The following is a 115,343-nucleotide window of genomic DNA, read 5'->3' as shown; positions in this document are numbered from 1 at the left end:
CCCGGCCCCCTCTGTCGAGGACCAACTGGAAGAACTTGGAGTCACGTCGTGAAGAACGCATCCGGCAGTCTCGGAACCTACGACCATGCTCGGCAGAGCCCGACGCAGCTCGGTCTCGATCCGACGCCAGCTCCGACGACCAAACTCGGTGCGGATTACGTCCGAGCGGCGCAAAGCGGACGGCAGAGCTGGTCCCCGAACCTGATCGAGGCCGAGGGCGCGTGATGGCTGCCGACTGCACGAGCTGCGGTGCCGCCACCTCGAATCCTGACGCCGTTCCGGGTCGGTGGCGCTGCGCCGGGTGCCGTGTTGAGGTCGCGTGCACCTGCTGCACGGCAACGACCAGCGACCCGAACGTCGTGCACCCATGGCGCTGCCCGTCCTGTCAGCACTACTCGGGAAAGACGGCGAAGCATCGACGCGCCGCGATGCGTAAGAAGCGCCGAAAGCTTGACTGCGAGAGCAGCGGAACGCCGGGTCCCGCTGCTCACTGAGGATGTCCGGCTCGGTGCTGGCTGCGGGCCGACCGAGCCGGACACCCTCGCTCACTCCCACTTTTCAGAACGGACAACACACGTGAAGCTCTCCGACCTATCGCCCGCCGAACACCGCCGTATCGAGGTCGCGGTGCACGAAGCTGGACACGCGGTGCAGGTGATCCTTGCTGGCGGTCAGATCGCCGAAGTCAAGCTCAATGACGACGACCCCGACACGCCGGGCGAATGCTGGCACACCGATGTTCCGAAGGGTCGGGAACGTGAAGTCAGCTACGCCGGACCATGGGCAGAATCACGGTGGCGACACGGCGAAAGCCCCCGACTCCAGCATGTCCTGGCGTTGCTGGCGTCGAACGCCTCGGACTGCGACGACGTTGTTCGGAGCGACCGAGGTCTGCCGCGTGAGATCGAGAACCAGCTCGAAACCTGCTGGTCCTCGATCACGAAGCTGGCGGGCGCGCTGTTCGTGGACGGGCGACTGGACGACAGAACCGTCCGAGCCGCGCTCGGGATGGACGGCGACGAGCGTCACGATCGGATGGTCCGAGCCGCTATCCGATGCGGCGATGCACCGGGATCGTTCACCGTGCACCTGCCCTACGACTGACCAGTCGGCGTGCTTGACTCATCTGATGATTGCCCCCGATAACGGTGATAGTGACGAGCGCCTACTGAAGACTGCTAACGAGGTGAGGCGGACGATCGAAGCCAACCAACGAGCAGAGCAACTACTTTTCGTCCCGTCACCTGTGTTCGAAAGACTGCTCTGGCAGGTTTCGGGCGCGTGGGAGACGGCCATTGAAGAGATCCGATTCCTGCGGTACGCGACTGCCGAGACACCGCCGACGACCGCACCGTTCGTACACCCGGATGGTGAAAATGTCGCACGAGATATGCGCCGGATGGCAAAGAATCTCAACCTGGTCTTACCCAACGACACGATGTGGACCGACGAGGTCAAGCGCGCGAAGGCCATGCGAGACGATCTCGGACATATGCTCCATTTCAAGTCGATGGAGGGCGTAACTCCCAACCAGACAGCGACGATCCTGCGAGTGGCCTACAAAGAACCCGACGAGATGTCGACAGACGGTGGGTGGGCGAGACACGAACGACGAACCGTCACCATTACCGAGCAAGAGGCACGAGCGGTGCTGGCCGGTCTGCAGTACGTGAATCGTGGTCTGTTCGCGCTGCGTAAGTTCGGCGTCGAGTTTTCGACGTGGCCGGACGATCGTTCAGTCAAGGACGTCCTCGCCATCCTGCCGTGGTGGGTCGACGCGTGGGGTTCACAACTGCGCGACGAGGGATGGACAGCACCCACTATGCGGCAGTTGCGTATTCGCCCGAAAGCTGAGTTCGACGCGTCGCTTCCGCCCGAGATGCGACCCGAGTTCTGATGCATCAGAACGACCGTTCGATTCACCCCTCGGTGACCACATTCTGACCACATCGTGATGTCATGAGTGCTCACACGGACTCACTCGGGGTTGCCTCGAAAGTGCACGTCAGCGCGTGTGTTGTCGACCAAGGCCAATGTCAGCGAAACGCCGGATTAGAGTTCGAGTCTCACCGAGGGCACCACGTGAATGTAGCTCCGTTCGCGACGTCGGTAATCGTCTCCGTCGATCGCGCCTACAGTGGAGTGATGTACATACCCAGCAGTCTTCGTTGCCATGACACCAGTGCGGGCAGTTTGTGCGCAGCGAAGGTCGACCATCGGTTCGGGGATTCGGCGGACCAGTCTGCGCAGTGGGTCTACTACACCTGCAGCGCCGATTCCACCCACGAGACCGGTTACGTCGATCGCCTGGTCACTGCCTGAATCATGTTCGTAGAACGTGCCTACGTCCACGCCGACGATGTCGGATCGGACTGGCCCTTCACCGTGCCTGCCGTCGCCGACCTCGCTCGCGACGGACTCGAGTTCCTCGCACCGGTCACAATTCTGGTCGGCGACAACGGTTCCGGTAAATCGACCCTCGTCGAGGCGATCGCCGAGGGTTTCGGAATCGATGCCCGCGGCGGGCGGGCGGCGCAGCAATCCCGTCGACTCGACGAGGTGACCAGTGCCCTCGGTGAGGTGCTGGAGTTGGAAACCACTCCGCAGGGCGCTCGAATGCTTCGTGGCCCACGACTGAACAAGCGCGGCTTCTTCCTGCGCGCCGAGACCGCGTTCGACATGGCCGAAAAGCTCGGCGGCGTGCCGGGTTTCTGGGACGAGAACACCGCCGAGATGAGTCACGGCGAAGGGTTCCTTACCATGTTCGGTGCGATGTTGGCCGAACCCGGCTTCTACGTTCTGGACGAGCCGGAATCGGCCCTGTCGTTCACCGCGAGCCTGCAGCTCGTTGCACTGATGTCCGAGCTGGGCGACGAGGGCGCACAGATCGTCTGCGCCACGCACTCACCGATTCTGGCGTCGACCCCCGGTGCGGACATCGTCGAAGTCGGCGAACACGGTCTACGCCGAAGTACCTGGGACGAACTCGAATTGGTACAGCACTGGCGTCGCTACCTCGACGACCCGAACAGCTATCTCCGTCACCTGCTCGACTGACCGGCCATCGACACCGCTTCTCGGCGACGCACACGTCCCGGGGAGACGCCCGTCGCGCGCTTGAAGGCCTTACCGAACGCGGCCTCCGACAGATACCCACTGCGCCGGGCCAATTCGGCCAACACCACGTCCTCGGATCGCAACGTCTCGTATGCGACCTGCATCCGCCACGTTGCCAGATAGCTCATCGCGGAGTCGCCGACCAGCTCGGTGAAACGTGCCGAGAACGCCGAACGGGACATGTTCACCCTCGACGCCAAATCCGCAACGGTCCACCGCTCGTGAGGGTGTCGATGGATCAGCGCCAACGCCGTTCCGATCCGATCGTCCTGCAATGCTCCGAGCCAACCCGACTGCGCGCCCGGCGTGTTCGCGATCCACGACCGCAACGCGTGGATCACCAGAATGTCGGACAGCCGGGTGATCACCGCTTCTCCCCCGGGCTCGAGCACGCGCGCTTCGTCCGCGACCATGGCCAGAATGTTCTGCATCCTCGATTGCCTCGGGCCGGGATCGACGTCGACCACCACCAGCGCGGGCAGCAGGCGAACGAGCTTCTGCGCTGCCGGATGATCCAGTCGCACCGCCCCGCAGACGAGAGTCGCAACCCTGCCGGCACCGCCCGCATCGTGAGTGATCACCGCGTAGCGATCGCTGACGTACTCGTGCGCGAGGTCGTGGACGCTCGTCGCACGAACAGACGCGTCGACGCCTGCGGTCAGCACGTGCCCTCGCCCGTGCGGTACCAACGCGAAATCGCCGGGCACCAACTCACGCGTCGGCTCGCCGGGAACCGACAACACGCAGCCACCGTCGACGACCGTGTGAAACCACAGCGCATCCTCCATGGCGGGCAGTGCGAGACCCCAGGATCCGCTCAACTCGGAGCGCACGTAGAACGATCCGGTCATCCGTAGAAAGTGCAGCGCTTCACCCAGGGGGTCGGACGACTTCCAGGGATCCGCGCCGCGCATGCCCCGATCGTCTCACGAGTTGGACGATCGGACATCGAATGCGGCCTTTCGGGCATTGTCCATCCAGCTTCTCGAGGCCACAGTGGAGAACAGGACATAGCCGACCGAAGGGAACCACCGTGCTGGACCGAATGCTCGCGGTCACCACCGCCGTTGCCGCCGTCGGATGCGGGCTGGTGGCAGGAGTGCTGCTCGCCTTCTCCATCAGCGTGCTCCCCGGCCTGGCAACACTGCCGGTGCCCGACGCGATCGCCGCGATGCAGCGCTTCAATAAGGCGATTATCGATCCGGTGTTTCTCGGCTTGTTTTTCGGAACGGCCGGATCCTGCACTCTCGCAGCGATTCTCACCCTATCGGCCGGTGGGGGTTCACCCGTGCTCGTCGTGAGCGGAGCCGTTCTCTACGTTCTCGGAAGCTTCGCGATCACGGCCGTTGCGAACGTCCCCCTCAACGACGCCTTGGCCGGTGTGGATCCCGGCAGCGCAGCGGGTGCCGAGGCCTGGCAGAACTTCCGCGAGAAATGGACGCGATGGAACAACGTCAGGACGGTCGCCGCGACTGCCGCCTGCGCCGTTCTGATCCTCGGTCAGGGCAGATCGGCACTGGGCTGATCGGACACCGAATCCTGGTGCCGCTTGCGGATTTCTTCCTCGAACCGCGCAATGAGGTGGTCGGTGTCGGCAGTCGAGACATCCCGCGCGCCTTCGTCCATCGCGGCGTCACGACCTCGACGCAGTGCGGCGAGTTCGGCTTCGAGTTCGTTGTTGTCGAGTACGCGTGGATCCAACATGACCTCCATTGTGGTCCCCCGTCCGGTGCGTCCGCGGGGATTTGCTGTAATCGCTGTCATGAACGTCGTGCACAGCTTCGCACCGATTCTCGGCCGAGGCGCAACCACCTTGATCCTGGGCTCCATGCCCGGTGTGGCGTCACTGGCCGCGCAGCAGTACTACGCGCACCCGCGAAATGCGTTCTGGCCGATCATGGGAACGCTGTTCGGTGCGGGCCCGGAACTTCTCTACGCCGAACGCACCGAGCGTCTGCGCAGCCATGGCGTCGCGGTGTGGGATGTGCTGAAGCTGTGCACGCGAGAGGGAAGCCTGGATTCGGCGATCGTTGAATCCTCCATCGAGACAAACGATTTCGAGAAGATGTTCGACGAGAACCCCGGCATCGACAGGGTGTTCTTCAACGGAGCCAAGGCCGCCGAGAGCTACCGTCGCCACGTGAAGACGGTGACGCCCCACGTGACGTTCACTCGACTACCGTCGACCAGCCCTGCGCTCGCCTCGCTCGATCTCGCCGCGAAGACGCAGGCGTGGTCGACTGCCCTCAGGCCCGCTCCCGCTTCGGGAAGTGCCGAATGAGACCTTCCTGCACGACGGTGGCCAGCAGCTGGCCGTCCATCGAGAAGAACCGTCCGGTGGCCAGGCCACGGGACCCGGCCGCGACCGGTGATTCGGTGGCGTAGAGAGCCCACTCGTCGAATCGGAACGGGCGGTGGAACCAGATGGAATGGTTGACCGTCGCCGCAACGATGCGATCGAGTCCCCAGGACAGACCGTGGGTGGTGATGATCGAGTCGAGCACCGTGGTGTCCGACGCGTAGCCCATGGTCGCGGCGTGAAAGATCGAGGCGTCGGGCAGATCGCCGTCGGCTTTCATCCAGACCCGATTGTGGTTGAGCTTCTCGCCGGTGCCGTGCATGATCCACGCCGGATCGTTCGCGTAGCGCATGTCGATCGGCTTGAGGGCGTCGACGAACATCTGCAGGCGGTCCTCGTACCCGACGAAGTGATCGCCGAGCGGTGGCAGTGCGTCGGGGTACGGAACCTCGGGCACCTCCACGCTGTGCTCTAGCCCCTTACCGAAATCCTGGAAGGCGGCGAGCATGACGAACAGCTCGTTGCCGTCCTGCAGTGCGGTGACCTGACGGTTGGCGAAAGCGCGCCCGTCACGTTGCCGAGATACCCGGTACTCGATGGGCTTCTTGACGTCGCCGCCGCGGATGAAGTGCGCATTGATCGCATGCACGTCCCGCGAGGTACCGGAGACGGTGCGGCCGGCCGCGATCAGGCCTTGAGCAACGAGCTGCCCCCCGAACGTACGGCTGCCCACCTGCTCGGGGTGAACGCCGACGAACACGTCCTCCTCGATCTCCTCCAGTGCGAGGAGATCGAGGAGCGTCTCGAGATCGGTCTTCACCGCTGTACTGCTCGACGCGCTTTCGCTGACGCCGGTTCCCCCCGCTTCGACCACTTACCGGTCCTCTTCTCCGATTCGGTGCACATGGATCAAGTTGGTCGAGCCTACTGTGCCGGGAGGGGCACCGGCCACGATCACGACCTGATCGCCCTTGCTGTATCGACCCAGCTCGAGCAGCGCCCGGTCCACCTCCTTGACCATCGCGTCCGTGGAACCCACATCCGGGACCAGGAACGTTTCGGTTCCCCAGCTCAGCGACAATTGGCTGCGGACCTCGGAGATGGAGGTGAAGGCGAGCAACGGAAGCTTGGTGTGCAGACGAGCCAACCGTCGAACGGTGTCACCCGACTGAGTGAACGCCACGAGTGCCTTCGCGTCCAGGCGCTCGCCGATGTCACGAGCGGCGTAGGAGATGACGCCACGCTTGGTGCGCGGGACGTGCGTCAGCGGAGGAACACTGTCACCCTCGGTCTCGACCGTCTCGACGATGCGGGCCATGGTCCGAACGGTTTCCATCACGTACTTACCCACCGAGGTCTCACCGGAGAGCATGACCGCGTCGGTACCGTCGAGCACGGCGTTGGCGACGTCGGACGCCTCGGCGCGGGTCGGGCGGGAGTTCTCGATCATCGATTCGAGCATCTGGGTCGCGACGATAACGGGCTTGGCGTTGGCGCGGGCGATCTGGATGGCGCGCTTCTGCACCAGCGGCACCTGCTCGAGGGGCAGCTCGACGCCGAGGTCACCACGGGCGACCATGATCGCGTCGAAGGCGAGCACGATGGCCTCGAGGTTGTCGACGGCCTCGGGCTTCTCGAGCTTGGCGATGACAGGAACTCGGCGGCCGACGCGGTCCATCACTGCGTGGACGAGTTCGACGTCCGCGGGAGAGCGCACGAACGACAGCGCGATGAAGTCGCATCCCAGAGCGAGGGCGAACTCGAGGTCGGCGATGTCCTTCTCGCTCATGGCGGGAACGGACACGTCCATGCCCGGCAGGGACACACCCTTGTTGTTGCTGACCGGCCCACCTTCGGTGACACGGCACAGTACGTCGTTGCCTTCGACGCCGGTGACCACGAGGCCGACCTTGCCGTCGTCGACGAGCAGGCGATCGCCTTCCTTGGCGTCCTGGGCCAGCTCCTTGTAGGTGGTCGACACCCGGTCGTGAGTGCCCTCGCAATCTTCGACGGTGATTCGGATCAGCTCGCCGGCCGCCCAGGTGGTCGAGCCCTCGGCGAAACGCCCGAGACGAATCTTCGGTCCCTGCAGATCGGCCAGAATGCCCACGGCTTTGCCGGTGGCGTCCGATGCTGCTCGAACCCTCTCGTAGTTGGCCTGATGATCGGGGTGATCACCATGGCTGAAGTTCAGTCGTGCGACATCCATTCCACTCTCGACGAGTTCGCGGATGCGCTCTGTGGTTGCGGTTGCGGGTCCAAGGGTGCAGACAATCTTAGTACGTCGGCTCACGAAAGCGAGCCTAGCCGCTGGACGCCGCGTTCTCTATCGCAGACGCATCCACCCGAATACTACCGATCGGTAGCCACGCTACCCTGCTGCTGGGACGGTCTGTACCGGTTCAGAGACGGGGGTCACACGACCGCCAGGGGCAGTGCAGTCGGGTGTACCGGCGACGGCAATTCCGAGTGCCCGGTGAGGAAAGCATCGACACCGTTGGCCGCCGAACGACCCTCCGCGATCGCCCACACGACCAGCGATGCACCGCGATGCGCATCCCCGCACACGAACACCCCGGGTGCCGTGGTCTGCCAATCGGGACCACACGAGAGTGCGCCCCGCTTGGTCAACGTGAGTCCGTACTCGTCGAGTAAAGGACCGTGCTCGACGCCCTCGAAACCGATGGCGAACAACGCCAGATCACAGGGCAATTCGATCTCCTCCCCGATGGGCGTGACGATGCGTCGACCGTCCGCGTCGCGCTGCACCTCCACCTCGGCGAGCACCATCGCGCGAACGTGCCCGCGCTCGTCACCGAGGAATCGCTGGACGGCGACCTGATGACGCACGACGCCACCCTCCGCGTGCGCGGGTGAGGTGCGCAGCACCAGCGGCCACGACGGCCACGGCGAGAGACTTTCGTCGCGAGCCCCGGGCAGCGCAGGGTTGTAGTCGAGCTGCGTCACCGACGCAGCACCCTGTCGGTGAGCCGTTCCCAGGCAGTCTGCTCCGGTATCGCCACCGCCGATGATGACCACATGCTTGTCCGCAGCGGAGATGGAGGTGGGACCGTCGCCCTCGCATTCCTTGTTCGACGGCACCAGATGCTCCATGGCCAGGTGGATACCGTCGAGCTCGCGACCGATGACCTCGGCATTGTCACGGGCCCGCAGAGCGCCGACCGCGAGAACGACTGCGTCGAACGATTCGCGTAGTTGCTCGACGGTGAAGTCGATGCCGACCTCGCAGTCGGTGACGAAATGTGTTCCCTCGGCGCGCATCTGCATGAGGCGCTGATCGAGCACGGACTTCTCGAGCTTGAACTCGGGGATGCCGTAGCGGAGCAGTCCGCCGAGACGATCGTCTCGCTCGTACACGGTGACGTCGTGCCCGGCGCGGGTGAGCTGTTGCGCCGCAGCCAATCCCGCAGGACCGGATCCGACGACCGCGACCCGCTTGCCGGTGGTGATCGTCGGCGGCTGCGGAACGATGCTGCCGTCCTCCCAGGCCAGGTCCGCGATGGTCTGCTCGACCCGCTTGATCGTCACGCTTCCGCCGGTGGCCGCCTCGGAGATCGACAGCACACACGCCGACTCACACGGGGCCGGGCACACCCGACCGGTGAACTCCGGAAAATTGTTGGTCGCATGCAGTCGGTCGCTGGCCGCATCCCAGCGGCCGCGGCGCACCAGGTCGTTCCACTCGGGAATCAGATTTCCCAACGGGCAGCCCGCAGTTCCCGAGTGGCAGAACGGGATACCGCAGTCCATGCAGCGACGCGCCTGATCGGAGACCTCGGCGGCACGCTCGCTCGTGGGCTGGTGCGAGTACACCTCGTTCCAGTCCTTGACGCGCTCGCCGATCGGACGCTTGACGGCCTCGCGCTTGACGACTTTCAGAAATCCCTGTGGATCAGCCACGTGCAGCCTCCATGATCGCAGCATCGACGTCGCGCCCTTCGGCGCGCGCCATTCTTGTCGCTTCCAGCACTCGCTGGTAGTCGACGGGCATGACTTTGGTGAACAACGCGGACCTGCGGGGCCAGTCGGCCAGCAACGAGGTCGCGACGGTAGAACCGGTCCAGCGCTGATGATTCTCGACGGTCTCACGCAGCCACACCAGATCGTCCGGGTTGGGCACCTGCAGTTCGACCATCGCCATGTTCACGTCCGCCGGATCGAGACCGAGGACGAACGCGATGCCGCCGGACATACCCGCCGCCATGTTGCGACCGGTGGGCCCGAGCACCACGACACGACCGCCGGTCATGTACTCGAACGCGTGGTCGCCTACGCCCTCGTTCACCGCGATCGCTCCCGAGTTACGGACCGCGAACCGCTCCCCTGCCTTACCGCGCAGGTACACCTCACCCGAGGTGGCACCGTAGAGAATCGTGTTTCCTGCGATCACGTTGTCCTCTGCGACGAACGGCGCATCGTCAGCGGGCCGCACGACTATTCGGCCGCCCGACAATCCCTTACCGACATAGTCGTTCGCGTCACCGACCAGGTCGATCGTGATCCCCGGCGGCAGGAAGGCCCCGAGAGACTGACCGGCGGATCCGGTGAACGCGATGCGAATGGTGTCGTCCGGCAACCCGACCGCGCCGTAGCGCCGGGTGACCTCGGACCCCAGGAGCGTTCCGACCGTGCGATTGACGTTGCGTACCGGCAGCTCGAGCTTCACCGGATGGGCGTCCTCGAGCGCTCCCTCGGCCAGTTGGATCAGCGTCCGATCCAGCGCGAGATCCAGACCGTGATCCTGCGCTCGGAGACGTCGACGCTGCGTCATCGGGGCACCGTGTCGGTCGACGGGCATCGCGAAGATCGGCGCGAGATCGAGTCCCTTGCTCTTCCAGTGCGCCACTCCGGCTGCCGTCTCGAGCACGTCGGCGTGACCGACCGCCTCGTCGATACTCCGGAAACCGAGCTGCGCGAGGTACTTTCGCACATCCTCGGCGATGAACTTGAAGAAGTCCTCGAGGAACTCGGGCTTGCCGGTGAACCGCTTGCGCAGCTCCGGGTTCTGCGTCGCGACACCGACCGGGCAGGTGTCGAGGTGGCAGACGCGCATCATGATGCATCCCGCCACGATCAGCGGGGCCGTCGAGAACCCGAACTCCTCCGCGCCGAGCAGCGCCGCAACGATGACGTCGCGTCCGGTGCGCATGCCGCCGTCGCACTGCACCGTGATGCGATCGCGTAGGCCGTTGAGCACCAGCGTCTGCTGGGCGTCGGCGAGGCCGATCTCCCACGGAGCGCCTGCATGCTTGAGCGATGTCAACGGCGCAGCACCGGTTCCGCCGTCGTATCCGGAGATCAGGACGACATCGGCGTGTGCCTTGCTCACGCCCGTCGCCACCGTGCCGACGCCGACGGAACTGACGAGTTTGACGTGTACGCGAGCCTTCTCGTTGGCGTTCTTGAGATCGTGGATCAGCTGTGCGAGATCCTCGATCGAGTAGATGTCGTGGTGCGGGGGCGGCGAGATGAGGCCGACACCGGGCGTCGAATGTCGGGTCTTGGCCACCCACGGATACACCTTGTAGCCGGGCAGCTGACCGCCCTCGCCCGGCTTGGCACCCTGCGCCATCTTGATCTGAATGTCCGTGGCATTGACCAGGTAGTCGCTGGTGACACCGAACCGACCACTGGCGACCTGCTTGACGGCACTGCGCCGCGTCGGGTCGTAGAGCCGGTCGACGTCCTCGCCGCCCTCACCCGAGTTGGACCGTCCGCCGAGATTGTTCATCGCGACGGCCATCGTCTCGTGCGCCTCGGCGGAGATCGATCCGTAGCTCATCGCGCCGGTGTTGAACCGCGTGACGATCGACTCGACCGATTCCACCTCGTCGAGCGGAACCGGCGGCCTGACACCGTCCTTGAACTCGAACAGACCGCGCAGTGCACCGCCTTCGCGAGCGAGCCGGTCCACCTCGTCGGTGTACTTCTGGAACACGTCGTATCGGCCGGTACGCGTTGCGTGCTGCAGCAGGAACACCGTCTCGGGGGTGAAAAGGTGCAGCTCGCCTTCGCGCCGGAACTGGTATTCGCCGCCGATCTCCAACCGGCGATGGACACGGTCGGTCGGATTCTCGGGGTACGCCCGACGATGGCGTAGCTTGACCTCCTCGGCGAGCACGTCGAGACCGACGCCGCCGAGCTTGCTGACCGTGCCTTTGAAGTACTCGCGCACCACCTCGCGGTCGAGACCGACGGCCTCGAAAACCTGTGCGCCGGTGTAGGACCCGACGGTGGAGATGCCCATCTTCGACATCACCTTCAGTACGCCCTTGCCGAGCCCGTACAGATAGTTCCGTACCGCGATCGTCGTTTCGACTCCGGTGAGTTCGCCCTCGCCGACCAGATCCTCGATCGACTCCATCGCCAGATACGGGTTGACCGCTGCGGCACCGAAGCCGATGAGCAGGGCCAGATGATGCACCTCGCGCGCGTCGCCGGATTCGACGACGAGTGCGATCTTGGTGCGCTCCTTGGTGCGAACCAAGTGGTGGTGCACCGCCGAGGTGGCCAGCAGCGACGGGATCGGGGCCCGAGTGTGGTCCGAATCGCGATCGGAGATGATCAGCGTGGTGTACCCCGCAGCGATCGCCTCCGACGCCCGGGCACGCAACTCCTCGATGGCCTCGGCGAGACCTTCGCCGCCGCGCTCGACCTCGTACAGCCCACGCAACACCGTGGCCGACAGTCCCGGATGGTCGCCGTCGTCGTTGATGTGAATGATCTTGTTGAGCTCGTCGTTGTCGAGCACCGGCCACGGCAACACGATCTGCCTGCACGACGCCGCAGTGGGCTCGAGCAGGTTCTGCTCCGGACCCATCACCCGCGCGAGCGAGGTCACGATCTCCTCGCGGATCGAATCGAGCGGCGGGTTGGTGACCTGCGCGAACAGTTCGATGAAGTAGTCGTAGAGCTGACGCGACCGCTGCGACATCACTGCGGCCGGGGTATCGGTACCCATCGAACCGAGCGGCTCGCCCCCGGATGCGGCCATCGGCGTCAACACGACGCGTAGGTCCTCCTCGGTGTAGCCGAACGCGACCTGTCGGCGCACCACCGAGTCGTGGTTGTACTGGATGTGAGCACGCTCGGGCAGACTCTTGATCTCGAGCAGGCCCGCATGCAGCCACTCCTGGTACGGATGCTCGGTTGCCAGTTGGAGTTTGATCTCCTCGTCCGGCACGAGACGTCCGGCGACGGTGTCGATCAGGAACATCTTTCCGGGCTCGAGGCGACCCTTGGCGACGACCTCGGACTGCGGCACGTCGAGCACGCCTGCCTCGCTGGCGAGGATGACACGGCCGTCCGCCGTCTGCCACCAGCGGCCGGGGCGAAGACCGTTGCGGTCCAGCACGGCTCCGACATAGCTACCGTCGGTGAACGTCACGCAGGCCGGACCGTCCCACGCCTCCATCATCGACGAATGGAACTGGTAGAACGCTCGTACCCGTGGATCCATCGTGCGGTGGTTCTCCCACGGCTCGGGCACCATCATCATCACCACGTGCGGCACGCTGCGCCCGCCCAGGTGCAGCAGTTCGAGCACCTCGTCCAAGGACACCGAGTCCGAGGCATCGGGGTTGCAGATGGGGAACAAACGCTCCAGGTCCCCAGGGATCAGGTCGCTCGACAGCAGCGCTTCGCGAGCCCGCATCCGGTTTCGGTTGCCTTTGACGGTGTTGATCTCACCGTTGTGCGCAACGTAGCGATGCGGATGCGCCAGCGGCCACGACGGGAACGTGTTGGTCGAGAAGCGACTGTGCACGATGGCAATGGCGCTCTTGCACAAGGGGTTACGCAGTTCCGGGAAGTACAGCGGCAGCTGCATCGTGGTGAGCATGCCCTTGTAGACGATGGTGCGCGAGGACAACGACGGAAAGAACAGCCCCGACCCCTCGGCCTCGATCTCGGGGGTGACTCGCTCGGAACGCTTGCGTAATCCGTACACCAACCGGTCGAGAGCGAGACCGGCCGGACGCGTGCCGTCGACCTCGGGGGCGGTGACGTAGAGGTAGCTCATGTACGGCATGCAGCCGAGGGCGGTGAGGCCCACGTCGGCTCGATCGGGATCGACCTCGACCGGAACCCAGCCCAGGATGTCCAGACCTTCTTCGGCCGCAACGGATTCGACGCGCTCGACGGCCATCGCTCGTTCACGGATGCCCTGCGGCAGAAAACACACCCCGGCCGCGAACGTGTTGTCCCCGTCGGCTCCGGCCGCGGGCAGATCGAAGGGTGCAAGGGAGGCGAGGAGTTCGACCGGCAGCTGAATCAGAATACCCGCGCCGTCACCACTGTTGGGCTCGGCACCGGCAGCTCCGCGATGCTCCAGGTTCTCCAGTGCCAGAACCCCGTCGGCGACGATCGCGTGGGAGCGGCGACCGGCGATGTCGGCGATCATCGCCACGCCACAGGAATCCTTCTCCGAGCTCGGGTCGTACAGACCTTGCTCCGCAGGCATCCGAGAAAACAGCACCACGATCACCTCCACGTAGGCCGGTGGGGTGCGTGAAGGGCGGTGCAGTGTCATCGACCCTGCACCGGAAGTCTCGGCAACCCCGCCGGCTGGTCGGCTCGAATCGACCGAAACGGTCGGATGAGCCGAATTGAACTGCCTGTCGGGAATTCACCGGGACAGCTCTGGCCCGCGAAAGAAACCGGGATCTCTCCCGGTTGTCGAAATCGTAGCAGCTGGCGTTGGCATCGATGCAATCGCGAATGCCGGCTGCGACGAATACGATCGTCAGTCGCGCAGCGGCCGACCGTGTTGATCGCGCACGCTGCCGGTGAGCATCATGATGCCGTCGATCAACGGCCAGATCCCGCCGATACCGCAGGTGAGCCACGTAACGGCGATCTGCGCCACCGCCATGCCCGGCTGGTTGAGATAGAAGCGCCCGGCTCCGAACGCGCCCAACAGAATGCCGAGCAGACCTGCCGTCAGCTTCTGCTTGTCGGAGAACGGCTCACCGGTGACCGGGTGCCTACCGTACGGAGCCATCGGGTCCATGTAACCGGGCCCGCCTGCGTACTGGGGACCGCCGTATTGGGGACCGTACTGCCCGCCCGCATACGGCGGGGGCGGCGGCGCACCGTACTGTCCGGAACCGTCGGATGGTGGTGGGTAACCGGCACCGGGCGGAGGTCCGAATTGCCCCTGATCGTCGGCGTCTGGAGTGCCGTAGTTGGGGGTGCTGTAGTTCGGGGTGGTGTAGTTCGGGTCGGGAGCCCCGTACACGGGACCCGAACCTGCGGGAGAGCCTTTGTCGAACGAGATGGTCGGCTCCGACGGAGTGGATCCGTCGCCCGAGGATCCGTCCGAGGACGATGTACCTGAGTCACTCACGTCGAGCTCCCTTACGTCCGTTGCAGTATCAGCAAGGGCATCAGTCTCTCAGTTTTCGCCCCTGAGCGTCCGTCACATTGCCCACCAGTATCAGCACGCCGTCGGCCACGTGCCATACGAAGAGCCCGAACAGCAGGATCACTCCGAGGCCGAACACCGCGGTGAGGAGAAATCCGACGAAGAACAGAAGCAACTGCGCGACGCCGATACCGGTACTTCCGATGTAGAAGCGGCCGACTCCCAACCAACCGAGAAACAGCTGCAGCAGGCCACCCACGATCTTGGACTTGTCCGACAACGGCACGCCGGTCACCGGATCGCGCCCGTACGGTGCATCGGGGCCAACGCCGAACGCGGGTCCACCCGGATAGCCGGCGGGTACGCCGTAGCCCTGCTGACCGTAACCCTGCTGTTGACCGAACCCCTGCTGGCCGTAAACCTGCTGGCCGAAACCCTGCTGCGGGTAGCCCTGCTGACCGTAACCCTGCTGTTGACCGAAGCCCTGCTGGCCGAAAGCCTGCTGCGGGTAGCCCTGCTGCCCGAAGTTCTGCTGCGGGTAGCCCTGCTGCCCGTAGTTCTGCTGCTGGTAGCCCTGCTGACCGTAATTCGGCTGCTGACCGTAACCCTGCTGTGGGTAGCTGGGGGGTGCCGGAAATCCACCGAGCGGATTGTCGGTACTGCTGTCCGCGCTCGGCGCCGGGTAGCTCGGCGTGCTGGACCAACCCGGGCCGTTTCCGATGCCGGAGTACGTGTCCCACCCCGGGCCGGTCGGACCGGTCGGACCGTGCGAGGGCGCGGACTCCGAGGTTCCGGGCGGCTCCGAGAGCGACGCTTCGGCGGTGGCGTCGTAGTCGAACGGCGTGCCGAACGACGCGGTCGGATTCGACCCGCTGTCGCTCGAATCGGCGGTGGAATCCGGTTCGGGGTCGGGCTGAGGGGTCTTGTCGAAATCAACCACGCGTACTGCCTTCTTCCTCGGCTTTCTTGTCGGACGCCTGAGTGGGCTGCTCGTCCACGGTGCCTGCGTCCGTGGTGTCGTCGATCGGCGTCGGGCCCGAGCCTTCCGCATCCGAGGAGGCGTCCTCGGAAGCAGTCTCGTGATCCACGTCGTCGTTCGATCTCAGTGTCGCCGGTTCTTCACGGCCCTTGGTGGCGATCACGAAGTACGCGAGCGCCAGCACGAAGATGATGGCGGAGGTGAAAGTGTTGATGCGTATGCCTGCGATCGTCGTGGCGAAGTCGTCGCGCATGAGTTCCACCCAGAACCGTCCTGCGCAGTATCCGGCCACGTACAGCGCGAACAGTCGACCGTGGCCGATCGTGTACTTGCGGTCTACGAGAACCAGAAGCACGACGACTGCCACGCTCCACAGCAGCTCGTACAGGAAGGTCGGATGCACCACTTTTTCCACGAAACCGGTCGAGACTCCGTTGAGTGGATCGAGCCGTCCATCGGCGTCGACCCGTTCGTAGATCTCCAGACCCCACGGCTGTGTGGTGTCGCGGCCGTACAGTTCCTGGTTGAAGTAGTTGCCGATGCGGCCGATCGCCTGGGCCAGCAGAATCGGGGGGCCGACGGCGTCACCGAACGCGGGCAACGGAATTCCGCGTCGACGGCAGGCGATCCAGGCACCGACGCCACCGAGGAACACCGCTCCCCAGATTCCGAGCCCGCCGTTCCAGACGTACAGCGCTTCGATCGGGTTTCCGCCGGGACCGAAGTACGTCTTCCAGTCGGTTGCCACGTGGTACAGACGCCCGCCCAGCAGACCGAACGGGACGGCCCAGACTGCGACGTCGAGGACTGTGCCCTTGGTTCCACCTCGGGCCACCCAGCGTCGATCACCCCACACGACGGCAACGACGATGCCGATGATGATGAACAGGGCGTAGGCCCGCAGAGCCAGCGGTCCGACGTGCCACACCCCCTGCGGCGGACTGGGAATGTAGGCCAGGATCGCGGTCGAAGTCACGACGCTACGTTAGCCGAACGGACACCCTCGGCGAGTTCCGTCGTCAGGTCGCGCACGGCGTCGAGTCCCTTGTCGACGGCACTGACCAATGCCGAACCGACGATCACCGCGTCGGCATAGCGGGCAATTTCCGCAGCCTGCGCGCCCGAGCGGACCCCCAGCCCCACGCCGATGGGAATGTCGGAGTGTTGACGGATGCGCGCCGAGAGTGCGGGGGCCATCGAGGACACCGCGTCGCGTGCACCGGTGACGCCCATCGTCGAGGCCGCGTAGACGAAGCCACTACTGGCTTCGACGGTGCTGGCGAGCCGCTCCTCGGTGGACGACGGGGCGACGAGGAAGATTCGATCGAGTTCGTAGCGATTCGAGACCTCGATCCATTCCTGCGCCTCGTCGGGAATGAGATCCGGGGTGATGATTCCGAGCCCACCCGCGTTTGCGAGGTCACGGGCGAAGTTCTCGATGCCGTACTTGAGCACGAGGTTCCAGTAGGTCATGACGACCGCTTTTCCGCCCGCTGCAGCGACCTGCTCGGTGACGGCGAAGACGTCCTTCACCCGGGCTCCGGCTCGCAGCGCCACATCTGCTGCGGCCTGGATCGTGGGCCCGTCCATCACCGGATCGGAATACGGAATGCCCACCTCGACGATGTCGCATCCGGCGTCGACCATCGTCTTGAACACCTCGACCGATCGCGGCACCGTCGGAAAACCAGCCGGCAGGTACCCGACGAGTGCTGCGCGCCCTTCGGTACGGCACTGCGCGAAGGTCCCCGAGAGGCGGGAGTCGTTGTTGCTCATGGCTTGATACCTGCTTCGTCGTCCACGTTCGCTTCGCCGTCTCCGTCGATCAGACCGAACCATTCGGCCGCGGTGTCGACGTCCTTGTCGCCGCGTCCGGAGAGGTTGACCAGGATGATCGCGTCCTTGCCCAACTCCTTGCCGAGGGTGAGCGCACCGGCGATGGCGTGCGAGGACTCGATGGCCGGGATGATGCCTTCGGTGCGGCACAGCAGCTTGAAGGCGTTCATGGCTTCGGTATCGGTGATGCCGCGGTACTCGGCCCGACCGATGTCGTGCAGGTACGAGTGCTCCGGACCGACGCCCGGGTAGTCCAATCCCGCTGAGATGGAATGCGAGTCGACGGTCTGACCGTCCTCGTCCTGCAGCAGGTAGGAGTACGCACCGTGCAGGGCTCCTGGACTTCCACCGCTGATCGTCGCCGCGTGGCGTCCGGTCTCGACGCCGTCGCCTGCCGCCTCGAAGCCGATCAGCCGAACATCGGCGTCGTCGATGAAGGCGTGGAAGATTCCGATTGCGTTGGAGCCACCACCGACACAGGCCGCGATGGCGTCGGGCAGCCTTCCCGTGGACGCGAGCACCTGCTGCCGCGCCTCGAGGCCGATGATGCGTTGGAAATCGCGCACCATCACCGGAAAGGGGTGTGGTCCGGCGACGGTACCGAAGCAGTAGTACGTGTTGTCCGCGTTGGTGACCCAGTCGCGCAGCGCCTCGTTGATGGCATCCTTGAGGGTGCGCGATCCGGACTTCACGGCCACGACACTGGACCCGAGCAGACGCATCCGAGCGACGTTGAGCGCCTGCCGTTCGGTGTCGACCTCGCCCATGTACACGACACACTCGAGTCCGAGGAGCGCGCACGCCGTGGCGGTGGCCACTCCGTGCTGGCCCGCGCCCGTCTCGGCGATGATCCGTGTCTTGCCCATACGCTTGGCCAGGAGCACCTGGCCGAGGACGTTGTTGATCTTGTGAGAACCGGTGTGGTTGAGGTCTTCTCGCTTGAGGAGAATCCGAGCGCCGCCTGCGTGCTCGGACAACCGCGTCGCCTCGAAGACCGGCGAGGGGCGACCGGTGTAATCGCGCTGCAGTCGGTCGAGTTCACCGAGGAACTCGTTGTCGCTGCGCACCTTCTCGTACTCGGCGGTGACTTCCTCGATCACACCCATCAACGCCTCGGGCACGAATCTGCCGCCGTAGACACCGAAATGGCCGCCCACATCGGGCTCGTGCGCGCTGCGATCGGTGAGGCCGATGCTGCTCTGCGGCAGATCAGCGCCCTTGAAACGAACTGCCTGCGGGGCGTCCGTGATGGAAGAAGAATTGCTGGTGCTCACCGGTCCAGTGTGCCCCAACGGCGGACCGCCGCCGCGCTCGGGTCAGCGTGCGGGCTTGGGGCAGGACGGATGCGTTCCCGCCGTCACCAGGTCCGAGACGGCCGTGCGCGGATCGCCTGCGGTGACCAAACCCTCGCCGACGAGTACCGCGTCGGCACCGGCACCGGCGTAGGCGAGCAGATCTGCAGTGCCACGCACCCCGGACTCCGCGATGCGAATGATCTCGCTGGGCAACCCGGGCGCGATGCGGCCGAAGCTGTCACGATCGATCTCGAGTGTCTTCAGATTGCGGGCGTTGATACCGATGACGCTGGCACCGGCCTCGAGGGCGCGATCCGCCTCGGCCTCGGTGTGCACCTCGACCAGCGCCGTCATACCCAGCGACTCGGTGCGGTCGAGCAACGACGTCAATGCGTCCTGCTCGAGCGCCGCGACGATCAGCAGGATCACGTCTGCACCGTGCGCCCGAGCCTCGTGAATCTGGTACGGACCGACGATGAAGTCCTTGCGCAGCACGGGAATCGAGACGGCGGCACGGACTGCGTCGAGGTCTGCGAGTGACCCGTGGAACCGACGCTCCTCGGTCAGAACGCTGATGATGCGAGCGCCGCCCTGCTCGTACGCGCGGGCAAGAACGGCCGGATCACCGATGTCTGCAAGAGCTCCCTTGGACGGGCTCGCCCGCTTCACTTCGGCGATGACGCCGATGCCGTCCTCACGGAGGGCAGCTGCCGCGTCGAGGGGGGCCGGGGCTGCCTTCGCTGCTGCTTTCACGGCGGCGAAATCGACCACCGATTCACGCGCGGCCACGTCGGCTCGTACACCGTCGAGAATCGAGTCGAGAACGGTCATGGTGCCCCCAGTCCTTTCTGAGCGTCGACGTCCGATGTGAGGAATCTCATCGGGGTCGGATCTAGCGTAGAGGTCCGTTTCAATCAGACGAACGCCGGGTACCGGACTCGTCGGTAGGGTCCTCACCGGCGTCGAGCGCGTCCCACATCATGCGTTCGGTGAGGTCCTCTCCCTCGTCCTGCACACCGGCACCGGATGCCGTGGTGCGCGCACGCCGAGCGACCTCGTCGCGTCGCACCGCCGGGGCGTCGTACTTGGACGAGAGTACTTGCGGGGCAAACGTTTTCCGAATCGACACCACGGCAGCAGCGAAGGCGCAGACTGCACCGACGAGGGTGACGATCGCCGGCAGAACCGAGACGTCCGTCATCGACACCTGGGCGCGTGCCGGAAGCTCCGCCAGCGCCGCGGACTCCGAATCGGATGCCCCGGCAATGAGCAATCGAACCGCCGGAATCGCGGCCGCCACGGCCACCACCGCGATCAACAGGGCCAGCACCCGAGAGGCCCACCCGCGCACGGCGAACGACGCGGCGATCGCCGCCACGAGCACCAGCGCGAGCGGCGTCGTGGCAGCGGCCCAGGTGCTACCGAGAAGCTCGTCGGTACGGCTCTCTCCGAGGCCGTCGAACGACGTCAACCGAACCCATGTCATTCTCGACGCGCCCCACAGGCACGCCGCAGCAACGACCAGAAGGGCGACGGGTAGAGCGGCCGACCCGCGGCGACCGGATCGCTCGGTCATCGGCCGCCGACCTCACGGAGCGATTCCGCAGCGGCGACGGCTCCCAGCACCGCCATCGCCTTGTTCCGCGCCTCGTCGTCCTCGTATTCCGCAACCGAGTCGGCCACGACCCCTGCCCCGGCCTGAACGTAGGCGGTGCCGTCCTTGATCAGGGCGGTGCGAATCGAGATGGCAGTGTCGGCGTCCCCCGCGAAATCGAGGTAGCCGACGATGCCGCCGTAGATGCCGCGTCGCGTCGGCTCCAGCTCGTCGATCAGTTCCATCGCGCGCACCTTCGGTGCCCCGGACAGGGTGCCTGCCGGGAAGCAGGCCTTGACCGCGTCGAGGGCGCGTTTGCCCTCGGCCAACCGTCCGGTGACCGTCGACACCAGATGCATGACGTGGCTGTATCGCTCGATGTGGCGGTAGTCGCTCACTCGCACGGTGCCGGGAGCGCAGACGCGTCCGAGATCGTTGCGGCCCAGATCGACGAGCATAAGATGCTCGGCGTTCTCCTTCTCGTCGGCCAGCAGATCCTTCTCGAGCAGCACGTCCTCTTCCTCGGACGTGCCACGCCAACGCGTGCCCGCGATGGGATGCGTGGTGGCGAGACCGTCGACCACCGTCACCAATGCCTCGGGGCTCGATCCGACGATGGAGAAGGCCGTCTCGTCGTTCTCCCCCGGTACGTGCATCAGATACATGTACGGGCTGGGATTGGAGGCTCGCAGCATCCGGTAGACGTCGAGGGGTGACGCATCGGTGTCCATCTCGAAACGCTGTGAGAGCACCACCTGGAACGCCTCACCTGCTTCGATCTCTTCCACCAGGCGAGCGACGTCGGCCCCGAAGCCCTCGGACGTGCGCTGTCGGCGGAACTGCGGCGCGGGCCTGGACACGGTGGACACGGTGGAGTCGGCGGGCTTCGACAGGTCCGCGCACATACGGTCCAGACGCCGCACGGCGTCGTCGTACGCCTCGTCGACGTGCTCGTCGGTGCCGTTCCAGTTCACCGCGTTCGCGATCAGGGTGATCGCGCCCTCGTGATGGTCGACGGCCGCAAGATCGGTCGCGAGCAGCATGACCAGCTCCGGCACACCGAGGTCGTCCTGCGCGTGCTCGGGCAGTTTCTCGATGCGCCGCACCGAGTCGTATCCGAGGTAGCCGACCATGCCGCCGGTCAACGGGGGCAGACCGGGCAGCCGCTCCGAGTGCAACAGCTCCAGGGTCCGCGCCAGCACTTCGAGAGGATCGCCGCCGCTCGGCACCCCTGCTGGGACGTTGCCGCGCCACGCGGCCTCACCGTCGATGACCGTGAGCGACGCCGGAGCGCCTGCCCCGATGAACGACCACCTCGACCACGAACTGCCGTTCTGTGCGGACTCGAGCAAGAAGGTTCCGGGTCGGTCGGCACCGAGCTTGCGGTACGCAGAGAGAGGAGTCTCGGAGTCGGCGAGCACCTTTCGCGTCACGGGCACCACGCGGTGCTCTGCGGCGAGATGCCGGAACATCTCACGCGAGGTGGTCGAGTCCGAGTTCTCGGTGTCGGGAGTGGGGCTGGGATCGGTGGTCGTCTCGCCGTGCATGCCACCATCCTCCCAGGTTCGGCACGAGCGTCGGCGCTCGCGGTAACCTGCCGAGCATGAAACCAGGCGAGCTCGTTCCCGATTTTTCCCTGCCGGACCAGACCGGAGAGCCCCGAACGCTGACCGATTTGCTGGCGAACGGTCCGATAGTGCTGTTCTTCTACCCTGCTGCGTTCACCCCGGGTTGCACCGCCGAGGCGTGCCACTTCCGGGACCTGGCATCGGAGTTCGCCGAGGTCGGAGCAACCCGCGTCGGCATCAGTGCCGATGCCGTCGCAAAGCAGGCAGAGTTCGCCGCCGCCAAGTCCTTCGACTACCCGCTGCTCTCCGACGAGGACGGCACCGTCGCCACCGCTTTCGGCGTCAAGCGCGGTCTGCTGGCCAAGCTCTCCCCGGTCAAGCGCGCCACATTCGTCATCGGCACCGACCGGAAGGTCCTCGAGACCTTCTCGAGCGAAGTACGGTTCGAGGCCCATGCGGACAAGGCGCTGGAGTACCTGCGGGCACATCGCACGTAGAGCAGTGTCCGACGCGATGCCTCGGGTGGGGGGACCCTCGAGGCATCATGTGCAGACCACAACTATCTGGGCAGGAGTGGAGCCTGCAGGAACGACCACGAAACGGCAGTGGAGCCTGCAGCAACGACCCAGAGATCGAGAGGTTCCCCGCGATGGATAAGTCGGCCACACCGCAGGAGGCGACACCGGTGGATTCGGTGGATCCCCGCTGGCTCACCGAGAGCCAACAGCAGGCGTGGCGATCACTCGTCGCTCTGGTCACTCGGTTGCCTGCAGCTCTGGACGCGCAGCTGCAACGCGACGCGCAGCTGACTCACTTCGATTACTTCGTCCTCGCGGTGGTCAGTGAGAATCCGCAGCGCCGCATCCAGCTCCGGGACCTGGCCGAGTACGCCAACGCGTCACTCTCGCGTCTGTCACACGTGGTCACCAAGCTGGAGAAAGCCGGGTGGGTCAGACGCGAGAGCATCCCGGGCAGCCGGGGATCCTACGCGGTGCTGACCGACGCCGGAATGGACAAGGTCGTCGGATCGGCACCGGGTCACGTCGCCACCGTGCAGGCGCTGATCTTCGACGGTCTGTCCGACTCCGAGGTCGGCGAGCTCGCCACCCTGAGCTCGACTCTATTGGCGCAGTTGGACAAGGGAATAGCAGCGGGAACCGGTCACGCCTGAGTGTCGGGGCCCAACAGGACGTCGGCATCGAAGCAGGTGTGCGCGCCGGTGTGGCACGCCGCGCCGGTCTGATCGACAACGAGGAGCACGGTGTCGCCGTCGCAATCGAGCCGAACCTCGTGCACGTACTGCGTGTGACCCGACGTCTCACCCTTGACCCAGTACTGCTGCCTGGACCTGGAATAGTAAGTGCCCTTGCGGGTTTCGAGGGTTCGAGAGAGCGCCTCGTCGTCCATCCAGGCGACCATGAGCACCTGACCGGTCGACCGTTCCTGCACGACGGCGCTGAACAGTCCGGCTTCGTTGCGCTTGAGCCGCGCGGACAGACTCGGGTCGAGTGTCATCGGAAATCCTCTTCTTTATCGAACGACGATGTGCTCGGCGCGCATCGCGTCCTTGACCTGGCCGATGGTGAGATCGCCGAAGTGGAAGACGCTCGCGGCAAGAACCGCGTCCGCTCCGGCGTGCACTGCCGGCGAAAAGTGTTCCACCGCACCCGCTCCGCCGCTGGCGATCACCGGCACGTGCACCGCGGACCGAACGGCGGCGATCATCGGCAGATCGAATCCGGCCTTCGTTCCGTCGGCGTCCATCGAATTGAGCAGGATCTCCCCGACGCCCAGTTCTGCACCACGAACCGCCCATTCGACGGCGTCGATGCCGGTACCACGTTTGCCGCCGTGAGTGGTGACCTCCCAGCCCGACGGGGTGTCCTGCTGCCCCTGAGGGACGGTGCGTGCGTCGACCGACAGCACGATGCACTGTGAGCCGAACCGTTCGCTGAGCTCGCGGAGCAACTCCGGTCGGGCGATCGCAGCGGTGTTGACACTGACCTTGTCCGCCCCGGCTCGCAACAGTCGATCCACGTCGGCGACGGTGCGCACTCCCCCGCCGACGGTGAGCGGGATGAACACCTGCTCGGCGGTCCGGCTGACGACGTCGAGCATCGTGCCTCTGTCCGACGTCGACGCGGTGACGTCGAGGAAGGTCAGTTCGTCCGCCCCTTGCGCGTCGTAGGCGGCCGCGAGCTCCACGGGATCGCCTGCGTCGCGGAGGTTTTCGAAGTTGACTCCCTTGACGACGCGTCCGGCGTCGACGTCCAGGCACGGAATCACTCTGACCGCGACGCTCATCGCACCGGTCCTTCCAGATAGTCGACGGGATCACCGAGTTCGGTGATCACCTTCAGCAGTTCGTCGTGCACTCCTGGCCCGGCTGCGAGGACCGACGCCGAGTCGACCGTCCAGGGTTTGCCCGCGAGATCGGTGACGATTCCGCCTGCCGCACGTACCAGCAGCGCACCGGCTGCATTGTCCCAGGCACGATGACCGAAGACCACCGCGCCGCCGAGAACTCCGCTGGCGGTGTAGGCCAGATCGACTCCGGTGGCACCGTGCATCCGCAGTCGCGAGGAGTGCATCGACAACTCTTCGAGAATGCGGAATCGGAACCGACCCGGCAGCGAACCGCGGCTGGCGACGTTGAACGCACCGAACCCGATCATGGATTCGCGCAACGGTTTCGGCTGCAGTGCCGGGAGGGCGACGCCGTTGAGCAACAGGGGTCCGCCTGCCACAGCGGCGAAACGCTGATCCACCAACGGCAGCCAGGTGAGCCCGAGGACCGGCTCGCCATCGTCGAGCAACGCCAACAACGTTCCGGCCGAGGGCAACCCCGACGAGTAGTTGAAGGTGCCGTCGATCGGGTCCAGCACCCAGACGAGTCCCGAGTTCAGATCTGGTCCCCCGAACTCCTCACCGTGAACGGCGATTCCGGTGGCTTCGTGCAATTCCGCACTCAGCCGACGCTCGAGTTCCAGGTCCACTGCAGTGGCGAAGTCGTCGGGGCCCTTCTGCACTGCGCTCGGTGCGCCGACGCCGGCGACGAACCGATCGTGGATGCCGTCGAGCAAACCACCGGCGATCTCGAGCAGACGGGTCGGTTCCTCGGGAAGGGTCATTCCTGGGCTACCGAGACACCGCAGCGAGGGCGTCCGGGAGCGTGAAACGTCCGGCGTACAGGGCTTTTCCGACGATGGAACCTTCCACACCGCGGTCGACCAGTCCGGCGATCGCTTCCAGGTCTGCAATCGTGGACACGCCGCCCGATGCGATGACCGGCTTGTCGGTCTTGGCGCACACGTCGGCGAGCAGTTCCAGGTTGGGCCCGGTCAACGTGCCGTCCTTGGTGACGTCGGTGACGACGTAGCGCGAGCACCCGTCGCGCTCGAGCCGCCCCAGAACCTCCCACAGATCGCCGCCGTCGCTCACCCAGCCGCGACTGCGCAACCGCGGTGCTCCGTCGACGATCAACACGTCGAGGCCGACGGCGACGCGATCGCCGAACTCACCGATCGCGCGGGAGCACCACTGCGGATCCTCGAGGGCTGCGGTGCCGAGATTGACTCGCGCGCAACCGGTCGCCAACGCTGCGCGCAGCGACTCGTCGTCACGAATTCCGCCCGACAGCTCCACCTTGACGTCGAGCTCACCGACGACCGACGCCAGCAGCTCGCGGTTGGAGCCGCGTCCGAACGCAGCGTCGAGATCCACGAGATGGACCCACTCGGCACCGTCGTTCTGCCACGCGAGTGCGGCGTCGCGAGGCGACCCGTACTTCGTTTCGCTTCCTGCTTCTCCTTGAACGAGACGGACAGCTTCGCCGCCTGCGACATCGACAGCAGGCAATAAGACCAGGCTCACGTGCGGTTATGCTACGGGCCGAGCGGCTGTGAACTCAAAACGGGTCGTCTGTGGTCCTACCGGAGTTCCTTGCGCGTCATGCGGGTGGACACCACACCCATGGCCACGATCGCACCGACCACACCGGCCAACGCGATGACCAGACCCACCCCGGGGCCAGGCTGCAGCACAGCGATCAGTGCCGTCGCGAGGGCGAGCACGGCCACCGCCGCACCGAGGGCTCGAAAGGCCAAGCGCCCGAGTGAGAACTCGCGGTCGCTCACACCGATCGGACCCAGTTCTCCAGCAGCGCGGCCCCGGCGTCACCGGACTTCTCCGGGTGGAACTGGGTGGCCGAGAGCGCGCCGTTCTCTACCGCCGCGAGGAACCGTCCGCCGTGATCGGCCCAGGTGAGCAACGGGGCTGCGATGGTGTCGCTGGGTTCGAGCTCCCACTGCTGCGCGGCGTAGGAGTGGACGAAGTAGAACCGGGTCTCGGGATCGATGCCGTCGAACAGCACACTCTTCTCCGGTGCCTCGACGGTGTTCCACCCCATGTGAGGCAGCACCTCGGCCTGCAAACGCTCGACCGTTCCCGGCCACTCCCCACACCCGTCCGCTTCGACACCGAACTCGACCCCGCGGTCGAAGAGGATCTGCATTCCGACACAGATGCCCAGCACGGGGCGTCCGCCGGCCAGACGCCGCCCGATGATGCGTTCGCCCTTCACCGCCAGCAGGCCCTCCATGCAGGCGGCGAATGCACCGACACCGGGAACGACCAGCGCTTCTGCATTCAAGGCCTCGTCGAAGTCCGAGGTCACGGTCACATCGGCACCGACCCGGGCCAGAGCCCGCTTCGCCGAGTGCAGATTGCCCGAGCCGTAATCGAGCAACACCACAGAAGTCATGCAGCAAGTCTATCGGGGCGTGGTCTCGCGACGAGCGCCACCGCCGCGACGACGACCACCGTGGCAGCGGCTGCGGTGAATCCCGCGGTGTAACCCACACTCGTCGCCAGGACACCGAGGGCGAGTGCGCCTGCCCCGGTACCCGCGTCGAAGCTGATGTTCCAGACGGCGCTCGCGCTGCTGTAGCGGGCGGGACCGGCTGCGTCGAACGCCATCACGAGACTGTCGTTCTGGCATGCGCCATACCCGATTCCGAACAGGACTGCTGCGACGAAGAACAGCGCCGCGGGCATGCCGCCGAGCGCAGCGATCGCGAACAGAGCGATACCGATCGCCGCCGACACCAGCGCCGGAAACACCGAGCGTCCGATTCCGATTCGGTCTGCCACCGACCCCGCGGCGTAACGCCCGACGAGCATCGAGGCACTGACGACGGCCAGTGCGAGTCCGATCATCGCGGCTCGATTCGATTCGGCGATCGGCAACAGACTGGTGATTCCCCCGTACGCCGCGGACACCGAGGCCACGACGAGGCACGGCACCAGAAATTGGCGTTTGTCGAGGCGAACTCGCTCGATCCTGGGCGGCTGAGGGGCGGGCCGGGTGGGCGGCAACAGCGCCACGCCGATCAGGCCTGCTGCGGGAACCAGAGCACCGAGTACGAACACGGCCGTCGGACTCGCCGCGAAAATCACCAGACCCAGTGGCAGCGTGAGCATCTGAGCCAAGGCGACAGCGATCCCCTGCGCGCCCGTGGCCCGTCCGAGCAGCGCTGTCGGAGCGAGTTCGGCGACAATGGCGGCACCGGCGACCGTCAACATTCCGAAACCGGTGCCCCGCAGCGCGGACACCGCCAGCGCCGGTACGGCCTCGACGGAGACGATGAACAGCAGCGCGGGCAACCCGAGGAGCAGACACCCGGCGGCCAGAACCGCGCGGTGGCCGACTCGCCTCAGCATGCTCGGCACGAACAGCTGAGTGATCACCGTCGTGGCCATGAAGATCGCGGTGCTGGCCGCTGCCACCGCGTCCGATGCCCCCGACTGGGACACCGCGAGGGGAACCACCGGGAGCAGCAATCCCCAGCCGCCGAACGAGGCCGCGCCCATGGCCATCGCGGCCGGAAGACCACGGATGGAGCTCAGGCCACTCAACGCACGAGCGCCGATCGACCGATCACAGACTTCCCTTGGTGGACAGCACACCGGTCACGCGAGGGTCGTACTCGGTGGCCTGACGCAGTGCCCGAGCCACTGCCTTGAACTCGGCTTCGGTGATGTGATGCTGATCGCGGCCGTAGATCACCCGGACGTGCAGTGCGATCCGTGCGTTGGACGCCAACGTCTCGAACACGTGCTTGTTGATCACCGTGGAGTACGGAACGCCGGGGTAGCCGCCGATGACGGAGTGCACCATGTAGTCGGGCTCACCGGTGTGCACGCAGTACGGACGACCGGACACGTCGACGGCCGCATGCACGAGTGTCTCGTCCATCGGAATGAACGAGTCGCCGAACCGAGTGATGCCCGCCTTGTCGCCGAGGGCCTGACCGAGGGCCTGGCCGAGCACGATCGCGGTGTCCTCGACGGTGTGGTGCGCCTCGATCTCGATGTCGCCCTTCGCGCGCACCGTCAGGTCGAAACGAGCATGGGTGCCGAGCGCGGTGAGCATATGGTCGTAGAACGGAACGCCGGTGGAAATGTCCACGATTCCGGTGCCGTCGAGATTCAGCTCGACCGAGATGTCGGATTCCTTGGTGGTGCGCTCGATCTTGGCGATGCGGGGAGCGGGAGTGGTCACTTCGATGCCTCTGCTGTTTCGGTCGATGCGAGTGCTGCGCTGACGGTGAGGAATCGGTCGTTCTCGTGCGCCAGTCCAATGGTGACGCGTAGATAGCCGGGAATTCCGACGTCCCGGATGAGCACGCCGTCGTCCAGGTATCGCTGCCACGTCGCGGCCGCATCGGAGAACCGGCCGAAGAGCAGGAAGTTGGCGTCGGACGGCACCACGTCGTAACCCTGGCGGCCGAGGGCCGCTGCCACCCGATCTCGTTCGGCGGAGAGTTCGGCGACGCTCCCGAGAGTGTCCGAGGCGTGCCTCAGCGCCGCCCGCGCTGCTGCCTGCGTGACGACCGAGAGGTGATAGGGCAAGCGCACCAACAACATTGCGTCGACGACGGCCGGGGCAGCCACCAGATATCCCAACCGACCGCCGGCGAACGCGAACGCCTTGCTCATGGTTCGGCTGACCACGATCTTGCTGGGATAGCTCTCGATCAACCCGATCGCGCTTGGCGCAGACGAGAATTCCGCGTAGGCCTCGTCGACCACCACGATTCCCGGTGCAGCGTCGAGGATTCGGCGCAGGTCCGCCTCGTCGATGCTGTGGCCCGTCGGATTGTTGGGGCTGGTGACGAACACGACGTCGGGTTTACGTTCTTCGATGGCACCGACGGCGTAGTCGACGTCCAGCGAGAAATCTGCCCGACGCTTCGCCGGAATCCATTCGGTCTGCGTCCCGGACGAAATGATGGGGTGCATCGAGTACGACGGCACGAAGCCCAGCGCGGTGCGATCCGGTCCCCCGAAGGCCTGCAGCAGTTGCTGCAGAATCTCGTTGGAGCCGTTGGCCGCCCACACATTGGCGATGTCGACGGCGAAGCCGGTCTGCTCGGTGAGGTACCGAGCGAGGTCGGCCCGCAGCGCGTCCGCATCACGATCCGGGTAGCGGTGCAGCTGCCCGGCCGCGAGCCGAACGGAGTCCGCAACATCGTCGATCAATGCCTGCGTCGGCGGGTGCGGATTTTCGTTGGTGTTCAACTGAACTGGCACGGTGAGCTGCGGCGCTCCGTACGGCGACTTGCCGATCAGGGCCTCGCGCAGCGGGAGGTCGTCCAGCGAGACCGACTGTCCCAACGCATCACTCATGACGCGTCACCGGTACGCAACCCCTCGAACCGCAGCCGCACCGCTTCGCCGTGGGCCGGCAGATCCTCGGCATTGGCCAGTGCAATGACGTGCGCTGCAACGTCTTTCAGCGCAGCTGCGCTGTAGTCCACCACATGGATGCCGCGCAGAAACGTCTGCACACTCAGGCCGGACGAATGCCGAGCGCATCCTGCCGTCGGCAGTACGTGGTTGGAACCGGCACAGTAGTCACCGAGGCTCACCGGCGACCACGCTCCGACGAACACCGCTCCAGCGCTGCGCACGCGGGCTGCGACGTCGGACGCGTCCTTCGTCTGGATCTCGAGGTGCTCGGCGGCGTAGGCGTTGACCACGGCCAATCCCTGCGTGACGTCGTCGACCAACACGATGCCGGACTGGCTACCGTTCAGTGCGGTGGCCACGCGCTCGGCATGCCTGGTGGACGCCATCTGTGCGTTGACAGCCTGGTCCACGGCATCGGCCAGTTCGATGCTGTCGGTGACCAACACACTGGCCGCCATGACGTCGTGTTCGGCCTGGCTGATCAGGTCTGCTGCGACGTGGAGCGGGTCCGCGGTGGCGTCGGCGAGAATCGCGATCTCGGTGGGCCCTGCCTCGGAGTCGATTCCGATGAGCGAGCGGCACAGGCGCTTGGCGGCCGTGACGTAGATGTTGCCGGGACCGGTGATCAGATCGACCGGAGCCAACTCGCCGCCGTCGGTGTCGACGCCGCCGTAGGTGAGCAGCGCGACACCTTGACCGCCGCCGACGGCCCAGACCTCGTCGACGCCGAGCAGTTGCGCCGCAGCAAGGATGGTGGGGTGGGGCAGGCCGCCGAAGTTCTTCTGCGGCGGCGACGCCACCACTAGAGACCCGACGCCTGCGATCTGCGCGGGCACCACGTTCATCACGACCGACGACGGATACACGGCGTTGCCGCCGGGCACGTACAGGCCGACGCGATCGACGGGGATCCAGCGTTCGGTCACGGTGCCGCCGGGTACCACCTGGGTGGTGTGGTCGGTTCTGCGCTGATCGGAGTGCACCAGGCGCGTACGTTCGATGGCGACCTCGAGGGCGGCCCGAACATCGGAATCGAGCTCTGCGAGGGCCTTGACCAGTTCTTCCTGCGGGACGCGAACGCGGTCCGGCCGGACGCCGTCGAACTTCTCACTGAACTCGAGCGCAGCCTCGGTGCCGCGGTCCCGGACGGCGTCGACGACGGGGCGAACCTGATGCAGCACCGAATCGACATCCACTCCGCCTCGGGGAAGTGCGCCGCGTAGTTCGGCGGTGGATGGAGTTCGTCCGCGTAGATCGACGCGGGCGAGCTCGATGCGGGCAGGCATAGTGGGCCCCTTCGTGAAGTCGGTTCGGTGCCGGGGTTCGGTCGTAACAGTGTGGTTCGAACACCCAGGATAGTTCCACCGAATTCGGCTCAGCCCCGCACGTCCCACAGATGATGGATGGGGTCGTGAATGTAGTAGGCAGCCAGTGATTCGACGGAGAAGTTCGACCCGTCGCTGCGCCGACCGGTCCGATGCCGATCCTCCGGCGGTACAGCGGCGAAATCGTCGGCCAGGGTGCGCGCGGCTTCGCCGAGTTCCGATGCGACTGTCGCGGGATTCTGTGCGTTGTAGTCCTCGGCCAGCGCGGTGGCGTCCTGGTCCCAGTTCTCGAACTCGGGATCGTCCTCGGTCAACACCAACGCGAGCCGGGTGCGGAAGATGCGGTGCGCGTCGCGTACGTGCGCGGCGTACTCGAGCGCGGACCACGTCGAGTCGTCGGGGCGCACTGGCGCGTCGTTGCGCTGCAGCACCGCCTCCCAACGTTCGACGTCGGCGCGGATCAGGTCCGGTATGTCGTCGTAGTCGACGGCACTCGAGTCGAACCCGCAGTCCGGGCACGCTCGCTCGAGTACCCAGGTCCAGTTCTTGGTGTCGGGATCGATCGGCATGCCGGTCAGAATAGATCCAGGTCAGGCGTAGCGGGCAGCCAGGTTGTGCAGCGTGCTCTTTATGCCCTGCGCGTTCTTCTGCGGCATCTTGAACAGCTCGAGCACCTTGGGGACCTTGGCGGTGCCGTACTTGAAGCTCTCGGTGACCGTGGTCAGCCCCGGCTGCTTCTCCTCGAACTCCCAGCGCCAGCTGTGGCCCATCGGGTGCTGCCACTCGACGACCTTGTGCTTGTCGGCGTCGACGAACTCGGTGACGGTGCTGGTGATCTTGTAGGGCACGCCGTACTGCTTCATGCCGACGGAGAATTTCGCACCGGTGCTGAGTCGATCGGGACCGCGAACGGTGTCCTTGACCGTGCCGGATCCGTCGAGCTCACCGTGCCGGGTGGGATCGGCCACGATGTCGAACAGCTCCGACGCCGGTGCCCGCACCTCGGTCTGACGGGTGACTTGCTGCGGGCCTGTATCGATCGTTCTGATGTCTGCCATCTTCACGGCCTACCCCACTGCGCCTTGTTCGACACACCTGGTCGAGACGAATAGGAATTGACGGCCGTAGTTCAATGAACGCATGTCCTGGTCAGTGTGGCTCGCTTTTCTCGGTGCGAGCATCGTCATCAGTCTCTCCCCCGGCGCCGGTGCCATTGCGTCGATGTCCACCGGGCTCCGCTACGGCCTGCGCCGCGGATACTGGAACATCTTCGGGCTGCAGATCGGTCTGCTTGTTCAGGTCGGCATCGTCGCGGTCGGACTGGGAGCCGTTCTGGCGAATTCTGCACTGGCCTTCACCGCCATCAAGTGGTTCGGCGTTGCCTACCTCGTCTACCTCGGCGTTCGGCAGTGGCGGGCCGCCCCGGCCGACGTCGCCGACGCCCCGGCAGTGGCGGACCGTGGCACGACGATGCTCGCCCGCGGCTTCCTCGTCAACGCCAGCAACCCGAAAGCCGTCGTCTTCATGGTTGCGGTGCTCCCCCAGTTCCTAGATCCGACGCGACCTCTCGTCGTTCAGTACCTGGTGATCGCCGCGACGATGGTGGCGGTCGACATGCTCGTGATGACGGGGTACACCTCGCTGGCCTCGCGGGTGCTGCGCTTGATGAAATCGCAGCGCCAGCAGAAGACGATGAACCGCACGTTCGCCGGGCTGTTCTTTGCCGCCGCAACGTTCTTGGCGACCGTTCGGCGCGTGACTCCGTGAGGAAGTACCGCGTGCACATGAAGAATGCCCTCGGCGGCGATCCGATTCCACTGGGACTGTTCGACACTCTTCTCGAGGCCAACACCTGGATCCAGGACGTCGGCAAGCGTGACGAGCACGAACTGGGCACCTACACGGTCGAAGTAGTCGACGAGTGAGCGGACGGTGTCCGTGTTCGAGTGGTGACACGTTCGACGCCTGTTGCGAGCCGTACCTGCGCGGCGATGCGAGCGCGCCTACAGCCGAAAAGCTGATGCGATCACGATTCACCGCGTTCGCCGTCGCAGATGTGGACTATCTCCGCGCATCGTGGCATTCCGACACTGCACCGGCCGAACTGGAGTTGGACCCCGATCAGCGGTGGTATCGACTCGACGTTCTCGCAATCGAGGCCGGTGGCTTGTTCGACGACGCGGGAACCGTCGAGTTCAAGGCCCGGTACAAGCATCCCGACGGGGCGGGCTCGATGAGTGAGGTGAGCCGCTTCGTCCGAGTGGACGGCCGGTGGCTCTACCTCGACGGGATCGTCTCGCGCTAGAGGTTGCGCAGCTTTGTCGGTCGGTTGCCCGAGGTACGACGCGCTTCCTGCTTCTCCTTGATGCGTTCGGCATCCTTGCGCACCTGAACCTGGGTGCGACGCTCGCGAACGAGCCACTGGGGCGGGCTGGCGACGAGTTCGTCGATCGCCTCGCTGGTCAGCGCTTCGGTGACACCGCCGCGGGCCAGCCCTGCGATGGATACGCCCAGCTTCTTCGCGATGACGTCGCGCGGGAAGGGTCCGTTGGTCTGCAGGTCGGTCAACCACTGCGGCGGATCGCTGCGCAGTGCGTCCAGGTCGGACCTGCTGATCATCGAGTTCTGGAATTCTTCGGGTGCTGCGGGAAGGTAGATGCCGAGCTTGTTCGCCGCGGTCAATGGCTTCATGGTCTGCTGCTTGTTCTCCGGGCTCACCGGAACAGCTTATCCGGCCGTCGGCGCTCTCGACGCCACCGTCCCTCACTGCCCTCCTCGTCCCATAGGCTCGACACTGTGAACATCGATGTGCAGACACTGCGCTGGTACGCGGCGGTAGCGCAGCAACTGCATTTCGCGCGCGCTGCTCAGTCGCTGGGAATCTCGCGAATCCGCTTGAGCAAGACGGTCGTGGAACTCGAGGAACAGCTCGGCGTCGACCTGTTCGTGCCGGGTGCCTCCCCCACCGAACTCACTGCCGACGGCCGCGATCTGCTCGAGCGGGCGCTGGTGGAGATCGCCGAGGACGATCGGCTCTCGGAACTCGCGCAGGTTGCTGCTGCCGAGCCGACGACGTTCACCATCGGATACGCCGAAGGTGTGACGCTGACGAAGTGGACGCGTATCTGGGCGGATCGTTTTCCGGACGTCACGCTGTCCGTGGTGGCGACGACGCCGGAGACACAGGTGTCGGCTTTGCACGAGGGCACGGTCGATGTGAGCTTCGTTCGACCGCCGATCGACCGCGATGGCCTCAACGCGATCGGTCTCTATCAAGAAGTGCAGGTCGTGGTGGTCCCGAAAGACCACGCGGTCGCCGCATTCGATTCGGTCACCGCAACCGATCTCGCCGACGAGCATCTGCTCGCCGAACCAGCGACGGTGCCCGAATGGGCAGCGGTGGCAACCGAACTCGTGGTCGGCAATCGACCGGAACTGCCCCCGATGAATTCCGTCGCCGAGACGTTCGAGTACGTGGCCGCCGGGCTGGGGGTGGCGATCGTGCCGCACTCGGTCGCCCGATTCAACGCCCGTAGGGACCTCGTCTACCGCCCGGTGACCGACGTCGAGCAGTCGCAGATTGCACTGGCCTGGGTCGCCGAACGCGAGGACGACCGCATCGAGGAATTCATCGGCATCGTCCGCGGCCGCTCGACCCGCAGCTCACGCGGACCGTCGGACGAAACACCGTTCAAGAAGAAGAAAGCGCACCCCTCGAAACCTGCTCGCCCCGTTGCCAAGACGAAGACGAACGCCCGACGCAGCGGCAAGCGTCGCTGACGTCTGCATCTCGCGCCGCCCCGAATCCATGAGAACGTGTGTTCGAGAGTGTGTCGGTGGGTCGCGGTAGATTCTGTTCATGCTTTCAGGGGACGGCGGATCAGGGGTGGACGGCATCGATACGGTGCCGCCCACCCCTGAGGTGTCCGATCCGAAGTTGTCGATGTTGGTCGACCGGGTCGAGTCCGCGGCGGCGGAGTTGGCGGAACAGGCGTCGGTGTCGTGGACGAATGCGGATCGGCGTGCGGTGATCCAACGGATGGAGATGCTGACCCGATCCCTGTCGGCGTACTCGTACACCTGGCTCAACGAACTCATCGGTCAGCACGGCCTCGATGTGTATCCGGGGTCGGTGCCGTCGTCGGTGGCGTGGATGCTGCGGATCACCCCACGAGCAGCGGGTGCACGAGTGCGTCTGGCGGCGGAGTTGGGTGACCGGACCGCGTTCTCGGGTGAAGTACTGCCGCCGTTGCTGCCGCGAACTGCCGAAGCACTGCGGTCGGGGTTGCTCAATGCCAAGCATGTGCAGATGATCCGCGAATTCTTCAGACATCTCCCCTCGAGTGTCGATCCGCAGACCCGCGATCTCGCCGAACAGCAATTGGTGACAGAGGCGAAGAAGTTCCGGCCCGACGACTTCGCGCCGGTCGTCGCGCACTTGGACTCGATCCTCAACCCCGACGGCGACCACGACGACGATGACGAAGACGAGGACGAGGACGAGGACGGAAAGCCGAGGCCACGGAAGCGGAGGGATGCGTTCTTCTACCTCGGTGAGCAGGGTGCCGACGGTATGTCGGAAGGAAAGTTCTGCGTCGACCCCGAACTACGCGCCTACCTCGAAGCCCTGTTCTCCAAAGCCGCGAAACCTGGCGTCAACAACCCCGCGGACCCGACGTCCGTCGTCCATGACGAGACCGACGAGACCGACAGCACTTCCGGCAGCAAGGACAGCACGACCCCTGGTGCCGAGAGTGACGGTGCGCGTCCCGATCCTGCAGTAGCTGAACCGGATTCGCCTCCATCGGGTGGTGTCTGCGATACCGAGACCCCACCGCACCCACAGCCGGACGACGGTCCGACGAGCGATGCGGGACTGTGGGGCGACGGTCCATGCGACGGTGACGGCTCGTCCGGCGACGGCATCGACTGCGGTTGCGGCACAGGGCCCGACGACACAGCCGAACCCGACGACACAGCCGATGCCGATACAGACGGCGGCGGCGACGAAGCGCTGGGTAAGGCTGCAGCACGCGACGCTGCCGCCGCGCGGGATATCCGCACCCAACGCGAACGCCATCACGACGCCCTGAAACTGGCGCTCCGGCAGACACTCGCCTCCGGCACCCTCGGCACACATCGAGGCCTGCCCGTCACCGCTATCGTCACCATGACACTGAAAGATCTCGAAGCTGGCTGCGGTTACGCGATGACCGGCACCGGCTCCCGCGTCTCGATTCGCGACGCAATCCGCATGGCCTCCCACGCCCACCACTACCTGACGATCTTCGACGACCACGGCAGGGCGTTGTACCTCGGCCGCTCGAAACGCATCGCCTCCGCCGATCAACGCATCGTGCTCATCGCCCGCGACCGTGGCTGCAGCTTCCCCTCCTGCACCCGCCCGGCAACGTGGTGCCAAGCCCATCACGTCACCGACTGGGTCGACGGCGGCTACACCGACATCGACGGATTGACCTTCGGCTGCGACATGCACCACGCACTCGTCGGCACCGGACCAGGAAAGTGGGCGACCACCGAAACCGGAGCAGGACATCGCTATCCGGGTCGCACCCTGTGGCATCCACCCACCGGAATGGACCCACGCAGGCGCGGGCTGATCAATCACGCACACCACCCCGAGGAAGTGCTGTACCCACCCGACCAGCCCGACGAAACCGGTTACGAAGAACCACGCCAACCCGCCTGACGACCCACACAAGCGTCAGGGCACAGCCCTGCCTACACGCGCGTAGGGATCTTTCAGCGAACCGGGTGACGCTTTCGATTGTGAATCAGAACAGCTGTTCCGAGTCCCACTGACATCAACAGAAGCGGTGCGGCGATGACAAGGGAAGCGTCGATGGCCAGAAACAGAATGGGTAACTGAAAGGAGCCGGGAGCACTAGAGGCCCAGGCCCCGCAGTCGGTCGATTTCACGACGATCGCGCTTGGTGGGCCTGCCCGCCCCTCGATCACGCCTCGGTACGGAGGCCAGAACTTCTTTCGGTGGCGGCGGCGGACTGCGATCGATCAAGCACTCGGGAACGACCGCTGCGCCGACACGTTTGGTGATGGCCCGCACCACGACGACGATCTTCTCCACCCCATCGGCCCGGAGTCTGATCTCGTCGTCGGGGCCGATGCGATGCCCGGGTTTGGCGGGAGTTCCGTTGACGCGGACGTGTCCGCCGCGGCAGGCAGCAGCCGCGGCAGACCGCGTCTTGAACAACCGGACCGCCCAGATCCAACTGTCGAGGCGGACACTCTGAACTTCCATCTTCGAAAGCAGTCCTCACATTGCGAGGCTCGACTACATGTCCAGGCCGAGATCGAGCACTGTCACCGAGTGTGTCAGACCGCCCACCGCGAGGAAGTCGACCCCCGTGCGCGCGTAGTCCCGAGCCACGTCGACGGTCAGGCCGCCCGAGGATTCCAGCTTCGTCTGCGGCGCGTGGGTGGCGCGACGTTGCACCGCCATCTGCGTCTGCCACAGCGGAAAATTGTCCAGCAGAACCAGTTCTACGTTCTCGCCGAGCACCTGGTCGAGTTGCTCTAGGCTGTCGACCTCGACCTCGCACGCGATGTCGGGAGCCGCAGCCCGCACCGCGTTCAAGGCAGCGACGACCGAACCTGCAGCCGCCACGTGATTGTCCTTGATGAGCGCGGCATCGCCCAGACCCATCCGATGATTGACGCCGCCGCCGGCACGAACGGCGTACTTCTGCAGTGAACGCAGCCCCGGCAACGTCTTTCGACTGTCCCGGATCTTGCACTCGGTGTCGGCGACCTCGGCGACCCAGCCGGCCGTCGCGGTGGCGATCCCCGAAAGGTGACAGACGATGTTGAGCATCGTGCGTTCGGCAGTGAGCAAACCCCGAGTCGGGGCCTCGACCGTGAGAACGGCCTGTCCCGGTTCGACCTCGGATCCGTCCCCGATGCGGTTCACGACGGAGTACTGGTCGGCTCCGATCACCTCGTCGAGAACCAGGAGACCGACATCGATCCCGGCGATCGTGCCGAAGTGACGCGAGACCACCGATGCCGTGGCGACGGCATTCTCGGGAACCGTTGCCAGCGTGGTGATGTCGGGTCCGTACCGCAGGTCCTCGTCGAGCGCGGTCCTGATCAGTGCGAGTACCTCGGCGCGATCGACGCCCGGGTTCACCTCGTTCGGGGTGTCGGTCATGTCAGTGCGCTCCCGTCATCACATCGTCGTTCACTATCGTCAACTGCCCGCCCTGATCTCGTTCGACGAACAGACTGCGGCGTTGCGCCGGATCACTCTCCGGGACATCGCGTCGGGTATGGCACCCTCGGCTCTCGCGGCGCTCGGACGCGGCCAGCACGATCACCTCTGCCGCAGCGGTCAGCGCTGCATCCTCGACTGCGCGCGCATCGACCGGTGGTTCCGATACCACGCCGTGCGCCAGAATACGTTGCGCTGCAGCAAGACCCGTTGCATCCCGTACGACGCCGACCTCGGCGGTCATGGTGCGCTGCAGCACCGCGCGGTCGATACGGCGATACGTGGGCAATGCGACATCCGAAATGCCTCCGCTTCGGCCGACCCGTTCGGCAGCCAAGTAGGCCGCACGGTCGCCGACGACGAGACCCTCGAGCAGACTGTTCGACGCCAATCTGTTGGCACCGTGCAGCCCGGTGCGCGCCACTTCGCCCGCGGCCAGCAAGCCGGGAACCGAGGTGCGTCCGGACGTATCCGTCGCCACGCCCCCGCACGAATAGTGCGCTGCAGGTGCCACCGGAATCAGGTCCGTCGCCGGATCGATGCCGGCACCAAGGCACGAGGCGGTCACGGTCGGGAACCGTTCGTGGACGCGTTCGACCATGCGGGCGTCCAGCAGCACGTGGTCGTCACCGCTGACGTGCAGCAGTTCGGCGATGGCGCGGGACACCACGTCGCGTGGCGCGAGGTCACCGAGCGGGTGCACTCCCGCCATGAAGGGCCTGCCTGCGACATCGAGAAGCCGAGCTCCCTCTCCTCGCACCGCCTCGCTGATCAACGGGCGGCGGCCCGTGGACCCGGCGGCGAACAGCACCGTCGGATGGAACTGCACGAATTCCAGATCCGCGATCCGGGCACCGGCGTCGAGTGCGAGCGCAATACCATCGGCCGTCGCGCCGGGTGGGTTGGTGCTGCACGAGAAGAGTTGTCCCAGTCCGCCGGTGGCGAGCAGCACCGTCGGGCAATGAACGACGCCGACGCCACGAGGCCCGCGCACGAGGAGACCGACAACCTCGCCGTCGGTGGTCAACACCCGCAGCGCGGTCGTGTCGAACTGCACCGTGGGCACCGACGCGTCCAGCGTGCGCTGCACCTCGGCCCCGGTGGCGTCTCCCCCGGCGTGAACGATGCGAGAAACGCTGTGGCCGCCCTCGCGGGTCCGCGCTACCGCGCCGTCGGCCGCCAGGTCGAACCGTGCGCCCGCAGCTTCGAGCGAGGTGATCGCCGCGCGTCCGCCGGCGACGATGGAGCGCACCGCGTCCTCATCGCACAAACCGGCACCGGCAACGCAGGTGTCGGCCACATGCGATTCGATCGAATCCTCGAGTTCGGGACCGACGACCGCGATCCCGCCCTGGGCGTACTGCGTCGCCGTGTCGGTGGACTGCCCCTTGCTGACGGTCATCACCCGGAGGCCGCGAGCCGCCGCGGTGCGGGCCGCGGTCAGTCCGGCAATTCCGCCGCCGACCACGACGAGATCGGCCGCGGTTTCCCATGCGACCGATGGATTCACTCGCCGCCGCCCGGGGTGCCGATCTCGATCATCCGCTGCACCGACTTGCTCGCGATGTGTGCGGTCTCGAGGTCGACGTGCACCTCGTCGCGCCCCTCGACGAGGCAGCGCAGCAAGGCAGCGGGGGTGATCATCTTCATGTAGCCGCACGATGCGCGGTCGTTGACGGCGAGGAAGTCGACGTCGGGTGCCGCCATCCGCAGCTGATGCAGCATGCCGATCTCGGTGGCGACCAGAACCTGCTTGGACGCGGTGGTGCGGGCAGCGTCGAGCATGCCGCCGGTGGAGAGAATCTTGACCTTGTCCGCTGGTACAAATCCCTCGCCTGCGAGGTACAGAGCCGATGTTGCGCAGCCGCATTCGGGGTGCACGTACAGCTCTGCATCGGGGTGGGTGCGAGACTTCTCGGCCAACTCGTCGCCGTTGATACCGGCGTGCACGTGGCATTCTCCGGCCCAGATGTGCAGGTTCTCGCGCCCGGTGACGCGCTTGACGTGCGCGCCGAGGAACTGATCGGGCAGGAACAGGATGTCGCGGCCCGGATCGATCGACTCGACCACCTCGACGGCGTTCGACGAGGTGCAGCAGATATCGGTCAGCGCTTTGATCTCGGCCGTGGTGTTGACGTACGAGACGACGACGGCCTCGGGGAAATCTGCCTTCCATTCGCGGAGTTGCTCGGCGGTGATGGAATCTGCGAGGGAGCAGCCGGCGCGCTGGTCCGGGATGAGGATTGTCTTCTGCGGGCTCAGGATCTTGGCCGTCTCGGCCATGAAGTGCACTCCGCAGAACACGATGGTGTCCTCGGACACCTCGGCTGCCATCCGCGAGAGCGCGAGGGAGTCGCCGACATGATCGGCGACATCCTGGATCGCAGGCAGTTGGTAGTTGTGTGCGAGCAGAGTCGCACCGCGCAGATCGGCGAGCCGTCGGACCTCGGCGGCCCATTCCGGTGTTGCCTCGACTCCCCCGTAGCCACCTGCTCCGTCGACGATGTCGCGAACTCTGGCGAATGCCGAGTCGAGGATGTTCAACCGGGTAGCGCTGCTGGTCATGACGGTTCTCCTTCACCGATCATCCGGTCGTCGGTGACCGAATTTCCTCCGAGGGAGTTTTCGACCTATGATCGAAAACATGATTCATCGTAGCACCGTCCACGAAGTACTCATTGCGGTGTTCCAAGTTCGAGCCTTTTCCGACCCCGACGCCCCGGAACTGGCGGTGCTGCTGTGGCAGCGCGCTCTCGATCCGGAGGCCGGCACCTGGTCGCTGCCCGGTGGCACCCTGCGTGGCGACGAGAATCTCGCCACGTCCGCGCGCCGTCAGCTCGCCGAGAAGGTCGACGTGCGCTCGGTGGCGCACCTCGAGCAGTTGTCCGTCTTCAGCGAACCCGAACGCGTACCCGGCGACCGACGGATCGCGTCGACCTTCCTCGGCCTGGTGCCGATCTCGACAGAACCGACACTGCCTGCGGACACGATGTGGCACCCGGTCTCGGCACTGCCCGACATGTCGTTCGATCACGGAACCGTCGTCGCGCACGCGAGACATCGACTGGTCGCGAAACTCTCGTACACCAACATCGGATTCGCACTCGCACCGGTCGATTTCGCGATCTCGTCGCTGCGCGAAATCTACGGTGCCGCACTCGGATATCAGGTCGATGCCACCAACCTGCAGCGCGTACTGAGCCGGCGTGGCGTCATCGAACCCACCGGACGACGCGCGCCGTCGGGCAAGGCAGGTGGCCGACCGCCTGCACTGTTCCGCTTTGCCGACAACAGCATTCGAGTCACCGACGAGTTCGCCGCACTGCGCCCGCCGCAGACGTGAACGGCTGCGGTCAATCGGCCCGATTCGAGTCGAACGACGGTGGCGGCGGCGGTGGGAAGAACTCGACATCGAGGTCGTCCGGTTCGGGATCGGTGTGTTGCAGATTGTCGTGGGGATTCATCGCCGCCAGCAGCAGCATCACCAGCGATGCTGTCAGCGCCTGAACGATCAGCACCAGCGGAGTCTCGATACTCGGCGCAACAGTGACGATCGACCCGACTGCAGGGTCGATGGCCTTCGGAAACCGAAGAGCAGCAATTCCGTTGCCCACCAGGATCGCAGCGACCGAGCCTGCGAGAGCGCCGACGAAGACGGCACCGAACAGCCGCGGACCTCGTTCCGACCTCCAGAGCCAGAACCCGATCGGGAGGACGAGACCGAGGGCCAAGGACACGAACGAGAACAGCGCGAGGCCGTCGAAGCGGTGCAGACTTTCCCCGGTCAGGGCCGCCCCGCGGTCCTGCGCCACCACGAGCAGCTGCTGCGCCGGTGCCAGGAACCCCCACAGCATCCCGCCCAGGGCCGACACTGCCACCGAGATTCCGACAACCACCGACAGCACACGACCGGTGCTGCTCCGCGGTGGGACTTCGACAACGTCCGACATGACCACCTAACGCCTACCCGTCGCGGTCGAGTCGACGAGGCCGTGACGCGAGCACAGCGACGTCCACCCGTCGGGGATGATCTGCACCACCATGCGGCGGCCGCATTCGGCGCAGAACCGCGGCGGCTCCAACCCGAGCCGGACGGCGACCGACAACGAATCCGCGCCCACCTCGGCTCCGGCTTCGACAGGCCGACCGGTGTGCGGGTCGTAGTGGGTCTCGCTCGTCATTCGACCCACCCTAATACGCCCATCAGATAGTCGAGTTGAGCGCTTTGATCGGCATCTGCAGCTCGCCGAGAAGATCGAGATCCTGTTCTGCCGGACGACCGAGCGTCGTCAGGTAGTTGCCGACGATGACCGCATTGATGCCGCCCAGAATTCCCTGCTTCGCACCCAGATCACCGAGGGTGATCTCGCGGCCTCCGGCGAATCTCAGAATGGTGCGCGGCAGAGCGAGACGAAACGCAGCGACGGCGCGCAGAGCATCCGACGCCGGCAGCACGTCGAGGTCCCCGAACGGGGTTCCCGGCCGGGGGTTGAGGAAGTTCAGGGGCACCTCGTCGGGTTCGAGTGCGGTGAGGTCGGCCGCGAACTCGGCCCGCTGCTCGAGTGTCTCCCCCATGCCGAGAATTCCGCCGCAGCACACCTCCATGCCTGCCTCGCGCACCATCCGCAGGGTGTTCCACCGCTCCTCCCAGGTATGGGTGGTCACTACGTTCGGAAAGTACGAGCGAGAGGTCTCGAGATTGTGGTTGTAGCGATGCACACCGATCGCCGCGAGCTGATCGACCTGATCCTGATCGAGCATGCCCAACGAACAGGCGATATCGATCTCGACCTCGTTCCGAATGGCTTCGATACCTGCGGCGACCTGCGCGAGCAGCCGAGCGTCGGGTCCGCGCACCGCAGCGACGATGCAGAATTCCGTCGCTCCGGTCTTCGCGGTCTGCTTCGCAGCTTCCACCAGCGACGGGATGTCGAGCCACGCAGCGCGAACCGGGGAAGCGAAAAGCCCGGACTGCGAACAGAAGTGACAGTCCTCGGGACACCCGCCGGTCTTGAGACTGACGATTCCTTCCACCTCGACCTCGGGCCCGCACCACTTCATCCGCACCTCGTGGGCCAAGAGCATCGTCTCCTCGAGACGGTCGTCACCGAGCTCGAGAACCTCGAGAACCTGAGATCGATCGAGCGCGATGCCGTCGCCGAGCACCTGTGTACGCGCCGTATGCAAAATGTCCATTCCGGGTCCCCTCGTAGTCGAACGGCATCGCCATTGAACACCGTTCAAGTTGAACGGCGTTCACGTTAGGCGCCGCGCTCGGCTACTGTCAAAGCGACGAGGCGTCGAACCACTTGGGGGAAGTAAGTGCAACTGAACAGGCAGGACGTCCTGGACGGCGCAATCGCCATTCTCGACGAGTACGGCCTGGCAGACCTGACGATGCGGCGTCTGGCGACGTCCCTGCACGTCCAGCCGGGCGCGCTGTACTGGCACTTCCCCAACAAGCAGACGCTGCTCGGTGCCATCGCCGACCACATACTCTCGGGTGCCGATGCACCGTCCACCGAGGATTCGTGGGACGCACAGATCGCGCAGATCGCGCACCGATTGCGCGACGCCCTTCTCTCCCGACGCGACGGTGCCGAATTGGTGGCCGCGACCTACGCATCGAGGCTGACCACCAACCACATTCGCGAACGTATCGCCGCCGTGTGCATCCGAGCGGGACTGCCGCGCCGCGACGCGGAACTCACCGCCGACACGTTGCTCTACTACATCCTCGGTCAGACCGTGGACGAGCAGGCGCGACTCCAGATGGACTCCGCCGGAGCCCTCACGCCCGACGCGTCGCCGCTCTTCGAAAGTCCAGACCCGACGAGCAGATTCGATTTCGGACTGAAGCTCTTCCTCGACGGAGTACGCCACACTGCGGCCGACCGCATCCGCCGCTGATCGGTCAGAATTCCGCGAAGACGATGCGCTCGCTCCCGTTGTCCAGGGTCATGGTGCCGTTTTCCCGAGACCACTGTGGTGTGGAAGTCAGGAACGCCGACAGCCACCGATCCTGCTCCATCAGCGCCTCCGGGCAGGCCATCCGCGTCGACCCGAGAGAGTCGATGGTGATCCTGCCCTGCGAGGTGTCCACGGTGCCGAACAACCTGTTGCACCCTGCTTCGGCCGAGATTCGGTCGTCGACGAATTCGAGCCCGACCGTCGTTCCGGCGACCGGCGTGTAGGAGTCGGGTGCGTCGACCGACGAGTACGTCTTGCCTGCCGGGAATTCGCCGTACGAGTCGGCACACCCGGACGCCACCACACTCGCACCGAACGCGAGTGCGGCCAGCGCGCGGCGTGCGTCAGCCACCGAAAATCGGCCCCAAACCGGCCGCACCGGCATTTCCGCGGGACGCGAACGGGTTGTCGTGCACCATGTATGTCCAGGTCGATGTCGGTCGATGCAAGCCGGCTTCGTCCAGATCGATTCCGTCCGAGGTGATCTCGGCCGACTCGAACGTAACGTGCGAGAGATCCATCGCCTTGGAGGACACCGTCTTGAACGCCTCGACAGCGATCCGGTGATACTCGTCCAACGGGTTCTCCCGCCCCAAGGCACGCAGGTGAATGCTCTCGCGCACGTCGGCGAGGTGCGCCAGGTAGTCCGACCACGACCGATCGAGGTGGTACAGGACGATCTGGCGGGCGACCTCGACCAGAGTCTCCTCGGACACGGTCTCGCGCAACTCCTTCGAGCGCGACGGTGCGTGCTGCTCGAGCAGCGTCAACGCCTCGTCGGAGTCGAGCAACGTGGCCCGGCGGCGATCGAGGATCTCACGGTGCTGAGCCGTCAACTGGTTGTAACGCCACGTGCGCGAATGTATTTCGAGCATCTGTCCCTCGGCGATGCGTTGCGCATGATCGACGCGGTCGGCCGCAGCAGACGAGGTGAACATTCCGCTCTCGTCGATGCCCTTCGGTGCATCCTTGTCGCCGATGTTGTTCTTGACGACGTCGTCCTCCCAGCTGCCGAAGAACAGCGAACGGCCTGGATCTCCCTGCCTACCTGCACGCCCTCGCAGCTGATTGTCGAGCCGCTCGGTGGTGTGGCGACCGGTGCCGAGAACGAACAGTCCGCCGAGCTCGGCAATCCGTTCGCGATCGGTGCCGTCGGGACCACCGAGCTTGATGTCGGTTCCGCGTCCGGCGATCTGCGTCGATACCGTCACCGCGCCGTGTACGCCCGCCGCCGCGATCACCGCCGCCTCCTCGGCGTCGTTCTTGGCATTGAGCACCACCACCTCCACGCCCGCCGCAGTGAGCGTCTCGGCAAGCGCCTCGGACTCGGCGACATCGTGGGTGCCGATGAGAATCGGCTGACCGGTCTCGTGAATGTCCTTCACCTGCAGCGCAATTGCGGCGTTCTTGTGCTCGATCGTGTCGTACACACGGTCGTCTTCGTCGACGCGCACCGTCGGCACATTGGGCGAAATGACCGAGACACCGAGGCCGTAGAACGTGCGGAGCTGCTCCCCCGCCGCCATGGCGGTGCCGGTCATACCGCACACCGTTGCGTATCGATTGATCAACGCCTGCACGGTGATCGTGTCGAGAATCTCACCGGTCTCGGTGGCGGCGAGCCCTTCCTTGATCTCGACCGCGGCCTGCAACCCGTCCGGCCAGCGCTGCAGTTCGGCCACCCGGCCACGCGAGGCGTTGATCAGCTGCACTCGGCCGTCACGGACGATGTAATCGACGTCGCGCTGGACCAGCACCTGGGCGTGCAGTGCCACGTTGACTGCCACCAACGTCGTCCCGACGTGATGCTCGGAGTACAGGTCGATTCCGCCCAGTTCCTTCTCCATCCGCAGCGCGCCCTCGTCGGTGAGGAACACGTTGCGTCCTTCGGCATCGGTGTCGAAATGAACACCCTTGTCCAACAACCGGACTGCGTCCATGACCGTCGATGTCGAGACGTCGCCGGAGACCGAACCGGCCAACACCAGCGGAACGAGCGCCTCGTCGACCAGCACGGAGTCGGCCTCGTCGATCAGGGCAACGTCCGGCACGGGTGCGACCAGATCGTCTCGGTCGTTCACCAGATGATCACGCAGAACATCGAAACCGATCTCGTTGACCGAGGCATAGGTGATGTCGCAGGCATAGGCGGTGCGACGCTCCTGCGGCGTCGACGACTCTCCGATGGAACCGACAGTGATGCCGAGGGACTCGAACAGCGGACGCATCCATTGAGCGTCACGTTGCGCGAGAAAGTCGTTGACCGAGATGACGTGCACCGAACGCCCGGACAACACGTATCCGACGGCAGCGATCGCGCCGGCCAACGTCTTGCCCTCGCCGGTTGCCATTTCCACCACGTCACCGGCGAGCAATCGCACGGCACCGTGCAGCTGCACATCGAAGGGCCGTAGCTTCAGGGCACGCTCACTCGCCTCGCGCGTCAAAGCCAGATACCGCGGAACATCGAGACGGTCGGCGTTGTCGACCCGCAGTGCGGTCGCCTCGGTCGCCAACTCGGTCTCGCTCAGGGCAGCTGCCCACTCCGCATGCTCCTGGGCTCGGTCGACGCGTCGACGCGAGGTGCTCTGCGCCTTCTGCGCGGAGCGGCCGAGTACACGCCAGAATCGGTCGGAGCCCAAAGCCATCTGTTATCCCTACCTGAGAAAGAAAAACCGTTCCCAACCACAGTACCGAGTGCGGCTCCGCCCAGCTCTAGGCATCGAGCGGCGTCGTCACCGCGATCCGGCGCGTACCGTCGCCCAGCGTCACCACCTGATAGGCGTTGCGCTCGGCTCCCACCGGCGAACCGTCGGAGTCGAGGTTCTCCAGCAGAAGATGCCCCACCCAGATACCCGGCACCTCTGCCTCGGTGACGATGTCGCGGGCCCGCACCCCCTGTATTCCGCGCGACCGATAGTAGGTCTGCCCCTGCCGAAAGAACTCTCGGGTCTGCTGCGGCTCGGCGATCGCCGCACAACCGCGCGCCGTGACCGCCAGAGCCGGATAGTTGTAGATCTCGGCAAGGCCGTCCAGATCACCCGAGGTCAAGTACCCCGTGTAGCGAGCGAAGAAGCTGTCGATCGATTCGGTGTCAGGTGTCATATCGACAACGGTAGGACCCATTCCCGTCAGGCCGGCGTCGGGAATCGAGAAGAATTCGGACGGTGCCGAAGGAAAATTCACCCCAGTCGCTCGACAGCGCGCTCACCCTGCGCCGTGTCGCGCGTCAGCAGCGGATCGTCGAATGGCTGGGGTCGGCGGCTGCGCCGTTGACCTCACCCGAACTCGCGCAGAGGCTCCGGGTTTCCGTGCGCACCGTGGAACGCGACCTTGCCCGGTTGCGTGAGTCCGGGGTTCCTCTCGATGCGGTGCCGGGTGTGCACGGCGGATCTCGACTGGCGGGTGTCGCCGCACCCCGGCCGGTGCGGTTGACAGCCCCCGAGATAGCAGCTCTCATCGCCAGCCTCGCCGCTCTGGGACCCAGCGAAACCGACAGTGCCGCATCGGCAATGAGCGCTTTGATCGAGGCATTGACCACCGACTGACCGCGAAACCTGGACAAACCGACGCGTTCGCATTACCGTCTTCCACTAATCAACTAGTGAAAGGGTCTTGATGATCGCGTATCGCATCGATCGTCAGTCCGGCATCCCCACCTATGTCCAACTGATACTGCAGACCAAACAGGCCCTGCGCCTCGGATCACTCGCTGTCGGCGACAAACTCCCGACGGCGAAGGACGTGGTCACGGCACTCGCCATCAACCCGAACACCGTGCTCAAGGCCTACCGCGAACTCGAACGAGAAGGCCTCGTCGAACCACGGACCGGATCTGGAACCTTCGTGGTCGCCTCGCTGGCGAAACCCGGCATGGCCGAACGATCGGCACTCGAGGCCGAACTCGGCCGTTGGATTCGCCACTGTCTCGCAGCGGGACTGGACAGACCGGACCTGGAAGCGATCGTCGCCGCTGCCCTCGACACACAATTCGACCGACCCGAAAGAGAAGAATCATGACCGACGCGGTTCTCACCATGGACGAGGTGGTCAAGTCGTTCCGACGCAAGACCGTACTCGACCGATGCTCGTTCGCCGTCGAAAGAGGAAGCGTCACAGCATTGGTCGGGTCCAACGGTGCAGGCAAATCGACTCTGATGTCGTTGGCCGTCGGACTGCTCGCACCGGACGCCGGAACCGTCCGAGTTCTCGGTGAAGTGGTGGGCCAAGGCGGGATCGCTTCCGGCCTGTCCTATCTCGCCCAGCACAAGCCCCTGTATCCCAACTTCACCGTCGACGACATGCTTCGATTCGGCCGAAACACAAACGTGCACTGGGACGATGCCTACGCCGCCGAGTTGGTCGATGCGGCCGGAATCTCCGTCTCGGCGCGAGTGAAATCACTGTCTCCCGGCCACCGCACCCGCGTCGCCCTCGCACTCGCGTTGGGACGACGACCGGAAGTACTTCTGCTCGACGAGCCTCTCGCAGACCTCGATCCCGTTGCCCGACGCGCCGTGGCCCGAACACTGATGCGCGACGCAGCAGAAAACGGCACCACCATCGTGCTCTCCTCGCACGTGCTGTCCGAACTGGTCGACGTGGCCGATCGGCTACTCCTGTTGCGCGACGGCAGAATTCGACTCGACGGCGAACTCGACACCATCACGGCCGAGCACTACCTCCTCATCGGTGACACCGAAGCCGAACCCACCGTCGACGAAGGAACCATCGTTTCGGACGTATCCGGCTCCAGCGCCGCAGTATTCGTTGTGCACGGCACCCGACCGGAGGCGACGCGACCAGGCTGGACTGTCGAAGACGCCACCCTGGACGACGTCGTGCTCGCCCACCTCGGAGCGGCGGTGGCGGCATGATCTGGGTGACGTGGAGACAGTTCCGCACAACGATTCTGCTCGGGGTGCTGAGCCCACTGTTGTTGGCGGCCATCACGATTGCGATCACACTCTTCGAAGGCGGCGTTTTTCCCACGGCTTCCCTGACTGGATGCTTGTCGTTCGACGCCACGGAGTGCAGGGCGGAAACCGCACAGACTGTTGCGATTCTGCTGACCGTCGTTCTACCGGTGGCGCTGGGTGCCTTCGTCGGAGTAACGGTATTCTCCCGTGACCTCGAACGTCGAACACACGTCCTCGGATTGACCCAGTCGGTCAGTCGACGGCAGTGGTACATGACGCGTGTCGCCGTGGTGTTCTTGCCCACGGTCCTCTCCATGATCGTGCTCGGGTGCTCGTTGTACTGGGCCAAGTACCAGACCGTGCCTGATGAGTTCGCCGTCTCGTTCGGCGGATACGATTCGCGCCTCGAGTTTCCGGTCTTCGGTGCAACCGGGTTCGTCGCAGGTGGGTACACCGCCGTCGGACTGATGTTTGGCGCGGCATTCGCTCTGACACTCCGAAACACAGTGGCAGCTATGGTAGGGACCGTAATCGCCACCTCGCTGCTGATCGCGGTATTTCCCACGCAGATCAGGCAGCATTACGCGGCTGCGTCCGTCGAGGAGCTGACCCTGGAACAAAAGAGCAACGAGATGTACGGCGGCGGTACCCCCGACTTCTCTCTGCCACTCGACTCGAGTGATCTTTTCTATGCGCGTTGGGTTTTTTCGACCGACTATGTCGATTCGAATGGACAACCCGTGGCGATCGACTGGCAGCAATGCGCCCAACTCGAGAACCGTCGAGACATGAGCGAATTCGAGACGGTCGCCGAGTACGAGGAATACTCGAACGGGCTACTCGAGCGGATCAAGGCACTACACCTTGACTGCTTCCGCAGTCAGGGTGCCGAGGCCTTCGAGACGAAGTACCACGAGGATCGGCTGTTCTGGCGATTCCAGGCGATCGAGACGGCCCTGACCCTGGTGATCGCTGCTCTGTTCGGTGGGCTGTCGCTGCTCCTGGTTCGGCGACTGCGGCCGTGATGACAGGTTCGCCACTATGCGAAGCGGCGGGTGACAACCAGATTCAGAGTTGCGCAACCAACGCAGGCAATCCCGTCGCGGCCGTGATGCGCCACCGGTGATCGGCCATGTCCGAGACCTCGGTCTCGACCGGGTTGATCTCGACCACCGTTGCTCCGGCGCTGCGGGCGATCGCAGGCAGCCCGGCGAACGGATAAACGACTCCCGATGTGCCGACGACGAGAACCAGGTCGGCCGCGCGAACCGCGTCCTCGGCCGCCTCCCACGCGGCCTCGGGCAGCGATTCGCCGAACCACACCGCCCCCGGCCTGATCAATCCACCGCACAACGGACACTCCGGCGGCGGAACCCGCTGGTCCGCCTCGGCCGGAGCGTCGGCGGCACCGTCGAACTGCGCTCGTGTCCCACAATCGCTGCAGTACGGCTCGAACAGAGATCCGTGCACGTGCGAGAGAACCGTGGCACCGGCCCTCTCGTGCAGGTCGTCGACATTCTGGGTGGCGATGTCGACGTGCGCTCGCTGCTGCCATTGCGCAAGTGCCACGTGCCCGGCGTTGGGCTCGGAGCGTCGGACCAATTCGGCTCGCCATCGATACCAGCCCCACACCAGATCACTGTCGGCCAGCCACCCCTCCGGACTGGCGAGATCCTTGGGATCGAAGTCCTTCCACAATCCGCTCCGGGCGTCCCGAAATGTAGCGATCCCCGACTCGGCGGACATGCCTGCGCCGGTGAGTACGGTGATCCGCGAAGCCTCTCGCGCGGCGTCCACGACGGGCTGCGGAACGGCAACGGGCGACTGATTCTCGGAAGTGGTCACCCGGTCATTGTGCCGAGCGGTGTGCCACGCCGCGCTACCGTGGTCGCATGAGCATCGACACCACCGCGCGAACCCGACGACGGTGGCCCGTGTGGTTGGCGGCCTGCACGGCCGTCGTCGTGCTTGCAGTGGCCGGGGTTCTGTGGCTGGCACCGAGCCGGTACCTCCCGTGGGACACCGAAGCATTTCCCGAGGTGAACGCCGGCGAGCTGACTACCGATCAGGCCCGGGTGGTCGAACTCCTGCGCACCGAGCACGAGCTGCAGCGGCCGGGAACGTTCTACGCCGAAGGAATCGACGAGGCCTGGTGTGCCGATTTCGTCAGCTGGATCATGAAGGAGGCGGGACTGCCGTTGTCGAACCCCAATTCGGGTTCGTGGCGCATTCCCGGCGTCTACACCCTGCAGGAGTACTACCAGGAGCAGGGACGTTACGAGGCCGTCGGCGACTACACGCCATCGGTGGGCGATGTGGTGCTATACGACAACACCAGCTGGGCCGGCCAGCACACCAACGTGATCGTGGCGGTCGAAGGCGACGAGGCCATCACCGTCGGCGGCAACGAAGCTGGCAAGGTCAGGGTGCACACGCTGCACTACGCATCCGATTCCGGAGTCGTCGGATTCGGTCGCCTTCAGAGCTGACGGTCACTACGTCGGGATGGCGTCTGCGTCGCCGTACGAACGCGCACCACCGTCTCGTTTGGCTCGGTAGAGCAACATGTCCGCGCGGTCGAAGCAATCGTCCACGGACTCCCCCACGCGCAATGTCGTGTAGCCGGCAGAGAAGGTCTGTTCGTCGGGCACGACCGCCGACAACTCGGCCAGCACGGCAGACATGGTCGTCGAACCCGCACCGGGCATCGCGAGAGCGAACTCCTCGCCGCCCCACCTCGCGATGGAGGCGCGGCCGCCGAGCAGGTCCTGGGCAGAAGCAGAGAACTGAATCAACAGCCGATCTCCGCGTCCGTGCCCGTATTTGTCGTTGTACGACTTGAACCGATCGAAGTCGACCATGGCCAGAGCCAACGCCACATCGGCACCACGCGGTGTCGTCAACTGATGCAGCCGATCGCGCCATCCACGCCGGTTGAGCAATCCGGTGAGGGCATCGGTCTGCGCGGCCTGGCGGAGGTCGTCCTCGATGCGCCGACGATCGGTGGTGTCGTGCACGACGGCCATCGTCCACCGAATACCCCCGGGACCGGGAACCTCACTGGCCGAGATCCACCCCCACCGGACCGTGCCGTCGGCGTGCAGGTAGCGCTTCTCGAGGTGAACCGATTCCCCGCGCGCCTTGGCGTCGGCCATGATCTGTTCCATGGCCGCGTGCTGGGCCAGATCGTCGGGATGGGTGAATTCGCGAGAGGACCGGCCGGCCAACAGATGGCGCGGGCAACCGACGATGGCCGCGTACGCCTCGTTTGCGAGAACCAACAACCCGTTCTCGTCGGCCAACGCCAATCCGACCGTGCTGGCCTCGAACATCTCCCGATACCAACGATCGGTGTCGACCATCTTCAGCCGGGTCTCTTCCTCGAACAGTGCGAGTCACGCCGAATCACACAGACCACCGAGAATACTCGGTGCGTCGTACCGGGCTGCTCTCGAGCACGTTGCGGCCGATCTTGACCTTGACGTAGCGTCACGGTTCACACTGATACACATGAGAATCGGATCCCTGGCCGACGCCGCCGGAACGACACCTCGAACAGTGCGTCACTATCACCGTCTCGGCTTGCTCGGTGAGCCACGCCGTCTCTCCAACGGCTATCGCGAATACACGATCGACGACGTGGTTCGACTGATGAGAATCCGCTGGCTCGCCGATGCCGGAATGCCCCTCGGCGCGATCGCGGCCGCCCTCGACCGGTCCGCGCCGGACGAGAGCGACGTGGTCGCCGATCTACGCGCCCTGGTGGCCGGTATCGAAGCGGAGCAGAAAGCGCTGGCCCACAAGCACGCTCGTCTGTCGGCTCTGCTCGACGACGCCGTCGAGCATCGCCGAATGACGGCCCTGCCGCGCGATGCGGCGGACACACTGGCCGCGTTGATCGATGCCGCTGCCGAGACCGACCGAGAATCGCTGCTCCGTGAGCGTGACCTGCTCGAGGTGATGGCGATCTCGGGCACCGTCCCCGCGTCGTTCTTCGAGTCGATCACCGCGACGCTGGCCGATCCCGGCACCCGGCTGAAGTACCTGGCGCTCCTGCGCAGATTCAGCGCGCTCGAAGGCCGAGGGGTCGACGATGCCGCAGGTGACATCGATTCGCTCGCAGCAGAATTGGCGTCGGTGCTCGATATGAAGGCTCTCGCCTCGGCGGAGCCCGAGGTCACTGCCCACGAGAGCGGCCCGCTGAGTATCGACGACATCGTGCCCGATCCCGCTCAGCGCGCAGTGATCATCGAAGCCATCGCACGGCTGCAGACCAGCGAACCGAGCCGCGCTGGTGCTGCTCGATGACGGTCCACACCCCGGTCCAGGTCGGCAGATGGCGCGCGCTGCTGCTGTGGGCGCGGGGACGGCATGCGCCGATCGGCGCGGACTCGGCAACGTTCACGGCAGAACGTGGAACCCTTGCGATGCCGGTGATGTTCGGCGTCGTCACCGTCATCGAGATGGTCGTTCTGCACCTGCTGATTCCGGTCCTGTGGATCAGCGCAGTGATTGCAGCCCTGTCGGTGGCGTCACTGGTGATGCTCACCTCGTCGGTCGCACTGACCCGCGTCCATCCTCACGTTCTCTCGCCGACGACGCTCACTCTGCGAACCTCCGGGAAGGTCGTCGCGACGGTGGACCGAGCGAGCATCGTCTCCGCCAGAATCCACCGCCGCTACGGCGTCGTATCGCCGACTCTCGACGGCGGCCGGTTCGTGCTACCGAATCAGGACGGCACCATCGTCGACATCGACTTGTCCTGCGCCACAACGGTCAGCGTGCCCGCACCCCTGAAACGATGGAGGGTCGACGGCAGTGCCCACTCCTTCGCCCTTCAGGTGGACGATCCCGCAGCACTGGTTGCAGCGCTCACTCGGCCCGCCCCCGCGACCGGATCCGCGTCGGCGCGTCGGAGCAGACCGGTCGCGAACACCAGAACGATCAAGGCCAGCAAGGTGATAGCGGATCCGGCCCAGATGGGCGAGGTGTAGCCGAGACCGGCCGAGATCGTCACACCGCCGAGCCACGCGCCCAACGCGTTTCCGAGATTGAACGCGGCGATGTTCGCGCCGGACGCCATCGTAGGAGCGTCGGATGCGAACGACATCACCCGCATCTGCAGCCCCGGGACCGTCGCGAAGCCGAACGCACCCATGAGCACGAGAGATGCGATCGTCGCCGGGCGACTGTCCGCGGTGAGCGCGAAGAAGACGAGTACGACGGTCAGTGCACCGAGCAGAATCATCAGCGTGCCGGTGAGGTTGCGGTCTGCCGCCTTTCCGCCGAGGTAGTTGCCGACGAACAGTCCGCCGCCGAACAACACGAGGAGCCACGGCACCGAACTCGACGCGAAGCCACTGACGTCGGTGAGCGTGAACGCGATGTACGTGAACGCACCGAACATGCCGCCGTAACCGAGCACCGTGACCGCGATGGAGAGCCATACCTGCACCGACCGGAACGCTCGCAATTCTCGACGCAGATTGCTCGCTTCACCGCTCCCGGTGTCGCGAGGAACGAGGGCGGCGATACCGATCAGCGCGACGACGCCGATCACCGTGATCGCCCAGAACGTAGAGCGCCAACCGTGGTTCTGCCCCAGTAACGTCCCGAACGGAACTCCGAGGACGTTGGCGGCGGTCAGGCCGGCGAACATCATGGCGATCGCTCCTGCCTTCTTGGCCGGCTCGACCAGGCTTGCCGCGACTACGGCACCGATGCCGAAGAACGCTCCGTGACACAGCGCTGCGACGACGCGGCCGAGCAGCATCATCTCGTAACTGCTCGACAGTGCGGAGACGAGATTGCCGACGATGAACAGACACATCAGTGCGAGCAAGACCTTCTTGCGCGGAAACCGTGTCACGGCGGCGGTGACGACCAGGGCCCCGACGACGACGGACAGCGCATAGCCGGTGATGAGCCAACCGGCAGTGGCCTCGGTGACCGCAAAATCGGCCGCGACTTCGGGCAGTAGGCCCATGATGACGAATTCGGTCAAACCGATTCCGAATCCCCCGATGGCGAGGGCGAGCAAGCCGAGTGGCATGTCTGAACTCCTGAATGGAAGATGCGTACGCAATTATCGAGCTTCCGCGCGTAGTTGCACGCGCCTGATAAATGCTTGCATACGCCTCATACATGCGCAAGCCGATCAACGCGAGAATGTGCCCGAAACCGTCCGCGAACTGGGACTATCGCCGCAAAGCAGACTCCGAGGGGTACTTCACCTCATGTACACGTATTGTTTGCCCCTGAATCCCCGATCTCACCTGAATCGGGTACCGCCGTCCGCGACCCCCGACCCAGTGGTCGATACACAGCCGGGAAGTCACTTCTCCACCATGCACGCACCCCAGAGCAGCGCCGATACCGATTCGGTCGCCGATACCTCGGCCCTTGCGGTTGTTCCGGCTCAGGGGGCCACAGCTCCGCCGCCGAGCGGACCGCGTCGGCCACCGCAGCGGCATGATCTCAACGGCCTGCGTGGTGTCGCCATCGCCCTCGTTGTGGTCTTCCACATCTGGATGGGTCGAGTGTCGGGCGGCGTCGATGTATTTCTCACCCTGTCCGGCTTCTTCTTCACCGCATCTCTGCTGAGATCGGCCGAGTCCGGCGCAAGCCTGAACCCGATCACTCGCATCTCGCGGATACTGCGCAGACTCGGCCCGCCGTTGCTGATCACCTTGTTCGCGGTGGCCGTCACATCGGTGTTCCTGCTTCCGCGGACCCGATGGGCCGACCTGGGCGATCAACTGGTGTCCGGTGTCTTCTACTTCGTGAACTGGCAGCTGGCGACGACGGCGAACGACTACCTGGCGGCCGACCCCTCGGTCAGTCCCGTTCAGCACCTGTGGTCGGTGGCCGTGCAGTTCCAGTTCTATCTGCTGGCCATTGCCGTGGTGTTCGGTCTCGCCTGGGTCCGACGCATCGCGCAACCCGAGGGACCACGAAGTCTCCGACCGCACACCTTTGCCGTGATCTTCGCGATCGTCGCCGTGCTGTCCTTCGTGTATGCAGCGGACGGTGTTCGACGCCACCAGGCGTGGAACTACTACGACACGGGGGCGCGGCTGTGGGAGATCATGCTCGGTGCCGCAGTCGCCGCCGTGTTCGCCGCACGCAGCGACAAGCCGGCGGCCGAGCCGACGGCCGACGGCACCCGAACGTGGTCGACCGCACGCGGTGCCCTTGCCGTCATCGGCATGACAGCCATCGTCGCGTGCGGCTTTCTCGTCGACGGTGTGGCTGCATTTCCCGGCCCTTTGGCCCTCGTTCCGGTGCTGGCCACCCTCGCATTGATCGTCGCGGGCTCCGAGACCGCCGTAGCGGCCACACTCTCCAACCCGTTCTTCGCCTGGCTCGGATCCATCGCGTTTCCGCTCTACCTGTGGCACTGGCCGCTACTGATCTTCTACCTTTCGGCCACCGGTCGATCCCACGTCGACATGCTCGGCGGCCTGGGCATCGTCGCTGCCTCGATCGCACTCGCGTTCCTCACCGTCCGACTGGTCGAGCGACCCACGCAGTCGACGACGTTCACCCCGGGACGCATCGCGGTGACCGCCTGCGCAGTGGTCGCCGCGATCGCGGTCACCGCGAGTTCGATCGGATGGAACGCCTACATCAGCCGATCGATCACCGCCGTGCAGGCCGATGGATCGGTCGACGAGCTGACCCACCCGGGGGCGCTCGAATTGACCGACGGAATTCGCTCGGACCCTGCCGACCTGAGCCCGCCCCTCTACTCCGCACCCGAGGACCTGCCGGCCACCACCCTCGAGGGCTGCATCGCGGACTTCGAGACCCGGGACGCGATCTCGTGCTCCTACGGCGACGTAGACGCGACCCGGACCATCGTGCTGGCCGGAAGCTCGCACGCCGAGCACTGGGTCACGGCCCTCGACGCCCTGGGACGTCAACACGGCTTCGCGGTGGTCACCTTCCTGAAGATGGGATGCCCGCTGAGCGCGAACACGATGCCGATGCTCGGTCCGAACGAGTACCCGGATTGCCTGGACTGGACGCAGACCGTGCTCGCCGACATCGCCGACATGAAACCGGACTACGTGTTCACCACCGCTACCCGGCCTCGGGAGGACGCCCCCGGCGACTTCACGCCCCCCTGGTACGCCACGGTGTGGCAGCAACTGACCGCGGACGGCGTCGGAGTTCTGGGCATCCGAGACACGCCATGGCTCGCGTATCGGGCCATCGACTGCCTCGCCGACGGCGGCACGGCCACTTCCTGCGGTATCCCGAGGGACGAGGCGTTGGACCCCGTCAACCCGGCCTTGGCCTCCTCGTTTCAGCTGCGCGGGTTCTCCGCTCTCGACCTGTCCGATGCGGTGTGCGACGACACCGTGTGCCGCGCCGAGCAGGGCAACGTTCTGATCTACCGTGACGAACACCATCTCACCGCGACCTACGTGCGAACCCTCACCACCGAGCTGGGCCGACAGATCGGATCGGCCACCGGCTGGTGGGCCGGACCGTGATCCAGTGGGGTCCAAGGCCAGGGGCATGCGGCTCGCGCTCGGTAAGCCCGGGCCCACCCGCCACAGTAGGGTTGATCCATGCTGCACGAAGCCTCCGACGACACGCCAGCCATCGCAGTATGGCCGGGATCCGCTTATCCGCTCGGCGCGACCTACGACGGAGCAGGAACCAATTTCGCACTGTTTTCCGAGGTCGCGGAGGCCGTGGATCTGTGCCTGATCGCCGACGACGGAACCGAGACCCGCATCCGTTTCGAGGAATCCGACGGCTACGTCTGGCACGCATATCTGCCTACGGTGGTGCCCGGTCAGCGCTACGGCTACCGCGTTCACGGCCCGTGGGATCCGGCAGCCGGGCATCGCTGTGACCCGAGCAAGCTGCTCGTGGATCCGTACGGCAAGGCCTTCGAGGGATCGTTCGACGGCGATCGATCGCTGTTCTCGTACAACATGGACGCGCCGGCTCCCGAACCCGAGACCGAGGTACAGGTCGACGAGGAATCCGCGGATTTACTCGACGCCCAGGCCCCGTTCGAGGACGCCACAGATCTCGCCGATCCCGAAAACGAGATCATCGAGGAAGCTCCCGTCGCGCACGACGACGTGCCGAACAACGGCTTCCCCCAACACGATTCGCTCGGACACACGATGACCACCGTCGTGATCAACCCCTTCTTCGACTGGCAGGCCGATCGCGCCCCCAAGCGCCCGTATCACGAGACGGTGATCTACGAGGCCCACGTCAAGGGCATGACGATCAACCATCCCGACATCCCCGAATCCGAGCGCGGCACCTACGCGGGCCTGGCGCATCCGGTGATCATCGACCACCTCAACCACCTCGGTGTCACGGCCATCGAGCTGATGCCGGTGCACCAGTTCATGCAGGATCAGGTTCTGCTGGACAAGGGATTGCGAAATTACTGGGGCTACAACACCTTCGGCTTCCTCGCCCCGCACGCGGAGTACTCCTCGCTGCAGTCTCCCGGTGCCGCGGTCACCGAGTTCAAGGCCATGGTTCGTGCGTTCCACGCCGCCGGCATCGAGGTGATCCTCGACGTGGTCTACAACCACACCGCCGAGGGCAACCACATGGGCCCGACCATCAGCTTCCGCGGGATCGACAACGCCGCGTACTACCGGCTCGTCGACGGCGACCTCGAGCACTACATGGACTACACCGGTACCGGCAACAGCCTCAACGCGCGACACCCGCACACCCTCCAGCTCATCATGGATTCACTGCGCTACTGGGTCACCGAGATGCACGTGGACGGATTCCGATTCGACCTCGCGTCCACCCTGGCTCGGGAGCTGCACGACGTCGATCGCCTGAGCGCGTTCTTCGATCTGGTGCAGCAGGATCCGGTCGTCAGCCAGGTGAAGCTGATCGCCGAGCCCTGGGACGTGGGCGAAGGCGGCTACCAGGTCGGCAACTTCCCCGGCCTGTGGACGGAGTGGAACGGCAAGTACCGCGACACCGTGCGCGACTACTGGCGGGGCGAGCCGGCCACGCTGGGCGAGTTCGCGTCGAGACTGACCGGATCCTCGGATCTGTACGAGGCCACCGGCCGTCGCCCCGGTGCCAGCATCAACTTCGTCATCGCGCACGACGGGTTCACCCTCAACGATCTGGTGTCGTACAACGACAAGCACAACGACGCCAACGGTGAGGACAACAACGACGGCGAGAGCCACAACCGCTCGTGGAACTGCGGCGTGGAAGGCCCGACGGACGATCCGGAGATCCTGGACCTGCGTGCCCGCCAGATCCGCAACATCATGGCGACGTTGCTGCTCAGCCAGGGCACGCCGATGATCGCCCACGGCGACGAGATGGCGCGCACTCAGCAGGGCAACAACAATGTCTACTGCCAGGACTCCGAACTGGCCTGGATGGACTGGTCGTTGGCAGAGAAGAACGCCGAACTGATCGAATTCACCCGCAACGCAATCGCATTGCGCGCCGACCACCCGGTGTTCCGGCGTCGACGGTTCTTCGAGGGACGCCCCATTCGAACCGGCGAGCAGGCCCGAGACATCGCCTGGCTCACCCCCGCGGGCGAGGAGATGACTCCCGAGGACTGGGACAGCGGATTCGGCAAGTCACTCACGGTGTTCCTCAACGGTGACGGAATCCCGGAACCGAACCAGCGCGGCGAGCGCGTCATCGACGACTCTTTCCTGTTGTGCTTCAACGCACATCACGAGACCATCGAGTTCGTGACCCCCGACGGAAACTACGCAAAGGAATGGACGGTGGCGCTGAACACCGCGTCGCGAACCGGGGCAAGTGAGAAAACGATCGAAGCGGGTACACCGGTGGAGGTCACCGCTCGTTCCCTGCTCGTTCTACGAAAGACTGCCTGACACATGCCGCTGCCCACCAGTACATACCGGTTACAACTGCGGGGCGATGCCTTCACCCTGTCCGACGCCTCCGACGTGGTCGACTACCTGCACGACCTCGGGGTCACCCACCTCTATCTGTCGCCGATCCTGACGGCAACGGACGGGTCGACGCACGGGTACGACGTCACCGATACCGGGGCGGTCTCGGCCGCACTGGGGGGCCGAGAAGCATTGACACAGCTGCATTCTCGTGCTGCCGAACTGGGCATGGGGATCATCGTCGACATCGTGCCCAACCACGTCGGCGTGGAGGATCCGCGGCAGAACCGATGGTGGTGGGACGTACTGCGTCGTGGTCGCGACTCCGAGTACGCGACGTACTTCGACATAGACTTCGGAGCCGACAACGGCGTCGACGGCAAGATCGCCATCCCCGTCCTCGGTAGCGCGAGCGACGTCGGCGAGCTGACCGTCGACCGCTCCGAGGATCAGCCTCTGCTCGCGTTCTACGAGCACCGCTTCCCCATCGCCGACGGCACCGACAACGGCGACGCCCAGGCCGTGCACGATCGTCAGTCGTACCGTCTGGTGAGCTGGTCCGACGGGCTGATCGGCTACCGCCGGTTCTTCTCGGTGAACGGTCTGGCGGGAATCCGGCAGGAAGACCTCGACGTCTTCACCGACTCGCATCGTCAGGTGGCCGGCTGGATCGAGGACGGTCTGATCGACGGACTTCGCGTCGACCATCCCGACGGCCTGGCCGACCCCGCCGGCTATCTCACCGAACTACGCGGACTTCTCGGCCCGGACCGATGGCTGGTCATCGAGAAGATCCTGGCCGACGGCGAACCGCTGGACGAATCGCTCCCCGTCGACGGTACGACCGGATACGACGCCTTGGCCGCGGTCGGCGGAGTGTTCGTCGATCCCGAGGGCGTGCACGCACTCACCGCGTTGTCCCAGGTTCGTTCGGGAATCGCCTACGACAGCGAGACGCTGCACGAGACCGAACTGGACCTCAAGACCGGTGTCGCCCGCGGCGATCTGTCCCCGGAGGTGCGACGCCTCGCGCGCGCCGTCGTGCGTGAGTCCGGCACCACCGTCGATCTCGAGTCCGTCATCGACGCGATCGTCGCCGTCGTCGCGGCCGTCCCCGTGTACCGAACCGACTACGCGCCGCTCGCGCGTGTACTGCCCGGCGTGATCGCGGAGATCGGCGAGGAGCAGCCCGAGCTGGCAGCCGGCCTCGGCGCGTTGACGACGGCTCTGATCAGTGGTGCCGAATCGCCGGTGCGATTCGATCAGGTGTGCGGTGCCGTCACCGCCAAGGGTGTCGAGGACTGCCTGTTCTACCGCGCGAACCGACTCATCTCCTTGCAGGAGGTCGGCGGCGATCCCAGCCGATTCGGTTGCAGCACAGAGTTCTTCCATCTCACCAACGCAGACCGCGCGAAGCGCTGGCCGGCGGCGATGACCACGCTGTCGACTCACGACACCAAGCGAGGCGAGGACGTGCGGGCGCGCATCGGCGTGCTGTCGCAGACCCCCGAACTGTGGGCCCGATGCATCACCGACTGGGAAGAACTGACCCCGAGTCCGGACGGTACAACCGGAATGTTCCTGTGGCAGAACCTGTTCGGAGTCTGGCCGACCGACGGAGTGGTCACGTCCTCGTTGCGTGAACGCGTCCACGCCTACGCGGAGAAGGCGATCCGCGAGGCTGCCCTTCGCACGACGTGGACCGACCCGGACGAGGAATTCGAGTCCGCGGTACACAGTTGGCTCGACGCGATCTTCGACGGTGCCGTCGCGCGTTCGATGTCGATGCTCGTCGAGAAGCTCGCTCCGCACGGCCATTCCGACGCACTGGGTCAGAAGCTGTTGAACCTGGCCGGGCCCGGCATCCCCGACGTCTACCAGGGCACCGAGTTGTGGGAGGACTCGCTCGTCGACCCCGACAACCGCAGGCCCGTCGACTACTCGGTCCGTCGATCGATGCTCGCCGCCTCGAATTCCGCTGCGCTCTCGATCGATACCGGCGCTGCCAAGCTCGCCGTCGTTCGCTCCGCACTGCACGTGCGACGCGAGCGGCCCGAGAGTTTCGTCGGCGGAACCTACACACCCATCGTCGCGGACGGATCCGCGGCCGAGCACCTCGTCGGATTCGCGCGCGGCCCGGTGGCCGGCCACGTCGACGTGCTCGCACTCGCGACGAGGCTTTCGCTCGGCGTATCGGAGAAGGGCTGGGGCGAGACAACCGTGACCCTGCCCGACGGCCGCTGGCTCGACCGCATCACCGACGTCGAACACACCGGCACGGTGTCGGTGGCCGCGGTGTTCGCCTCACTCCCGGTCGCACTTCTGGTGCGCGACAACGAAGGAACGGTGACACAGTGACGTCCTCCACAGATACATCACGGGCAGCGACATCACCGGCAGCGACTCGTCGGTTCCAGGTCTGGGCACCGACCCCGAAGACCGTCCGCCTCCAGCTCGACGACGCGGTGCATCCGATGCAGAGCTCCTCGAACGGGTGGTGGCACGCGGACGTCGACTGCAGCCCGACGAGTCGTTACGGCTTCCTGCTCGACGACGCAGACAAGGCCCTCCCGGATCCGCGGTCACCCCGGCAGCCCGACGGGGTACACGAGCTGTCGCAGGTCTTCGACCTCGATCCGACGCTGTGGACCGACGCGGCCTGGACCGGACGGCAACTGCCCGGCTCGGCGATCTACGAGCTCCACATCGGCACGTTCACCGACGAGGGCACGTTCGACGCGGCCATCACCAAGCTCGATCACCTCGTCGATCTCGGCGTGACGTTCGTCGAGATCATGCCGGTCAACGGGTTCAACGGCGTGCACAACTGGGGCTACGACGGCGTTCTCTGGTACACCGTGCACGAGGGATACGGCGGCCCGGAAGGGTTGCAGCGCTTGGTCGATGCCTGCCATGGCCGCGGCATCGGCGTCGTTCTGGACGTGGTCTACAACCACCTCGGCCCGTCCGGCAACTACCTGGACCGCTTCGGCCCGTACATGACCGAGGGTGCCAACAGCTGGGGCCAGGCGATCAACTACGCCGAGGCCGACTCGGGTGAGGTGCGGCGCTACGCCCTCGACAACGCGCTGCGTTGGTTCGCCGAATTCCACATCGACGCGCTGCGACTCGACGCGGTGCACGCGATCGTCGACCACACTGCGGTGCACCTGCTCGAACAGCTGTCGATCGAAACTCGCAGCCTGTCCGCACATCTGGGTCGGCCACTGACCCTGATCGCCGAGAGCGATCTCAACGATCCGATGCTGATCACTGCTCGGTCGGGTGGCGGTTACGGACTCGACGCCCAGTGGGACGACGACATCCACCATGCGATCCACGCCGCGGTCTCCGGCGAGCGGCAGGGCTACTACGGGGATTTCGGTTCGCTGCAGGGGCTTGCGAACACGTTGCGGCAGGGCTTCTTTCACGCCGGTACGTACTCGAGTTTCCGCGGTCGCATCCACGGTCGCCCACTGGACACCCGGCGTATCCCGGCCAGTTCTCTGGTGACCTACACGACCACACACGACCAGGTGGGCAACCGCGCGATCGGCGACCGACCGGGCTTCTACCTCTCCCCCGGCCAGCTCGCAATCAAGGCCGCACTGGTGCTGACCTCGCCCTACACTCCGATGCTGTTCATGGGCGAGGAATGGGGAGCGTCGACGCCGTTCCAGTTCTTCACCTCGCACCCCGAGCCCGAGCTGGGCAAGGCGACCGCAGAGGGGCGCAAGGCGGAGTTCGCCGAGCACGGTTGGGACAAGAGCGATATCCCCGATCCGCAGGATCCCGAGACGTTCACACGGTCGAAGCTGAACTGGTCGGAGCTGGGCGACGGTGATCATGCGCGGCTACTGGCCTTCTACCGCGATCTGCTCCGGCTGCGCCGTGACCGGACCGAACTGACCGATCCGTGGCTCGACCACGTGAAGGTGGACTACGACGAGGACGCGCAGTGGATCGTCGTACGCCGAGGCCGCATCAGCGTGGTGTCCAACCTGTCCGAATCCGCGGTGACAGTACCGGTCGGCGGCTCCACACTGCTCGAATGGGAGCCGACGACCTCGAACGAAACCCGCTCTGCCACCACGGTTCCCGGTCACTCCGTCGTCGTACTGGAGTCCTGACGCCTACGTAGGTTGACCAGGACGAACACGGCGGTGATCGCCAGCACCACCGCGGTGGCGACGGCCGCGACATGCATGCCCGACACGAACGCAGCATGTGCGGAATCGAGCAGAACCGTCGCCACCGAGTCCGGCAACTCACGAGCCACCGCATCCGCGCCGCCGAGTGTTTCGCCTGCCTTTGCTCCGAGCTCGGGGGGCAGCTGAGTGACGTCGATTCCGCGACGGAAGATGGCCATCACCACGGTGCCGAGTACAGCGACACCCAATGCGATACCCAGCTCGTACGCGGTCTCCGACACCGCCGAGGCAGCTCCCGCTCGTTCGGGTTCGACCGCGCTGACCACCAGTTCGGAGGTGAGCGTCAGCGCGACACCCACGCCGGCTCCCACGAGCACGAACCCGGCGATGAACAAGGCCGGTCCGCTGTCCGTCGCGAGCCCGACCAGGATGCCTGCGCCCGCAGCCGCGACGAACATCGCGACACCGAGAACCGTTCCCGCGCTGAAGTATCGAACCAGGACCGCGACCAGCAGTGAGGTGACGATACTGGCGGCGGTACCCGGCAGCAGTAACAGTCCCGCTTCGAGTGGACTGTTGCCGAGCACGAGCTGCAGGTACTGCGAGCCGAAGAACAACACGCCGGCGAGTGCGAACACCGACAGGAAGTTCGTGGCCACGCCCGTCGAGAATGCCCGGTTGGCGAACAGTCGCAGGTCGATCATCGGGGCGGCAAGAGTCCGCTGCCGACGGACGAACACGAATCCGGCGATGACGCCGACCACCGCGGAGAGCAGGTAGACCACGTCGAATCCGTGTGCCGCAGTCTCTTTCACCGCGAACACCAATGGGACGATGGCGAGCATCGACAGTGCCGAGCTCGTCAGGTCGAAGCGCCCCGGGTTCGGATCCTTGGACTCGGGGATGACCAGCGGCCCGAGAGCGATCAGCACGATCATCACGGGGATGTTGATCAGGAACACCGATCCCCACCAGTAGTGCTCGAGCAGCCAGCCGCCCACGAGCGGCCCCGCTGCGGCACCGCCGCCGGCCATCGCACCCCACACTCCGATCGCGGCGACGCGCTGACGCGGGTTCAGGAAGATGGTCCTGATCAAGCCCAGTGTCGCGGGCATCAGCGTTGCGCCGGAGATGCCCTGCAGCACCCGGGCAGCGATGAGCATCTCGGCGCTGGCCGAGACAGCGGCGACGAGCGAGGCGATACCGAAACCCGCTGCTCCGATCAACAGCAGTCGACGCCGACCGATCCGATCGCCGAGCGTGCCCATGGTGATGAGCAGGCCGGCCAGGACGAACGAGTAGACGTCGATGATCCACAGCAGCTGATTGCTGGTCGGTGCCAGATCCGCGCTGACGAAGGGCAGAGCCAGATCGAGGACCGTGCCGTCAACAGCGATGAGCAGCACCGCGAAAGCCAGCACCACCAACCCGAGCCAATCTCGGGGGCCGGCCCGATGCTCGGACGCTCCGTCGACCTCGTGCACCGAACCGGTGCTCACGTCACTCACGACGATCTCCTACGTTCTGCGCTCGATGACCGTGCCAGACGGTCCGAAGCGACTACGAGTACCGACCGTCCAGCCGGTACAGTGATCGAGAGTACCGCGAACCGTCCAGCCGGTAAAGTGAGTTTCATGTCATCGGACACCCGCGACCGAATACTCGACGCACTCGAGTCGATGCTGATCGAACACGGCATGACCAAAGTGACCCTCGACAGCGTCGCCGCCGCCGCAGGCGTCTCCAAGGGCGGACTGCTTTACCACTTCAAGACCAAGGACGTGCTGATTGCCGCCATGGTGCGACGACTCGGTGCCCAGGCCGATCAGCAGCGCGCCGACGCCGCAGCAGGCGGCACCTCGGTGGCCAAGTGGTATCTGCAACCGCCCGACTCCATCTCCGAGAAGGAGATCGCTCTGTATCGATCGACCCTGGCCGCGTTGCGCAGCGTCGACGGCAATTCCGGCGAGGTCCAGGACGCCGTCACCGAGATGATGCGGTTGTGGGACGAGGGTCTGCGCACCGAAATCGACGATCCGGTTCAGGCCGAGATCATCCGACTCGTCGGTGACGGCATCTACCTCGGAGCCCTTCTCGATCTCCCGGGGGTGGACCCCGACCTGCATCGACGCGTGGTCGATCGCCTGCTCGGTCGGTAGCTCACGTCAGGTAGCGGTACACCGGAGAGCCTGGCTCGAGCTGCTCGACCTGAAGGTGCGAATCACGCATGCGTTCGAGAAGCGGACTGAGCCCTCCCGCCGACCCGAGTTCGATGCCGACCAGCGCAACACCGGTCTCGCGGTTGTTGCGCTTGACGTACTCGAACAGCGTGATGTCGTCCTCGGGGCCGAGCACCTCGTCGAGGAACCGACGAAGCGCGCCGGGTTCCTGCGGGAAATCCACCAGGAAGTAGTGCTTGAGCCCCAGGTGAACCAGCGAGCGCTCGAGGATTTCGCCGTAGCGAGAGACATCGTTGTTGCCACCGGAGACCAGGCACACGACGGTGCTGCCGGGGGCGATGTCGAGGTGTTCGAGCGCAGCCACGGCGAGTGCGCCCGCAGGCTCGGCGATGACACCCTCGTTCTGATACAGCGCCAGCATCGCAGTGCAGATCGCGCCCTCGTCGATCTGCGTGATCAGAAACGCACCGGGGCCCGCACTGTCGAACACCGGCGCAGTGAGCAGTGGCAAGGAGGCGTGCGAAACCACACTCGCCCCAAGCGACCGCAGCGCGGAGTACGGCACGTCCCCGATGCGGCGGACGGCAGCGCCGTCGACGAACGGATCGATGTCGGCGAGAGTGACCGGACCACCGGCGATCAGTGCGGCGGTCATCGACGCGGCTCCGGACGGCTCGACGCCCACCAGCGAGGTCTGCGGTGCGCGCTCGCGCAGGTAACTCGAGATGCCTGCGATGCATCCGCCGCCGCCGACGGGCATGACGACGACGTCCGGCGCGCTACCGAGTTGGTCGACTATCTCGGCGGCGATGGTGCCCTGGCCGGCGACGGTACGGGGATCGTCGAACGGCGGCACCATCGTGGCACCGGTACGAGCGACATCCTCGGCAGCCGCGGCAGCTGCCGCGTCGAACGTATCGCCGATGACGATGAGATCGACGAACTCGCCACCGTGCACCCGGATGCGGTCACGCTTCTGCTTGGGGGTGTTGGCCGGGACGTAGATGCGACCGCGGACCTGCATCGTGCGGCAAGCGAAGGCGACGCCCTGCGCGTGGTTTCCGGCGCTCGCCGTCACCACGCCCACGGACCGCTCGGCATCGGTCAGCTGATCCATCAGGTTGTACGCGCCGCGAATCTTGTACGACCGCACGATCTGCAGGTCCTCGCGCTTGAGGTAGACCGTCGCGCCCGTCTCCGCAGACAACCGCTCGCACAGCTGCAGGGGTGTCGCGGCCACCACCGAAGAAATTCGCACCGCAGCGGCATCGATGTCGGCAGCGGTGACGGCTACCGACGATGAGTGCTGGGAGGCGAGTTCAGGGGATGAAGACACCAGGACATGCTGCCACCAGCGTGGAACGGTTGCCCATCCGGGACCGGGTGAACGGCGACCGGTGCTGATCTTCGGCTTTGGCCCACCGAATACTCAGATGCCTACCTGGACAGGTGGGCATCTGAATATTCGGTGGGCAGACACGCTCGATACCGCTTTCAGGCGCGCGAAAGGACGAAGACCGGGATCTCGCGATCGGTCTTCTTCTGATACTCCGCGTAGTCGGGGTACGCGGCAACCGAGCGTTCCCACCACACGGCCTTCTCGTCGCCGGTCACCTCGCGTGCGATGTAGTCGTGCTTGTCCGGACCGTCCTGCAGCTCGACGAGCGGCTCGGCCTTGACGTTGTGGTACCAGACCGGGTGCTTCGGTGCGCCGCCGAGAGAGGCGACGATGGCGTATTCACCGTCGTGTTCGACCTTCATCAACGGTGACTTGCGCAGCTTTCCACTCTTGTTTCCCTTCGTGGTCAGCAGCACCACCGGCATACCGTTCATCATCGTGCCTTCGGTCCCGCCGGAGTTCTCGTACAGCTCGGCCTGCTTGCGGGCCCAGTCGGATGAACTCGGTTCGTATTCTCCTGTCAATGGCATGACTTTCAGTCAACACCTCCAGGCTTCGAGACGCCACGAGATCGGCAACATAGCCAGGCCCGGACCCCAAGTTCGGTGGACCGAATCTTTTGCTGGGTATAGTCTGAACTTCCCGCAGCGGACACCCGAACCTGCCGGTGGCACCAGAGGAGAACGCGATGACCTACACGAGCACCCAGGTGAGCCGTCGACCCGCTCCTGCCCTGCGCACCGCGGACGTGGCCGGCATCGCCTGGCCCGTCTACAAGCTCGAAGCCCTCGCACTCGGATTTCTCGTATTCGCCGCGACCCTCGTCGTTGCCGGCTCCCTGCAGGCAGCAGTACTGGCCGGCGCAGCGATCGCCGTCGTCACCTGGTGGACGCTGCGCCTGATCGAGCTGGGTTCGACCGGGCCGACGTCAGCCCGTCAGGCAGCCCGGCCCGAGTAGCGCTTTCAGGTCTCCCATCAACGCCGACGTCGGCGTGACGCGCAGACTGTCGTCCAGCTTCATCGTGGTGATCTTGTCGCCACTGACCAACCGCAGGTGCACATCCGAGGTTCCCGGGTGGCTCGACAGCACCCGCTTGAGGGCACCGACCTTGTCCGCCGTGCACAACCGAGTCGGCAGACTCACCGCAAGTGGCTTGTCGATGCCGATCGCGGACAGATCGGGTACCGCAAGATCGTTGGCGATCAACGAGATTCGATCGTCGCGCACCGACACACGGCCCTTGACGAGCACCACCGAGTCCTCGGTGACATCGGCACCGAACACCGAGTACGCCTGCGGGAAGAACAGCACTTCGATACCGCCGGCCAGGTCCTCGAGCTGAGCCGAAGCCCACGTCAGGCCGTTCTTGTTGATCCGACGATTCACCGAAGCCAGAATGCCGCCGACGGTGACCTGTGTGCCGTCCTTGACATCACCCTCGAGGATGGTGGGGATGTTGCAGTCGGACTTCGCGGCCAGCATGTGCTCGACGCCCAGGAGCGGGTGTCCCGAGACGTAGAGGCCGAGCATCTCGCGTTCGAGGGCGAGCCGATGCTTGGATTCCCACTCCTCGTCCGGCACCCGGACGTTGAACACGGCGGAGATGGACTCGTCGGCATCCTCGCCGCCGAACAGGTCGAACTGACCGATCGCCTCGGCCTTCTTGGTGCCCATCACCGCGTCGATCGCGTCGGCGTGAATGAGCATCAACCCCTTGCGAGGATGATCGAGTGAGTCGAAAGCACCTGCCTTGATGAGGGATTCGGTGACCTTCTTGCTGCACGCGATCGCGTCGATCTTGCCCAGGTAGTCCGAGAAGTCGGTGTACTTGGACTTCTCCGATCGCGCCCTGATGATCGACGCGACCACATTGGTACCGACGTTGCGGACGGCACCGAGACCGAACCGGATGTCCTTGCCCACCGACGCGAAGTTGAGTTCGGATTCGTTGACGTCCGGTGGCAGCACCGTGATGCCGAGCTTGCGACAGTCTGCGAGGTAGATCGCGGCCTTGTCCTTGTCGTCACCGACGCTGGTGAGCAGTCCGGCCATGTACTCGGCCGGGTAGTTGGCCTTGAGGTATGCCGTCCAGTACGACACCAGGCCGTAGCCCGCGGAGTGAGACTTGTTAAACGCGTAGCCCGCGAAGGGCAGCACGGTGTCCCACAGCGCCTTGATGGCCGCCTCGGAGAAGTCGTTGTCCAACATGCCCTGTCGGAATCCGGCGTAGGCCTTCTCCAGCTCGGAGAGCTTCTTCTTGCCCATGGCGCGACGCAGCAAGTCGGCCTGGCCGAGGGTGTAGCCGGCCACCTTCTGCGCCAGCTGCATGATCTGCTCCTGGTAGACCACCAGACCGTACGTCTCGCCGAGAATCACCTTGAGCGGCTCTTCGAGCTCCGGGTGAATCGGCTTGACCTCTTGCCTACCGTTCTTGCGGTCGGCGTAATCGTTGTGCGAGTTCATGCCCATCGGACCCGGCCGGTACAGGGCCAGGACGGCGACGATGTCCTCGAAGCCGGTGGGCTGCATACGGCGGAGCAGATCGCGCATGGCGCTGCCGTCGAGCTGGAAGACGCCGAGAGTATCTCCGCGAGAAAGCAAGTCGAAGGTCGCCGGGTCGTCGAGCGGGAGTGCGTCGAGGTCGATGTCGATGCCGCGGTTGGCCTTGATGTTGTCGATGGCGTCGCCGATGACGGTGAGGTTTCGCAGACCAAGGAAGTCCATCTTGAGCAGGCCGATGGCCTCGCACGACGGGTAGTCCCAGCCGGTGATGATCGCGCCGTCCTGCGCACGCTTCCACACCGGAATGGCGTCGGTGAGCGGCTCGGAGGACATGATGACCGCGCAGGCGTGCACGCCTGCGTTGCGGATCAGGCCCTCGAGTCCCTTGGCCGTCTTGTAGATGGTCGCGACATCGGGGTTGGAGTCGATCAGCGCCCTGACCTCGACGGCTTCCTTGTAGCGCTCGTGCGCAGGGTCGGTGATGCCCGCGACGGAGATGTCCTTGGCCATGATGGGCGGCGGAAGTGCCTTGGTGATCTGATCGGCGATTCCGAAGCCGGGCTGGCCGAACTGCACTCGTGCGGAGTCCTTGATGGCGGCCTTGGTCTTGATGGTGCCGAACGTGATCACCTGGGCCACTCGATCGCTGCCCCACTTCTCGGTGGCGTAGCGGACCATCTCACCGCGGCGACGATCGTCGAAGTCGATATCGATATCGGGCATCGACACACGCTCGGGGTTGAGGAATCGCTCGAACAGCAGACCGTGCGGCAGTGGGTCGATGTTGGTGATGCCCATGGCATACGCGACCAACGATCCGGCAGCGGACCCTCGGCCGGGCCCGACGCGGATGCCGACGGCCTTGGCGTGGTTGATCAGGTCGCCGACCACGAGGAAGTAGGCGGGGAAGCCCATCTCGAGAATGACCTTGATCTCGTACTCCGCGCGCGCGAGGTAGTCCTCGGCCGGCCCGTCGGGGAATCGACGCTCGAGCCCGGTCATGACCTCGTGGCGCAACCAGGTGCCCTGCGTGTGGCCCTCGGGCACGGGGAAGATCGGCATCCGGTCGCGGTGCGCCCACACCTCGTCGTAGGGCTGCACTCGCTCGGCGATGAGCAGGGTGCTGTCGCAGGCACCGGGCACCGAATCGTCCCAGAGCTCGCGCATCTCGGCGGCGGACTTGAGGTAGTAGCCGTCACCGTCGAACTTGAAGCGAGTGGGATCGCTGAGCGTCTTACCGGTCTGGATGCACAGCAGCGCCTCGTGGTTCTCGGCGGCGTCCTTGGTGACGTAGTGGCAGTCGTTGGTGGCCAGCGGCGGAATCGAGAGCTTCTTGCCGATGTCGAGCAGCCCTTCGCGGACGCGTCGCTCGATGGACAGGCCGTGATCCATCAGTTCGAGAAAGAAGTTCTCCGGGCCCCAGATCTCGCGCCACTTGGCGGCTGCCTCCAATGCCTCGCGATCCTGGCCGAGTCGCAGTCGAGTCTGCACCTCCCCCGACGGGCAGCCGGTGGTGGCGATGATGCCCTCGGCGTGGGAGGCGATGATCTCCTCGTCCATCCGGGCCCACTTGCCCAGCTGCCCCTCGATGGAGGCGAGCGAGGACAGCTTGAACAGGTTCCGGACTCCGGTGGGGTTCTCGGCGACCATCGTCATGTGCGTGTACGCACCGCTACCGGAGACGTCGTCGGACTTCTGGCTGCGGTCACCCCACAGCACGCGCTTCTTGTTGAACCGGGACTCGGGGGCGATGTAGGCCTCGATGCCGATGATCGGCTTGATTCCGGCCTTCTTGGCCTCGTTGTAGAACTCGCTGGCCCCGTACATGTTGCCGTGGTCGGTCATGCCGACTGCCGTCATCTCCAACCGTGCTGCCTCGGCGAACATCGCCCCGATCTTGGCGGCACCGTCGAGCATCGAATATTCGGTGTGGTTGTGCAGATGAACGAACGAATCGGCCACGAAGGTTCTCTCCTGAAGGTCGTGCGTTGGCGAAAATACGAGCCGCGAACGTACTCACTGTAAGCGGTCGAACCGACAGATTTTCCACGCTGCCGGTGTGTCCTGGGAGGACGTGACAGGTGTGACGGATGCGACGAGAAATCGCCTCATTCGGTCGGCACGGGACCGTCGTCCGGAAGCGGCCCGACGACGTCGACGTACTCCGGCAGGAGCGGCTCGACCGCGAACTTGCCGGACACTGCATCCGGCGGAAGCGCCTGCACCGCTCGCACATCGGCACGGCCGGCCAGCTCGGTCAACTCGGCAGGGGTACCGCGCACCACCACGGTCACCACACACGCACACCCGTCGAGCAGACGTCGCTGCGACACCGCAGCTATCCGGGCCTGCCGGTCCCCCGCCTCGAACGATTCGTCCGCCAGGCTCGCTGCACGCGCGGTCGAATTCAGCACCGACCGTTCACTGCCCGGTACACCCACAGTGAGTATCGGAGTCTGCACGCGATCGAGCGGAACACGCAGCAGCACCTGCGAGATCCGGACCCCGTCGGCGACGGCATAGGCCTGTTCGGCGGTGAGCTCGCGATCGAACGACACCGAGCCCCATCGAGGTTCGGCGTCGTCGCTACGCAGGCTCGCCTCGGCGCGGGCCAGGTAATCGGTCACCTGCTCGCCGCTGTCCGGGCCGAGCCGGTCGGTGCTCACGCCCAATTGTCGTACCGGATTGAGGTGCCCGATCACGGCGAGAGCCCCGATCACGAGTGCAGCGACAACGACGCCGCCGAGCACACCGGAGACTCCCCTGGTGCACATCACGCCTTCCGAAGCACCTCGAGTGCATGCTCGAGGTCGGCCGGATACTTGCTCTCGATCTCGACCCAGCGGCCGTCGGAGGGATGCGCGAAGCCGAGCGAGCGTGCGTGCAGCCACTGTCTTTCCAGGCCCAACCGTTCGGCCAGCCGCGGATCGGCTCCGTAGGTCAGATCGCCGCAGCACGGATGCCGCAGAGCCGAGAAGTGCACCCGAATCTGGTGTGTGCGACCGGTTTCCAAGTGCACGTCCAGCAGGCTCGCCGCCTGGAACGCCTCGACCGTGTCGTAATGGGTGACGCTGGGCTTGCCGTCGGCACGGACGGCGAACTTCCAGTCGTTGCTGCCGTGTCGACCGATCGGGGCGTCGATCGTTCCACTGCTCGGATCCGGATGGCCCTGCACCAGTGCGTGGTAACGCTTGTCGATGGTCCGCGCCTTGAACGCCCGCTTGAGCACGGTGTACGCCCGCTCGGACGTAGCGACCACCATGACCCCCGACGTGCCGACGTCGAGGCGATGGACGATGCCCTGCCGCTCGTGCGCACCGGAGGTCGAAATCCGGAAACCGGCGGCCGCGAGACCGCCGATGACGGTGGGGCCGGTCCAGCCGACACTGGCATGCGCGGCGACCCCGACGGGCTTGTCCACGGCCACGATGTCGTCGTCGGCGTAGAGAATTTCCATCCCCTCGACGGGCTCCGCCTCGATCGTCAACTCACGGGCGGGCTCGGGCAGCGTCACTTCGAGCCACGAACCAGCGGCCAGCCGATCGGACTTGCCGACGGCACCGTGATCGACCAGAACCGAGCCCTCCTCGGCCAGGGTCGCGGCCACGGTACGCGAGAGCCCGAGCAGCCGAGCGAGACCGGCGTCCACCCTCATTCCGTCCAGGCCGTCGGGCACCGGCATCGAGCGCGATTCCCTCACTTGTCGGCCTCGCCTGCGGCGTCGGAACTCGATTTGGTGACCCGTTCGCCGTTCGGCTCGAACCCGAACAGGCTCAGGACGACGAGCAGGATCGCACCACAGACGATGGACGAGTCGGCAACGTTGAACACCGGCCACCAGCCAACCGACACGAAGTCGACGACGTGTCCCTGGAACGGACCCGGTGCACGGAAGAAGCGGTCGATCAGGTTGCCGAGTGCCCCGCCGAGAACCAGACCCAATCCCAGTGCCCACCACGGCGATCGCAGCGTCCGACCGATCTTGATCACTCCGATGACGACCGCAACGGCCACGACCGTGAGCAACCAGGTCATGCCGGTGGCCATCGAGAACGCCGCACCGGGGTTGCGTACCAGCCGCAACGTCACGACGTCTCCGACGATCGCGATCGGGTTGCCGGGCTTGACGTAGTGCACGACCACGATCTTGGTCACGAGATCGAACAGAAGAATCACGGCCGCGATCGCGATCAGCAACCGCGTCTTGAGCGGCTTCGGAAGTCGATTCCCGGCGCTGTCGGTCTCGGTCACCTGCGAGTCCGCGGTCTCGTTCGGTGCCGGAACACTACTCGTCTCGGCTGGCGGATCGTCGGCGCGGTCTTCACTCACCTGTCCATCATGGCGTATGGACGGCGGCGGGTCCTCATCCGTGCCGCGCACCGCCGATCACCGCGGGCGGTGTCAGTAGCCTGGTGCCCGTGAAGTCGACCGATCGTAATCGCACCGTCCGCTCCGGCACCGTCCGCTCCGGTTTGCTCGCTGCCTGCTGTGCAGTGGCTCTCGTCGCGGGATGTTCGAGCACCGACACCGACACCGAGCCCGCTCCCGAGCAGGCCGCGTCCTCCAACGAGGTGACCATCGCCGTGACGCCGACGACCACCACGGTCGTCGACCCCGGTGCCGAGCCACGGCGCGTACTGGCTTTCGACACCTCCGACTCGGAGGAGCAGAACGTCGACCTCACCACCACCTCCACCGTCTCGCAGCAGATCGACAGTGGGGCTCCGCAGGACTTCTCCAGTCCCGAACTGACCGTGCCCCTGTCCGCGTCGACGTCCGACACCGTGCCGGACGACGACGCCGCGACCGGCGCGACACGCTCCGTCGAGCTGACCATCGGAGCCGCGACGTCACCCGACGAAGGACTGACCGACGCACTCTCCGCCTCCGAGGGCTCGTCGGCGCGGCTGGCGACCACCGACTCGGGAGCGATCACAGCACTGCACATCACCCCCGCCGACGCCGCGCTCGATACCGCCCGCGCGGCGATCGAACGCTCGTTGAACGCCGCGGTGTACCGCTCCGTCGACTTCCCCGACGCAGAGGTGGGAGTGGGTGCGGTATGGACCGTCGATCAGCAGGTACTGAGCGGCATCACGTTGAACCAGCGCACCACGGTCACGCTGCGAGCGCTCGACGGTGACCGAGCGACCCTGGACGTCGCGATCACCCAGACGCCCGAATCGACCACATGGAACCTGCCCGACGGTGCCGGCACACTGAACATCGCGACGTACACCTTCACCGGCTCGGGAACTCTGGAGATGGATCTGGCACGACCGCTTCCCGTCGGCGGATCGATCACCGCAGGTGGCGAGCAGATGTACACCGACCCCGACAGCACGACCGTGCTGCGCCAGACCGTCGGAGACTCGATCACCTGGGCTGCCCGATGACGGCGCGGACCACGACGCAGCTGCTGGCGGCGCTGTCGCTCGTCGGCATCGCCGCGGCCGGGTGCAGCGCGGACGAGCCGGCCCCGACCCCTGCAGTCGCGCCCAGCTCCGTCGCCGCGCCCGATCCCCTTCTCGGTGCCCCCATCACCGACTCCGGCGTCCTGGCCGCAGCGATGCTGGGTCTCGGCGACCTCCCGGACGGGTTCTCCTCGATCCCCGACCCGGTCCGGGATCTCGGGCTCCACCCGGCTCCCGAGTACGACTCCCCCGACAAGTCCGGTACCGACCCGGCCGAGTGCGCCGCAGTACTGGCCCCGATCTCGGAGCAGCAGGGCGGTGCGGCGTCGAACGCAGTCGCCCGCTTCTCGGGACCGAACTTCTCGTCGATCGACGAGGATGCGGCAAGCTACTCCGACACGGGCACGGCCGAGGCCTTCACTGCGATTCAGCAGGCGTGGGCGGGGTGCACGACGTTCAGCGGCACGGATGCGGACGGGGTGAGCGTCGACTACGCGTTGGCGGGCCGGGAGCAGTCGTCGGTCGGTGACGCATCGGCCTCGGTACGCCTGACCACCAGCAGTGAAGGGTTCACCTTGATCTCCGATGTGGTGGTGGCCGTGGTCGACTCGACCGTCGTCCAGATCGTCGTCTCCGATCAGAGCGGCCTCGAGCCCGAGACCGTCACCGCTGTCGCCGAGGCGGCCGTCGAGCGCATTCGATCGGTGACGCCCAGCATGTGAATCGGGCCGGTCGGCCAACGAAAAACTGCCGGTGACACATCCCCGAGGGGACATGTCACCGACAGTACGTCGTGTCGGTCAGAGACGATCGGCAGGACTCAGGGTGCGGGGCACGCCGGGCTGGTCAGCTGCGCGAGCGAGACGATGCCGCAGGCGTTGTCCTTGGACAGCTTCCAGACACCGTCCTCGGGCACGAACTGGAACGTGCCGGGGTTGGCCTGACCGTTGAGCGTGATCGTGATGCCGGCGTTGAGGACGCCGGTGCCGAGATCGTCGATGCTGGTGATCTCGATCTGCGCGTTGTTTGCGACCGCGGCGGCGGCGACCTGGTTGATCAATTCGGGGTCCTCGGATGCGCCCTGGATCAGGGCGGCCTTCTCCTCGACCGGAACGTTGGGGTCGAGCCCGCGCGCGAGCTGCCCGTTGAGCTCCTCGACAGTGGGGACCGGGGGGTACGCGGCGTTCTCGGTCGGGGTCGATGCCGTGGTGGTGGCAGCGGTCGTCGTGGTGGCCGTCGTGTCACCCTCGTCGGAGCTGCAGGCGGTCATGGTGAGCGCTGCGGCGATGGCGATGCCGGCAACCATTGCCCGTCGGGTGTTGCGAAGCTTCAAGTGCTTGTCCTTTTCACTCTGAGTCACGTCTCGATCGTTCTGTGACTCGTCGGTCGTCTGGAATGGGGTCGTCTCGGACCTGGTCCACTATGTCAGCTCGACAAGCCCGAGTCACAACGCGATCGGCATACCTGTGAAACCTCACAGAGTTTCCTCAGCCACGCCACAACTCACGTCAGGCTGTCGAGAACGTCGGCAACAACCAGGTTCTCGTCCGATTCGGCGAAGGTGCGCGCGATTCCCGGCCCACTGGTTCTGGTCTCGAATCGGACGGTCACCACCGAGTGACCGGCCCCCTGCACCCAGCCGTGACCGAAGTCGGGATGCCGGACGTCCATACCCGGTTGCCACCGTGGGCCTTCCTGGACGACGACATCCGCGGCGGCCACGATCGGGGCGGGCGACTCCTCGGTCGCATCGGCGACCGGCTCGTACTCCAGTTCGGGAAACAGCGAGCCCTGTCGCACGGCCGACAGCCCGGCCAATCCGACCCCGACCAGCCTGATCGGACCGACGTCGACCGGATCGACGGCAAGTCGCTGGGCCGTGGCCACGATGGTCTGTTTGTCCACCGTCGCGTACGGCAACGTCGCCGATCGAGTGATGATGCTCATGTCGGACTTGCGCAGCTTGAGCACCACCGTCCTGGCACCCCGGCCGTCCTTCAGCAACCGGCGATGCGTCGAGTCGACGATGGACTCGATGGCCGGGCGGAGCTGAGCGAGCGAGATCAGATCCTGTGCGAACGTCGTCTCGGCGCTGACCTGCTTGGCCTCGGCCCGCTCGGCAACGACGCGGTTGTCGATTCCGCGTGCGAGCTGATGCAGGCTCGGTCCCATCGTGGCCCCGAGAATCGACGCCACCTCGGACTCGGGCGTGGCCACGAACTTGCCGATGGTGTCGATGCCCAAGCGCCGCAAGCGCTCGCCGGCCACCGGTCCGATCCCCCACAGTTTCCGGACCGGAAGAGCCGCCATCAGCTCGGCCTGGATTCCGGGAGCGACGACGGTGATGCCGTCGGGCTTGGCCAGTCCCGACGCGATCTTGGCGATCTGTTTTCCGGACCCGGCACCGATCGAGGCGACCAACCCGGTCTCGGCGAGGATCAACGCGCGCAGGCCCGCGCAGAACTGCTCGACCTCGTGAACCGTCGCTCCGGCGAGTTCGAGCGGCTCACCGAACGCCTCGTCGATCGAGAGTTGTTCGAGGACGGGCATAGGTCCCCGTAGTGCCTCGAAGGCTCGTCGGCTCAGCTCCGAATAGAGAACGAACCGCGGCGGCAACACCACGGCCCCGGCTCCCACGAGTCGGCGAGCCTGATGCATCGGCATGGCCGAACGGGCTCCGAACTCGCGGGCCTGGTAACTGCAACCGGCCACCACTCCCCGCCCGCCCGCGCCGCCGACGAGAACCGGACGGCCCCGCAACGTGGGGCGCGTCAACTGTTCGGCGGAGGCGAAGAACGCGTCCATGTCCAGGTGCAGCACCCAACGACGACTCCGCAGGGTGTGGTTGGCGATATCGGGCACGGTGGTCAACGGCGGTCGTCGGTGGCGAATCCGAGAGCCTGCGCGGCGCGTTCGGGTGTCGGATCCGACCACAGCTCGCCGTACATCTCGCTCGTCGTCAGCGACCGCATGTTCGCGGTGTCGATGTACAGGGTGCCGTGGAGATGATCGGTCTCGTGGGCCACGATCCTGGCCGGCCAGCCACGAACCACCTCGTCGATCTCGCGGCCCGTCTCGTCGGTGCACTCGAGCCGCACGTGAGCCGCTCGCATCACGACGGCCTGGTACCCCGGAACACTGAGGCATCCCTCGTAGAAGCCGGCAGTCCGCGGTCCGACCGGGGTGTACCGAGGGTTGACCAGTACGCGGAACGGAAGCGGTGTGCGCTCTCGGGCGCGCGCGACATCCGGTCCGACGTCGTGGCGATCCTCGATCACTGCGATCTGGAGCGGGATGCCGATCTGCGGTGCGGCCAGACCGACACCGGGTGCGTCGTGCATGGTCGCGCGCATCACCTCGATCAACTCCGCGAACGTCTCCGAGTCGAGCTGCCCGGCGTACGGCGCAGCCCTGGACCGCAGAACCGGGTGGCCTGCGGCGACGATCGGCACGACGCCGCCGTGAGCTTCGGCGAGAAGCTCACGGACGGAGTCGGCCGATACGTCGCCATCGATCATGACGACTTGGTGATCGCTGCCCGCACTCCCTCACCGAGATCGCTGCCGTCGTCCCCGACGCGGCCGTCGACGAGCGAGAGCGCGAGCACCTCGCCTGCGATCAGATCACGATGGGTGTCGAGCCACGCCTGCCGATGCTCGGGGACCTCGATGACGATGTCGATTCGATCCGAGACGTCGAATCCGTGATTGCGACGCGCGTCCTGCAGTTCGCGGATGCGGTCCTTGGCCCAACCCTCCGCTTCGAGCTCCTCGGTGACGGCGGAATCGAGCACGACCAGTCCGGCGTTTCCGGGCAGCGGTGCCGTCGATTCGGGCTCGGCGGCAACGAGCCTGCGCGTGAATTCCTCCGGCAGCAGTGCAATTCCCGCTGCGCTCACCACACCGTCGGCGTCCTCGGACCAATCGCCTGCCTTGACGGCCTTGATGACCGTCTGCACGTCCTTGCCGATACGCGGCCCCGCAGCACGGGCATTGACGACGAGCTCGAACTTTCCGTGTACGGCAACGTCTTCGGTCAGATCGACCTTCTTGACGTTGACCTCGTCGGAGATGATGTCGACGAACGGGCGCAGGCGCTCCGCATCGGCGGCTGCGACCGTCACCTCGGGCAACGGCAACCGCACGCGCAGGTTCTGTGCCTTGCGCAGACCCAGCACCGTGGAGCACACGGTACGGACCTCGTCCATGCTCTCGACCAGTTCGGGATCCGACGGCAGTTCGCCTGCCTCGGGCCAGTCGGTCAGGTGCACCGAGCGGCCGCCGGTCAATCCACGCCACACCACTTCGCTGATCAACGGCAACAGCGGGGCGGCGATGCGAGTGAGCACCTCGAGCACGGTGTGCAGGGTGTCGATGGCGTCGGCGTCCTCGCTCCAGAACCGCGAACGAGACCGTCGCACATACCAATTGGTCAACGCATCGCAGAACGTGCGCAGCTCGTCGCAGGCACCGGCGATGTCGTTGCCCTCGAGCGCATCGGTGATGGCATCGCGGGTGGACGACAGCTTGGCCAACACGTAGCGATCTAGCACGTTCGACGAATCGGTTCGCCACTGCCCGGGCTTCGACGCGTAGAGCTGCAGGAAGCTCCACGCATTCCAGATCGGCAGCAACGCCTGGCGCACGCCCTCGCGGATGCCCTGCTCGGTGACGATGAGGTTGCCGCCGCGCAGGATCGGTGAGGACATCAGGAACCACCGCATGGCATCGGAACCGTCGCGGTCGAAGACCTCCTTGACGTCCGGGTAGTTGCCCTTGGACTTGCTCATCTTCAAGCCGTCTTCACCGAGCACGATGCCGTGTGCGGCAACGGTCTTGAACGCCGGGCGGTCGAACAGTGCGGTCGCCAGCACGTGCAGGGTGTAGAACCACCCTCGCGTCTGCCCGTTGTACTCGACGATGAAATCGCCCGGGTTGTGCGTGGAGAACCACTCCTCGTTCTCGAACGGGAAGTGCACCTGCGCATACGGCATCGACCCGGACTCGAACCAGCAGTCCAACACCTCGGGGACGCGGCGCATCGTCGACTTGCCGGTCGGATCGTCCGGGTTGGGCCGGGTCAACTCGTCGATGTAGGGGCGGTGCAGATCGGTCGGTCGCACGCCGAAGTCACGCTCGAGCTCGTCCAGGCTGCCGTACACGTCCAGGCGCGGGTAGGCCGGGTCGTCGGACGTCCATGCCGGGATAGGGCTGCCCCAGTACCGGTTTCGACTGATGTTCCAGTCGCGGGCTCCTTCGAGCCACTTGCCGAACTGGCCGTCCTTGATGTGCTCGGGAACCCAGGTGATCTCCTGGTTCAGCTCGACCATGCGATCACGGAACTTGGTGACCGCGACGAACCAGGACGGCACAGCCATGTAGATCAGTGGCTGACCACTGCGCCAGCTGTGCGGGTACGAGTGCTCGATGGTCTCGTGCCGCAGCAACCGACCCGAGGCCTTGAGGTCCTTGATGATCACCGGATTGGCGTCGAACACCATCAGGCCCTCGTACGGCGGCACCAGCGAGGTGAACTTGCCGCCTGCGTCGAGCGGTTGCACCACCTCGATTCCGTTCGCGGTGGCGACGTCCATGTCCTCCTCACCGAAAGCCGGTGCGAGATGGACGATTCCGGTGCCCGAATCGGTGGTGACGTAGTCGGCCTCGAGCACGCGGTGCGCGTTCTCGTGGCCGAGGAAGAAGTCGTAGGGAGGCGTGTAGGACAGTCCGACCAACTCGGCGCCGGTGTGCTCCGAGAGCACCTCCGGCTCCTCGCCGAGTTCCTTCGCGTAGTGCGAGAGTCGCTGCGCGGCAAGGACGTAACGCTCATCGTCGGTTCCTCGCACCTGCACGTACTGCACCTCGGGGTGCACCGCGATCGCCAGGTTCGAAGGCAGGGTCCACGGCGTGGTGGTCCAGATCAGCGCGTTCGCGCCGTCCAGGGGCGAGCCCGGAGCCGTCAACGGCATCGTGACGGTGACCGCGGGATCCTGACGCATCTTGTACGCGTCGTCCAGGCGGGTCTCCTGATTGGACAGGGGCGTCTGCTCGTACCAGCTGTACGGCAGCACTCGGTAGCCCTGGTAGATCAGGCCCTTGTCGTGCAGAGTCTTGAACGCCCACATGACCGACTCCATGAAGTCGACGTCGAGGGTCTTGTAGTCGTTGTCGAAGTCGACCCACCGCGCCTGCCGTGTCACGTAGTCCCGCCACTCGTCGGTGTACTGCAGTACCGACTGCTTGCAGTAGGCGTTGAACTTCGCCAGGCCCATCTCGTCGATCTCGGACTTGTCCTTGATGCCGAGCTGCTTCTCGGCTTCCAGCTCTGCGGGCAGACCGTGGCAATCCCACCCGAAGCGACGCTCGACCTTCTTGCCCCGCATCGTCTGGAATCGTGGAACGAGGTCTTTGACGTAGCCGGTGAGCAGGTGGCCGTAGTGCGGCAGACCGTTCGCGAAGGGCGGCCCGTCGTAGAAGACGAACTCCTCGGCACCTGCCCGGTTGTCGATGCTGGCTCGAAAGGTGCCGTCCTCGGCCCACTCGTGCAGAACGATGCGCTCGAGATCGGGGAACGGGACGCTGCCCGATCGGCCCTCGGCCAGGTCGACCAACGGGTACGACCCCGAGTTCGGACGGGCGCTTGCATCTGTCATGTCATGTCTCCTCCGTGCCGGCCGCGTGCGAGACGCGACGCAAAGTTGGCACGGGGACGACATCCGGGCGATCTGTTCGCCCGACACCGCGGTACCACCCCGCTTGCACACTCTCGACGACCCTGCCGTCGGAGCGCGCCACTCCAGTTGAGCTGTGACGGGCTCGCCCGTTCGGTTCTACTGAACGCCGTTCCGATACACCTGAGCGCGTCGTCCCGGCGTCGTTCTTCCGAAAGCTCCCCGGTGATGGCCGGATCGACGCCTGAAATACGACTGCCTGATTCGTGATGCTACCTGTCGAGCTCGGGCGGAGGCCGTCGGCCCGTGAGCGCTCCGACCAGCAGAAGAACTGCACCCACGATACAGACGACTATGCAGGCCCACGCCCAGACGACGGAACCCGTCATCAGGGCGAGGACCAGAAAGCCGAAGCCGATCGCTGCTGCGCCGAGAGTCAGGACCAACACACCGATTCCTCGCTCACCACTCGACGCGACAACCTGGTCCCGACGCTGCCGCAATCGTCGGCGTCGGCGTCGGAGGAGGGTGGTGCGTCAGTTGCCCTTGGCGTACGACTGGCTGTACCCCGAGGACTGATTGTCCTGGTTGAAGTTGTCCTGCCCGTTGTCCACCGGCAGAGCCGAGGAACGGTTCTCGAGCTCTTCGAGCTGCGATTCGAGGTAGGACTTGAGCCGCACACGGTACTCACGCTCGAACGTCTTGAGCTGCTCGATACGCCCCTCGAGCACGGAGCGCTGCTGGTTGATCGTCGCCATGATCTCGGTGTGCTTGCGCTCGGCGTCGGCCTGCAGTGCGTCGGCCTTCTCCTTTGCCTGACGCAGCTGGGTCTCGGACCGGGTCTGCGCGTCGGACAACAGCGACTCGGACTTCTGCCGTGCCTCGGACATCATCGACTCGGAACGCGTACGTGCATCCGACACCAAACGCTCGGCGTTGGTGCGCGCGTTGCCGAGCAGCTGCTCGGACTCCGACTTGGCATCGCCGGTGAGACGATCGGCCATCTCCTGAGCAAGGCCCAGAATCTTGGCGGCCTGCATGTTGGAGTCGCCGCTCTGCTGCGGGGCTGCTGCAACGGGTGCGACCGGTGCGGGCTGCTGCACCACGGGCGGTGGCTTGGGAGGATCGACCGGACGCTGTGGCTCGGCTTTCGGTGCCGCGACCTGAGCCGACTGCGGGCTCTGCCGCGCAGCGTTCTTGGAATCCGCAAGCTCCTGATCGAGCTCACCGACCCGCTGGCGTAGGTCGGCGTTCTCTTCGATCAGTCGCGACAACTCTTGTTCGACGAGGTCGAGAAAAGCGTCGACCTCGTCTTCGTTGTAACCGCGCTTACCGATGGGCGGCTTGCTGAACGCGACATTGTGCACATCAGCTGGAGTCAGCGGCATGGAAGGATCCCTTCACGCGTCTTGGGGCGGTAGAGCAAGCATTCAGTTATATGCCATTCCGCGCGAGTGCAGAACAATCAAACTGTAACTGGCGTCCATTCTGTCACACGGGACACGCAGCATGCGCTGGGTCCCGCGTTCTAACATTCAACTTCGGCCTCAGGCCGCGAGACTGCTGGTCACATTCCACGCGATGAAGACGACGAAAAGCAGAACCATGATGGACAGGTCCAGTCGCACTCCACCGAGGTTGAGCGGTGGAATTATCTTCCGGAGAAACTTCACCGGCGGGTCTGTCACCGTGAAGATCGCCTCGAGCATGATGACGACCAACCCGGTCGGTTGCCAATCTCTCGCGAAAGTCCTGATGAACTCGACGATGATTCGACCGATGAGAAGGAGCCAAAAAAGAAACAATACGATGTTGATCACCGTGAACACGATCACGGCTATACTCTGCCTGACTTCGCCGGGCTGAGCAAAGTGCGCTGGTCACAGCCCTGAACTACCACCCCGAACAGTGAATATCTCACTGCTGACTGTAGAAACCGGTCTCGGCGATCCGCCTGCGCTCCTGCGGCGAGACGTCGACGTCGGCCGGCGAGAGCAGGAAGACCTTCGTGGCCACCTTGTCGAAGGAACCGCGGAGTGCAAAAGCGAGCCCGGCAGCGAAATCGACCAGCCGCTTGGCGTCCGCGTTGCTCATCTCGACCAGGTCCATGATGACCGGCGTGCCGTCGCGGAAGCGCTCACCGATGGTGCGGGCCTCGCTGTAGTCACGCGGTCGCAGCGTGGTGATCTTCGAGAGCGGGCCGCCGTCGTCCACGATCGGGCTGCGTCGGGTCTCTGCGCGCATGTCCATCCGAGTGTCCATGGCAAGCGCTCCCCTGGTTGCCGCACCGCGCGTGCTCGGTGCCGCGCCGCGTCCTCGTCCACCGATCGGTGCCAGCGTGGCCGCCGGACGGGGTGCCTCGTAATCGTCGTAGTCGTCCTCGACCTGTGCGTGCCGCGATCCACCGAAGGACGGCTTCACGAAATCACGCTCGTCGATGTCGTCGTAGCTGTCGCGACCACCACGGGAGCTGCGTCGCGTGTCCGGATCGTCGAGGTAGTCGTCCTCGTAGTCGGCGAGCGGAACCATGCCGAAGTACGCCTTGAACTTGTGCAGGGTGCTCATCGTTCTGCCTTCCGTGGCGGTGTGTCTACTGTCCATCTCCAGGTTCGCAAGTGTCTGTTGTGACTGATGTGATCCATGGACTGTTATTGCGAGGTTATCGGCCGCGCGCCGAGTATTGCGGTACCGACACGCACGCACGTCGATCCGTGCCGCACAGCAGCTTCCAGGTCTCCGGTCATGCCCGCGGACAGCTCGAGCGCTCCGGGATGATCCACGAGAAGTCGCGCGTGCAGACTCTCGAGGTCGGCGAATGCGGCGTCCGGATCTGCATCGAGCGGTGGCACCGCCATCAACCCCGCCAGACGCAACCCGGAGGCATTCGACACCGCGTCCGCAAGCTCGTGCAGTTCCTCGCGTTCGACGCCTCCGCGATGCACATCCCCGTCGAGGCTGACCTGAACGATCACGTCGAGTTCGGTCCGACGCACACCCTCGTCCAGTGCCGCCGCCGTCGCCTTGGACAGAGCGGTCACCAACCGCGCACTGTCCACGGAATGAATGGAGTGCGCCCACGCGGCCACCGACTTCGCCTTGTTTCGCTGCAGGTGTCCGATCATGTGCCACCGAGGCGGATCGGCGCTGAAATCGTCGGCAGTCTCGGCGACCTTGGGCGACGCGTCCTGCTCCCGGGACTCTCCGAAGTCGCGGCACCCCAGGTCGTACAGAATTCGCACGTCCGAGGCAGGGAAGAACTTGGTCACCGGCAACAGAGCCACGTCGGCGGGCGACCGGCCCGCGTCGACACATGCGCGATGCAACCGCTCGCGCACCGACGTCAACGATGTGTCGATCTCGCGCGCCCGGTCCGGGCCCGACGCGCTGCCGCTGAGTTCGCTCATGACAACCTTCTCTGCCCGTTCACCGATCGGCCGATTCGGGCCGATCACCTGAGGATGTGCTGTCCATCCATACGACACTGGCAATTCGACCGGTCGATCCTTCGCGACGGTGACTGAACAACGTCCGATCCTCGATGGTGCATCGAGGATCCTGAGCCACGCCGGATACTCCCGCGGCGAGCAGTTGAGCTCGGATACCGGCGGGAATGTCGAGCCCGGGGGTATGGCGGACGGTCGTCGTCGCGCTGCCGGGGAGATGCTGGTCGACGTCCGCTCGCATGGACGCGGGCACCTCGTACTGGCGACCACTCGCGGCCGGACCCAGAAACGCACCGATGCGCGCCGGGACCGCACCGAGCTCGACCATGGCGGCCAACACGCGAGGCACGATGCCGATGCGGGCTCCGACCCGTCCTGCGTGCACGGCGGCGATCACTCCGGCCTCCTCGTCGGAGAGCAGGACCGGCACACAGTCGGCAGTCAACACCACCAGACCGAGATCACGTTGCGTCGTCACCAACGCATCGGTCATCGGTAGCGGCTCGGACACCGGACCGTCGACCACCGTGACGGTGCGTCCGTGGACCTGCTCCATGAAGACGAGCCGTTCGAGTCCCATGCCCAGTCGATCGCCGAGGCGTCGACGGTTGGCCTCCACCGCAGCGGGGTCGTCACCGACGTGGTCGCCGAGATTGAACGTGTCGAACGGTGGTGCCGAGACGCCGCCGTCCCGCGTCGTCGAGACGCGTCGGACACGAAACGGACCGGCGGATGCGGTGTCACTCACCGCCGCATGAAGGACGGCACATCGACTTCGTCTTCGCCCTCGTCCTCGGCGATCGGCACGCGACGGCCGGAACCGACGGACTCGCGGCCTTGGCCGCCCGAGTCACGGCCGTGACCGGCTGCGGACTCGCGGCTGGACGATTCGCGGTTGGACGAGCTCGACGAGTTCAGCGGCGGCAGACTGCTACCACTCGGTGCGCCTACCGGGTCGCGGAACACGGCACCGTCGGAACTGTCGCTCGACCTGGAGGACACCTCGCCCGAGCGAGCCGATCCGATCGGTCCACGTGTGGAGGTGGCCGCTTCGACCGGACGCCGCGTCGGGGTTCCGCCGTCGAAGCCTGCGGCGATGACGGTCACGCGGACCTCGTCGCCGAGGGAGTCGTCGATGACGGTGCCGAAAATGATGTTGGCGTCGATGTGTGCGGCTTCCTGCACCAGCGAGGCGGCCTCGTTGATCTCGAACAGACCGAGGTCGGATCCACCGGCGATGGAGAGCAGCACTCCGCGTGCACCTTCCATCGACGCTTCGAGCAGCGGCGAGTTGATCGCCGATTCGGCTGCCTTGATGGCTCGACCCTCACCGCGGGAGGATCCGATGCCCATCAACGCACTGCCCGCGCCGGACATGACACCCTTGACGTCGGCGAAGTCGACGTTGATCAGGCCTGGAGTGGTGATCAGGTCGGTGATGCCCTGAACGCCGTTGAGCAATACCTCGTCGGCGCTGCGGAATGCGTCCATGAGGCTGACGGCCGCGTCGCCGAGCTGAAGCAGTCGATCGTTCGGGATGACGATGAGCGTGTCGCAGGACTCACGGAGCTGCTGGATGCCCGTGTCGGCCTGTCCACCGCGCCGCTTGCCCTCGAACGAGAACGGCCGAGTGACGACACCAACGGTCAGTGCACCGAGCTTGCGAGCGATGTTGGCGACGACGGGAGCACCACCGGTACCGGTGCCGCCGCCCTCGCCTGCGGTGACGAACACCATGTCGGCACCCTTGAGCACCTCTTCGATCTCGTCCTTGTGATCGTCTGCTGCGCGTCGGCCGACCTCGGGATCGGCACCTGCGCCGAGTCCGCGGGTCAGCTCGCGACCCACGTCGAGCTTGACGTCTGCGTCACTCATCAGCAAGGCCTGAGCGTCGGTGTTGACCGCGATGAACTCGACTCCCTTGAGTCCCTGTTCGATCATGCGGTTGACCGCGTTCACGCCGCCGCCGCCGATGCCGACGACCTTGATTACGGCGAGGTAGTTGTGCGGGGGCGTCATGGGCTCTCGCCTTCCGTGGATTGTTGCGTGAAATGTGGAAAACCCTCAACCTAAACCACAGGCTTAGAGTTATGTCAAGTACTGAACTGGTCGAAACGCTATTCATCGCCGACGACTATCGCCATTAGGCGCGCCGACGCCGCGCGAGAAATTCCCGTCGACCACGTCGAAACTATTTGGTGGTGGGCAGATCCGGACTCGACACGTCGAAGATCTGACCGGGCTGGGACAGCAACGCGATCGCCACCGCGGCCTTGCGTTGCGAGTCGTCCTTGCTGCCCCACACCACGGTGCGCCCGTCGAGCAGCAGAATCGAAATGTCGGACAGCGTGCTCGCGCGCAGCTCGCCTGCCTGATCGCGTAGCAGCGGTGGCAACGTATCGAGAACCGCGAGTGCATCTTTCGTCACCGGATCACCGAACACCGGGTTGTCGGTCACCAGACGCACCACCCCGGGCGGTGGCGGCGCGATCGCGAAATCGACCCCCGAGGAGTCGAGAAGATGGGTGCCGTCCGGAGAATCGAAGAACGCCACCGGTGTTCGCTCCTCCACCGTCACCTGCACGGTGGACGGATACTTCCGTTGCACACGAACCGTCGCCAGCGCCGGAATCGTCGCCACCCGCTGCGCCGCGGCCGCCGTGTCCACCCGAACCAGCGGAAGACCGACGGGTACGTCCAGCCGATCCAGGATCTCCTCCTCGGACACCGAGGACGCCCCCGCGACCGCAATGGTGCGAACGGACAACAGCGGTGTGAAGTACACCAGCGCAGCCGATCCCACCACGACGACCACCACGGCCAGTGCGATGACCAAGGCCTTGCGCCGCGACCGCTTCACCCGGGCGCGCTCTTCTTCACGCGCCAGCGCGCGCGCCTGCTTGTCGGTGACCGCGGACGGCGAATCACCCTCTCCTGCAGCTGTTCCCGACCTCGAAGAACGGACTCGATCGGAGCGGCGGGTCACGTCGACGGCCGATCCTTCGGTACTCCGCGGCCGGTCGCAGCACCGAAATCGGTCTTCGAGCGAAGCGCATCGAGAATCGGTCCGCCGAGCATCGTCACGTCACCGGCACCCATGGTGATCACGACATCGCCGGGCACACTCAGATGGGCGACCTGCTTGGCCACCAACGACAGATCCGGCTGATAGTTCACCGGCTTGGTCACCGAAGCGGCAACCAGCGCCCCCGTCACACCGGGCAACGGCTCCTCGCGCGCGCCGTAGACGTCGAGCACGACGATCTCGTCGGCCAACGACAGCGCGGCACCGAACTCCTCGGCGAACGTCGCGGTCCGCGAATACAGGTGCGGCTGGAACACGACGACGACGCGGCCCTGCTCGAGACCCGAATGGTCCTGACCCGCCACGAGAGCCTGGGCAGCCGTCAACACCGCGCGCACCTCCGTCGGGTGGTGCGCGTAGTCGTCGAACACGCGCACGCCGTGCTCACGTCCGGTGAACTGGAAACGCCGATGCACTCCGCCGAAACCGGTGAGCCCGGCCAGCAGTTCCTCGACTCCGGCACCGACCTGGCGCGCCGCGACGAACGCCGCCAGCGCGTTGAGTGCGGTGTGCCGGCCGGGGACGCCGAGCCGTACGGTGCGCGCCGCGTCCTCGCCCGCGATCTGCAACTGCGCGACGCCGCCGATGTCCTCGGGCTCCCACGCCAACAGGCGAACGGCCATCTCGACCGGCCCGGCGTCGACGTCCGAGGACCCGTAACCCAGCACCTTCACTCCGGGAAGGTTGCGCTCGACCACGCGTCGAGCGAGCGCAGCCGAACCCGGGTCGTCCATGCAGGCCACGAGCACACCGCCGGGACCGAGGAGCGCGGCGAAATCGTCGAACACCTGAACGTAGGCCTCGGTGGTGCCGAAGTAGTCCAGGTGATCGGCCTCGATGTTGGTCACGATGATGACGTTGGCCGTGTACTGCAGCAGCGAGCCGTCGCTCTCGTCCGCCTCGGCCACGAACACGTCGCCGCTGCCGTGATGAGCGTTGGTCCCGGCCTCGTTCAGCTCTCCCCCGACGGCGAACGACGGATCGAACCCGCAGTGCTGGAGGGCGACGACCAGCATCGAGGTCGTCGACGTCTTGCCGTGCGTACCCGAGACCAACAACGTGCGGTATCCCTGCATGAGAGAAGACAGCACGGCCGGACGCAGCACCACCGGGATTCCGCGTTCACGAGCTTCGACGAGTTCTGGATTGGTCCTGGGAATCGCGGCGTGGGTCGTCACCACCACGGTGGGTCCGCCGTCGATCATGTCCAGCGCGCTCGCGTCGTGACCGATGCGGACCTGGGCACCGCGTGCGCGCAGTGCGAGTACGCCGCGCGATTCCTTGGCATCCGAACCCGACACCTGTCCCCCGCGAGCCAGCAGGATCCGCGCGATGCCGGACATTCCGGCACCACCGATGCCCACCATGTGTACTCGTTCGAGCTCTGTCGGCAGATCCGACATCGCACCCTCAGTTGTCACGCGGACGTCTCCCTCGTTCTCTTCTCATGCTCGACGCCGCCCAGCTCAGCGCCGCGCCGCGTGCGCGGTATCGAGCACGATCTGCGCGACGGCAGCTGCTGCGCCCTTGTGCCCGGCACCGGCGGCGGCCCGAGACATGGTGGCAATTTTTTCGGTGTCGGCCAGCAGCGCGACCACCGTCTCGCTCACGTACTGCTCGGTCAGTGTCGCATCGGACACCAGGATGCCACCTCCGGCGTCGACCACAGGACGGGCGTTGAGTTCCTGCTCGCCGTTGCCGTGCGGCAGGGGCACGTAGACGGCAGGCAGACCGGTCGCGGAAACCTCGGCGACCGTCATGGCACCGGACCGGCATATCGCGAGGTCCGCGGCCGCATACGCCAGATCCATCCGGTCGATGTACGGCACCGCGACGTACGGCGCATTCGGATTGCGCTGCTCGACGTCGAGCGAGTTCTTCGGACCGTGCGCGTGCAGAACCGAGATACCGGCACCGGCGAGGGCCGCCGAGGCTCCGGACACCGCGTCGTTGAGCGATCGGGCCCCCTGCGAGCCGCCGAACACCAACAGCACCGGGCCGCTCTCGGGCAGGCCGAAGTGCGCGCGAGCCTCTGCGCGGACAGCCGCCCGGTCGAGTCCGGTGATGGTGGGACGCACGGGAATTCCGATCACATCCGCGTCGGCAGCACCGCGCGCGGCGATCCCCGAGCCCGCGACCGCGGCGAGTACCCGCTCGGCCGACCGAGCACCGACCTTGTTGGCGATGCCCGCGCGCGCGTTGGCCTCGTGGATGACCACAGGAATTCGGCCGCCACGGCCGAACAGTCGACCGCGGGCCGCGAGATAGGCCGGCAACGCGACATATCCGCCGAATCCGACGAGCACGTCCGCCTCGACGGCCGCGAAGATCTCTCGGGTGCGGCGCACCGATCGCACGACGCGCAGCGGCAGCTTGAGCAGGTCGACGGTGGGCTTCCGGGGCAGCGGAACCGGCGGAATGAGTTCGAGTGCGTACCCGCGAGCCGGGACGAGTTTCGTCTCCAGACCACGGCTGCTGCCGAGAGCGGTGACGGTGACGGTGGGGTCGAGGACACGCAAGGCGTCGGCCACAGCGAGCGCAGGCTCGATGTGCCCGGCCGTTCCGCCCCCGGCAACCACTACGGAAATCGGTCGAGATGTCTGCTTCACCGTCGATATCCTCGCTCACCCGAGCGGACGGGCGGGCGACCGGGTTGTGGTTCCGGTCGCGGACGGTATGCCGACCGCGATCCTGCGGCGGACTCTCGCCGGACGGACTCGCTCCGACGGGGGTTGCCGCGGGGTGACTCGCCCCGATACGCAGTCGATCTGGGTGACATCGTCTCGGTCCGTGAACTGGAGACCCGCGTGCGAGCACGTCCGGGCTCGGCAGCTCTCGCTGTACGTGCGTCCTTGCCCTGGCCCTTACGGGACTCGAGGCGCTTGCGATCCTGCGCCGCCAGCGTGGGGCGAGTGGACTTCGAGCGTGCCATCGCAGCTCGCTTGGGCGAGAACACGGCGGGCAGCGGCAGCTTCAGAGCTCGCGCGATTCGGCCCTCCTGCCCCGCGTGCAGGGCTGCGATCGCCTCCGGTTCGTGCCGGGCGGCGCTCGCGATGATGCCGAACATCAGCAGCGTGATCGCAGTCGAGGTACCACCGTAGGACACCAGCGGAAGCTGCAGACCGGTCACCGGCAGCAGCCCGACGACGTAGCCGATGTTGATCATGGCCTGACCGAACACCCAACACGTGGCACCTGCGGTCAGCAGACGCAGGAACGGATCGACCGAACGCATGGCGATGCGCAGGCCGGTGTAGACGAAGAGGCCGAACAATCCGATGACTGCCAGGCAGCCGATCATCCCGAGTTCCTCGCCGATGATGGCGAAGATGAAGTCGTTGTGCGCGTTGGGCAGGTAACTCCACTTCGCGCGGCTCTGCCCGAGCCCGCGACCGAACATTCCGCCGTCGGCCAGTGAGTATTTCGCCTGGGTGGACTGGTACGACAGACCCTGGGTGTCCTCGCCCGGGTTGAGCCAGGCCTTGACGCGGTTGGACCGGTAACCGGCGGTGAACGCGAGCACGGTTGCCAGCGCCATCCCGGTCATCAGCACCGCACCGAACAACCGGGCGTTGAGGCCGGCGAACCACAGCAGCGCCACCAGGATGATGCCGAGGGCGATGGCGGTACTCAGGTTCGGCTGCAGGACGACGAGCAGGCACATCAGCAGACCCGCAGGCAGCAACGGAATGAGCAACGACTTGATGTTGCCGTGTTCGCTGCGACGCGAGGCCAACAGGTGCGCGCCCCACAGAACCAGTGCCACCTTGGCGAGCTCGGACGGCTGGAAGGACACGACGCCGAAGTCGAACCAGCGGCGCGCGCCTTGGCGTTCGGCACCGATACCGGGAATCAGCACCAGCATCAGCATGGTGATCGAGACCAAGAACAGCGGAAACGACAGCTTCCTGAGGTACCGAACCGGCAGCCGGAGAGCGACGTAAAACGCGACGACTCCCAGCGCGACACCGATCAGCTGCTGGGTGAAGAGCGCGTACCCGGACTCGTCGGCTGCGAAGGATTCGGCGGACGACGCCGACAGCACCATCACCAGGCCCAACACCGTGAGCAGGACTGCGATCGTGACGATGAGATGGAAGGACGCGAGCGGCCTGCCGAACCACAGGCCTATTCGAGTGCGTGGAGCGGCGGTGCGGCGAGGCGGACGCGGCGGCTGACCGGCGGCGGTCACGATCGCGGCGATCCGATGTCGGTGGCATCGAGGCGCTGGACCGATTCGGCGAAGCTGCGGCCGCGGTGGCCGTAGTCGGCGAACATGTCCAGTGACGCGGCGGCCGGGGCCAGCAGGACCGTATCCCCCGGCGCGGCGAGTTCGGCCGCATGGGCCGCGACCGCCCGCATCACCGCATCAGCATCTTCAGCACCATGAGTCACACCAGCATCGTCTCCCGAAGGAAGCCTGACGACCGGAACATCGGGCGCGTGTCGCGCTAAAGCCTCTGCGATCTGCATCCCATCGCGTCCGAGGACGACCGCAGCCACGAGCCGATCGGCGATCTCGACCACCAGATCGTCGATCAGCGCACCCTTCAACAGCCCACCCGCGATCCACACGACGCGATCGTGCGCCGAGATCGAGGAGCGAGCGGCGTGCGGGTTCGTCGCCTTCGAATCATCGATGAACGTCACCCCGCCGAGCTCGCGCACCACCGCCGCACGATGCGGTCCCACCCGATAGGTCTGCAGCCCCACCCGAACATCGCCTGCCTGCACGCCGATCGAACGAGCCAGCGCGCCTGCCGCGAGCGCATCGAGGACACCGGACGGGCCGCTCGGCTCCACGTCGTCCGCAGCGAGTAAATCGACGTTCTCGCCGAACGCGTTGTCGACGAGCATCCCTGCCCGCACTCCCAGCTCACCCGACGCCGGCTCACCCAACCGGAAACCGACGACGGTCGCCGCCACAGACCCGGCCGACAAGCCGGCCGCCCTGGAGTCGTCGAGACCGACCACCGCAACATCGCCGCTCAACGCACGAGCCTTGGCCTGGACGTAACCATCCATACCGCCGTGCCAATCGAGATGGTCCTCGGCGATGTTGAGCACCACCCCCGCTGCCGGACGCACCGACGGAGCCCAGAACAACTGGAACGACGACAACTCCACAGCGAGCACACTCGGATGTGGGGTACCGCGCAACGCGTCGGCGACGGGGAGTCCGATGTTGCCGCAGGCCACCGATTCGATGCCGGCGGCGTCGAGTATCGACGCCAGCATCGAGGTGGTGGTCGTCTTTCCGTTGGTACCGGTGACCACCAGCCAGCGAGTCCGGGGTCCGTACAGCTCGGCCCGGTCCACGTGCCAGGACAACTCGACATCGCCCCACACCGGAATACCCTGTTTCGTGGCGGCCGCCAACACCGGAGAGTCGGGACGGAAACCGGGACTGGTGACGACGAGCGAGAACTTTTCGAGCGCCGCGGGATCGGCGAGCAGGTCGTCCTGCAGCACCACCGCAGCACCGGAGTTCGACGCCTCGTCCAGCGCGGCGCGATTCGAGTCGGTGACCGTGACGACGGCACCGAGATCCAGCAGTGGTTGCACGACAGCGAGTCCCGAGATGCGGGCTCCGGTCACCAGCACCGAACTGCCACGCAACCAGATCAGATCGGTCCGAGAGTCGTGCACAGATTCATCCATGCCCTATCCGCCGACAGCAGCGAGATACTCGCTGTAGAACAGGGCGAGTCCGACGGCCGACGAGATGGCGGCCAACAACCAGAACCGGATGATCACCGTCGTCTCGGCCCATCCGGCCAGCTCGAAGTGATGATGGAACGGTGCCATGCGGAAGACGCGTCGGCGACTGGATCGGAACACCGCGACCTGGATCACGACCGACGCGGCCTCGGCGACGAACAGCGCACCGATGACCACCATGATCAGCTCGGTCTTGGTCACCACCGACAGGCCTGCGATCAGACCGCCGAGGGCCAGGGATCCGGTGTCACCCATGAAGATCTTGGCCGGCGCGGCGTTCCACCACAGGAAGCCGATGCAGGCGCCCGCGGCCGACGCACAGACCAGGGCCAGGTCGAGGGGGTCTCGAACGTCGTAGCAGCCGGGGGCAGGCCCGGCTGGGCCTGCGCACGCCTGGCGGTACTGCCAGAAGGTGATGACGGTGTAGGCACCGAGCACCAGAGTCATGGACCCGGCAGCGAGTCCGTCGAGTCCGTCGGTGAGGTTGACCGAGTTGGACCACGCGATGACGAGCAGGCAGATGAAGAACACGAAGACCACCGCGGACATCGACCAGGTGGCGATGTCACGAACGTACGACAGTTGGGTGCTGCCCGGGGTGAGCCCGCTCTCGCTGCGGAACTGCAACACCAGGATCGCGAAGAGCACGGCCGCCGTTATCTGACCGACGTACTTGCCGGTGGCGTTCAGTCCCAGGTTGCGCTGTTTGCGGATCTTGATGAAGTCGTCGAGAAAGCCGACGAGACCGAGCACCGTGGTCAGGCCGAGAACGAGCAGGGCCGAGGCCGACGGACCGTCTGCGTCGTAGCCGATGCCGATCAGGTGCGAGCCCCAGTAGCCGGCCCAGATGCCGACCAGAATTGCGACGCCGCCCATTGTCGGTGTGCCCCGCTTGGACTGGTGACTCGCCGGTCCCTCCACTCGAATCTCCTGGCCGAAGCCCTGTTTCGAGAAGGTCTTGATCAGCACCGGGGTCAGCAGGATCGCGACCGCGAGTGCGATACCTCCGGCGAACAGGATCTGCCTCACTGCTCACCCTCCGGAGTGCCGTTCGACGCATCGGCCAGCAGGGCGTCTGCGACGGTCCACATCGCCCCGGACTGCGAGGCCTTCACCAGCACGATGTCGCCTGGACGCACCTCCTCGTGCAGTACGTCGATCGCCGATTCCCGGTCGGGCACCAGCATCGATTCCTCGCCCCACGAACCCTCCATGACCGCACCCTGGTGCAGCGCCCGAGTGGGACGGCCGGTGTCGACGATGATCAGGCGATCGACGTCGAGGCGGACGGCGAGCCGGCCGATCGCGTCGTGCTCGACCACCGAGTCCGAACCGAGTTCGCCCATCTCACCCAGCACAGCCCAGCTGCGGCGTTTCGGTCCGTCATCGCGACGCGACATCGACACCAGAGCCTTGAGTGCGGCGCGCATCGAATCGGGGTTGGCGTTGTACGAATCGTTGACGACGGTGACGCCGTCGGCGCGGGTGCGCACGTCCATCCGCCTGATCGACGTCGGTGCGGCCGTCCCGAGCGCCTCGGCGACCTGCGCCAACGTCGCTCCGCACTCGAGTGCGACGGCCGCTGCCGCGAGGGCGTTGCCGACCTGGTGCTCACCGTGCACCGCCAGGGTGATCGCTGCCGTACCCGCTGCGCATTCGAGCGTGAACGACGCCCGGGCGTCGGTGTCGACCTGCACGTCGAGCGCTCTGATGTCGGCATCTGCATTGCGTCCGACCGTGACGACGGATGCCGTTGTGCGGGTTGCCATTTCGGCGACGAGCCGGTCATCGATGTTGAGAATCGCCACTCCTCCGTCGGCAGCACTCGGCAGAGCTTCGACCAGTTCGCCCTTCGCCAGTGCGATGGCCGCGCGCGAGCCGAACTCACCCAGGTGCGCGGTTCCGACGTTGAGGACCACCCCGATGCGGGGCGGGGCGAGCGTGGCGAGTTCGGCGATGTGACCGATTCCTCGGGCCGACAACTCGAGACAGAGGAAATCGGTCTCGGCATCTGCTCGCAGCGCCGTCCAAGGATGTCCCAGTTCGTTGTTGAACGATCCGGGCGGTGCCACCACCGAGCCCAGGGGCTCGAGAACAGCAGAGATCAGATCCTTGGTGGAGGTCTTCCCCGAGGATCCCGTCACGCCGACGACGGTCAGGCCGTGCTCGGCGGTCAGCTCGACCACCGATGCCCTGGCCAGAGCGCCGAGGGCGGTCAACACTGCCGAACCGGAGCCGCCCGGGTCGTTCTCGAGTGCCATCGCGCGACTGTCGTGCGGAACCGGACGCACGACCACGGCCGGTACGCCCACCGGGCGCGCGGCCAACACCAGTGCCGCACCTGCGGCCACCGCGTCGGCGGCATGGTCGTGACCGTCCACCTTGGCTCCGGGAAGGGCCAGGAAGATACTGCCGGTGGTCACCTTGCGGGAGTCGAACTCCACCGGTCCCGGCACCACGACCGCCGGATCCGGCACGTCGTGCACCGTGCCTCCGACGATCTCGGCGATGCGGTCGATCGAGAGCGGGATCACCGTACGCCCGCGCTCGTGCCGACCCGGCGCGCATCGATGGCCGAGGCGAGTATCACTCGGTCGTCGAACGGATGCTTCACGCCCGCTACCTCTTGGCCGGTTTCGTGCCCTTTACCTGCGATCAACACAACATCCCCTTCGCGTGCCCACGCCACGGCCTGTTCGATCGCCGCTGCGCGGCCTGCCACGTTCCGTACTTCACCGCGAGCCTCGTCCGGCACCGACAGCGCGCCGTCCTCGACGGCCTGCCGAATGGTGGCCGGATCCTCGCTTCGCGGGTTGTCGTCGGTCACCACCAACAGCTCGGCACCGCGTGCTCCGGCGGCACCCATCAGGGGACGCTTCGCGGTGTCGCGGTCGCCACCTGCTCCGAGCACCACTGCGATCCGTCCGCGCGAGGATTCGCGCAGGGTCGCCAGCACGGCCTCGACGGCCGCAGGCTTGTGCGCGTAGTCGACCACCGCCAGAAAGTTCTGCCCACGATCGATCCGCTGTACGCGACCCGGCACGTCGACCGTCGCGACCCCGGTCACGGCGCTGCGCACATCGGCCCCGGCGGCCGCGCAGGTCGCCAAGGCCAGCACGGTGTTCGCGACGTTGTAGCGACCCGGCAACCGGACCGAGACCGGCAGCGACGCACCCTGCGGATCGGCGACGGTGAACGACTGCGTGCCGTCGTCGTGCTTGGCCCAGTCCGAGACCGTCCACTGTGAATCGGCACCGGTCGACGCGGTCACCACCGTCGAACCGGCCGATCGTGCGATGTCTGCCATCCGCACGCCCCACGCGTCGTCGACACAGACGACGGCGGTGTCGGCACGAACCGCCGAGTCGGCCGCGAACAGGCGACTCTTGGCTGAAAAGTAGTCCTCGAGAGAATCGTGGAAATCGAGGTGGTCCTGCGAAAGATTGGTGAACGCACCGATCGCGAAGCGGGTTCCGTCGACCCGGCCGAGGGACAACGCGTGCGAGGACACTTCCATCACCACCGTGTCGACACCCTCCTCGACCATGACGGCGAAGAGCGCATGCAGTTGCGGAGCCTCGGGCGTGGTGAGCGCGCTCGGTACGTGCCGGCCCAGCACACGTGTCTCGATGGTGCCGATCAGACCGCACCGACGACCGGCAGCGGTCAGGCCGGCTTCGAGCAGGTAGGACGTCGTCGTCTTTCCCGACGTACCGGTGATACCGATGACGGTCATCTTCGACGACGGGTTGCCGTACAGCAGAGCGGAGATTGCCCCCAACACCTGGCGCGGGCGGTCGTGCACGAGGACCGGAACCTGTCGATCGGTGCCTGCGAGCGCTCCCCGCACGATCTCGAGTCCGGCCGGGTCGGTGAACACCGCCACCGCACCACGCTCGACTGCGTCGGCGACGAACTCGGCTCCGTGTCGTGACGATCCGGGCAGTGCTGCGAAGAGATCGCCGGGAAGAACGGACTGTGCGCGCAGATCGATACCGGTCACGCTCACCCCGGCAGGGTCTCCGTCGCCGACCGTTGCACCGACCGCGAACGCCACCTCCCGGATTTCGGTGTGCGGTGGATGCGCCGGACGTGAACCCGGAGCCGGTTGTGAATCCGATGACACAGTCACTCCTGCTCCCTTCCTCTCTACTGCCGGCCGCGTGCCTGCCGCGGCTCGATCACGCCGCGGCGGCGGCCGAACGAACACGCCCGAGCCGATGTGTCAGATTACCGGCGTCCGGGATCGTGATGTCGCCGCCCCGACTCGTAAGGACCGGCGGGTTCGGATCTCAGTCCGCCTGCAGAACCAGCTTGGGTCCGGGGTCGGCGGACATGGGCACGCTGTCCCGCTGCAGCATCCAGCTGGCGATGTTGTGGAACAGCGGTGCTGCCGACTGTCCGCCCGAACCGTCCGCGCTGCGCGTCGGGGCGTCGAGCATGATCCCGATCACGTAGCGGGGATCGTCGGCGGGCGCGATGCCGGCGAAGGTGATCCAGTAGTTCGAGTTCGAGTAGCACTTGCACTCGGGGTCGACCTGCTGAGCCGTACCTGTCTTGCCACTGATCTGGTAACCCTCGACCCCCGCGGCAACCCCGGTACCGCGCTGGTTTCCATTGTCGTCCTGGGTGACGGATCGGAACATGTTGCGGACCGTCTTCGCGGTATCGGGACTGACCACGTACACCCCGTCGGGCTGCTGGGTCTCGGTTCGCTGACCGTTGGCGTCCACCGTCGCTTCGACGATCCGCGGCGGGATGCGAACCCCATCGTTGGCGATGGCCTGATACATCCCGGTCATCTGCAGCAGCGTCATGGACAGTCCCTGACCGATGGGGAGGTTGGCGAACGTACCGCCCGACCACTGATCGCGGCTCGGTACATTTCCCGCGCTCTCGCCGGGCAGACCGACGTCGCTGCGTTGGCCGAGACCGAACTTGGTGAGCATGTCCGCGTAGCGGTCCTCACCGACGCGCTGCGCGAGCATCAGCGTGCCGACGTTGGACGACTTACCGAACACGCCGGTCGTCGTGTACGGCGCGACGCCGTGGTCCCACGCATCCTTGACCGACACGCCGGACATGAAGATGCTGCCCGGCACCTGAAGTACCTCGTCAGGAGTCGTGAGTCCGTACTCGATGGCTGCGGCCGCGGTGATGATCTTGTTCACCGAACCGGGCTCGAACGGCGTGGTGACGGGCAGATTGCCCATTTCCTTGGTGCGCTCGTTGTTGCCGACTCCGATGCCGGGGTTGAAGGTGTTGTCGTTCGACATGGCGAGCACCTCGCCGGTGTGCGAATCCTGCACGTACGCCGAGGCGTTCTTCGCTCCCGAAAGGTCTTTCGCCAACTGCACCTGCTGCTGCACGTAGTACTGCAGATCTGCATCGATGGTCAGTTCTACGCTCGAACCGTTGACCGCCGGCTGCTTGTCCCGCCAGCTTCCGGGGATGACGGCACCGTCGGATCCGCGGTCGTAGGTCTGCGAACCGTCGGTTCCGGCCAGGGTGGCGTCGAGCGAATCCTCCAGACCGAGCAGACCGTGTCCGTCCCATCCGGTGGCACCGACGATGTTGCCGGCCAGTGATCCGCCCGGGTACTCACGGATGTCCTGACGCTCGAGTCCGACCTGCTTGAAATCCTTGCTGATCTTCGACGCCACGGTGGCGTCCACTCCGCGGGCGAGGTAGGTGAATTCGTCGTTGCTCTTCAGCTTCGCGAGCAGATCCTTCTCGCTGATCACGTCGCCGAGGTCGCTGTGGATGCGGGCGGCGATGTCCTCGAGGTACTGCTCGGTCTCCGGCTCGGTCGGGTCCTTCGCCCGGGCCTCGTCGAGTTCCTTGCGAACCCGAACCGGTTGGAACGTCAACGCTTTGGCTTCCATCGTGAACGCGATCGGATTGCCGTTGCGGTCCAGGATGGATCCACGCATCGCCGGATCGACGAGAGTGGTGGTGCGTTGCGACGCCGACTCGGCCGACAACCTCGGTGCATCGAATCCCTGAATCCACAGCAACTGTGCCGCCGCGACGGCCAGCGCCAGATACATCAGGACGCGGCCGGTGCCGTGACGAAACCGAAAGGTGGAGGAGTCGAGACGCTTTCGGCTCGGTGGCCGACGGCGTGGAGCAGGCGAAGGCCTGGTCACTGCCCGTCACCCGATGCTTCGCCGGTGGGCTCGGGGGCTTCGACCGCAGGTGTTTCGAGCGAGGGGATGCTCATGGGAACCAATTGTTCAGCAAGCGCGGTGTTTCCAGCTCCATTGCTCGAATTCGGCGTGGCGGCGCGGGTGTCGATCGTGCCCGACGGTCGATTCGGCTGCGATGCGCTTCTCGGCGTCTGCTGCTGCGGTGACTGCGTGCTCGGATTCGCGATGGTGCCCTCGCCTGCGGCCGCCGGTGACACCGGATCGAGCGGTGCCACCGGTGCACCGTCGGCCGGAGCCGGGGTACCGACGACCTGGACGCCGCCGTCCGGCGCGACGATCAGACGCGCGGGGTTCTTCGCCGGGACCATTCCGAGCTCGGCGGCCTTGCGCGCCAACTCCGGAGCCGACTCCGCCAACTCCACATCACGCTGCAACGACGCCCGCTGGTGAGCCAGTTCGGCGTTGACGGCCTTGGCGGCGCTGAGATCGTAGGAGTCTCCGGCGGACCGAGTGGTCAGGAGCAACGTCAGACCGAGACCGATGGCGAGCAGGCCGATGATCAAGGCGACGAACGGAATTCGCGCAGCAATAGCACTTCCGTTCAGCGAGGGCCGCGCACCGGCTCCGGAACCATGCGCAGAATCCGAGGTGTGGATCGACGCGCGCTGCTGCCTGCGCTCGTATGCGCGCAGTGCTGCACCGGATCGTCCACCGCCCTTACCCGTACGCTCTGGGCGCGAGAGTGGAGCCTGCGGAACGCCCCTGCGCCGCGGGGCCGGAACCCGATTGCGTTGTGTTCCAACGGTTGTGTCTGGAACCGTCATTCCGCTCTCCTTGCAATCCGTTCGGCGGCGCGCAATCTCACCGGAGCCGAGCGTGGGTTGACGTCGATTTCTGCATCCGAGGCACGCTCGGCACCTCTGGTCAGGAGCCGGAACTCCGGACCCATTCCGGGTAGCTCGACCGGCAGTCCCTCGGGACTGCGCGACTTGATTCGAGGTGCCAACTCCTGCTTGACAACTCGGTCTTCGAGCGACTGATACGACATGAAGACCACCCGACCTCCGACAGCCAACGCGTCGAGCCCGGCAGGAACCGCCGCCTTCAACGACTCCAGCTCACCGTTGACCTCGATACGCAGGGCTTGGAAGGTGCGCTTGGCGGGGTGTCCGCCGGTACGCCGCGTTGCGGCCGGAATTGCGGCATAGAGCAATTCGACCAACGGGCCGCTCGTGGTGAAGGGCGTGTGCTCGCGGCGACGCAGTACAGCGGAGGCGATCTTGCCGGCGAACCGTTCCTCGCCGTAGGTGCTCAGGACCCGTGCGATGTCGCCGTGGGAGTACGTGTTGAGGACGTCTGCTGCGGTGATTCCCACGGTCGGATTCATTCGCATGTCCAGCGGGGCGTCGATGGAGTACGCGAATCCGCGATCGGATTCGTCCAACTGCATGGACGAGACTCCGAGATCGAACAGGATGGCGTGAACGGAGTCGACCGCAGGCAGGTCGGCCTCGTCGAGCGCTTCGGCGATGCCATCGTAGGTCGTGTGCACCAACGTGATTCGATCAGCGAACGGAGCCAACCGGGCTCCGGCCAGCTCGAGCGCGTCGGGATCCCGGTCGAGTCCGATGAGATGCAGGTGCGGATAGGTCCGTAGGAAGTGTTCGGCGTGACCGCCGAGTCCGAGTGTTGCGTCGATCATGACTCGGATAGCGCCGGTGGATTCGAGTGCGGGTCCGAGCAATTCGTCGGCTCGTTCGAGACGAACCGGAACGTGGACCGGGCCTGCGGACCGACGGTGGGTTCGGTCGGCGGACGAGTCGCTCTCGTCCGGTCCGGTGCCCTCCGTCATGGTTCCTCCCGGTCGCGCGTACGTACTTCTCGCCCGGGTCCGGGCCGTGCGGGTCGCCCACCGAAGCCGGTGCGAATGCATCGAGGTCCCTGTCCGATAGGGAACCTGGCGTTGGGGAAGAACGTCAGGGTCCTGATCTGCGAAACCTGGCGTTGGGGAAGAACGTCAGGGTTCTGATCGGGCAGAGGCCTCGCTGCACTCGCAGGCGACCTGGTCGGGCTACAAGATCCCTCCGAGGGACTCGTCGAAAGCGTCGGAGAAATCCTGCTCGTTCTCAGCGGAGTAGCGCGCCCACGCTTCGTCGTTCCAGATCTCGATGAAATCCATCGAACCGATCACCACGCAGTTTCGTTCGAGCCCCGCATAGCGGCGATGCTCGGGACTGATGGTGATACGACCCTGTCCGTCCGGCCGCTGTTCGTCGGTTCCCGAAAAGAACTGGCGAACGTAGGCACGGGCTTTGGGGTTGGCACGAGAAGCCGCCGTCAACTTCCGAGAGCGCTCCGCGAAGTCGGCCGCGGTGTAGACAGCGAGGCTGAAATCCTGCCCCTTGCTCACCATGACCCCTCCTGCAAGCGCGTCCCGAAACTTGGCCGGCAACGTGAGTCGACCCTTGTCGTCGAGCTTCGGCGTGTAGGTACCGAGAAACACTCGCCACCTCCAGCCTCGACTCTCCGCTGCGGACCACTTTACCCCACTCTCCCCCACTTCGAACCATCCATGGCAGGAAAACTTTGAAGAATCCGATATTTATGCTGGTCAAGAGCACAAGATCGATACTTCCGACGGCGATGCCGCGGGCGATGCCGCAGCTTCGGTTCGGAGGCGACGGCCCACAAGTCCAGCACCGAAGCGGCCTGAGCAGCAGCTCAGCACTGGAAGTGGCGGGTGACGGTCGATCCCAGCCCTTCAGTGGGGCTTCGGTGGGGAGAAGTGGGGGAAGTGGGTCGAAGTGGGGACGCGGGGGCGGGATCCCAGAACTCCCGTTTGCGGGGACAGTCGAGCCGGCCCTCGACGCGGAGCGGAGGGCTCCAGGCGATCGAGCGGCGTCTGCTTCAGGGCAGAAACGACAAACAGCACCTCACCCGAAGGTGAGATGCTGTTCTACGTTGACGCGTGAAGTTGTGGAGACGAGCCGGTATGGGTCGGTTCGGTGAAACCCGGTCGACTCAGTCCTGCTCGAACCTCTTACGGAACCGATCTTCCATGCGAGAGGTGAAGCTGCCGCCCTTGCGACCACCCTTCGATTTCTGCCCGGTACTACGCCCGGACGTTTCGGCAGCATCGTTGGCTGTGCTGCCTTCGTCCTGCGACGCTGCGGCTCCCTTGTCGGATCCGCCGAACAGGAACAGTGCCCCGGCACCGAACATGAACAAAAAGCCGATGAGACTGACGACGAGAAAAGCCAGACTGTTCGTCGACAATGCAACACCGGCGACGAGCAACACGAGTCCCACTACGAACAGCGCGGCAGCCTGAAAGCGCCTCCTGCTCGACGCCGCGCGTACGCGACCGCCCCTCACATGAGACGCGAATTTGGGATCCTCGGCGTAGAGAGCGCTCTCGATTTGATCGAGCATGCGCTGCTCGTGCTCGGAGAGTGGCACGGTACCTCCCCCTGCACAGATATTGAAGGTCATTTCGGTTGCGAAACGACGGGAAGCTGACCTTGGCGGCTACCTACTGTCGATGATACGAGCTGAATCGGCCGCTTACCACCTACTCGGTCGATGTGTTCCTGAGAAACACCGAAGTTTTCGAGACGCACGTCCCGAAAACTTCCAGCGAACACCGCATGACGTGGCGATTGTCACCTGGAGTCCAGCTCGGTGAGCTACGCCGACAAGGGTGCCGTCATCGGATCGACGGACGCGAATCGAGCCTGCCCGCCGAGTCGATCCTCGACCGAGTTCAGAAAACGACCGACGTGGCGATGGAAATCGTCGGAATCGAGATCGTCGATCGTGCTCGACGCACCGGCCTCGACCGCAGCCCGGGCGGCCGAGAAGGACGCGAAATAATCGGCCCAGACCGCGAGATCCGGTGCCGCCTTTGCCATCAACACCCACGCACTGCGTGAACGAGGACGCGCTCCGATCGAATTCGGCAACGACGCCAACACAGCTGCCGCGCCTTTCAGTGCGGCGGCATAGCTGCCGAGAAATCGATCTCCGGCATCGCTCTCCCCGATGGACTCGGACAGCAGAGCATCGGCCCGGCCCAGCAGAACCTGAGCCTGACGCGACACCGGCGACCGCACTCCGGCATCGAATGCCTTCGTGATCGTCATACTCGAACACCTCCAGTTCGAATCTCCGGCGCGCACCTGGCGCGGCCGGAACCGTGGCGAAGCCTTACAGTCGAACTCCGGAGAATCCGACTCGACGATCCGAGCCGAAGCCACCGGTGCACTCGGCCCCGATTGTCGAACACCCGTTCGACACATTCAATATAGCCGTGCCCACCGACAAGTTGCCGAAGAAAGGTTGAGAACAGTCGTCACCGATGCGCAGACAACGCCGTACCTGGTCGATCTGACGCCCCCGGAATTCCGCCAGCGGCTGTTCGAGGCACTGTCCATCTACGTCGAGGCCATGGGCTATCCGCGCGGAACCGAACAGAGCAGAGCCCCGATGTGGAGCGAACACCTGCACCGGCCGGGCTGGCGGGCAGTCGGTGCGCTGCTGCCGAACACCGACCCGACACAGCCCGATTCGCTGGTGGCCGTCGCATACGGCTATCACGGTGCCGCGCACCAGTGGTGGCATCAACAGGTTCGCGAGGGATTGCGGCGCACGGGGCATTCTCCGCACAGCGTCGAAGCCACCCTCGGCGACTACTTCGAACTCACCGAGTTGCACGTCCTCCCGAGCGCTCAGGGGCACGGCCTCGGCGGACGACTGTGCAGTCGACTGCTGGGCGGCGTCTCCGCGGACAAAGTGATGTTGTCCACACCCGAGGTGGCGGAAGAGGACAACCGAGCCTGGCGGCTGTACCGGCGGCTCGGCTTCGCAGACGTGCTGCGCGACTTCACCTTCGCCGGCGACCGACGCCCCTTCGCCGTCCTGGGCCGCCGGTTGCCCCTCGACGGGCCAGTAGCCTGAAGATGTGATCGATGCTGTGGTGGTGGGCTCCGGCCACAATGCCCTGACCTCTGCCTGTTACCTGACCGATGCCGGTATGTCGGTGGAGGTTCTCGAGCGCGACTCCGTCGCGGGTGGCGCGGTCTCGACGGTGGAACGCTTTCCCGGCCACCGGGTCGACCGTGGTTCGTCGGCGCACATCATGATTCGGCACACCGGCATCATCGAGCAGCTCGGACTCGCCGAGTTCGGACTTCGCTACATCGACTGCGATCCCTGGGCGTTCGCGCCCGGAGCCGTCGACACCGACGAACCCGGCATCGTCTTCCACCGCAACCTCGACCGAACCTGCGACTCCATCGCGGCCGCCTGCGGCGCAGCCGACGCGCGCGCCTACCGCACCTTCGTCTCCGTATGGGGTCCCCGCAGCGAACGCACCATGCGTGCGTTCGGTGGGCCACCCACCGGCCCGAAACTGCTCCGATCCTTCTGGGGCCTCGGCGCGCCCGACGGCGGCAGCATGCTTTCGCGCGAATTCCTCGCCACCGGGGATTCCCTGCTGGACGAGATGTTCTCGAGCGAACGACTCAAGGCCGCGCTCGCCTGGTTCGGCGCACAGTCGGGTCCTCCGATGTCCGAGCCGGGTACCGCACCGATGGTCGGCTTCGCTGCCCTCATGCACACCCTTCCGCCGGGCCGCGCCGTCGGCGGCAGCGGCGCACTGACCGAGGCGATGATCGCTCGGCTGCAGCGCGACGGTGCCGAACTGACGCTCGGCGACGCCGTGACCTCGCTCGTACGCCGCTCGCACGGCTGGACCACCAGGACCGCGTCGGGACGGGAGATCGACAGCCGCATCGTCGTGGCCGGTTGCCACATCGTGACCACACTCGACCTTCTCGAAGCCGGCGGACACGACTCGGCGCAGATCGCGCGGTGGCGCAGCACGATACGCGTCGGGCCAGGAATAGGTACCGCGGTCAGACTGGCCACCGACGCCCTACCGATGTACCCGAGCGCCGACCGGATCGAGGACGGCACCCATGGTCTGGCGCTGCTGGTACGCGACCGCAGCCAGTTGCGGTTGGCGCACGGGCACGCGCTGGCCGGCGACCTGCCGCCCACCCCGGCTGTGCTGGGGATGTCCTTCAGCGCACTCGATCCCACCATCGCGCCGCCGGGACAGCACCAGATCTCACTGTGGTCGCAGTGGCATCCCCACACCCTCGCCGACGGCAGACAGTGGCGATCGAACGTACCGGGCGAGCGCTCGTTGGCCGAGTTCGAGGCGGATCGGATCGTCGCCGAACTGGACCGGTACGCACCCGGTTTCGCGGCATCGGTGTTGGATCGGTTCGTTCAATCGCCGCCGGACATCGAGCGTGAGCTCGGTCTGATCGGAGGCAACATCATGCACTTGGACATGTCGTTGGACCAGATGATGATGTGGCGGCCGCATCCTCAACTGGCCGGGCATCGGGTCCCCGGTGCCGACCGGCTCTATCTCACCGGCGCATCGACCCACCCCGGCGGAGGAGTCACTGCGGCCAGTGGTCGGTCGGCGGCGCGAATTGCGATCGCCGACGCCCGCGCAGCCCGTCGTCGCACGTTCTTCGGAAGGAAACGGGAATGAAGGTCGTTCCGATCGTCGTCGCGGCCGCTGCTGTCGGCTGCCAGATCGTCTACCCACTGGTGTCGGGGTCGACGAGGGACGCAGTGACGGTGGCGGTGGTGGCGCTGCTCGCGCTCGCGTCGATCCTGCACGCGGCGCTGAACCGCGGCGTCGTGTGGGCCACCATTCTGGTCGTCGTGACCGCCGGAACCGGGTTCGCATCCGAACTCGTCGGCACGGCCACCGGCATCCCGTTCGGCGAGTACTTCTACGCGCAGAATCGCTTGGGCCCGAGCCTGTTCGAGGTGCCCGTCGTGGTTCCCCTGGCGTGGACGGCGGGGTTCTACCCGATCTGGTGCGCAGTGACCTTCGTCGTCGGACGTCTCGACACGACGCAGGCGCGCGCCACCGCACTCCGAATCGCGGCGGTGGCAGTGGGGATGGTCGGCTGGGACCTCTACCTCGATCCACAGATGGTCACCGACGGACAGTGGACCTGGACCGCCGGTTCCGTCGGGCTACCAGGAGTGCCGTCGATTCCGTTGACCAACTACCTCGGCTGGCTGGTGGTGGCCACGCTGATGGCTGCGGTGATGGAATCGCTCGACCGCGCCGTCGGTCGCCCACGGCCATCCGACGACGCGGTGCCCATCGGGTTGTTCCTGTGGACGTGGCTCGGGTCGGCGCTCGCGCACGCGGTATTCCTCGACGGTCCTGAGCTTCGCTACTCGGCGGTGTACGGGTTCGTCGTCATGGGCGTCGTCGGCATACCCCTGTTGTGGAATGCCCGCCTGTGGTGGAATGCCCGACGCGCCTCGCTGACAACCCCTGCCGACTGACAGCACCTCGATGCCCTGGCACGATGTCGCTGTGCAGTCGACATCGCGAACATCTCATCGAACCCACCGCCGCCGTGTTCTCTCGGTGGTCGCACTGGCGCTGCTGGTCGCGCCGTTGCTGGCCGGTTGCCTGCGCGTGCAGGTCACGATGGGCGTGTCGGCGAACGACCGTGTCGCAGGTCAGATCGTGGCAGCCAATGTGCCGACTTCGGACTCCGACACCGGCCCGGAACTGGTGGTTCCCTCCTCGATCGAGGACAAGGTTCGCGTCGAGCCGTACAACCAGGACGGATACGTCGGGTCGCAGGCGATCTTCGACGATCTCTCGTTCGGCGACGTGCAGACCCTCGGCTCGATCTTCCAGAACGCGGCCGGATCGTTCCAGCTGACGCTGCAGCGCTCGGGTGACACCGTCACTCTGGCAGGCAACGCCGATCTGTCCTCCGTTCCGGTTCAAGGCTCGGACGTACAGTTCACCATCGCGTTCCCGGCCCGCATCGGCACCACCAACGGCACTCGCGAGAGCGACAACTCGATCTCGTGGAAGTTGCCGGCAGGCGAGGTCACCTCGATGCGCGCCGAGGTCAACTATCCCGATCCCAACACCCGAAGCTTCGCCGGCTGGGCCGGCATCGTGGGCGGCGTGACGGTCGGCGTCGCCGCCATCGTCGGGGCCATGGCCTGGGTGTCGCGCAACCCACCGCTGCGGAGCCGCGGGTCACGCGGAACCGAGTCCGGAAGCTCCAGCGACAGAACGTCTGTGTGAGAGACCGCCTGCTCGCGCGAATGACGGAGACCGCAACCGTCCTCGCGACGGCGTCGGCCGCGGTATCGGTGTTCAACTCTCGGTTCATGCCGAGCCTGCGATCCCCGGAGCAGGACGTCACCGAGCGCGTCGTCGTCTGCATTCCCGCCCGCAACGAGGTCGCGACGCTTCCTGCTCTGATCGGCGATCTCGCGCGGCAACGATCGTGCACAGATCTGCGAGTCATCGTCCTCGACGACGACTCGACCGACGGAACGGCGTCCGCTGCCCGCGCGGCTGCGAACGGTGATCCGAGGATTCGCGTCGTGACCTCCGGTGCCGCTCCCCCGGCCGGCTGGACCGGCAAGGCCGCAGCGTGCGCCGAGCTCGCGAGACTGGCCGACGAGGACGACGCGATGACGTCGCTGATCATGTTCGTCGATGCCGATGTGCGACTGGAACCGGAGGCCGTGGCGGCGGCGGCCCGGATGCTGCGACGGCGCGGCGCCTCGCTGCTGTGCCCGTGGCCGGAGCAACTGGCCGAGAGCACCGTCGAGCGACTCGTCCAGCCCCTGCTCGCGTGGTCGTGGATGTCCACGCTTCCCGTACCTCTGGGCAACGCGACGCTCGCACCGTCGATGGCGGTCGCCTGCGGGCAATTCATGGCGTTCGACGCCGCCGCCTATCGCGCCGTCGGAGGCCACGGCTGCGTTGCGGCGAGCGCAACCGAGGACCTGGATCTGGCACGCGCTCTGCGTCGGCGGGGGTTTTCGACGGCGGTGGCGTCGGGTGCGGGGCTCGTCCGCTGCCGGATGTACCGATCGGCCGCAGAGTTGCGGTCCGGGTACAGCAGGTGGCTGTGGAACGAGTTCGGTGGACCGGCCGGTTCGACTGCGGCGGCCCTGGCACTGACCGCCGTATACGTGTTGCCACCGGTCGCGGCGCTCACCGGCTCGGGTTCTGCGCGTCGCCTCGGCTGGGCCGGCTACCTCGCGGGGGCAGGGTCGCGGCTGGCCGTGCGGCGGCGCGAGGTGGGATCGCGGTTCGGGGCGGGCGACGCCGTCGACGCGGCGCTGCACCCGGCGTCGATTCTCGCGTTCGTCGGACTCGTCGCGGAATCCCACGTGCGCAGGCGTCGTGGCTCACTGTCGTGGAAGGCGCGCCCGATGCCCGCGCCGCACACCTGACCCGTCTCACACTCGCGCGGCCGCAAGCCCCAGGTTGCTGAGCACCTCACGCGTCGCGCGCGCGAAGTTCAAGGTGATGAAGTGCAATCCGGGCGCACCCTCGGAGATCAAGCGCTCACCGATGTTCGTCGCGAGTTCGATGCCCACCTCTCGAACGGCGGCACGGTCCTCTTCGGGACCGGATCCCGCTGCGCGCGTGAACTTCTCGTCCAGGTGCGACGGGAGCGTCGTACCCGAGAGCTCGAGCATCCGGCGAACCGACCGAAGCGAGGTGATGGGCATGATCTCGGGAATGATCGGCTTGGCACCCTGCTCGGCGTCGAACGCACACACGCGATCCCGTAGGCGCAGGTAGTCGTCCACATCGAAGAACATCTGGGTGATCGAGTACTCCGCCCCCGCCCGCAACTTGCCGACCAGGCATCGGGTGTCCTGCTCGAGGTCGGCGGCGCGGTGGTGTCCTTCGGGGAACGACGCCACGCCGACGTGAAAGTCGCCGAGATCGCGCACCAGCCGGACGAGCTCCTCCGCGTACTCGACGCCGTCCGGATGCTTCTCCCAGTCACCGAGCGGATCTCCGGGGGGATCTCCGCGCAGCACGAGAATGTTGGTGATGCCGCGGTCCGCGTACGACCCGACCATGGATCGGAGTTCGTCCACACTGTGCGAGACGGCAGTGAGATGCGCCACAGGAAGAAGGGTGGTCTCCTCGGCGATCTGCCCGGTGACGCGCACCGTCCGATCGCGGGTGGAGCCGCCCGCGCCGTAGGTCATCGACACGAATGCGGGTTGAAGTTGTTCGAACTCACGAACCGCCCGCCACAGCCTGGCCTCGGCGGCCGCGTCTCGTGGAGGCGAGAACTCCACCGAGAACGGGATCCTGGCCTCGGGTTCTGTCCGTAGCCGGTCGACGATGGACGGCGTTCTCGTCACGAATCCTCGACTCGACCGCCCCCTGACGGATTCTTCGCTCACCCGAAGATCATAGGTTGCGCCCCACCGAAGCCCGTCGGGCCTCCCTGACGAAAGATGTTCGCTGGACGTCGGTCCAGGGTTTCCACGGCTATTACTGTGGGAATCGTCAGTCCACGCAATCCACAGCAACCTTGGAGGATCGTCCTGTCCGGAGACTTTTCTTCGCCCGTAGTCGACACCCCCGCCGCCGCGAACGACCCGAAGGCGATGCGCACGGCGGTCGACGCGACGCTCGCCGAGTTCTTCGCCTCACGCAGAGAGGTCGTCGACACCGTCGGCGGCGGCTATCCCGCCGCGGTGGCCGACCTCGAGGCGTTCGTGCTTCGCGGCGGCAAGCGCATGCGTCCCGCGTTCGCCTGGACCGCGTGGCTCGGCGCAGGCGGGGAATCCACCGGTGCCCGCGCGGAGGCAGTGCTGCGGGCGTGCTCGGCGCTCGAACTGATCCAGGCCTGCGCCCTGATTCACGACGACATCATCGACTCGTCCAGCACACGACGCGGTTTCCCGACCGTGCACGTCGGCTTCGCTCAGCGGCACCGCGAGGCGGGCTGGTCCGGCTGCGCGGACCATTTCGGTGAATCGGCAGCGATCCTCGTCGGCGATCTCGCTCTGTGTTGGGCCGACGATCTACTGCGTGAGTCGGGCATCGACGCCGATGCCGCGCGGCGAGTCCAGCCGGTGTGGTCGGCTATGCGCACGGAGGTTCTCGGTGGCCAGTTGCTCGACATCGAAGCCGAGGCCGGTACCGACGAAAGTGTCGCCGCTGCAATGCGCGTGAACCGCTACAAGACCGCTGCCTACACCGTCGAGCGGCCGCTGCATCTGGGCGCAGTCCTCGCCGATGCCGACGAGAACCTGATCTCGGCCTACCGCAACTTCGGTGCAGACATCGGAATCGCGTTCCAACTGCGCGACGACCTCCTCGGAGTGTTCGGCGATCCCGAGGTGACCGGCAAACCGTCGGGCGACGACATCACCGAGGGCAAACGCACCGTGCTGATCGCGCTGGCACTGCAGAAAGCAGACGAGACCCGGCCGGATCGCGCAGCCACGATCAGGGCCAGTCTCGGAACCGAACTCGACGCGAACGAAGTGGCCGACATTCGTTCCATCCTCGTCGAACTCGGCGCGGTGGACGCGGTCGAGAAGCAGATCGACGAGCTCGGGACCCGGGCCGTCGCAGCCCTCGACAACAGTTCGATCGAACCGGTCGCTGCCGCGCACCTGCGCGCCATGGCAACCGCCGCCATCCAACGGCAGTACTGAAAGAGAGCGTCATGTCTTCGATCCGCACGGTCTCCGGCACCACCGACTGCGTCGTCGTCGTGGGAGCCGGATTGGCCGGCCTGGCCGCCGGTCTGCATCTGCTGGGAGCAGGCAGGAAAGTCACCATCGTCGAGCGCGACGCGACCGTGGGCGGCCGCGTCGGGGTGTACCCGGTATCGGACGCCGACGGATCGCACCTGTACGACATCGACAACGGCGCAAGCGTGCTGACGATGCCGAACCTGGTGCTCGAGGCGCTCGCCGCCGTGGGTGCCGACTTCGAGTCGACCACGCCGCCGATTCGGCTGACCACGCTGTCGCCGTCCTATCACACGCGCTACGCCGACGGCACGTCCATCGACGTCTACTCCGATCCCGAGGCGATGGCGGCCGAGGTCGAGCGCACCTGCGGTCCAGCCGAGGCGCAGGGATATCGCGAACTGCGGCGTTGGCTCGCCGACATATTCGACGCCGAGTTCGACCGCTTCATCGACTCGAACTTCGATTCACCGCTCGATCTCGTGGGATCGAAAGCCGCGATCTCCGACACCGCGACGCTGACGAAACTGGGCGGCTTCGGCCGCCTCGGGCCACGCGTCGACAAGTTCCTGAAGGACACCCGCCTACGCCGCGTGTTCACGTTCCAGGCGCTCTACGCAGGCATGGCACCCCAGAAGGCCCTCGCGGTCTACGGAGCCATCGCGCACATGGACACCTCCCTCGGGGTGTTCTTCCCCGAAGGCGGCATGGCGGCCATCGCCAGGGCGATGGCCGACGCGTTCGTCACCGCAGGCGGCACGCTCGAACTCGGCACCGAGATCGTCGACATCACCGTCGATCGAGGTCGTACCGACTCCGTGATCACTGCAGCCGGCAGCCGAATCGCCTGCGACGCACTCGTTCTCACCGCAGACCTGCCCGTCGTCGATCGACTCCTCGACCGGGCGTCGGTATCGAAGAAGGGCCGACGCAACGGTTACGGCGTCGTCTCGCCGTCGGCGGTCGTCGCGCACGGAACCGTTCCCGTAGAGCTGACGGAGACGTGGCCCGCTCGCGCGCACCACACCATCGACTTCGGCGACGAATGGGCCGAGACCTTCCGCCGCATCACCGCACGATCGGGCAAGGGGTCCTTGATGGCCGATCCGTCCCTGCTGATCACCCGACCGTCGGTGAGCGATCCCGATCTCGAAGTGGTGCGCGGCGGAGTCCGCAGCGAGCCGGTGTCCATCCTCGCACCGTGCCCCAATCTCGACAGCGCTCCACTGCCGTGGAACGAGCTGGCGCAGCCGTACCTCCGTGAAATCCTGACGACTCTGGAGGCTCGCGGATACAAGGGCCTGCTCGACGGATTCACTCTCGACCACATCGACACACCCGAGACCTGGGCACGCAAGGGCATGATCGAGGGTTCTCCGTTCTCGTCCGCCCACGTGTTTCGGCAGACCGGGCCGTTCCGACGCAAGAACATGGTCGCCGGGCTCGACAACGTGGTTCTTGCCGGCTCGGGCACGACGCCCGGAGTGGGCGTTCCCACGGTTCTGGTGTCGGGAAAGCTCGCCGCAGAGCGGGTGACGGGGCGCACGGGACGGTAGGTTCGTTCGATTCACTGCGTCGACCAACTAAGCTGAGCGCGATCGTTTGCCGGTCGCGCTCATTGCTGCGACCATGATCGTTCGGTGATCGGCGTGAACCAGCGGCCGGCGTACAGATCTCGACCCACAACTCGTTGCAGAGGAGGAGCAGGCGGCAATGTCTTCGATCTCGTCGCACTCCACCTCCGAGGATCGATCGTCGGACGGCGACCCCCCGTCCTCGGCTTCGCGACGACCGTCGAGACTGACCGCAACGGGCAATTTCCTGCGCAGTCCCGAGGGCAAGGCCGCACTGCTCGGTGTGGTCGGTGCCGTCTGCATCGTGTTCGGCGGATTCGGTGCGGGCAGCGTGCGCCGACGCGATCCGTTGCTCGAGGAGATGCACTTGTCGTGGCTGCGATTCGGCCACGGATTCGTACTCTCGACCATCATCGTCTGGGTCGGCGTACTGCTGATGATCACCGCCTGGGTTCGGCTCGGACGCGCGACCCTGCACGGCCGCACCACGGTTGGCGAACTGCGCTGGATCGTCCCGGCATGGACCGCACCACTGCTGCTGTCGGTGCCGATGTTCAGCCGCGACGCGTACTCCTACCTGGCGCAGGGCGCTCTGCTCCGCGACGGATTCGACCCGTATGCCGTTGGCCCCGTTGCCAATCCGGGAGTTCTACTCGACAACGTCAGCAATGTGTGGACCACGACCACTGCGCCGTACGGTCCGTTGTTCCTACTGCTCGCTCGCGGAATCACCAGCCTCACCGGTGACAACGTCATCGCCGGAACCATGCTGCTGCGCCTGACGATGTTGCCCGGTCTGGCCCTGATGATGTGGGCGGTTCCGCGGCTGGCGAAGCACCTCGGCGGCCGAGCGACCACCGCGGTGTGGCTCGCCGTACTCAACCCTCTGGTTCTGATCCACCTGATCGGCGGAGTGCACAACGAGTTGCTCATGGTGGGCCTGATGACCGCGGGGATCGTGCTGACGCTCGAACATCGACACGTGGGCGGCATTGCACTGGTTGCGATCGCGGTGGCGATCAAGGCCACAGCAGGCCTGGCGCTGCCTTTCCTGGTGTGGATCTGGATGCTCCATCTGCGCGAGAAGGCGCGGGCGGAGGGTCGGACGCCGATGTCGCCCGGCCTCGCATTCATCAAGACCGCAGGTATCGGTGCCGCCGTCTTCGTCGCCGTGTTCGTCGTGGCATCGGTGATCGCCGGAGTCGGAATCGGTTGGCTGACGGCGCTTTCCGGATCGGCCAAGATCATCAATTGGCTCTCGCTGCCCACGATCCTG

At 65.7% G+C, this 115,343-nt stretch carries 112 protein-coding genes (2 of these 112 running past the window's edge); 39 read left to right on the top strand and 73 right to left on the bottom strand.

Annotated features, from left to right (window positions below):
* The 6 genes from AYK61_RS02535 to AYK61_RS02515 form a co-directional block, all read left to right on the top strand.
* Nucleotides 1-52: the 3' end of a hypothetical protein gene (locus AYK61_RS02535; RefSeq protein ID WP_147458291.1), read on the top strand. The gene continues 638 nt to the left of window position 1, outside the view; only the last 52 of its 690 coding nucleotides appear in the window; the start codon falls outside the window, past its left edge; the stop codon is at nucleotides 50-52.
* Complete coding sequence (locus tag AYK61_RS27205) at nucleotides 49-225, top strand: hypothetical protein (RefSeq protein ID WP_183130136.1); 177 nt, start codon at nucleotides 49-51, stop codon at nucleotides 223-225. The genes AYK61_RS02535 and AYK61_RS27205 overlap by 4 nt, the downstream gene beginning before the upstream one ends.
* 351 nt (nucleotides 226-576) lie before the next feature.
* Nucleotides 577-1,104 carry a M50 family metallopeptidase gene (locus AYK61_RS27200; RefSeq protein WP_183130135.1) on the top strand — a complete coding sequence of 176 codons (528 nt, stop codon included), beginning with the start codon at nucleotides 577-579 and terminating at the stop codon, nucleotides 1,102-1,104.
* A complete protein-coding gene (locus AYK61_RS02525; protein ID WP_147458290.1) occupies nucleotides 1,064-1,897 on the top strand; it encodes a hypothetical protein in 834 nt (277 codons plus the stop codon). The genes AYK61_RS27200 and AYK61_RS02525 overlap by 41 nt, the downstream gene beginning before the upstream one ends.
* Nucleotides 1,898-2,145: 248 nt before the next feature.
* Nucleotides 2,146-2,322, top strand: a complete 177-nt coding sequence (locus AYK61_RS27195; RefSeq protein WP_183130134.1) for a hypothetical protein — start codon at nucleotides 2,146-2,148, stop codon at nucleotides 2,320-2,322.
* A 3-nt stretch (nucleotides 2,323-2,325) separates the two neighbouring features.
* The gene (locus AYK61_RS02515; protein WP_121869684.1) at nucleotides 2,326-3,057 is read left to right on the top strand and encodes an AAA family ATPase; all 732 of its coding nucleotides are present in this window, start codon (nucleotides 2,326-2,328) and stop codon (nucleotides 3,055-3,057) included.
* Here AYK61_RS02515 and AYK61_RS02510 read toward each other — a convergent pair.
* Nucleotides 3,042-4,031: an AraC family transcriptional regulator gene (locus tag AYK61_RS02510; protein WP_121869683.1), complete on the bottom strand. Its 990-nt coding sequence runs from the start codon at nucleotides 4,029-4,031 to the stop codon at nucleotides 3,042-3,044. The genes AYK61_RS02515 and AYK61_RS02510 overlap by 16 nt on opposite strands.
* A 119-nt stretch (nucleotides 4,032-4,150) precedes the next feature.
* On the opposite strand from AYK61_RS02510, the gene AYK61_RS02505 reads away from it, so the two are divergent.
* Entirely contained in the window at nucleotides 4,151-4,642 is a 492-nt protein-coding gene (locus AYK61_RS02505; RefSeq protein ID WP_121869682.1) for a DUF1772 domain-containing protein, read from the top strand.
* Here AYK61_RS02505 and AYK61_RS02500 read toward each other — a convergent pair.
* Nucleotides 4,618-4,821, bottom strand: a complete 204-nt coding sequence (locus AYK61_RS02500; protein ID WP_141217065.1) for a hypothetical protein — start codon at nucleotides 4,819-4,821, stop codon at nucleotides 4,618-4,620. The genes AYK61_RS02505 and AYK61_RS02500 overlap by 25 nt on opposite strands.
* A 58-nt stretch (nucleotides 4,822-4,879) precedes the next feature.
* Between AYK61_RS02500 and AYK61_RS02495 the strand changes: the two genes are divergently transcribed.
* Complete coding sequence (locus AYK61_RS02495) at nucleotides 4,880-5,398, top strand: DNA-deoxyinosine glycosylase (RefSeq protein ID WP_121869681.1); 519 nt, start codon at nucleotides 4,880-4,882, stop codon at nucleotides 5,396-5,398.
* Here the strand turns inward: AYK61_RS02495 and AYK61_RS02490 are convergent.
* The 12 genes from AYK61_RS02490 to AYK61_RS02435 form a co-directional block, all read right to left on the bottom strand.
* On the bottom strand, nucleotides 5,364-6,290 hold the full coding sequence (locus tag AYK61_RS02490) for an acyl-CoA thioesterase II (protein ID WP_121869680.1): 927 nt from the start codon (nucleotides 6,288-6,290) through the stop codon (nucleotides 5,364-5,366). The two genes, AYK61_RS02495 and AYK61_RS02490, sit on opposite strands and share 35 nt — an antisense overlap.
* Nucleotides 6,291-7,709: a pyruvate kinase gene (gene pyk / locus AYK61_RS02485; RefSeq protein WP_121869679.1), complete on the bottom strand. Its 1,419-nt coding sequence runs from the start codon at nucleotides 7,707-7,709 to the stop codon at nucleotides 6,291-6,293. It lies immediately after the preceding gene.
* Nucleotides 7,710-7,831: 122 nt separating this feature from the next.
* Complete coding sequence (locus AYK61_RS02480; RefSeq protein ID WP_121869678.1) at nucleotides 7,832-9,337, bottom strand: glutamate synthase subunit beta; 1,506 nt, start codon at nucleotides 9,335-9,337, stop codon at nucleotides 7,832-7,834.
* A complete protein-coding gene (gene gltB / locus AYK61_RS02475; RefSeq protein WP_397485398.1) occupies nucleotides 9,330-13,898 on the bottom strand; it encodes a glutamate synthase large subunit in 4,569 nt (1,522 codons plus the stop codon). The genes AYK61_RS02480 and gltB overlap by 8 nt, the downstream gene beginning before the upstream one ends.
* Nucleotides 13,899-14,180: 282 nt before the next feature.
* The gene (locus AYK61_RS28220) at nucleotides 14,181-14,783 is read right to left on the bottom strand and encodes a TM2 domain-containing protein (protein WP_374700540.1); all 603 of its coding nucleotides are present in this window, start codon (nucleotides 14,781-14,783) and stop codon (nucleotides 14,181-14,183) included.
* 40 nt (nucleotides 14,784-14,823) lie between these two features.
* Nucleotides 14,824-15,741, bottom strand: a complete 918-nt coding sequence (locus AYK61_RS02465) for an NINE protein (RefSeq protein ID WP_183130133.1) — start codon at nucleotides 15,739-15,741, stop codon at nucleotides 14,824-14,826.
* Complete coding sequence (lgt, locus tag AYK61_RS02460) at nucleotides 15,734-16,756, bottom strand: prolipoprotein diacylglyceryl transferase (protein WP_121869676.1); 1,023 nt, start codon at nucleotides 16,754-16,756, stop codon at nucleotides 15,734-15,736. The genes AYK61_RS02465 and lgt overlap by 8 nt, the downstream gene beginning before the upstream one ends.
* Nucleotides 16,753-17,556: a tryptophan synthase subunit alpha gene (gene trpA, locus AYK61_RS02455; RefSeq protein ID WP_121869675.1), complete on the bottom strand. Its 804-nt coding sequence runs from the start codon at nucleotides 17,554-17,556 to the stop codon at nucleotides 16,753-16,755. Before trpA ends, lgt begins: the two co-directional genes overlap by 4 nt.
* A complete protein-coding gene (gene trpB / locus AYK61_RS02450; protein ID WP_374700539.1) occupies nucleotides 17,553-18,890 on the bottom strand; it encodes a tryptophan synthase subunit beta in 1,338 nt (445 codons plus the stop codon). Before trpB ends, trpA begins: the two co-directional genes overlap by 4 nt.
* A 42-nt stretch (nucleotides 18,891-18,932) precedes the next feature.
* Entirely contained in the window at nucleotides 18,933-19,742 is an 810-nt protein-coding gene (gene trpC, locus AYK61_RS02445) for an indole-3-glycerol phosphate synthase TrpC (RefSeq protein WP_037192691.1), read from the bottom strand.
* Between the two features lie 79 nt (nucleotides 19,743-19,821).
* On the bottom strand, nucleotides 19,822-20,487 hold the full coding sequence (locus tag AYK61_RS02440; RefSeq protein ID WP_121869674.1) for a TIGR02234 family membrane protein: 666 nt from the start codon (nucleotides 20,485-20,487) through the stop codon (nucleotides 19,822-19,824).
* A complete protein-coding gene (locus AYK61_RS02435; protein WP_121869673.1) occupies nucleotides 20,484-22,052 on the bottom strand; it encodes an anthranilate synthase component I in 1,569 nt (522 codons plus the stop codon). Before AYK61_RS02435 ends, AYK61_RS02440 begins: the two co-directional genes overlap by 4 nt.
* Before the next feature lie 56 nt (nucleotides 22,053-22,108).
* On the opposite strand from AYK61_RS02435, the gene AYK61_RS02430 reads away from it, so the two are divergent.
* Both AYK61_RS02430 and AYK61_RS02425 read left to right on the top strand, forming a co-directional pair.
* Complete coding sequence (locus tag AYK61_RS02430; RefSeq protein ID WP_121869672.1) at nucleotides 22,109-22,570, top strand: peroxiredoxin; 462 nt, start codon at nucleotides 22,109-22,111, stop codon at nucleotides 22,568-22,570.
* Nucleotides 22,571-22,722: 152 nt separating this feature from the next.
* Nucleotides 22,723-23,244, top strand: a complete 522-nt coding sequence (locus tag AYK61_RS02425) for a MarR family winged helix-turn-helix transcriptional regulator (protein ID WP_121869671.1) — start codon at nucleotides 22,723-22,725, stop codon at nucleotides 23,242-23,244.
* Here AYK61_RS02425 and hisI read toward each other — a convergent pair.
* From hisI to AYK61_RS02365, 12 genes are all read right to left on the bottom strand, one after another.
* On the bottom strand, nucleotides 23,235-23,588 hold the full coding sequence (hisI, locus tag AYK61_RS02420) for a phosphoribosyl-AMP cyclohydrolase (protein WP_121869670.1): 354 nt from the start codon (nucleotides 23,586-23,588) through the stop codon (nucleotides 23,235-23,237). The two genes, AYK61_RS02425 and hisI, sit on opposite strands and share 10 nt — an antisense overlap.
* Before the next feature lie 15 nt (nucleotides 23,589-23,603).
* Nucleotides 23,604-24,377: an imidazole glycerol phosphate synthase subunit HisF gene (gene hisF / locus AYK61_RS02415; RefSeq protein ID WP_121869669.1), complete on the bottom strand. Its 774-nt coding sequence runs from the start codon at nucleotides 24,375-24,377 to the stop codon at nucleotides 23,604-23,606.
* Nucleotides 24,374-25,204 carry an inositol monophosphatase gene (locus AYK61_RS02410; RefSeq protein ID WP_121869668.1) on the bottom strand — a complete coding sequence of 277 codons (831 nt, stop codon included), beginning with the start codon at nucleotides 25,202-25,204 and terminating at the stop codon, nucleotides 24,374-24,376. The genes hisF and AYK61_RS02410 overlap by 4 nt, the downstream gene beginning before the upstream one ends.
* Nucleotides 25,205-25,211: 7 nt before the next feature.
* Complete coding sequence (gene priA / locus AYK61_RS02405; protein ID WP_121869667.1) at nucleotides 25,212-25,946, bottom strand: bifunctional 1-(5-phosphoribosyl)-5-((5-phosphoribosylamino)methylideneamino)imidazole-4-carboxamide isomerase/phosphoribosylanthranilate isomerase PriA; 735 nt, start codon at nucleotides 25,944-25,946, stop codon at nucleotides 25,212-25,214.
* A gap of 56 nt (nucleotides 25,947-26,002) precedes the next feature.
* Nucleotides 26,003-26,209 carry a hypothetical protein gene (locus tag AYK61_RS02400; protein ID WP_121869666.1) on the bottom strand — a complete coding sequence of 69 codons (207 nt, stop codon included), beginning with the start codon at nucleotides 26,207-26,209 and terminating at the stop codon, nucleotides 26,003-26,005.
* Nucleotides 26,206-26,835: an imidazole glycerol phosphate synthase subunit HisH gene (gene hisH / locus AYK61_RS02395; RefSeq protein WP_094612626.1), complete on the bottom strand. Its 630-nt coding sequence runs from the start codon at nucleotides 26,833-26,835 to the stop codon at nucleotides 26,206-26,208. Before hisH ends, AYK61_RS02400 begins: the two co-directional genes overlap by 4 nt.
* Nucleotides 26,832-27,950 (bottom strand): MFS transporter, encoded by a 1,119-nt coding sequence (locus tag AYK61_RS02390; RefSeq protein WP_121872366.1) that lies wholly within the window; start codon nucleotides 27,948-27,950, stop codon nucleotides 26,832-26,834. Before AYK61_RS02390 ends, hisH begins: the two co-directional genes overlap by 4 nt.
* Nucleotides 27,951-28,011: 61 nt before the next feature.
* Nucleotides 28,012-28,635 (bottom strand): imidazoleglycerol-phosphate dehydratase HisB, encoded by a 624-nt coding sequence (gene hisB / locus AYK61_RS02385; protein WP_032394340.1) that lies wholly within the window; start codon nucleotides 28,633-28,635, stop codon nucleotides 28,012-28,014.
* Nucleotides 28,632-29,762: a histidinol-phosphate transaminase gene (locus AYK61_RS02380; protein WP_121869665.1), complete on the bottom strand. Its 1,131-nt coding sequence runs from the start codon at nucleotides 29,760-29,762 to the stop codon at nucleotides 28,632-28,634. The genes hisB and AYK61_RS02380 overlap by 4 nt, the downstream gene beginning before the upstream one ends.
* Entirely contained in the window at nucleotides 29,759-31,111 is a 1,353-nt protein-coding gene (hisD, locus tag AYK61_RS02375) for a histidinol dehydrogenase (RefSeq protein WP_121869664.1), read from the bottom strand. Before hisD ends, AYK61_RS02380 begins: the two co-directional genes overlap by 4 nt.
* Nucleotides 31,112-31,200: 89 nt before the next feature.
* Nucleotides 31,201-31,719, bottom strand: a complete 519-nt coding sequence (locus AYK61_RS02370) for a DinB family protein (protein ID WP_121869663.1) — start codon at nucleotides 31,717-31,719, stop codon at nucleotides 31,201-31,203.
* Between the two features lie 21 nt (nucleotides 31,720-31,740).
* Entirely contained in the window at nucleotides 31,741-32,208 is a 468-nt protein-coding gene (locus AYK61_RS02365) for an SRPBCC family protein (RefSeq protein WP_121872365.1), read from the bottom strand.
* An 82-nt stretch (nucleotides 32,209-32,290) separates the two neighbouring features.
* Here AYK61_RS02365 and rhtB point away from each other — a divergent pair, with 82 nt between their 5' ends.
* From rhtB to AYK61_RS02355, 3 genes are read left to right on the top strand one after another with little or no spacing between them, the layout of a single operon-like run.
* Nucleotides 32,291-32,917 (top strand): homoserine/homoserine lactone efflux protein, encoded by a 627-nt coding sequence (gene rhtB, locus AYK61_RS02360; RefSeq protein WP_121869662.1) that lies wholly within the window; start codon nucleotides 32,291-32,293, stop codon nucleotides 32,915-32,917.
* Nucleotides 32,918-32,928: 11 nt separating this feature from the next.
* Entirely contained in the window at nucleotides 32,929-33,075 is a 147-nt protein-coding gene (locus AYK61_RS27190) for a hypothetical protein (RefSeq protein ID WP_183130477.1), read from the top strand.
* Nucleotides 33,072-33,455 carry a YchJ family protein gene (locus AYK61_RS02355; protein WP_121869661.1) on the top strand — a complete coding sequence of 128 codons (384 nt, stop codon included), beginning with the start codon at nucleotides 33,072-33,074 and terminating at the stop codon, nucleotides 33,453-33,455. Before AYK61_RS27190 ends, AYK61_RS02355 begins: the two co-directional genes overlap by 4 nt.
* On the opposite strand, the gene AYK61_RS02350 is transcribed toward AYK61_RS02355, so the two are convergent.
* Nucleotides 33,452-33,868 (bottom strand): DUF5997 family protein, encoded by a 417-nt coding sequence (locus AYK61_RS02350; protein ID WP_121869660.1) that lies wholly within the window; start codon nucleotides 33,866-33,868, stop codon nucleotides 33,452-33,454. The two genes, AYK61_RS02355 and AYK61_RS02350, sit on opposite strands and share 4 nt — an antisense overlap.
* A gap of 78 nt (nucleotides 33,869-33,946) precedes the next feature.
* On the opposite strand from AYK61_RS02350, the gene AYK61_RS02345 reads away from it, so the two are divergent.
* Nucleotides 33,947-34,930: a LysR family transcriptional regulator gene (locus AYK61_RS02345; RefSeq protein WP_121869659.1), complete on the top strand. Its 984-nt coding sequence runs from the start codon at nucleotides 33,947-33,949 to the stop codon at nucleotides 34,928-34,930.
* 79 nt (nucleotides 34,931-35,009) lie between these two features.
* Nucleotides 35,010-36,860 (top strand): HNH endonuclease signature motif containing protein, encoded by a 1,851-nt coding sequence (locus AYK61_RS02340; RefSeq protein WP_121869658.1) that lies wholly within the window; start codon nucleotides 35,010-35,012, stop codon nucleotides 36,858-36,860.
* Nucleotides 36,861-37,055: 195 nt separating this feature from the next.
* On the opposite strand, the gene AYK61_RS02335 is transcribed toward AYK61_RS02340, so the two are convergent.
* The 4 genes from AYK61_RS02335 to nadA are packed head-to-tail and all read right to left on the bottom strand — an operon-like array spanning nucleotide 37,056 to nucleotide 40,964.
* Entirely contained in the window at nucleotides 37,056-37,430 is a 375-nt protein-coding gene (locus tag AYK61_RS02335) for an RNA-binding S4 domain-containing protein (protein ID WP_032394350.1), read from the bottom strand.
* A gap of 33 nt (nucleotides 37,431-37,463) precedes the next feature.
* Entirely contained in the window at nucleotides 37,464-38,339 is an 876-nt protein-coding gene (gene nadC / locus AYK61_RS02330) for a carboxylating nicotinate-nucleotide diphosphorylase (RefSeq protein WP_121869657.1), read from the bottom strand.
* Between the two features lies 1 nt (nucleotide 38,340).
* The gene (locus AYK61_RS02325) at nucleotides 38,341-39,909 is read right to left on the bottom strand and encodes an L-aspartate oxidase (RefSeq protein ID WP_121869656.1); all 1,569 of its coding nucleotides are present in this window, start codon (nucleotides 39,907-39,909) and stop codon (nucleotides 38,341-38,343) included.
* Complete coding sequence (nadA, locus tag AYK61_RS02320) at nucleotides 39,906-40,964, bottom strand: quinolinate synthase NadA (protein ID WP_259467901.1); 1,059 nt, start codon at nucleotides 40,962-40,964, stop codon at nucleotides 39,906-39,908. Before nadA ends, AYK61_RS02325 begins: the two co-directional genes overlap by 4 nt.
* 79 nt (nucleotides 40,965-41,043) lie before the next feature.
* On the opposite strand from nadA, the gene AYK61_RS02315 reads away from it, so the two are divergent.
* Complete coding sequence (locus tag AYK61_RS02315; protein ID WP_121872363.1) at nucleotides 41,044-41,742, top strand: NUDIX domain-containing protein; 699 nt, start codon at nucleotides 41,044-41,046, stop codon at nucleotides 41,740-41,742.
* A 10-nt stretch (nucleotides 41,743-41,752) separates the two neighbouring features.
* On the opposite strand, the gene AYK61_RS02310 is transcribed toward AYK61_RS02315, so the two are convergent.
* The 3 genes from AYK61_RS02310 to bioB are packed head-to-tail and all read right to left on the bottom strand — an operon-like array spanning nucleotide 41,753 to nucleotide 43,595.
* The gene (locus tag AYK61_RS02310; protein WP_259467900.1) at nucleotides 41,753-42,349 is read right to left on the bottom strand and encodes a DUF2567 domain-containing protein; all 597 of its coding nucleotides are present in this window, start codon (nucleotides 42,347-42,349) and stop codon (nucleotides 41,753-41,755) included.
* A gap of 6 nt (nucleotides 42,350-42,355) precedes the next feature.
* Nucleotides 42,356-42,580: a hypothetical protein gene (locus tag AYK61_RS02305; RefSeq protein ID WP_121869654.1), complete on the bottom strand. Its 225-nt coding sequence runs from the start codon at nucleotides 42,578-42,580 to the stop codon at nucleotides 42,356-42,358.
* Between the two features lie 22 nt (nucleotides 42,581-42,602).
* Nucleotides 42,603-43,595, bottom strand: a complete 993-nt coding sequence (bioB, locus tag AYK61_RS02300) for a biotin synthase BioB (RefSeq protein WP_121869653.1) — start codon at nucleotides 43,593-43,595, stop codon at nucleotides 42,603-42,605.
* A gap of 126 nt (nucleotides 43,596-43,721) precedes the next feature.
* Between bioB and AYK61_RS02295 the strand changes: the two genes are divergently transcribed.
* Nucleotides 43,722-44,309: a TetR/AcrR family transcriptional regulator C-terminal domain-containing protein gene (locus AYK61_RS02295; RefSeq protein WP_121869652.1), complete on the top strand. Its 588-nt coding sequence runs from the start codon at nucleotides 43,722-43,724 to the stop codon at nucleotides 44,307-44,309.
* A gap of 4 nt (nucleotides 44,310-44,313) precedes the next feature.
* Here AYK61_RS02295 and AYK61_RS02290 read toward each other — a convergent pair whose 3' ends face one another.
* From AYK61_RS02290 to AYK61_RS02280, 3 genes are all read right to left on the bottom strand, one after another.
* On the bottom strand, nucleotides 44,314-44,721 hold the full coding sequence (locus tag AYK61_RS02290) for an META domain-containing protein (RefSeq protein WP_183130132.1): 408 nt from the start codon (nucleotides 44,719-44,721) through the stop codon (nucleotides 44,314-44,316).
* Nucleotides 44,714-47,017 (bottom strand): accessory Sec system translocase SecA2, encoded by a 2,304-nt coding sequence (gene secA2, locus AYK61_RS02285; RefSeq protein ID WP_121869650.1) that lies wholly within the window; start codon nucleotides 47,015-47,017, stop codon nucleotides 44,714-44,716. The genes AYK61_RS02290 and secA2 overlap by 8 nt, the downstream gene beginning before the upstream one ends.
* Nucleotides 47,018-47,084: 67 nt before the next feature.
* Nucleotides 47,085-47,474 (bottom strand): hypothetical protein, encoded by a 390-nt coding sequence (locus tag AYK61_RS02280; RefSeq protein WP_121869649.1) that lies wholly within the window; start codon nucleotides 47,472-47,474, stop codon nucleotides 47,085-47,087.
* A 62-nt stretch (nucleotides 47,475-47,536) separates the two neighbouring features.
* Here AYK61_RS02280 and AYK61_RS02275 point away from each other — a divergent pair, with 62 nt between their 5' ends.
* The 4 genes from AYK61_RS02275 to AYK61_RS02260 all read left to right on the top strand — a co-directional run bounded on the left by AYK61_RS02275 (nucleotide 47,537) and on the right by AYK61_RS02260 (nucleotide 50,313).
* Nucleotides 47,537-47,917, top strand: coding sequence for a YafY family protein (locus AYK61_RS02275; RefSeq protein WP_237669320.1), 381 nt, complete (start codon nucleotides 47,537-47,539; stop codon nucleotides 47,915-47,917).
* Nucleotides 47,918-47,987: 70 nt separating this feature from the next.
* Nucleotides 47,988-48,389, top strand: coding sequence for a GntR family transcriptional regulator (locus AYK61_RS02270; RefSeq protein ID WP_121869647.1), 402 nt, complete (start codon nucleotides 47,988-47,990; stop codon nucleotides 48,387-48,389).
* Nucleotides 48,386-49,246 (top strand): ABC transporter ATP-binding protein, encoded by an 861-nt coding sequence (locus tag AYK61_RS02265; RefSeq protein ID WP_121869646.1) that lies wholly within the window; start codon nucleotides 48,386-48,388, stop codon nucleotides 49,244-49,246. Before AYK61_RS02270 ends, AYK61_RS02265 begins: the two co-directional genes overlap by 4 nt.
* Nucleotides 49,243-50,313 (top strand): hypothetical protein, encoded by a 1,071-nt coding sequence (locus AYK61_RS02260; RefSeq protein WP_121869645.1) that lies wholly within the window; start codon nucleotides 49,243-49,245, stop codon nucleotides 50,311-50,313. Before AYK61_RS02265 ends, AYK61_RS02260 begins: the two co-directional genes overlap by 4 nt.
* 43 nt (nucleotides 50,314-50,356) lie before the next feature.
* Here AYK61_RS02260 and AYK61_RS02255 read toward each other — a convergent pair whose 3' ends face one another.
* Entirely contained in the window at nucleotides 50,357-51,133 is a 777-nt protein-coding gene (locus tag AYK61_RS02255) for an NAD-dependent deacylase (protein WP_310886812.1), read from the bottom strand.
* Between the two features lie 47 nt (nucleotides 51,134-51,180).
* Between AYK61_RS02255 and AYK61_RS02250 the strand changes: the two genes are divergently transcribed.
* Complete coding sequence (locus AYK61_RS02250) at nucleotides 51,181-51,777, top strand: CHAP domain-containing protein (protein ID WP_121869644.1); 597 nt, start codon at nucleotides 51,181-51,183, stop codon at nucleotides 51,775-51,777.
* A gap of 6 nt (nucleotides 51,778-51,783) precedes the next feature.
* On the opposite strand, the gene AYK61_RS02245 is transcribed toward AYK61_RS02250, so the two are convergent.
* Complete coding sequence (locus AYK61_RS02245; protein ID WP_121869643.1) at nucleotides 51,784-52,650, bottom strand: sensor domain-containing diguanylate cyclase; 867 nt, start codon at nucleotides 52,648-52,650, stop codon at nucleotides 51,784-51,786.
* Between the two features lie 148 nt (nucleotides 52,651-52,798).
* On the opposite strand from AYK61_RS02245, the gene AYK61_RS02240 reads away from it, so the two are divergent.
* Entirely contained in the window at nucleotides 52,799-53,596 is a 798-nt protein-coding gene (locus AYK61_RS02240) for a MerR family transcriptional regulator (protein WP_121872361.1), read from the top strand.
* A gap of 529 nt (nucleotides 53,597-54,125) precedes the next feature.
* Here AYK61_RS02240 and AYK61_RS02230 read toward each other — a convergent pair.
* Nucleotides 54,126-55,340, bottom strand: a complete 1,215-nt coding sequence (locus tag AYK61_RS02230; RefSeq protein WP_121869641.1) for an MFS transporter — start codon at nucleotides 55,338-55,340, stop codon at nucleotides 54,126-54,128.
* Nucleotides 55,341-55,635: 295 nt separating this feature from the next.
* On the opposite strand from AYK61_RS02230, the gene AYK61_RS02225 reads away from it, so the two are divergent.
* The 4 genes from AYK61_RS02225 to treZ all read left to right on the top strand — a co-directional run bounded on the left by AYK61_RS02225 (nucleotide 55,636) and on the right by treZ (nucleotide 64,310).
* Nucleotides 55,636-57,789 (top strand): acyltransferase family protein, encoded by a 2,154-nt coding sequence (locus AYK61_RS02225; protein WP_121869640.1) that lies wholly within the window; start codon nucleotides 55,636-55,638, stop codon nucleotides 57,787-57,789.
* A 78-nt stretch (nucleotides 57,790-57,867) separates the two neighbouring features.
* Nucleotides 57,868-60,159, top strand: coding sequence for a glycogen debranching protein GlgX (gene glgX, locus AYK61_RS02220; RefSeq protein WP_121869639.1), 2,292 nt, complete (start codon nucleotides 57,868-57,870; stop codon nucleotides 60,157-60,159).
* Nucleotides 60,160-60,162: 3 nt separating this feature from the next.
* Nucleotides 60,163-62,538, top strand: coding sequence for a malto-oligosyltrehalose synthase (gene treY / locus AYK61_RS02215; protein ID WP_121869638.1), 2,376 nt, complete (start codon nucleotides 60,163-60,165; stop codon nucleotides 62,536-62,538).
* Nucleotides 62,535-64,310 carry a malto-oligosyltrehalose trehalohydrolase gene (gene treZ / locus AYK61_RS02210; protein WP_121869637.1) on the top strand — a complete coding sequence of 592 codons (1,776 nt, stop codon included), beginning with the start codon at nucleotides 62,535-62,537 and terminating at the stop codon, nucleotides 64,308-64,310. The genes treY and treZ overlap by 4 nt, the downstream gene beginning before the upstream one ends.
* On the opposite strand, the gene AYK61_RS02205 is transcribed toward treZ, so the two are convergent.
* Nucleotides 64,283-65,839 (bottom strand): MFS transporter, encoded by a 1,557-nt coding sequence (locus AYK61_RS02205; protein ID WP_397484766.1) that lies wholly within the window; start codon nucleotides 65,837-65,839, stop codon nucleotides 64,283-64,285. The genes treZ and AYK61_RS02205 overlap by 28 nt on opposite strands.
* A gap of 126 nt (nucleotides 65,840-65,965) precedes the next feature.
* Here AYK61_RS02205 and AYK61_RS02200 point away from each other — a divergent pair, with 126 nt between their 5' ends.
* Nucleotides 65,966-66,490: a TetR/AcrR family transcriptional regulator gene (locus AYK61_RS02200; protein WP_121872360.1), complete on the top strand. Its 525-nt coding sequence runs from the start codon at nucleotides 65,966-65,968 to the stop codon at nucleotides 66,488-66,490.
* Between the two features lies 1 nt (nucleotide 66,491).
* On the opposite strand, the gene ilvA is transcribed toward AYK61_RS02200, so the two are convergent.
* Together ilvA and AYK61_RS02190 are read right to left on the bottom strand one after the other, a co-directional pair.
* Nucleotides 66,492-67,847, bottom strand: a complete 1,356-nt coding sequence (gene ilvA / locus AYK61_RS02195) for a threonine ammonia-lyase IlvA (protein ID WP_121869635.1) — start codon at nucleotides 67,845-67,847, stop codon at nucleotides 66,492-66,494.
* A 158-nt stretch (nucleotides 67,848-68,005) separates the two neighbouring features.
* Nucleotides 68,006-68,440, bottom strand: coding sequence for a nitroreductase family deazaflavin-dependent oxidoreductase (locus AYK61_RS02190; RefSeq protein ID WP_121869634.1), 435 nt, complete (start codon nucleotides 68,438-68,440; stop codon nucleotides 68,006-68,008).
* A 158-nt stretch (nucleotides 68,441-68,598) separates the two neighbouring features.
* On the opposite strand from AYK61_RS02190, the gene AYK61_RS02185 reads away from it, so the two are divergent.
* Entirely contained in the window at nucleotides 68,599-68,868 is a 270-nt protein-coding gene (locus tag AYK61_RS02185) for a hypothetical protein (RefSeq protein WP_121869633.1), read from the top strand.
* Here the strand turns inward: AYK61_RS02185 and dnaE are convergent.
* From dnaE to lspA, 4 genes are all read right to left on the bottom strand, one after another.
* Complete coding sequence (dnaE, locus tag AYK61_RS02180) at nucleotides 68,839-72,375, bottom strand: DNA polymerase III subunit alpha (protein ID WP_121869632.1); 3,537 nt, start codon at nucleotides 72,373-72,375, stop codon at nucleotides 68,839-68,841. The genes AYK61_RS02185 and dnaE overlap by 30 nt on opposite strands.
* A 146-nt stretch (nucleotides 72,376-72,521) precedes the next feature.
* Entirely contained in the window at nucleotides 72,522-73,187 is a 666-nt protein-coding gene (locus tag AYK61_RS02175) for a hypothetical protein (protein WP_121869631.1), read from the bottom strand.
* On the bottom strand, nucleotides 73,187-74,113 hold the full coding sequence (locus tag AYK61_RS02170; RefSeq protein ID WP_032394372.1) for an RluA family pseudouridine synthase: 927 nt from the start codon (nucleotides 74,111-74,113) through the stop codon (nucleotides 73,187-73,189). The genes AYK61_RS02175 and AYK61_RS02170 overlap by 1 nt, the downstream gene beginning before the upstream one ends.
* On the bottom strand, nucleotides 74,110-74,742 hold the full coding sequence (gene lspA / locus AYK61_RS02165; RefSeq protein WP_121869630.1) for a signal peptidase II: 633 nt from the start codon (nucleotides 74,740-74,742) through the stop codon (nucleotides 74,110-74,112). Before lspA ends, AYK61_RS02170 begins: the two co-directional genes overlap by 4 nt.
* Before the next feature lie 89 nt (nucleotides 74,743-74,831).
* Between lspA and AYK61_RS02160 the strand changes: the two genes are divergently transcribed.
* Nucleotides 74,832-75,809, top strand: a complete 978-nt coding sequence (locus AYK61_RS02160) for a hypothetical protein (protein ID WP_259467898.1) — start codon at nucleotides 74,832-74,834, stop codon at nucleotides 75,807-75,809.
* Nucleotides 75,806-76,549 carry a hypothetical protein gene (locus AYK61_RS02155; protein ID WP_121869629.1) on the top strand — a complete coding sequence of 248 codons (744 nt, stop codon included), beginning with the start codon at nucleotides 75,806-75,808 and terminating at the stop codon, nucleotides 76,547-76,549. The genes AYK61_RS02160 and AYK61_RS02155 overlap by 4 nt, the downstream gene beginning before the upstream one ends.
* Nucleotides 76,550-76,647: 98 nt before the next feature.
* Here AYK61_RS02155 and AYK61_RS02150 read toward each other — a convergent pair whose 3' ends face one another.
* The 25 genes from AYK61_RS02150 to AYK61_RS02035 all read right to left on the bottom strand — a co-directional run bounded on the left by AYK61_RS02150 (nucleotide 76,648) and on the right by AYK61_RS02035 (nucleotide 105,037).
* Nucleotides 76,648-77,133 (bottom strand): hypothetical protein, encoded by a 486-nt coding sequence (locus tag AYK61_RS02150; RefSeq protein WP_183130392.1) that lies wholly within the window; start codon nucleotides 77,131-77,133, stop codon nucleotides 76,648-76,650.
* Between the two features lie 197 nt (nucleotides 77,134-77,330).
* Nucleotides 77,331-78,647: a DNA polymerase IV gene (locus AYK61_RS02145; RefSeq protein WP_121872357.1), complete on the bottom strand. Its 1,317-nt coding sequence runs from the start codon at nucleotides 78,645-78,647 to the stop codon at nucleotides 77,331-77,333.
* A gap of 47 nt (nucleotides 78,648-78,694) precedes the next feature.
* The gene (locus AYK61_RS02140) at nucleotides 78,695-79,345 is read right to left on the bottom strand and encodes a peptide deformylase (RefSeq protein ID WP_121869628.1); all 651 of its coding nucleotides are present in this window, start codon (nucleotides 79,343-79,345) and stop codon (nucleotides 78,695-78,697) included.
* Nucleotides 79,342-82,479, bottom strand: coding sequence for an isoleucine--tRNA ligase (gene ileS / locus AYK61_RS02135; protein WP_121869627.1), 3,138 nt, complete (start codon nucleotides 82,477-82,479; stop codon nucleotides 79,342-79,344). The genes AYK61_RS02140 and ileS overlap by 4 nt, the downstream gene beginning before the upstream one ends.
* A gap of 290 nt (nucleotides 82,480-82,769) precedes the next feature.
* Entirely contained in the window at nucleotides 82,770-82,946 is a 177-nt protein-coding gene (locus AYK61_RS27185) for a hypothetical protein (protein WP_179273334.1), read from the bottom strand.
* Between the two features lie 87 nt (nucleotides 82,947-83,033).
* Complete coding sequence (locus AYK61_RS02130; protein ID WP_121869626.1) at nucleotides 83,034-83,885, bottom strand: DivIVA domain-containing protein; 852 nt, start codon at nucleotides 83,883-83,885, stop codon at nucleotides 83,034-83,036.
* Between the two features lie 159 nt (nucleotides 83,886-84,044).
* Nucleotides 84,045-84,332 (bottom strand): YggT family protein, encoded by a 288-nt coding sequence (locus AYK61_RS02125; RefSeq protein WP_121869625.1) that lies wholly within the window; start codon nucleotides 84,330-84,332, stop codon nucleotides 84,045-84,047.
* An 82-nt stretch (nucleotides 84,333-84,414) separates the two neighbouring features.
* Nucleotides 84,415-85,062: a cell division protein SepF gene (locus tag AYK61_RS02120; protein WP_121869624.1), complete on the bottom strand. Its 648-nt coding sequence runs from the start codon at nucleotides 85,060-85,062 to the stop codon at nucleotides 84,415-84,417.
* A gap of 83 nt (nucleotides 85,063-85,145) precedes the next feature.
* Complete coding sequence (locus tag AYK61_RS02115; RefSeq protein WP_121872356.1) at nucleotides 85,146-85,901, bottom strand: YggS family pyridoxal phosphate-dependent enzyme; 756 nt, start codon at nucleotides 85,899-85,901, stop codon at nucleotides 85,146-85,148.
* Nucleotides 85,902-85,920: 19 nt separating this feature from the next.
* Nucleotides 85,921-86,688 (bottom strand): peptidoglycan editing factor PgeF, encoded by a 768-nt coding sequence (pgeF, locus tag AYK61_RS02110; protein WP_121869623.1) that lies wholly within the window; start codon nucleotides 86,686-86,688, stop codon nucleotides 85,921-85,923.
* Nucleotides 86,685-87,959, bottom strand: coding sequence for a cell division protein FtsZ (gene ftsZ, locus AYK61_RS02105; RefSeq protein WP_121869622.1), 1,275 nt, complete (start codon nucleotides 87,957-87,959; stop codon nucleotides 86,685-86,687). The genes pgeF and ftsZ overlap by 4 nt, the downstream gene beginning before the upstream one ends.
* 172 nt (nucleotides 87,960-88,131) lie before the next feature.
* Nucleotides 88,132-88,926: a cell division protein FtsQ/DivIB gene (locus tag AYK61_RS02100; RefSeq protein ID WP_121869621.1), complete on the bottom strand. Its 795-nt coding sequence runs from the start codon at nucleotides 88,924-88,926 to the stop codon at nucleotides 88,132-88,134.
* Nucleotides 88,923-90,428 (bottom strand): UDP-N-acetylmuramate--L-alanine ligase, encoded by a 1,506-nt coding sequence (murC, locus tag AYK61_RS02095; RefSeq protein ID WP_121869620.1) that lies wholly within the window; start codon nucleotides 90,426-90,428, stop codon nucleotides 88,923-88,925. Before murC ends, AYK61_RS02100 begins: the two co-directional genes overlap by 4 nt.
* Nucleotides 90,429-90,491: 63 nt before the next feature.
* Nucleotides 90,492-91,634 carry an undecaprenyldiphospho-muramoylpentapeptide beta-N-acetylglucosaminyltransferase gene (gene murG, locus AYK61_RS02090; RefSeq protein ID WP_220709100.1) on the bottom strand — a complete coding sequence of 381 codons (1,143 nt, stop codon included), beginning with the start codon at nucleotides 91,632-91,634 and terminating at the stop codon, nucleotides 90,492-90,494.
* Nucleotides 91,631-93,217, bottom strand: coding sequence for a putative lipid II flippase FtsW (gene ftsW, locus AYK61_RS02085; protein ID WP_121869619.1), 1,587 nt, complete (start codon nucleotides 93,215-93,217; stop codon nucleotides 91,631-91,633). The genes murG and ftsW overlap by 4 nt, the downstream gene beginning before the upstream one ends.
* Nucleotides 93,214-94,686: a UDP-N-acetylmuramoyl-L-alanine--D-glutamate ligase gene (gene murD / locus AYK61_RS02080; protein WP_121869618.1), complete on the bottom strand. Its 1,473-nt coding sequence runs from the start codon at nucleotides 94,684-94,686 to the stop codon at nucleotides 93,214-93,216. Before murD ends, ftsW begins: the two co-directional genes overlap by 4 nt.
* A gap of 3 nt (nucleotides 94,687-94,689) precedes the next feature.
* Nucleotides 94,690-95,775: a phospho-N-acetylmuramoyl-pentapeptide-transferase gene (gene mraY, locus AYK61_RS02075; RefSeq protein WP_121869617.1), complete on the bottom strand. Its 1,086-nt coding sequence runs from the start codon at nucleotides 95,773-95,775 to the stop codon at nucleotides 94,690-94,692.
* The gene (gene murF, locus AYK61_RS02070; RefSeq protein ID WP_121869616.1) at nucleotides 95,772-97,280 is read right to left on the bottom strand and encodes a UDP-N-acetylmuramoyl-tripeptide--D-alanyl-D-alanine ligase; all 1,509 of its coding nucleotides are present in this window, start codon (nucleotides 97,278-97,280) and stop codon (nucleotides 95,772-95,774) included. The genes mraY and murF overlap by 4 nt, the downstream gene beginning before the upstream one ends.
* Nucleotides 97,277-98,878 (bottom strand): UDP-N-acetylmuramoyl-L-alanyl-D-glutamate--2,6-diaminopimelate ligase, encoded by a 1,602-nt coding sequence (locus tag AYK61_RS02065; protein WP_121869615.1) that lies wholly within the window; start codon nucleotides 98,876-98,878, stop codon nucleotides 97,277-97,279. The genes murF and AYK61_RS02065 overlap by 4 nt, the downstream gene beginning before the upstream one ends.
* Before the next feature lie 160 nt (nucleotides 98,879-99,038).
* Complete coding sequence (locus tag AYK61_RS02060) at nucleotides 99,039-100,895, bottom strand: penicillin-binding protein 2 (RefSeq protein ID WP_121869614.1); 1,857 nt, start codon at nucleotides 100,893-100,895, stop codon at nucleotides 99,039-99,041.
* Nucleotides 100,892-101,719, bottom strand: a complete 828-nt coding sequence (locus AYK61_RS02055; protein WP_259467897.1) for a hypothetical protein — start codon at nucleotides 101,717-101,719, stop codon at nucleotides 100,892-100,894. The genes AYK61_RS02060 and AYK61_RS02055 overlap by 4 nt, the downstream gene beginning before the upstream one ends.
* A complete protein-coding gene (gene rsmH, locus AYK61_RS02050; RefSeq protein WP_121869613.1) occupies nucleotides 101,716-102,747 on the bottom strand; it encodes a 16S rRNA (cytosine(1402)-N(4))-methyltransferase RsmH in 1,032 nt (343 codons plus the stop codon). Before rsmH ends, AYK61_RS02055 begins: the two co-directional genes overlap by 4 nt.
* A gap of 219 nt (nucleotides 102,748-102,966) precedes the next feature.
* Nucleotides 102,967-103,398, bottom strand: a complete 432-nt coding sequence (gene mraZ, locus AYK61_RS02045) for a division/cell wall cluster transcriptional repressor MraZ (protein ID WP_027497352.1) — start codon at nucleotides 103,396-103,398, stop codon at nucleotides 102,967-102,969.
* A gap of 518 nt (nucleotides 103,399-103,916) precedes the next feature.
* A complete protein-coding gene (locus AYK61_RS02040) occupies nucleotides 103,917-104,354 on the bottom strand; it encodes a DUF3040 domain-containing protein (RefSeq protein WP_121872354.1) in 438 nt (145 codons plus the stop codon).
* 227 nt (nucleotides 104,355-104,581) lie between these two features.
* The gene (locus tag AYK61_RS02035) at nucleotides 104,582-105,037 is read right to left on the bottom strand and encodes an SAV_6107 family HEPN domain-containing protein (protein WP_121869612.1); all 456 of its coding nucleotides are present in this window, start codon (nucleotides 105,035-105,037) and stop codon (nucleotides 104,582-104,584) included.
* Nucleotides 105,038-105,233: 196 nt separating this feature from the next.
* Between AYK61_RS02035 and AYK61_RS02030 the strand changes: the two genes are divergently transcribed.
* Genes AYK61_RS02030 through AYK61_RS02010 form a run of 5 tightly spaced genes read left to right on the top strand, consistent with a single transcriptional unit; the run spans nucleotide 105,234 to nucleotide 110,213 of the window.
* A complete protein-coding gene (locus tag AYK61_RS02030; RefSeq protein WP_121872353.1) occupies nucleotides 105,234-105,851 on the top strand; it encodes an N-acetyltransferase in 618 nt (205 codons plus the stop codon).
* Between the two features lie 4 nt (nucleotides 105,852-105,855).
* Entirely contained in the window at nucleotides 105,856-107,463 is a 1,608-nt protein-coding gene (locus AYK61_RS02025) for an NAD(P)/FAD-dependent oxidoreductase (RefSeq protein WP_121869611.1), read from the top strand.
* Nucleotides 107,460-108,281 carry a carotenoid biosynthesis protein gene (locus AYK61_RS02020; protein WP_121869610.1) on the top strand — a complete coding sequence of 274 codons (822 nt, stop codon included), beginning with the start codon at nucleotides 107,460-107,462 and terminating at the stop codon, nucleotides 108,279-108,281. Before AYK61_RS02025 ends, AYK61_RS02020 begins: the two co-directional genes overlap by 4 nt.
* A 10-nt stretch (nucleotides 108,282-108,291) precedes the next feature.
* Entirely contained in the window at nucleotides 108,292-109,047 is a 756-nt protein-coding gene (locus AYK61_RS02015; RefSeq protein WP_183130131.1) for an LppM family (lipo)protein, read from the top strand.
* Nucleotides 109,048-109,067: 20 nt separating this feature from the next.
* Nucleotides 109,068-110,213 (top strand): glycosyltransferase family 2 protein, encoded by a 1,146-nt coding sequence (locus tag AYK61_RS02010; RefSeq protein ID WP_121872351.1) that lies wholly within the window; start codon nucleotides 109,068-109,070, stop codon nucleotides 110,211-110,213.
* A 6-nt stretch (nucleotides 110,214-110,219) separates the two neighbouring features.
* Here AYK61_RS02010 and metF read toward each other — a convergent pair whose 3' ends face one another.
* Nucleotides 110,220-111,146, bottom strand: coding sequence for a methylenetetrahydrofolate reductase [NAD(P)H] (metF, locus tag AYK61_RS02005; protein ID WP_220709099.1), 927 nt, complete (start codon nucleotides 111,144-111,146; stop codon nucleotides 110,220-110,222).
* A 249-nt stretch (nucleotides 111,147-111,395) separates the two neighbouring features.
* On the opposite strand from metF, the gene AYK61_RS02000 reads away from it, so the two are divergent.
* From AYK61_RS02000 to AYK61_RS01990, 3 genes are all read left to right on the top strand, one after another.
* Nucleotides 111,396-112,454, top strand: a complete 1,059-nt coding sequence (locus AYK61_RS02000) for a polyprenyl synthetase family protein (RefSeq protein ID WP_259468155.1) — start codon at nucleotides 111,396-111,398, stop codon at nucleotides 112,452-112,454.
* 11 nt (nucleotides 112,455-112,465) lie between these two features.
* Complete coding sequence (gene crtI / locus AYK61_RS01995) at nucleotides 112,466-114,049, top strand: phytoene desaturase family protein (RefSeq protein WP_259467896.1); 1,584 nt, start codon at nucleotides 112,466-112,468, stop codon at nucleotides 114,047-114,049.
* Nucleotides 114,050-114,206: 157 nt separating this feature from the next.
* Nucleotides 114,207-115,343 carry the 5' portion of an alpha-(1->6)-mannopyranosyltransferase A gene (locus AYK61_RS01990; RefSeq protein WP_183130130.1) on the top strand. The gene runs 507 nt beyond the window's last position, so the window shows 1,137 of its 1,644 coding nt (coding positions 1-1,137); it begins with the start codon at nucleotides 114,207-114,209; its stop codon lies beyond the right edge, outside the window.

The sequence above is a fragment of the Rhodococcus sp. SBT000017 genome, from assembly GCF_003688915.1.
GTDB lineage: Bacteria > Actinomycetota > Actinomycetes > Mycobacteriales > Mycobacteriaceae > Rhodococcoides.
The sequence above is the reverse complement of the archived record's forward strand: the minus strand, read 5'-3'. Positions and strand labels throughout refer to the sequence as shown.

Bases quoted from the DNA above. Each gene is read 5' to 3' on its own strand.
- AYK61_RS02365 (WP_121872365.1), bottom strand. From the start codon at position 32,208: ATGGCAGACATCAGAACGATCGATACAGGCCCGCAGCAAGTCACCCGT.
- AYK61_RS02140 (WP_121869628.1), bottom strand. From the start codon at position 79,345: ATGATCGATGGCGACGTATCGGCCGACTCCGTCCGTGAGCTTCTCGCC.
- murD (WP_121869618.1), bottom strand. From the start codon at position 94,686: ATGGATGAATCTGTGCACGACTCTCGGACCGATCTGATCTGGTTGCGT.
- hisI (WP_121869670.1), bottom strand. From the start codon at position 23,588: ATGACACTCGACCCGAGTCTGTCCGCGCGGCTCAAGCGCAACGAAGCC.
- AYK61_RS02495 (WP_121869681.1), top strand. From the start codon at position 4,880: ATGAACGTCGTGCACAGCTTCGCACCGATTCTCGGCCGAGGCGCAACC.
- AYK61_RS02130 (WP_121869626.1), bottom strand. From the start codon at position 83,885: ATGCCGCTGACTCCAGCTGATGTGCACAATGTCGCGTTCAGCAAGCCG.
- ftsZ (WP_121869622.1), bottom strand. From the start codon at position 87,959: ATGACGCCCCCGCACAACTACCTCGCCGTAATCAAGGTCGTCGGCATC.
- AYK61_RS02225 (WP_121869640.1), top strand. From the start codon at position 55,636: ATGCACGCACCCCAGAGCAGCGCCGATACCGATTCGGTCGCCGATACC.
- treY (WP_121869638.1), top strand. From the start codon at position 60,163: ATGCCGCTGCCCACCAGTACATACCGGTTACAACTGCGGGGCGATGCC.
- AYK61_RS02380 (WP_121869665.1), bottom strand. From the start codon at position 29,762: ATGAGTGATGCGTTGGGACAGTCGGTCTCGCTGGACGACCTCCCGCTG.
- trpC (WP_037192691.1), bottom strand. From the start codon at position 19,742: ATGACCGTTCTCGACTCGATTCTCGACGGTGTACGAGCCGACGTGGCC.
- AYK61_RS02435 (WP_121869673.1), bottom strand. From the start codon at position 22,052: ATGCACGGCGAGACGACCACCGATCCCAGCCCCACTCCCGACACCGAG.
- gltB (WP_397485398.1), bottom strand. From the start codon at position 13,898: ATGCCTGCGGAGCAAGGTCTGTACGACCCGAGCTCGGAGAAGGATTCC.
- secA2 (WP_121869650.1), bottom strand. From the start codon at position 47,017: ATGGCTTTGGGCTCCGACCGATTCTGGCGTGTACTCGGCCGCTCCGCG.
- AYK61_RS02510 (WP_121869683.1), bottom strand. From the start codon at position 4,031: ATGCGCGGCGCGGATCCCTGGAAGTCGTCCGACCCCCTGGGTGAAGCG.
- AYK61_RS02525 (WP_147458290.1), top strand. From the start codon at position 1,064: ATGCACCGGGATCGTTCACCGTGCACCTGCCCTACGACTGACCAGTCG.
- AYK61_RS02305 (WP_121869654.1), bottom strand. From the start codon at position 42,580: ATGACGAGCGAGACCCACTACGACCCGCACACCGGTCGGCCTGTCGAA.
- AYK61_RS02055 (WP_259467897.1), bottom strand. From the start codon at position 101,719: ATGACGGTTCCAGACACAACCGTTGGAACACAACGCAATCGGGTTCCG.
- AYK61_RS02120 (WP_121869624.1), bottom strand. From the start codon at position 85,062: ATGAGCACCCTGCACAAGTTCAAGGCGTACTTCGGCATGGTTCCGCTC.
- nadA (WP_259467901.1), bottom strand. From the start codon at position 40,964: ATGACCAGCAGCGCTACCCGGTTGAACATCCTCGACTCGGCATTCGCC.
- AYK61_RS02370 (WP_121869663.1), bottom strand. From the start codon at position 31,719: ATGCCGATCGATCCCGACACCAAGAACTGGACCTGGGTACTCGAGCGA.
- AYK61_RS02150 (WP_183130392.1), bottom strand. From the start codon at position 77,133: ATGGTTGCCGGCATCGCCATCGCCGCAGCGCTCACCATGACCGCCTGC.
- AYK61_RS02390 (WP_121872366.1), bottom strand. From the start codon at position 27,950: ATGGCCATGGGCGCGGCCTCGTTCGGCGGCTGGGGATTGCTGCTCCCG.
- AYK61_RS02340 (WP_121869658.1), top strand. From the start codon at position 35,010: ATGCTTTCAGGGGACGGCGGATCAGGGGTGGACGGCATCGATACGGTG.
- hisH (WP_094612626.1), bottom strand. From the start codon at position 26,835: ATGACTTCTGTGGTGTTGCTCGATTACGGCTCGGGCAATCTGCACTCG.
- AYK61_RS02115 (WP_121872356.1), bottom strand. From the start codon at position 85,901: ATGAGCGAACTCAGCGGCAGCGCGTCGGGCCCGGACCGGGCGCGCGAG.
- AYK61_RS02260 (WP_121869645.1), top strand. From the start codon at position 49,243: ATGATCTGGGTGACGTGGAGACAGTTCCGCACAACGATTCTGCTCGGG.
- rsmH (WP_121869613.1), bottom strand. From the start codon at position 102,747: ATGACGGAGGGCACCGGACCGGACGAGAGCGACTCGTCCGCCGACCGA.
- AYK61_RS02310 (WP_259467900.1), bottom strand. From the start codon at position 42,349: ATGTCGGACGTTGTCGAAGTCCCACCGCGGAGCAGCACCGGTCGTGTG.
- AYK61_RS02010 (WP_121872351.1), top strand. From the start codon at position 109,068: ATGACGGAGACCGCAACCGTCCTCGCGACGGCGTCGGCCGCGGTATCG.
- AYK61_RS02280 (WP_121869649.1), bottom strand. From the start codon at position 47,474: ATGACACCTGACACCGAATCGATCGACAGCTTCTTCGCTCGCTACACG.
- AYK61_RS02315 (WP_121872363.1), top strand. From the start codon at position 41,044: ATGATTCATCGTAGCACCGTCCACGAAGTACTCATTGCGGTGTTCCAA.
- AYK61_RS02410 (WP_121869668.1), bottom strand. From the start codon at position 25,204: ATGACCCTTCCCGAGGAACCGACCCGTCTGCTCGAGATCGCCGGTGGT.
- AYK61_RS02425 (WP_121869671.1), top strand. From the start codon at position 22,723: ATGGATAAGTCGGCCACACCGCAGGAGGCGACACCGGTGGATTCGGTG.
- AYK61_RS27195 (WP_183130134.1), top strand. From the start codon at position 2,146: ATGTACATACCCAGCAGTCTTCGTTGCCATGACACCAGTGCGGGCAGT.
- AYK61_RS02000 (WP_259468155.1), top strand. From the start codon at position 111,396: ATGCGCACGGCGGTCGACGCGACGCTCGCCGAGTTCTTCGCCTCACGC.
- AYK61_RS02185 (WP_121869633.1), top strand. From the start codon at position 68,599: ATGACCTACACGAGCACCCAGGTGAGCCGTCGACCCGCTCCTGCCCTG.
- rhtB (WP_121869662.1), top strand. From the start codon at position 32,291: ATGTCCTGGTCAGTGTGGCTCGCTTTTCTCGGTGCGAGCATCGTCATC.
- AYK61_RS02515 (WP_121869684.1), top strand. From the start codon at position 2,326: ATGTTCGTAGAACGTGCCTACGTCCACGCCGACGATGTCGGATCGGAC.
- AYK61_RS02240 (WP_121872361.1), top strand. From the start codon at position 52,799: ATGAGAATCGGATCCCTGGCCGACGCCGCCGGAACGACACCTCGAACA.
- AYK61_RS02270 (WP_121869647.1), top strand. From the start codon at position 47,988: ATGATCGCGTATCGCATCGATCGTCAGTCCGGCATCCCCACCTATGTC.
- AYK61_RS02265 (WP_121869646.1), top strand. From the start codon at position 48,386: ATGACCGACGCGGTTCTCACCATGGACGAGGTGGTCAAGTCGTTCCGA.
- AYK61_RS02335 (WP_032394350.1), bottom strand. From the start codon at position 37,430: ATGGAAGTTCAGAGTGTCCGCCTCGACAGTTGGATCTGGGCGGTCCGG.
- AYK61_RS02200 (WP_121872360.1), top strand. From the start codon at position 65,966: ATGTCATCGGACACCCGCGACCGAATACTCGACGCACTCGAGTCGATG.
- bioB (WP_121869653.1), bottom strand. From the start codon at position 43,595: ATGGACATTTTGCATACGGCGCGTACACAGGTGCTCGGCGACGGCATC.
- AYK61_RS02190 (WP_121869634.1), bottom strand. From the start codon at position 68,440: ATGCCATTGACAGGAGAATACGAACCGAGTTCATCCGACTGGGCCCGC.
- AYK61_RS02020 (WP_121869610.1), top strand. From the start codon at position 107,460: ATGAAGGTCGTTCCGATCGTCGTCGCGGCCGCTGCTGTCGGCTGCCAG.
- ileS (WP_121869627.1), bottom strand. From the start codon at position 82,479: ATGACAGATGCAAGCGCCCGTCCGAACTCGGGGTCGTACCCGTTGGTC.
- AYK61_RS02245 (WP_121869643.1), bottom strand. From the start codon at position 52,650: ATGGTCGACACCGATCGTTGGTATCGGGAGATGTTCGAGGCCAGCACG.
- glgX (WP_121869639.1), top strand. From the start codon at position 57,868: ATGCTGCACGAAGCCTCCGACGACACGCCAGCCATCGCAGTATGGCCG.
- AYK61_RS02430 (WP_121869672.1), top strand. From the start codon at position 22,109: ATGAAACCAGGCGAGCTCGTTCCCGATTTTTCCCTGCCGGACCAGACC.
- hisF (WP_121869669.1), bottom strand. From the start codon at position 24,377: ATGAGCGTCGCGGTCAGAGTGATTCCGTGCCTGGACGTCGACGCCGGA.
- AYK61_RS02250 (WP_121869644.1), top strand. From the start codon at position 51,181: ATGAGCATCGACACCACCGCGCGAACCCGACGACGGTGGCCCGTGTGG.
- AYK61_RS02175 (WP_121869631.1), bottom strand. From the start codon at position 73,187: ATGTGCACCAGGGGAGTCTCCGGTGTGCTCGGCGGCGTCGTTGTCGCT.
- AYK61_RS02440 (WP_121869674.1), bottom strand. From the start codon at position 20,487: ATGACCGAGCGATCCGGTCGCCGCGGGTCGGCCGCTCTACCCGTCGCC.
- AYK61_RS02500 (WP_141217065.1), bottom strand. From the start codon at position 4,821: ATGTTGGATCCACGCGTACTCGACAACAACGAACTCGAAGCCGAACTC.
- AYK61_RS02015 (WP_183130131.1), top strand. From the start codon at position 108,292: ATGCCCTGGCACGATGTCGCTGTGCAGTCGACATCGCGAACATCTCAT.
- nadC (WP_121869657.1), bottom strand. From the start codon at position 38,339: ATGACCGACACCCCGAACGAGGTGAACCCGGGCGTCGATCGCGCCGAG.
- AYK61_RS02230 (WP_121869641.1), bottom strand. From the start codon at position 55,340: ATGCCACTCGGCTTGCTCGCCCTCGCCATCGGGGGATTCGGAATCGGT.
- trpA (WP_121869675.1), bottom strand. From the start codon at position 17,556: ATGAGCAACAACGACTCCCGCCTCTCGGGGACCTTCGCGCAGTGCCGT.
- AYK61_RS02035 (WP_121869612.1), bottom strand. From the start codon at position 105,037: ATGACGATCACGAAGGCATTCGATGCCGGAGTGCGGTCGCCGGTGTCG.
- AYK61_RS02155 (WP_121869629.1), top strand. From the start codon at position 75,806: ATGACGGCGCGGACCACGACGCAGCTGCTGGCGGCGCTGTCGCTCGTC.
- hisD (WP_121869664.1), bottom strand. From the start codon at position 31,111: ATGCCTGCCCGCATCGAGCTCGCCCGCGTCGATCTACGCGGACGAACT.
- crtI (WP_259467896.1), top strand. From the start codon at position 112,466: ATGTCTTCGATCCGCACGGTCTCCGGCACCACCGACTGCGTCGTCGTC.
- murC (WP_121869620.1), bottom strand. From the start codon at position 90,428: ATGTCGGATCTGCCGACAGAGCTCGAACGAGTACACATGGTGGGCATC.